Source organism: Rhizobium tumorigenes (assembly GCF_003240565.2).
GTDB classification, from domain to species: Bacteria; Pseudomonadota; Alphaproteobacteria; order Rhizobiales; family Rhizobiaceae; genus Rhizobium; species Rhizobium tumorigenes.
Map to the genome: position 1 here is coordinate 230687 of NZ_CP117258.1, position 115343 is coordinate 346029.

General features: G+C 60.9%; 102 protein-coding genes, 1 tRNA gene and 1 riboswitch (2 of these 104 running past the window's edge). Of the genes, 54 read left to right on the forward strand and 49 right to left on the reverse strand.

Features of this window, described 5'->3' with window-relative positions; translation table 11 throughout:
* Window positions 1-865, forward strand: the 3' portion of a protein-coding gene (locus PR017_RS24665) for a dicarboxylate/amino acid:cation symporter (protein ID WP_111221604.1). The gene continues 464 nt to the left of window position 1, outside the view; the window shows 865 of its 1329 coding nt (coding positions 465-1329); the start codon falls outside the window, past its left edge; it ends in the stop codon at window positions 863-865.
* A 102-nt stretch (window positions 866-967) separates the two neighbouring features.
* On the opposite strand, the gene PR017_RS24670 is transcribed toward PR017_RS24665, so the two are convergent.
* Together PR017_RS24670 and PR017_RS24675 are read right to left on the reverse strand one after the other, a co-directional pair.
* Complete coding sequence (locus PR017_RS24670) at window positions 968-2251, reverse strand: D-tagatose-bisphosphate aldolase, class II, non-catalytic subunit (RefSeq protein ID WP_111221557.1); 1284 nt, start codon at window positions 2249-2251, stop codon at window positions 968-970.
* A complete protein-coding gene (locus tag PR017_RS24675) occupies window positions 2251-3240 on the reverse strand; it encodes a tagatose kinase (protein ID WP_111221556.1) in 990 nt (329 codons plus the stop codon). The genes PR017_RS24670 and PR017_RS24675 overlap by 1 nt, the downstream gene beginning before the upstream one ends.
* Window positions 3241-3552: 312 nt before the next feature.
* On the opposite strand from PR017_RS24675, the gene PR017_RS24680 reads away from it, so the two are divergent.
* From PR017_RS24680 to PR017_RS24695, 4 genes are all read left to right on the forward strand, one after another.
* Window positions 3553-4866 (forward strand): ABC transporter substrate-binding protein, encoded by a 1314-nt coding sequence (locus PR017_RS24680; RefSeq protein ID WP_161959367.1) that lies wholly within the window; start codon window positions 3553-3555, stop codon window positions 4864-4866.
* Window positions 4867-4983: 117 nt separating this feature from the next.
* Window positions 4984-5754 carry an L-iditol 2-dehydrogenase gene (locus PR017_RS24685; RefSeq protein WP_111221555.1) on the forward strand — a complete coding sequence of 257 codons (771 nt, stop codon included), beginning with the start codon at window positions 4984-4986 and terminating at the stop codon, window positions 5752-5754.
* 42 nt (window positions 5755-5796) lie between these two features.
* Window positions 5797-6807, forward strand: coding sequence for a zinc-dependent alcohol dehydrogenase family protein (locus PR017_RS24690; protein WP_275113039.1), 1011 nt, complete (start codon window positions 5797-5799; stop codon window positions 6805-6807).
* Between the two features lie 114 nt (window positions 6808-6921).
* Window positions 6922-7941: a LacI family DNA-binding transcriptional regulator gene (locus PR017_RS24695; protein WP_111221554.1), complete on the forward strand. Its 1020-nt coding sequence runs from the start codon at window positions 6922-6924 to the stop codon at window positions 7939-7941.
* A gap of 1085 nt (window positions 7942-9026) precedes the next feature.
* Here PR017_RS24695 and rbsK read toward each other — a convergent pair.
* The 5 genes from rbsK to PR017_RS24720 all read right to left on the reverse strand — a co-directional run bounded on the left by rbsK (window position 9027) and on the right by PR017_RS24720 (window position 15008).
* Window positions 9027-9953: a ribokinase gene (gene rbsK, locus PR017_RS24700; RefSeq protein WP_111221601.1), complete on the reverse strand. Its 927-nt coding sequence runs from the start codon at window positions 9951-9953 to the stop codon at window positions 9027-9029.
* Between the two features lie 91 nt (window positions 9954-10044).
* A complete protein-coding gene (locus PR017_RS24705; RefSeq protein WP_111221553.1) occupies window positions 10045-10977 on the reverse strand; it encodes a carbohydrate ABC transporter permease in 933 nt (310 codons plus the stop codon).
* 10 nt (window positions 10978-10987) lie between these two features.
* Window positions 10988-12097 carry a carbohydrate ABC transporter permease gene (locus PR017_RS24710; RefSeq protein ID WP_425070055.1) on the reverse strand — a complete coding sequence of 370 codons (1110 nt, stop codon included), beginning with the start codon at window positions 12095-12097 and terminating at the stop codon, window positions 10988-10990.
* A 113-nt stretch (window positions 12098-12210) separates the two neighbouring features.
* The gene (locus PR017_RS24715; protein ID WP_111221552.1) at window positions 12211-13872 is read right to left on the reverse strand and encodes a type 2 periplasmic-binding domain-containing protein; all 1662 of its coding nucleotides are present in this window, start codon (window positions 13870-13872) and stop codon (window positions 12211-12213) included.
* A gap of 74 nt (window positions 13873-13946) precedes the next feature.
* On the reverse strand, window positions 13947-15008 hold the full coding sequence (locus PR017_RS24720) for an ABC transporter ATP-binding protein (RefSeq protein ID WP_111221551.1): 1062 nt from the start codon (window positions 15006-15008) through the stop codon (window positions 13947-13949).
* 365 nt (window positions 15009-15373) lie between these two features.
* Between PR017_RS24720 and PR017_RS24725 the strand changes: the two genes are divergently transcribed.
* Window positions 15374-15814: an RbsD/FucU family protein gene (locus PR017_RS24725; protein WP_111221550.1), complete on the forward strand. Its 441-nt coding sequence runs from the start codon at window positions 15374-15376 to the stop codon at window positions 15812-15814.
* On the opposite strand, the gene PR017_RS24730 is transcribed toward PR017_RS24725, so the two are convergent.
* The 7 genes from PR017_RS24730 to PR017_RS24760 form a co-directional block, all read right to left on the reverse strand.
* Window positions 15811-16698 carry a ribokinase gene (locus PR017_RS24730; RefSeq protein WP_111221549.1) on the reverse strand — a complete coding sequence of 296 codons (888 nt, stop codon included), beginning with the start codon at window positions 16696-16698 and terminating at the stop codon, window positions 15811-15813. The genes PR017_RS24725 and PR017_RS24730 overlap by 4 nt on opposite strands.
* Entirely contained in the window at window positions 16695-17570 is an 876-nt protein-coding gene (locus PR017_RS24735; RefSeq protein WP_111221548.1) for a MurR/RpiR family transcriptional regulator, read from the reverse strand. The genes PR017_RS24730 and PR017_RS24735 overlap by 4 nt, the downstream gene beginning before the upstream one ends.
* Window positions 17567-18547 (reverse strand): ABC transporter permease, encoded by a 981-nt coding sequence (locus PR017_RS24740; RefSeq protein ID WP_161959366.1) that lies wholly within the window; start codon window positions 18545-18547, stop codon window positions 17567-17569. Before PR017_RS24740 ends, PR017_RS24735 begins: the two co-directional genes overlap by 4 nt.
* Window positions 18548-18572: 25 nt before the next feature.
* Window positions 18573-20096 (reverse strand): sugar ABC transporter ATP-binding protein, encoded by a 1524-nt coding sequence (locus PR017_RS24745; protein ID WP_111221547.1) that lies wholly within the window; start codon window positions 20094-20096, stop codon window positions 18573-18575.
* A 70-nt stretch (window positions 20097-20166) separates the two neighbouring features.
* Window positions 20167-21231, reverse strand: a complete 1065-nt coding sequence (locus PR017_RS24750) for a sugar ABC transporter substrate-binding protein (RefSeq protein WP_111221546.1) — start codon at window positions 21229-21231, stop codon at window positions 20167-20169.
* Between the two features lie 55 nt (window positions 21232-21286).
* A complete protein-coding gene (locus PR017_RS24755) occupies window positions 21287-22267 on the reverse strand; it encodes a sugar phosphate isomerase/epimerase family protein (protein WP_161959370.1) in 981 nt (326 codons plus the stop codon).
* Between the two features lie 275 nt (window positions 22268-22542).
* Window positions 22543-22785: a hypothetical protein gene (locus PR017_RS24760; protein ID WP_111221544.1), complete on the reverse strand. Its 243-nt coding sequence runs from the start codon at window positions 22783-22785 to the stop codon at window positions 22543-22545.
* Window positions 22786-22913: 128 nt separating this feature from the next.
* Here PR017_RS24760 and PR017_RS24765 point away from each other — a divergent pair, with 128 nt between their 5' ends.
* On the forward strand, window positions 22914-23150 hold the full coding sequence (locus tag PR017_RS24765; protein WP_111221598.1) for a DUF2934 domain-containing protein: 237 nt from the start codon (window positions 22914-22916) through the stop codon (window positions 23148-23150).
* Between the two features lie 64 nt (window positions 23151-23214).
* Here the strand turns inward: PR017_RS24765 and PR017_RS24770 are convergent, their stop codons facing one another.
* A complete protein-coding gene (locus PR017_RS24770; protein ID WP_133255637.1) occupies window positions 23215-23460 on the reverse strand; it encodes a hypothetical protein in 246 nt (81 codons plus the stop codon).
* 160 nt (window positions 23461-23620) lie between these two features.
* Here PR017_RS24770 and PR017_RS24775 point away from each other — a divergent pair, with 160 nt between their 5' ends.
* Entirely contained in the window at window positions 23621-24229 is a 609-nt protein-coding gene (locus PR017_RS24775) for a GNAT family N-acetyltransferase (RefSeq protein WP_111221542.1), read from the forward strand.
* Window positions 24230-24264: 35 nt separating this feature from the next.
* On the opposite strand, the gene PR017_RS24780 is transcribed toward PR017_RS24775, so the two are convergent.
* The 5 genes from PR017_RS24780 to PR017_RS24800 form a co-directional block, all read right to left on the reverse strand.
* A complete protein-coding gene (locus tag PR017_RS24780; RefSeq protein ID WP_111221541.1) occupies window positions 24265-24699 on the reverse strand; it encodes a hypothetical protein in 435 nt (144 codons plus the stop codon).
* A 44-nt stretch (window positions 24700-24743) separates the two neighbouring features.
* Window positions 24744-25865 carry an alpha/beta hydrolase gene (locus PR017_RS24785; protein WP_240539082.1) on the reverse strand — a complete coding sequence of 374 codons (1122 nt, stop codon included), beginning with the start codon at window positions 25863-25865 and terminating at the stop codon, window positions 24744-24746.
* A 98-nt stretch (window positions 25866-25963) separates the two neighbouring features.
* Complete coding sequence (locus PR017_RS24790) at window positions 25964-29035, reverse strand: efflux RND transporter permease subunit (RefSeq protein ID WP_111221540.1); 3072 nt, start codon at window positions 29033-29035, stop codon at window positions 25964-25966.
* The gene (locus tag PR017_RS24795) at window positions 29032-30111 is read right to left on the reverse strand and encodes an efflux RND transporter periplasmic adaptor subunit (RefSeq protein ID WP_111221539.1); all 1080 of its coding nucleotides are present in this window, start codon (window positions 30109-30111) and stop codon (window positions 29032-29034) included. The genes PR017_RS24790 and PR017_RS24795 overlap by 4 nt, the downstream gene beginning before the upstream one ends.
* On the reverse strand, window positions 30108-31184 hold the full coding sequence (locus tag PR017_RS24800) for an efflux RND transporter periplasmic adaptor subunit (protein WP_111221538.1): 1077 nt from the start codon (window positions 31182-31184) through the stop codon (window positions 30108-30110). Before PR017_RS24800 ends, PR017_RS24795 begins: the two co-directional genes overlap by 4 nt.
* Before the next feature lie 108 nt (window positions 31185-31292).
* Here PR017_RS24800 and PR017_RS24805 point away from each other — a divergent pair, with 108 nt between their 5' ends.
* The 5 genes from PR017_RS24805 to PR017_RS24825 all read left to right on the forward strand — a co-directional run bounded on the left by PR017_RS24805 (window position 31293) and on the right by PR017_RS24825 (window position 34533).
* Window positions 31293-31913 carry a TetR/AcrR family transcriptional regulator gene (locus PR017_RS24805; RefSeq protein WP_111221537.1) on the forward strand — a complete coding sequence of 207 codons (621 nt, stop codon included), beginning with the start codon at window positions 31293-31295 and terminating at the stop codon, window positions 31911-31913.
* A gap of 121 nt (window positions 31914-32034) precedes the next feature.
* Window positions 32035-33441, forward strand: coding sequence for an efflux transporter outer membrane subunit (locus tag PR017_RS24810; RefSeq protein WP_111221536.1), 1407 nt, complete (start codon window positions 32035-32037; stop codon window positions 33439-33441).
* Between the two features lie 26 nt (window positions 33442-33467).
* On the forward strand, window positions 33468-33938 hold the full coding sequence (locus tag PR017_RS24815) for a hypothetical protein (RefSeq protein ID WP_111221535.1): 471 nt from the start codon (window positions 33468-33470) through the stop codon (window positions 33936-33938).
* 20 nt (window positions 33939-33958) lie between these two features.
* Window positions 33959-34348: a hypothetical protein gene (locus PR017_RS24820; RefSeq protein ID WP_111221534.1), complete on the forward strand. Its 390-nt coding sequence runs from the start codon at window positions 33959-33961 to the stop codon at window positions 34346-34348.
* Window positions 34327-34533: a hypothetical protein gene (locus tag PR017_RS24825; RefSeq protein WP_111221533.1), complete on the forward strand. Its 207-nt coding sequence runs from the start codon at window positions 34327-34329 to the stop codon at window positions 34531-34533. Before PR017_RS24820 ends, PR017_RS24825 begins: the two co-directional genes overlap by 22 nt.
* Before the next feature lie 68 nt (window positions 34534-34601).
* On the opposite strand, the gene PR017_RS24830 is transcribed toward PR017_RS24825, so the two are convergent.
* From PR017_RS24830 to PR017_RS24845, 4 genes are all read right to left on the reverse strand, one after another.
* A complete protein-coding gene (locus tag PR017_RS24830) occupies window positions 34602-35822 on the reverse strand; it encodes an AMP-binding enzyme (RefSeq protein WP_111221532.1) in 1221 nt (406 codons plus the stop codon).
* A 5-nt stretch (window positions 35823-35827) separates the two neighbouring features.
* On the reverse strand, window positions 35828-37138 hold the full coding sequence (locus tag PR017_RS24835; RefSeq protein ID WP_111221531.1) for a sensor domain-containing diguanylate cyclase: 1311 nt from the start codon (window positions 37136-37138) through the stop codon (window positions 35828-35830).
* A 12-nt stretch (window positions 37139-37150) separates the two neighbouring features.
* Window positions 37151-37510, reverse strand: a complete 360-nt coding sequence (locus tag PR017_RS24840) for a PAS domain-containing protein (RefSeq protein WP_206423208.1) — start codon at window positions 37508-37510, stop codon at window positions 37151-37153.
* A 246-nt stretch (window positions 37511-37756) separates the two neighbouring features.
* Window positions 37757-39550: a putative bifunctional diguanylate cyclase/phosphodiesterase gene (locus PR017_RS24845; RefSeq protein WP_111221530.1), complete on the reverse strand. Its 1794-nt coding sequence runs from the start codon at window positions 39548-39550 to the stop codon at window positions 37757-37759.
* 264 nt (window positions 39551-39814) lie between these two features.
* Between PR017_RS24845 and PR017_RS24850 the strand changes: the two genes are divergently transcribed.
* The 8 genes from PR017_RS24850 to PR017_RS24885 all read left to right on the forward strand — a co-directional run bounded on the left by PR017_RS24850 (window position 39815) and on the right by PR017_RS24885 (window position 48943).
* Complete coding sequence (locus PR017_RS24850; protein ID WP_111221529.1) at window positions 39815-40054, forward strand: hypothetical protein; 240 nt, start codon at window positions 39815-39817, stop codon at window positions 40052-40054.
* Window positions 40055-40292: 238 nt separating this feature from the next.
* Complete coding sequence (locus tag PR017_RS24855; protein WP_240539081.1) at window positions 40293-41024, forward strand: FadR/GntR family transcriptional regulator; 732 nt, start codon at window positions 40293-40295, stop codon at window positions 41022-41024.
* Window positions 41025-41093: 69 nt separating this feature from the next.
* Window positions 41094-42602 carry an ABC transporter substrate-binding protein gene (locus PR017_RS24860; RefSeq protein ID WP_111221527.1) on the forward strand — a complete coding sequence of 503 codons (1509 nt, stop codon included), beginning with the start codon at window positions 41094-41096 and terminating at the stop codon, window positions 42600-42602.
* 57 nt (window positions 42603-42659) lie between these two features.
* Window positions 42660-43607, forward strand: a complete 948-nt coding sequence (locus PR017_RS24865; protein WP_111221526.1) for an ABC transporter permease — start codon at window positions 42660-42662, stop codon at window positions 43605-43607.
* A complete protein-coding gene (locus tag PR017_RS24870) occupies window positions 43604-44488 on the forward strand; it encodes an ABC transporter permease (RefSeq protein WP_111221525.1) in 885 nt (294 codons plus the stop codon). The genes PR017_RS24865 and PR017_RS24870 overlap by 4 nt, the downstream gene beginning before the upstream one ends.
* A gap of 21 nt (window positions 44489-44509) precedes the next feature.
* Window positions 44510-46297 carry a gamma-glutamyltransferase family protein gene (locus tag PR017_RS24875; protein ID WP_111221524.1) on the forward strand — a complete coding sequence of 596 codons (1788 nt, stop codon included), beginning with the start codon at window positions 44510-44512 and terminating at the stop codon, window positions 46295-46297.
* A 1-nt stretch (window position 46298) separates the two neighbouring features.
* Window positions 46299-47057 carry a DUF1028 domain-containing protein gene (locus PR017_RS24880; RefSeq protein ID WP_111221595.1) on the forward strand — a complete coding sequence of 253 codons (759 nt, stop codon included), beginning with the start codon at window positions 46299-46301 and terminating at the stop codon, window positions 47055-47057.
* 35 nt (window positions 47058-47092) lie between these two features.
* A complete protein-coding gene (locus PR017_RS24885; protein ID WP_111221523.1) occupies window positions 47093-48943 on the forward strand; it encodes an ABC transporter ATP-binding protein in 1851 nt (616 codons plus the stop codon).
* A 45-nt stretch (window positions 48944-48988) separates the two neighbouring features.
* Here PR017_RS24885 and PR017_RS24890 read toward each other — a convergent pair whose 3' ends face one another.
* The gene (locus PR017_RS24890; RefSeq protein WP_111221522.1) at window positions 48989-50038 is read right to left on the reverse strand and encodes an aldo/keto reductase; all 1050 of its coding nucleotides are present in this window, start codon (window positions 50036-50038) and stop codon (window positions 48989-48991) included.
* Between the two features lie 510 nt (window positions 50039-50548).
* Here PR017_RS24890 and PR017_RS24895 point away from each other — a divergent pair.
* Together PR017_RS24895 and PR017_RS24900 are read left to right on the forward strand one after the other, a co-directional pair.
* Complete coding sequence (locus PR017_RS24895; protein ID WP_240539080.1) at window positions 50549-51700, forward strand: glycosyltransferase family 4 protein; 1152 nt, start codon at window positions 50549-50551, stop codon at window positions 51698-51700.
* Complete coding sequence (locus PR017_RS24900) at window positions 51697-53025, forward strand: hypothetical protein (RefSeq protein WP_240539079.1); 1329 nt, start codon at window positions 51697-51699, stop codon at window positions 53023-53025. Before PR017_RS24895 ends, PR017_RS24900 begins: the two co-directional genes overlap by 4 nt.
* Window positions 53026-53030: 5 nt before the next feature.
* On the opposite strand, the gene PR017_RS24905 is transcribed toward PR017_RS24900, so the two are convergent.
* The 16 genes from PR017_RS24905 to PR017_RS24980 form a co-directional block, all read right to left on the reverse strand.
* Window positions 53031-54176, reverse strand: a complete 1146-nt coding sequence (locus PR017_RS24905; protein WP_111221521.1) for a glycosyltransferase — start codon at window positions 54174-54176, stop codon at window positions 53031-53033.
* Complete coding sequence (locus PR017_RS24910; protein ID WP_111221520.1) at window positions 54169-55182, reverse strand: polysaccharide deacetylase family protein; 1014 nt, start codon at window positions 55180-55182, stop codon at window positions 54169-54171. Before PR017_RS24910 ends, PR017_RS24905 begins: the two co-directional genes overlap by 8 nt.
* A complete protein-coding gene (locus PR017_RS24915) occupies window positions 55175-56722 on the reverse strand; it encodes a lipid II flippase MurJ (protein WP_111221519.1) in 1548 nt (515 codons plus the stop codon). The genes PR017_RS24910 and PR017_RS24915 overlap by 8 nt, the downstream gene beginning before the upstream one ends.
* Window positions 56719-58125 (reverse strand): O-antigen ligase family protein, encoded by a 1407-nt coding sequence (locus PR017_RS24920; RefSeq protein WP_111221518.1) that lies wholly within the window; start codon window positions 58123-58125, stop codon window positions 56719-56721. The genes PR017_RS24915 and PR017_RS24920 overlap by 4 nt, the downstream gene beginning before the upstream one ends.
* Window positions 58122-59255 carry a glycosyltransferase family 4 protein gene (locus PR017_RS24925; RefSeq protein WP_111221517.1) on the reverse strand — a complete coding sequence of 378 codons (1134 nt, stop codon included), beginning with the start codon at window positions 59253-59255 and terminating at the stop codon, window positions 58122-58124. The genes PR017_RS24920 and PR017_RS24925 overlap by 4 nt, the downstream gene beginning before the upstream one ends.
* Window positions 59255-61447 (reverse strand): GumC family protein, encoded by a 2193-nt coding sequence (locus PR017_RS24930; RefSeq protein ID WP_111221516.1) that lies wholly within the window; start codon window positions 61445-61447, stop codon window positions 59255-59257. The genes PR017_RS24925 and PR017_RS24930 overlap by 1 nt, the downstream gene beginning before the upstream one ends.
* Window positions 61448-61451: 4 nt before the next feature.
* Complete coding sequence (locus tag PR017_RS24935) at window positions 61452-62606, reverse strand: glycosyltransferase (RefSeq protein ID WP_111221515.1); 1155 nt, start codon at window positions 62604-62606, stop codon at window positions 61452-61454.
* Between the two features lie 70 nt (window positions 62607-62676).
* A complete protein-coding gene (locus PR017_RS24940; protein ID WP_161959365.1) occupies window positions 62677-64434 on the reverse strand; it encodes an alpha/beta hydrolase in 1758 nt (585 codons plus the stop codon).
* Window positions 64435-64639: 205 nt separating this feature from the next.
* Window positions 64640-65332 carry a response regulator transcription factor gene (locus PR017_RS24945; RefSeq protein WP_111221513.1) on the reverse strand — a complete coding sequence of 231 codons (693 nt, stop codon included), beginning with the start codon at window positions 65330-65332 and terminating at the stop codon, window positions 64640-64642.
* Entirely contained in the window at window positions 65329-68040 is a 2712-nt protein-coding gene (locus PR017_RS24950; RefSeq protein ID WP_111221512.1) for a sensor histidine kinase, read from the reverse strand. The genes PR017_RS24945 and PR017_RS24950 overlap by 4 nt, the downstream gene beginning before the upstream one ends.
* A 49-nt stretch (window positions 68041-68089) precedes the next feature.
* Window positions 68090-68656 (reverse strand): potassium-transporting ATPase subunit KdpC, encoded by a 567-nt coding sequence (gene kdpC / locus PR017_RS24955; RefSeq protein WP_111221511.1) that lies wholly within the window; start codon window positions 68654-68656, stop codon window positions 68090-68092.
* A gap of 55 nt (window positions 68657-68711) precedes the next feature.
* The gene (gene kdpB / locus PR017_RS24960; RefSeq protein WP_111221510.1) at window positions 68712-70778 is read right to left on the reverse strand and encodes a potassium-transporting ATPase subunit KdpB; all 2067 of its coding nucleotides are present in this window, start codon (window positions 70776-70778) and stop codon (window positions 68712-68714) included.
* Between the two features lie 43 nt (window positions 70779-70821).
* A complete protein-coding gene (locus PR017_RS24965) occupies window positions 70822-70962 on the reverse strand; it encodes a hypothetical protein (protein WP_162604199.1) in 141 nt (46 codons plus the stop codon).
* Window positions 70963-70987: 25 nt separating this feature from the next.
* On the reverse strand, window positions 70988-72691 hold the full coding sequence (gene kdpA, locus PR017_RS24970) for a potassium-transporting ATPase subunit KdpA (protein ID WP_111221509.1): 1704 nt from the start codon (window positions 72689-72691) through the stop codon (window positions 70988-70990).
* Window positions 72692-72724: 33 nt separating this feature from the next.
* Window positions 72725-72814: a K(+)-transporting ATPase subunit F gene (kdpF, locus tag PR017_RS24975; protein ID WP_111221508.1), complete on the reverse strand. Its 90-nt coding sequence runs from the start codon at window positions 72812-72814 to the stop codon at window positions 72725-72727.
* Window positions 72815-73221: 407 nt separating this feature from the next.
* Window positions 73222-74019 carry an NAD-dependent epimerase/dehydratase family protein gene (locus PR017_RS24980; protein WP_111221507.1) on the reverse strand — a complete coding sequence of 266 codons (798 nt, stop codon included), beginning with the start codon at window positions 74017-74019 and terminating at the stop codon, window positions 73222-73224.
* Window positions 74020-74161: 142 nt separating this feature from the next.
* Here PR017_RS24980 and PR017_RS24985 point away from each other — a divergent pair, with 142 nt between their 5' ends.
* The 9 genes from PR017_RS24985 to PR017_RS25025 all read left to right on the forward strand — a co-directional run bounded on the left by PR017_RS24985 (window position 74162) and on the right by PR017_RS25025 (window position 82445).
* The gene (locus PR017_RS24985; protein ID WP_111221592.1) at window positions 74162-74899 is read left to right on the forward strand and encodes a FadR/GntR family transcriptional regulator; all 738 of its coding nucleotides are present in this window, start codon (window positions 74162-74164) and stop codon (window positions 74897-74899) included.
* Window positions 74900-74968: 69 nt separating this feature from the next.
* Window positions 74969-75874, forward strand: coding sequence for a 5-dehydro-4-deoxyglucarate dehydratase (kdgD, locus tag PR017_RS24990; protein ID WP_111221506.1), 906 nt, complete (start codon window positions 74969-74971; stop codon window positions 75872-75874).
* A gap of 4 nt (window positions 75875-75878) precedes the next feature.
* Window positions 75879-77015, forward strand: a complete 1137-nt coding sequence (locus tag PR017_RS24995) for a mandelate racemase/muconate lactonizing enzyme family protein (protein WP_111221505.1) — start codon at window positions 75879-75881, stop codon at window positions 77013-77015.
* Window position 77016: 1 nt separating this feature from the next.
* On the forward strand, window positions 77017-77898 hold the full coding sequence (locus PR017_RS25000) for an amidohydrolase family protein (RefSeq protein WP_111221504.1): 882 nt from the start codon (window positions 77017-77019) through the stop codon (window positions 77896-77898).
* Window positions 77899-78074: 176 nt separating this feature from the next.
* The gene (locus PR017_RS25005) at window positions 78075-79049 is read left to right on the forward strand and encodes a TRAP transporter substrate-binding protein (RefSeq protein WP_111221503.1); all 975 of its coding nucleotides are present in this window, start codon (window positions 78075-78077) and stop codon (window positions 79047-79049) included.
* Between the two features lie 97 nt (window positions 79050-79146).
* On the forward strand, window positions 79147-79722 hold the full coding sequence (locus PR017_RS25010; protein WP_111221502.1) for a TRAP transporter small permease: 576 nt from the start codon (window positions 79147-79149) through the stop codon (window positions 79720-79722).
* Window positions 79713-80993, forward strand: a complete 1281-nt coding sequence (locus PR017_RS25015; protein WP_111221501.1) for a TRAP transporter large permease — start codon at window positions 79713-79715, stop codon at window positions 80991-80993. The genes PR017_RS25010 and PR017_RS25015 overlap by 10 nt, the downstream gene beginning before the upstream one ends.
* Before the next feature lie 224 nt (window positions 80994-81217).
* Window positions 81218-81293, forward strand: a tRNA-Val gene (locus PR017_RS25020).
* Window positions 81294-81467: 174 nt separating this feature from the next.
* On the forward strand, window positions 81468-82445 hold the full coding sequence (locus tag PR017_RS25025; RefSeq protein ID WP_161959364.1) for an acyltransferase family protein: 978 nt from the start codon (window positions 81468-81470) through the stop codon (window positions 82443-82445).
* 105 nt (window positions 82446-82550) lie between these two features.
* Here PR017_RS25025 and PR017_RS25030 read toward each other — a convergent pair whose 3' ends face one another.
* The 3 genes from PR017_RS25030 to PR017_RS25040 form a co-directional block, all read right to left on the reverse strand.
* Window positions 82551-83336 (reverse strand): class I SAM-dependent methyltransferase, encoded by a 786-nt coding sequence (locus PR017_RS25030; protein ID WP_111221499.1) that lies wholly within the window; start codon window positions 83334-83336, stop codon window positions 82551-82553.
* 215 nt (window positions 83337-83551) lie between these two features.
* The gene (locus tag PR017_RS25035; protein WP_111221498.1) at window positions 83552-84652 is read right to left on the reverse strand and encodes a porin; all 1101 of its coding nucleotides are present in this window, start codon (window positions 84650-84652) and stop codon (window positions 83552-83554) included.
* A 402-nt stretch (window positions 84653-85054) separates the two neighbouring features.
* Window positions 85055-86203, reverse strand: a complete 1149-nt coding sequence (locus PR017_RS25040; protein ID WP_111221497.1) for an ROK family transcriptional regulator — start codon at window positions 86201-86203, stop codon at window positions 85055-85057.
* A 137-nt stretch (window positions 86204-86340) separates the two neighbouring features.
* Between PR017_RS25040 and PR017_RS25045 the strand changes: the two genes are divergently transcribed.
* The 12 genes from PR017_RS25045 to PR017_RS25100 all read left to right on the forward strand — a co-directional run bounded on the left by PR017_RS25045 (window position 86341) and on the right by PR017_RS25100 (window position 97284).
* Window positions 86341-87564 (forward strand): extracellular solute-binding protein, encoded by a 1224-nt coding sequence (locus PR017_RS25045; protein ID WP_111221496.1) that lies wholly within the window; start codon window positions 86341-86343, stop codon window positions 87562-87564.
* A 99-nt stretch (window positions 87565-87663) separates the two neighbouring features.
* Window positions 87664-88704, forward strand: a complete 1041-nt coding sequence (locus tag PR017_RS25050; RefSeq protein WP_111221495.1) for an ABC transporter ATP-binding protein — start codon at window positions 87664-87666, stop codon at window positions 88702-88704.
* Window positions 88701-89561: an ABC transporter permease gene (locus tag PR017_RS25055; protein ID WP_161959363.1), complete on the forward strand. Its 861-nt coding sequence runs from the start codon at window positions 88701-88703 to the stop codon at window positions 89559-89561. Before PR017_RS25050 ends, PR017_RS25055 begins: the two co-directional genes overlap by 4 nt.
* Complete coding sequence (locus PR017_RS25060) at window positions 89558-90421, forward strand: ABC transporter permease (protein WP_111221493.1); 864 nt, start codon at window positions 89558-89560, stop codon at window positions 90419-90421. The genes PR017_RS25055 and PR017_RS25060 overlap by 4 nt, the downstream gene beginning before the upstream one ends.
* Window positions 90422-90450: 29 nt before the next feature.
* On the forward strand, window positions 90451-91338 hold the full coding sequence (locus PR017_RS25065; RefSeq protein WP_240539086.1) for a glycerophosphodiester phosphodiesterase family protein: 888 nt from the start codon (window positions 90451-90453) through the stop codon (window positions 91336-91338).
* Window positions 91339-91480: 142 nt separating this feature from the next.
* Window positions 91481-91981 carry an NUDIX hydrolase gene (locus PR017_RS25070; protein ID WP_111221492.1) on the forward strand — a complete coding sequence of 167 codons (501 nt, stop codon included), beginning with the start codon at window positions 91481-91483 and terminating at the stop codon, window positions 91979-91981.
* 307 nt (window positions 91982-92288) lie between these two features.
* Window positions 92289-93188, forward strand: a complete 900-nt coding sequence (locus tag PR017_RS25075; RefSeq protein ID WP_111221590.1) for a homocysteine S-methyltransferase family protein — start codon at window positions 92289-92291, stop codon at window positions 93186-93188.
* Between the two features lie 275 nt (window positions 93189-93463).
* Window positions 93464-94315, forward strand: a complete 852-nt coding sequence (locus PR017_RS25080; RefSeq protein WP_240539077.1) for a formate/nitrite transporter family protein — start codon at window positions 93464-93466, stop codon at window positions 94313-94315.
* Window positions 94316-94484: 169 nt separating this feature from the next.
* Window positions 94485-96035, forward strand: a complete 1551-nt coding sequence (locus tag PR017_RS25085; protein WP_111221491.1) for a helix-turn-helix transcriptional regulator — start codon at window positions 94485-94487, stop codon at window positions 96033-96035.
* 119 nt (window positions 96036-96154) lie between these two features.
* The gene (locus PR017_RS25090; RefSeq protein WP_111221490.1) at window positions 96155-96334 is read left to right on the forward strand and encodes a CsbD family protein; all 180 of its coding nucleotides are present in this window, start codon (window positions 96155-96157) and stop codon (window positions 96332-96334) included.
* 83 nt (window positions 96335-96417) lie between these two features.
* Window positions 96418-96681 carry a BON domain-containing protein gene (locus PR017_RS25095; RefSeq protein ID WP_111221489.1) on the forward strand — a complete coding sequence of 88 codons (264 nt, stop codon included), beginning with the start codon at window positions 96418-96420 and terminating at the stop codon, window positions 96679-96681.
* A gap of 84 nt (window positions 96682-96765) precedes the next feature.
* Window positions 96766-97284 carry a DUF992 domain-containing protein gene (locus PR017_RS25100; protein ID WP_111221488.1) on the forward strand — a complete coding sequence of 173 codons (519 nt, stop codon included), beginning with the start codon at window positions 96766-96768 and terminating at the stop codon, window positions 97282-97284.
* 203 nt (window positions 97285-97487) lie between these two features.
* Here the strand turns inward: PR017_RS25100 and PR017_RS25105 are convergent, their stop codons facing one another.
* The 5 genes from PR017_RS25105 to PR017_RS25125 all read right to left on the reverse strand — a co-directional run bounded on the left by PR017_RS25105 (window position 97488) and on the right by PR017_RS25125 (window position 103253).
* Complete coding sequence (locus PR017_RS25105) at window positions 97488-99176, reverse strand: hypothetical protein (protein WP_425070059.1); 1689 nt, start codon at window positions 99174-99176, stop codon at window positions 97488-97490.
* Between the two features lie 23 nt (window positions 99177-99199).
* Complete coding sequence (locus PR017_RS25110) at window positions 99200-100267, reverse strand: glycosyltransferase family 2 protein (protein ID WP_111221486.1); 1068 nt, start codon at window positions 100265-100267, stop codon at window positions 99200-99202.
* Window positions 100268-100435: 168 nt separating this feature from the next.
* Complete coding sequence (locus PR017_RS25115; RefSeq protein WP_111221485.1) at window positions 100436-101200, reverse strand: ABC transporter ATP-binding protein; 765 nt, start codon at window positions 101198-101200, stop codon at window positions 100436-100438.
* A complete protein-coding gene (locus PR017_RS25120) occupies window positions 101197-102240 on the reverse strand; it encodes a FecCD family ABC transporter permease (RefSeq protein WP_111221484.1) in 1044 nt (347 codons plus the stop codon). Before PR017_RS25120 ends, PR017_RS25115 begins: the two co-directional genes overlap by 4 nt.
* Window positions 102237-103253: an ABC transporter substrate-binding protein gene (locus tag PR017_RS25125; protein ID WP_111221483.1), complete on the reverse strand. Its 1017-nt coding sequence runs from the start codon at window positions 103251-103253 to the stop codon at window positions 102237-102239. Before PR017_RS25125 ends, PR017_RS25120 begins: the two co-directional genes overlap by 4 nt.
* 181 nt (window positions 103254-103434) lie before the next feature.
* Window positions 103435-103662, reverse strand: a riboswitch (cobalamin riboswitch).
* Window positions 103663-103913: 251 nt separating this feature from the next.
* On the opposite strand from PR017_RS25125, the gene spdA reads away from it, so the two are divergent.
* From spdA to PR017_RS25175, 10 genes are all read left to right on the forward strand, one after another.
* Complete coding sequence (spdA, locus tag PR017_RS25130) at window positions 103914-104735, forward strand: 2', 3'cyclic nucleotide phosphodiesterase SpdA (RefSeq protein ID WP_111221482.1); 822 nt, start codon at window positions 103914-103916, stop codon at window positions 104733-104735.
* A 331-nt stretch (window positions 104736-105066) separates the two neighbouring features.
* On the forward strand, window positions 105067-107223 hold the full coding sequence (locus PR017_RS25135; RefSeq protein ID WP_341798966.1) for a TonB-dependent siderophore receptor: 2157 nt from the start codon (window positions 105067-105069) through the stop codon (window positions 107221-107223).
* Window positions 107224-107275: 52 nt separating this feature from the next.
* Entirely contained in the window at window positions 107276-108292 is a 1017-nt protein-coding gene (locus PR017_RS25140) for an ABC transporter substrate-binding protein (protein ID WP_206423207.1), read from the forward strand.
* Entirely contained in the window at window positions 108292-109335 is a 1044-nt protein-coding gene (locus tag PR017_RS25145) for an iron chelate uptake ABC transporter family permease subunit (protein WP_111221479.1), read from the forward strand. The genes PR017_RS25140 and PR017_RS25145 overlap by 1 nt, the downstream gene beginning before the upstream one ends.
* Window positions 109332-110375 carry a FecCD family ABC transporter permease gene (locus PR017_RS25150; protein ID WP_240539076.1) on the forward strand — a complete coding sequence of 348 codons (1044 nt, stop codon included), beginning with the start codon at window positions 109332-109334 and terminating at the stop codon, window positions 110373-110375. The genes PR017_RS25145 and PR017_RS25150 overlap by 4 nt, the downstream gene beginning before the upstream one ends.
* Window positions 110372-111223, forward strand: a complete 852-nt coding sequence (locus PR017_RS25155; protein ID WP_161959362.1) for an ABC transporter ATP-binding protein — start codon at window positions 110372-110374, stop codon at window positions 111221-111223. Before PR017_RS25150 ends, PR017_RS25155 begins: the two co-directional genes overlap by 4 nt.
* Window positions 111220-112299 carry a siderophore-interacting protein gene (locus PR017_RS25160; RefSeq protein ID WP_111221477.1) on the forward strand — a complete coding sequence of 360 codons (1080 nt, stop codon included), beginning with the start codon at window positions 111220-111222 and terminating at the stop codon, window positions 112297-112299. Before PR017_RS25155 ends, PR017_RS25160 begins: the two co-directional genes overlap by 4 nt.
* Before the next feature lie 112 nt (window positions 112300-112411).
* A complete protein-coding gene (locus tag PR017_RS25165) occupies window positions 112412-113182 on the forward strand; it encodes a DeoR/GlpR family DNA-binding transcription regulator (RefSeq protein WP_111221587.1) in 771 nt (256 codons plus the stop codon).
* Window positions 113183-113304: 122 nt separating this feature from the next.
* Window positions 113305-114801 (forward strand): glycerol-3-phosphate dehydrogenase, encoded by a 1497-nt coding sequence (glpD, locus tag PR017_RS25170; protein ID WP_111221476.1) that lies wholly within the window; start codon window positions 113305-113307, stop codon window positions 114799-114801.
* A 57-nt stretch (window positions 114802-114858) separates the two neighbouring features.
* A protein-coding gene (locus PR017_RS25175) for an ABC transporter ATP-binding protein (protein ID WP_111221475.1) crosses the window boundary here: on the forward strand, window positions 114859-115343 show its 5' portion. Its footprint extends 592 nt past the window's final position; the window shows 485 of its 1077 coding nt (coding positions 1-485); it begins with the start codon at window positions 114859-114861; the stop codon falls past the right edge of the window.

Here is a 115343-nt window from a genome sequence, read left to right on the forward strand (position 1 = left end):
CTTTGCCAAGGGCGACATCTTGCAGGTGCTGTTCTTCTCGGTGTTCTTTGGCATCGCGCTCGGTGCCGTCGGAGAGCGTGGACGCGTGGTCTCGGATTTCCTTCAGGCGCTGACGGCCCCGATCTTCCGCCTCGTCGCCATCCTGATGCGCTTTGCGCCCATCGGCGCCTTCGGTGCCATGGCCTTTACCATCGGCAAATACGGGATCGGCGCGATTGCCAATCTCGCGTTCCTGATCGGCACTTTCTACCTGACCTCGATCCTGTTCGTGCTGGTCGTGCTCGGTGCCGTCGCATGGTACAACGGTTTCTCGATTCTCAACCTGCTTCGCTACATCAAGGAAGAGCTCCTGCTCGTTCTCGGTACGTCTTCCTCGGAGGCTGCGTTGCCAGGCCTGATGAACAAGATGGAGCGGGCCGGCGTCAAGCGGTCGGTCGTCGGGCTGGTCATTCCGACCGGTTATTCGTTCAATCTCGATGGCACCAACATCTATATGACGCTGGCGGCATTGTTCATTGCCCAGGCAACCGACACACCACTGACCCTCGGCGACCAGATCCTGCTGCTGGCGGTGGCGATGCTGAGTTCCAAGGGTGCTGCCGGCATCACCGGCGCCGGCTTCATTACGCTGGCCGCGACACTGTCCGTCGTCCCCTCGGTGCCAATCGCCGGCATGGCGCTTATCCTCGGTATCGACCGCTTCATGTCGGAATGCCGTGCGCTGACCAATCTGGTCGGCAATGCGGTTGCGACTGTCGTCGTGGCGCGTTGGGAGAACGAACTGGATGAAGTCCAGTTTGCTGCGGCGATGAAGGGGGAGCTTTCGGGCGACCCGGAGGTCCCTGCCCTGCAGGCCGCCGAGTGATATCAGGCGTTGACTGATCTTCGGCATGGCGCTCGCACCTCGATCGCCATGCCCCCTAAAAATCACCTATCCGCCGATGCGTTAAGCGATGTCTCCGCTGCATCAAGCGGACGCCGGTTGCTCCAGGCACGCGGCGTCATAGGTCTCAAGGACGGCATCGACCGACCGGATGAGAACGAGTTCGGGATCTATCGGAATCCCCGACGATATAGCAAGGTTCGGCAGGAACTGCCTGGCGACGGTTTCCGGGATGACGACGCCACGCAGCGCCAGCAGCAAATTTTTGACCGCCTCCGCTGCCTGCGGCTTGCCCCAGTAATAGCGTATCCGGTCGCTGTAGCTGTAATGCCGCTCCACTCTCAGCGCATTCCCCTCCCCATGATAATGGCCAAGCCAGTTCGCGGGATCGGCGAGCATCGTGTCTTCCATGGCGTGTATCAGCGATCGGTCGCCATAATCCGAGACCAGTTCCGACGCGATCAGGTCGAGGCCGTACAGGGCTTCGCGGTAGGCGAAAGTCAGGCCGGGTCCGACCTTCAGGATAGGATAGCCATCGCGCACCAGTGCCGACAGCGCCTCGGCGGTCTGGTAGTCGGTGGAATGGGCCTCGAAGACGAAGTGAGGGACCTCATCGAGGACAGCGCCGAGATCCGATGCCGCCTCCGGCCTGTAGGCGATGACGTTGGCATTGCCGAATTCGACGCCGGGCTGGACGACGAAGGCGATCACCCGGGAGAAGGCATCGGCAAGTCCTGCCCGCTCGAATACCTCGCGGTGAATCTCGATGGTCGAACGTGCGTCACTGGCTGAAGTCGGCGCCACCGTATCGAGGGCGTGGTCGGCGCCGCCGGGTATCGGTACCTCGGTACCGAGCACATAGACAGGCGGGGCGAGGCCGTTGGCCCGGGCTGCCTGCTCGGCGACTGCGGCAAGACGGGCTGCACGCTCGGCGATGATCCGGTCGCCGAGGCTCGCTGGCTCGCCGGCGCAGGCCATCGACGTATCCAGATGGATCTTGCTGAAGCCTGCCAGAACGTAGTCCCGGACCAGCGTCTCGGATTTCGACATGGCCGCCTCGGCAGTCTCTTTCTTCCATGGGTTTGGACCGAGATGATCGCCGCCGAACAGGATGCGGGAGCGCTCCAGGCCTTCGTCTTTGGCGATCGCGCAGACAAAGTCGATGAAGGCTGCCGGCGTCATGCCAGTGTAGCCGCCAAACTGATTGACCTGGTTGCACGTTGCCTCGATCAGCACCTGGCGACCGTTATTTTTGGCTCGGCGCAACGCTGCCCGCAGCACCGTCGGGTGAGCGGAGCAGACAGAGGTGATGCCGAACGGCGAGCCCTCTTTCCGGCAGGTGGCGAGGCATGTCAGCAGCTGGTTCATCAGGTTACCCTCGGTGTGGTTCGCGCAAATTCCTGCAGTTCCTCAAGGCTGGAGACGCCCTCCATCGGCCCCTGCCGCGTGACGTTGCGGGCGCCGGCGGCGTTGGCCAGCAACAGCGCGCGCTCCGGCGTCGAGCCCATTCGCCGAGCGGTAAGATAGGTGGCGCCGAAACAATCGCCGGCGCCGGTCGGATCGACTTCGGAAACCGCGAAGGCGGCGGCATGAAGCGGCGGCGATCCCGGCGCAAAACAGGAAGAGCCATGGCGGCCGCGCTTCAGCACGATCTCGCCAATGCCGATACCGAGAAGCTTGTCGATGGCAGTCGGTTCGTCGCTGGTATCGGCTGCAATCAGCAGTTCGTCATCGGACGGCAGCAGCAGGTCGGTGACGGCGAGCATGTCATCGAGCACCTGCCTGCCCTCCCCGCCATTTGCCAGTTCCTTCCGAACATTGGGGTCGAAGGATACCGAGCCGCCACGGGCCTTTATCGCCGAGACGGCAAAATGGATAATGTCGGAGACGCCCGGAATGGCGAAAGCCGATCCCATGACATGCAAGTGGCCGCCGCGCTCGATCAGCGCCCTTGCGGGTGCCGTCAGCTGGATCCGGCCGGCAGCGGAGCTGGCGATATTGAAAACGAAATCGCGGGCGCCATCCGGTCGGTAGCGTACGAAAGCGCTGCCCGTTGGGAGATCGCCGATGACAGATATGGCCGAGACGTCGACACCGTCGCGCCGCAGCCTGTCGATATTGAGCTTGCCGAAATCGTCGTTGCCGACGCTGGCGATGATGCCAGCCGATCCGCCCATGCGCGCGACCTGGTCGATGAAGATCGCGGGCGCGCCGCTGGCAAAGGGGCCGATCAGAGCCTGCGGCTCCAGAAAACCGTGGCCGACCGTCGTTGCCATGATCTCCACCAGGATTTCGCCGATCGTGATCGTCGGCCCGAGCGCTTCAGGCGCAAGCCCTCCGGTCTGTAAAGCAGACATCTTACCTCCCTCGCCCCGCCAAGGACGGATAATGCAATGCGGCGGTCCCTCTTGGCTAAAGAAAGGGAAATCGCGAGTCAACAGAATTTGACGCGAGTAAATTAGCGCATGCCTTGCGGATTGCTTATTTCCTGTGCAGGTAAGCGTAATCAAGCAAATAAAACAGCCATTATGCCGTATGATTTTCGAGATATGACCGGAAATTCGGCAGCGTTCATCTTCGGTCGGTTGACAGCAGGACGCTTCGTTGCAATAAAACTTTACGCATGTAATTTTATGCGTAGGTTTTCTTTCGGGAGGAGAAACGAAGTCATGACAACAATTATTCGCACGCTGACCGCATCTGCCGTCGGCATCGGCCTGATGGCAGGAATGGCCCAGGCCGAGGAACTGACGATTGCCACCGTCAACAATGGTGACATGATCATCATGCAGAAGCTGGCGCCCGAGTGGGAGAAGAAGACGGGCAACAAGCTGAACTGGGTGGTGCTCGAGGAAAATGTCCTTCGCCAGAAGCTGACCACCGACATTGCCACGAAGAGCGGCCAGTTCGACATCATGACCATCGGTGGCTACGAGGCGCCGATCTGGGGCAAGTCCGGCTGGCTGGAGCCGGTTGGCGATCTCGGCAGCGACTATGACTACGACGACCTTCTGGCGCCGATCAAGGCCGGCCTGACAGTCGACGGCAAGCTCTACGCGGTACCGTTCTACACCGAAAGCTCGTTCACGCTGTACCGCAAGGACCTGTTCGATGCGGCCGGTCTCAAGATGCCGGAGAAGCCGACCTACGACCAGATCAAGGAATACGCGGCCAAGCTCACCGACAAGTCGAAGGAGCATTACGGTATCTGCCTTCGCGGCAAGCCGGGCTGGGGCGAGAACATGGCGTTCCTCGGAACCATGATCAACACCTATGGCGGCAGCTGGTTCGACATGAAATGGAAGCCGCAGATCAATTCGGCGCCCTGGAAAAAGGCCGTCACCGACTACGTCGAGCTGCTGACCAAATACGGTCCTCCCGGTGTGACATCGAATGGCTTCAATGAAAACCAGGCGCTGTTTGCGACCGGCCATTGCGCCATGTGGATCGACGCAACGTCGGCCGCCGGCCGCGTGTTCGATCCGAAGCAGAGCAAGGTTGCCGACAAGATCGCTTTCACGGCCGCCCCGATAGCGGTCACCCCGAACGGCGCTAGCTGGTCCTGGTCGTGGAACCTGGCGATCCCGGCAACATCGACCAAGGTCGAGGCCGCCAAGTCGTTCGTCAAATGGGCGACCTCCAAGGACTATGTGAAGCTGGTGGGAGAGAAGGAAGGCTGGGTCGCCGTGCCGCCGGGCACGCGCAAATCGACCTATGACCTGCCGGAGTACCAGAAGGCAGCGCCATTTGCCGCGGCCGTGCTGAAGGCCATCCTGTCGGCCGATCCGACCAAGGCCACGAAGGATCCGGTGCCCTATACCGGCGTCCAGTTCGTCGCCATTCCTGAGTTCCAGGGCATCGGCACCATCGTCGGCCAGCAGATATCGTCTGCGCTTGCCGGTCAGCAGACCGTCACCGCCGCCCTCGACAATGCCCAGAAACAGGTCGAGCGCGACATGAAGAAGGCCGGCTATCCGAAATGATCGATACCGCTCGCGGCTTGCCGCCGCGAGCACCCTCCCGGGCGTTGGAAGTTTAACCTTCCCAAGGTCAGGGCTTTCCGGCAGACATTCGTCAGTATCTAGAATTTGGAGCGTGTTATGAGATTGAAGGACAAAGTCGCGCTGATTACCGGCGGTGCCCGCGGTATCGGCCTTGGTTTTGCAGAAGCCTTCGTCAAGGAAGGTGCGCGGGTCGTCATCGCCGACATCGACATCGACCGTGCCTCCAAGGCCGCCGCTGTCATTGGCGATCGCGCCAGCGCCGTCAAGCTCGACGTCACCGATCTTTCGGCCATCGAGAGCGTCGTCAAGTCGGTCGACCAGGAGTTCGGCGGCATCGACATCCTCATCAACAATGCCGCCATCTTCGACATGGCGCCGATCAACGAGATTACCGAGCAGAGCTACGAGCGTATCTTCGACATCAATCTCAAGGCGCCGCTGTTCATGATGAAGGCGGTCTCCAACGCCATGATCGCACGCGGTCGCGGCGGCAAGATCATCAACATGGCGAGCCAGGCCGGTCGTCGCGGCGAAGCGCTGGTGACCCTCTATTGCGCCTCCAAGGCGGCGATCATCTCGGCCACCCAGTCTGCGGCGCTCGCCCTCGTCAAGCACGGCATCAACGTCAACGCCATCGCCCCCGGTGTCGTCGACAGCGAAATGTGGGATGTCGTCGACGCCAGCTTTGCCAAGTGGGAAGGCCTCCAGCCCGGCGAGAAAAAGGCAGCCGTCGCCAAATCCGTGCCGATCGGCCGCTTCGCGACACCCGACGATCTCAAGGGTATCGCTGTCTTTCTCGCATCCTCCGAAAGCGACTACATTCTCGCCCAGACCTACAATGTCGACGGCGGAAACTGGATGAGCTGACCTTACGGTCGGCGATCGCCTGAAGGCGTGCGGGAGGAAGTGTTGGAAGCCATCAATTATACGGCCCTCGGCGTTGCCTATATCGCCGACCTGCCGATGCCGACGCTTTTGCACGGCCAGGCGCTGATCCGGGTCAAGGCATCCGGTCTGTGCCACACGGATATCGACGTTCTCTATGGTCGCTACGGCGAGGGGCATTTTCCAGTTGTCCCCGGCCATGAATATGCGGGCGTCGTCGAGGCCGTCGCCGACGATGTGCAGTCGGTCAAGGTCGGCGCCCGCGTGGTCGTCGATCCCAACCTCACCTGCGGGCATTGTGACGCCTGCCTGAAGGGGCTCGGCAATCTCTGCCGGACGCTGAAGGCCTACGGGGTCACCCACAATGGCGGTTTCGCAGCCTACAGCGCCGTCGACGCCGGGCACCTGCACGAGATCGGCGACATGCCCTTCGAGCTCGCAGCACTTGCCGAGCCGCTCGGCTGCGTCCTCAACGGTCTGCGCAGTGCCAACCTTGTCACCGGTGCCCACGGCACGCAGAGGGCATTGGTCTTCGGTGCAGGGCCGATCGGGCTGCTGCTCGCCCTGTCGCTGAAGGCCGAGGGCGTCGCCGCCGTGACGGTTGCCGACATCAACGAACGTCGTCTCGACTTTGCCGGTAGCCTCGGGCTTGGCACCGCCGTCTCTGGGTCGGCGGATCTGGCCCGCTGCCTGCGCCAATTCGATTTCGTCGCCGATGCCACGGGAATTCCCGCTGTCGTCGAGGGCATGGCCGATTTTACCGCCGATGGCGGCACCATGCTGGTGTTCGGCGTCTGCGCGCCGGATGCCCGGGTGGCGATCGCACCGTTCGAGATTTTCAGGCGGCAATTGAAGCTTGTCGGTTCCCATTCGCTGAACGGGACCATTCCAGATGCACTTGCGATTCTGAAACGGGATGCAGACCGGATGGGGCGGCTTGTGTCGCACCGGCTGCCTCTCGCCGAGGTGCTGCCGTTCCTGACCAGCAAGTCGAAGGACGCGGCGACCATGAAGGTACAATATGTCGCCGACTAAGTGAATTTCCGGCATCGATTGCGCGCGGATTCCGGCTTTTCGCCCGGAGGCGCGTGATCTACAGGTGAACTCCTGACCGATGGGAGAGACAATGTGGCGAAACCGATAAGGACGATGGAGGATTTTTCCGAACTCGTCGGCCTGTCCCGTCCGACCGTGTCGAAATACTTCAACGATCCGAGCTCGGTGCGCCGCAAGACGCGGGATCTCATCGAGGATGCGCTGAAGAAATCCGGCTTTCGTCCCAACATGTTCGCCGTCAACCTCAATCGCCGGCGCAGCAATATCATCGGCGTCATCATCCCGAATTCGACCGATCCGTTCTACATGGCGCTCACCCGCCGGATCGAGCTCATCGCCAACGAGGCCGGGTTTCTGGCTTTCGTGCTGTCCTCGGATGGCAAGGCCGGCATGGAGGACGAGGCGATCAAGACCTTCAAGTCGCTGAATGTTGCCGGCGCCATCATCGCGCCGCTCGGGATAGAATCGCACCACGCGACGCTGCAGCAGCTCGGCCAGAGTATTCCCCTCGTCTATGTGGACTCGCCGCTCGACGAGACCTCTGCTTTCGTCGGCACCAACAACCGCCAGAGCTTCAGCCTCATCGTCGACTACCTCTGCCGCTCCGGCGAGCCGCCCTGCTATTTCGGAATGCCTGACGTCAACACCAATGCCGCGACCAGGCGCCTTGCCTATATCGAGGCGATGGAGCAGTTCCGCCTCACCCCCGAACTCGTGGGGCTGTCCCCCGTTGCCAGTTGGGATTTCGAGCGTTTTGGCTTCGAGGAGGCAAACCGTATCCTCGCGTCGACATCCGGCTTTCCCTGTAGGACCATCCTTTGCGCCAACGACCGCGTCGCCTTCGGCGTTATTTCCGCCGCCTACCAGAAGGGACTGCGGGTCGGGCACGGCGCCGATTGCGACCTGCGCGTCGCCGGCCATGACGATCATCCGCTGTCGCGCTACGCCTGTCCGCCGATCACCACGGTTGCCCAGAACTACAACGAGATCGGCAAGCTCGCCATCGAACTCCTGCTCGACAAGCTCGGCGAAACCACCGGTACCTCACCATCCGGCACCGTCGAGGAACGCATCCTGCTCAATGCCGAACTCATGCTGCGAAGTTCCGCCTGATGGCATCGGTTTGATCCAGGGGCTCGGTTACCGGCAATTGTCGTCTGCATGGCTTCTCGTAGAGTGGCCCACGCCTCTCCGTTCACGCGGCCTGTTCGGTCCGTGTCATGACAATTCTGATGGCCGGGGCACACCGAGTGCCTGATGATTTTTTAGTTAAGTGACACCAGATGTGCCCCGTTCGACAGTTTTTATCCGCAACTCCGGATCCTCTGTTTCCGACCCAGGTCCCGTTTCGGGGAAAAGCTGCCGGAGTTATGCCACACAGGCACGCCGAGCCTAGGGGCTCGAAGGGATCCACTTTCTGCGGACCCTCGAAGACGTGCCTGCGTAGACAGCAACCCCTCCAAGACCCGGTCCCACCTCGCCGGCAACGCAGACCGGTGTATCCGATGGCGGAACGGCCCGAGTATAGATCGGGTCGAAAGCATGGGGATGAAATTATGATGCCGGCATTGTTTCCAAACGGAAATCCCAACGGCTTATCCCCATGAGGTGCCGCGAGCAGGGGCGATGGAGGAATATGTGTGGATGGTCTGGGTCTGGGTGTGCGTATGAGGTCAGAGAGCAACCCCAACTTCCCTCATTCCTGTGCCTGTCACAGGAAACCAGCCGCCCAAGTCCTTGGGCGATAAACACTTTCGCCACCAGCAGAGAGTCCTCCCACGGCCCAGACGCGCCGTGACTGGATTCCTGTGACGGGCACAGGAATGAGGGGTTTGGGGGCGTCCTAGGCGAGGTTTGACCTTAAAGGGTGTGGCAGTAAGTGACCGGTCTTTCACTGGGAAGTTTGCCTCAATCTGCTTGCGTTTGCAATATCTTGACTATCCTACTCGGTTTTCCTCCGGAATATGGCCATGGCCGAAGTCTCGGTGGGTGCTCGGCGGAAAGCGGAATTTTGAGGGGGTGCGGAGAACGCGCTGCCGACATATGCGCATTTGTCTAACGGTCTTCCTGTCAATGGCAACTACTGAACCTAAAGCCCCGCCCAGACCTTAGCCGAAATGACGTCCATTGTCATAAAGTCAATCGCGCGATGACAACCACGACGCGGAGGCTTTACCGCCTCCCCTGATGATCAGCCTCTACTTCGTCGAAGCAAGCAGCGCCTCGATCTCGCTGCGCGTCGGCATGGCGGGCGCTGTTCCGCGGCGCGTCACGGCTATGCCGGCGGTGGCGCAGCCGAAGCGGACGGCATCGAGCGGCGCCGAACCGCGCGATATCGCCGCGGCAAAACCGCCGACGAAGGCATCGCCAGCGCCCGTGGTGTCGATCACCGGTCCGTAGCTCATGGCCGGGACATGCACGGATGTGCCTGCGTCGTGGTAATAGACGCCGCGCCCGCCGAGCGTGATGACGGCGGCACCGACACCGCGCGCGACCAGCGCTTCGCCGGCCCGCTTCGCATCCTCGATGGTGTCGAGGGAAAAGCCGACGAGGGCTGCAGCTTCCGTCTCGTTCGGGACGATATAGTCGCAGAGGTCGAGCATCGCCTCGGGAAAGGCTTCGGCCGGTGCCGGATTGAATATCGTCGTGACGCGGGCCGCCCGTGCAATGGCAATGGCATGCAGTGCGGCGACGGCCGGCTGCTCGAGTTGCGTGACGAAGACTGCCGACTGGCGGATCGTCTCGCGCGCTGCCTCGACATCATCGACACCGATGGTGCCGGCAGCGCCCGGATAGACGATGATGGCGTTGTCGCCGGTGCTGTCGTTGACATAGATGAAGGCCGCGCCCGTCGGCTCGTCGTCCATGACCACCAACAGCGGCTTCACCCCGGCATCGGCGTAGGTTTTCTGCGCAAGATCGCCGAAAGTATCGCGGCCGATCTTGGAGATGAACGTGACCTCAGCGCCGGCCTTGGCGGCGGCGACCGCCTGGTTCGAGCCTTTTCCGCCGGGGCCGACGGCAAAGCCGCTGCCCTTGATGGTCTCGCCGACATCCGGCATCCGGGGTGCCAGATAAGCTGTGTCGGCCACGAAGATACCGAGGATCGTAACGCCTGTTCCCACCATGATCACCCCTTGTCGACATTCAGTGTCTGCGCCGGATCATATCCGTCCTATCGGCCGTCTCGCAACTGCCAGCTTCGATGCAGTCCGGCTACTTGACGGCACCTGCCGTCAAGCCCTTGACGATGTAGCGCTCGAGGAAAATACCGATGAGGATCAGCGGCAGGATCGCGGCCGTCGAGATGGCGGCCATCGACCACCAGTTGATCCCCTGCGATCCCGTCTGGCTCGCCACCATGACCGGCAGTGTCTTGGCGCTGGAACTGGTCAGCAGGGCTGCAAAGAAATATTCGTTCCAGCAGAGAATGACGGAGAGGATGAAGGCCGCCACCATGCCGGGCAACGCAATCGGCAGCACGATGCGCACGAAGGCGCCCCAGATGGAGCAGCCATCGACCAGGGCTGCCTGTTCCAGCTCGACCGGGATCGTGTCGAACTGGTCGCGCATGATCCAGATGACGATCGGCAGCACCATGAGCGTGTAGATGAGGATGAGGCCGACCAGCGTGTCGAGCAGCATCAGGTGCTTGTAGAGCACGAGGAAAGGCATGGCGAGAACCACCGGCGGCAGGATCAACTGCGACAGGAAGAAGAAGGAGATATCCTTGTTGCGCATCCAGAGAAACCGGTAGGAGAACCGGCTGAGCCCATAGGCGGCGAGCGAGCCGATGACGACCGCAAGCAGTGCCCCGCCGGACGATGCGATTATGCTGTTCAGGAACCGCATCATGAACTCGTCGCGCACGGTCGACTGCACGAAGATCGTGTCCGGCGACAGGCCGAGAGAGCGCCAGCCTTTCCAGTCCGGGGTGAAGTCGACGAACGGGATCATATTGCCCTGCGTCACATTCACAGCCGTCTTGAACGACGTGGTGATGGTCCAGTAGATCGGAAAGAGTGAGATGAACGCCCAGAACACCAGTGCGGCATAGATCAGCAGGCTGCTTGTCAGAAACGCCGGACGCCGCGCCCAGAGGCCGGGCTGCCTGGTCGAGGATGCGTGAACGGGTTGGCTTGTCGACATCGGTCAGCCCTCAATTTGCACGTTGCATCCACCGGCTCGCCAATTTCAGGATCAGCGAGACGAAGATGATGATGACGACGAGGTAGAATTCCGCGAGCATCGTGCCGTATCCGACATTCGAGCGATCCCGGTATTCGCGGAAGATGAAGCTCGACACCGTATCGGTGGCGCCGCCCGGCCCGCCCGCGGTGACATTGATGACGATATCGGCGAGCTTCAGTTCGAAGATGACGCGCAGGATGACGACGGTCAGGCTGACCGGCAGCATCAGCGGAAAGGTAATCTCCTTGAAGCTCTGCCAGCCCGAGGCGCCATCCACCTTGGCGGCTTCCTTGACCTCCGTCGGCAGGGCCTGGAGGCCGGCCAAAAGCAGGATCATCATGAAGGGGATGGAAACCCAGCCGTCCATCGCCATGATCGAGGCGCGGGCCAGCGCTGGGGTCGAGAAGAAGGCGGGATTTTCCCAGCCGAGATGACGCGCCAGCGTTGCCGCCGGGCCAAAGCGATATTCCATCAGCGATTTGCCGATCATCCAGCTGACGGCGACCGGGCTCAGCATCAGCGGCAGAAGGAACGCGACGCGGAAAAACTTGCGAGCCCTGATCTCGGCATTGAGCAGCAGCGCCAGTCCGAATGCGATCGCGTACTGCACCAGCACGGAGAGAACATAGTAGACCATGTTCAACAGCGCATTCCAGAAATAGACATCCGCAAACAGGGTGCGGAGATTGTCGAGGCCGTTGAACTGCCGGCCGTTCGCCGCGCTGAGGTTCCAGTCGGTGAAGGCGATGTAGAGGCCGAAGACCGTCGGGAAGATCACCATCGCCACGGTGAACAGGACTGCCGGAAGCACGAACGCGGCCCGCTGTCCGGCTTCGCCACGGATCATCACCTGGGCTGCACAGAGCGCCACAGACCAGACGACATAGGCATAGACCAGCGGTCGCCAGCTGACGAGCCCGATGGCCGTCACGCCGGATGCATCGAGGATCTGCAGGATGAGCACGGTCACAAGCAGGACGCTTGCCCCGATCAGCAGAAGGCGGCCCTGCCGCGCGGACGGGCTTGGCGCCCCCACCGGCTCGATCGTGCCGATAACCGGCATATTCGCATGCGACATAAGCACATCCCTGGCTAACCCGGACAAATTCTGCAGCCGGCCGGACTCCGGTCCCGCAGTCCGTCAGGCAACGCACGCAGCGGCGCCTGACGGGGTAGGCTTCTTAGGCGCGATCAGACGCCGAGCGAGGCCTTGTAGAGCGCGATCTGTTTTTCGCGCCCGAGCTGGTCGGTGATCTTCTCCCAGGCAGCCGCGATGGCATCGGCGCCGGCCTGTGGCTTCACCTGACTGGCGAACACCTTGGCCAATTCATCTTCCGCAACGCTGTAGTACTGGAAGATGCCGGGAATGCGGGGTTCGATTGCCGCATTCGGGTGGTTGTACGAGTTCGACTGCGAGGCGAGGTAGTTGGAGATGTAGGCCTCCTCGTAGCCGGCCGCGACCCATTCCTTGATGTCGAACTGGCTCTTGCGGTAGCACTGGAAGCCGGACGGATAGGCGGCGGTCCAGAGTGCCAGGTCCTTGCCGCCGAGATGGGCAGCGGCGCTCCAGGCGGCCTTCTTCTTCTTCTCGTCGCTGTCGACCCTCGCCATCACGTAGACGCCCCAGCCGAGATAGGCCATGTTCGGCGCATAGTTCGGCCCGCTGGCGAGCTTTTCCCATTTGCCGGTCTTGGAATTATAGACATCGTCCGATCCGGGCAGGATGTCGAAGGCGACCGTCGTGCCGACCACGGAGCTGTCGCTGGTCTGCGCGCTCTGGCCGACGTCACCCCACCAGGAGATCATCGAGCCGGTGCCGGCGAGGAACTGCTGGAAGGCCGTCGTGCCTGGATCGGCGTTCAGCTGATCGCCCGATTCCGATGGCAAAGCGTCGACCACGTCCTGGATCGCGCGCACCCAGGCCGGGTTGTTGATGCGTGGCTTCATCGTGTCGATGTCGAACAGCCAGGCCTTGTCTTCCGGATGCTTGGCATAGGCCGTGGCGCGGCTGCCGAGGAAATAGAAGCCGAAACCGCCCCAGGCCTTGGGCGCATCGAGGTAGCCGATGGCATCGGCGCCGGCGATCTTCTTGCCCTTCAGGAACTTGGTGACTTCCTGGACCTTCTGCCAGGTCTTCGGCACGCCCCACTCGCCTTCATGGCCTTCGCTCTTCCAGGCCTTGGCAAGGTCGGCGTCGGTGAAATAATCGGTACGGTAGTTGAAGTTGTGGCAGTCGCCGTCGACGGAGACACGGTAGGTCTTGCCATCCCAGGTGCCGACCGGCGCCTTCAGATAATCGACGTAGTCGTCCATGTCGATCTGCGCCTTGACCCAGTCGGGCATGACCGAGGCAAGGCCCTTGCCGCAGACGTCACCCTCGAACGGTGCGCCCATTTCGAGAAGGTCGAAGTCGACGGTGCCGGTGGCGATGGCCTGCTGCAGGCGCGGATTATAGTCGGCCTGGGCAAGGTCGATCCAGGTGATCTTGGCGCCGGTATAGTCTTCCCAGGGCTTCAGGAAGCCACGGAAGAGGAGGTTGTGGAGGTTCTGGTTGTTCAGCCCCATGAAGGAGAGCTGGACACCGGCGAACTCGCCCTGCTTGACGTTGGCCTTCGTCGCATCGAGGCACATCTGGCCGACCTTCTGCCAGTCGGCATCGGTCGGCGACCCCTTGCCGACGCCCGGCACCTGCAGGATCTGCGAGCGCAGCGACGCGTCGGCCGCAAAGGCATTGCCAAATGGCGCAAGCACGCTGCCAGCCGCAGCAAGCGCCCCAAGGCCCGCGCTTGTCTTCAAAATGGCGCGGCGGCTGAGCGCCATGGCCATCATTCGTTCGTAATCGCCAACTTTCATTTCTCTCTCCTCCCGTGAAGTTGCCACGCATCGTGGCGTTTGCCGCTCCCCCCTCGGAGCGCATTCCTGAAAACTCAGTCGAGACGCAAGCCGCTCTCAGCATCGAAAAGATGCACCATCGCCGGATTGGGCGTCATCGCAATGGGCTGGCCGGATGCAGCCTCGACGCGGTCGCGAAAGACGCCGATAATCTTCTGCTGTCCGAGGCGGGCAAACACTTGCGTCTCGGAGCCGGTCGATTCGACGATGGTGAGATCAGCCCTGACATCGCCGCCGAGCACGAAATGCTCCGGTCGGATCCCGTAATAGGCAGGCTTTCCATCGGACCCTGCCGGTGCTCCGGAGAGCGGAAGCCGGATGCCGTCGTCGGTTTCGAAGAACGGCTCTGCGCCTGCACGGATATGGCCCTTGACGAGGTTCATCGACGGCGAGCCGATGAAGCCGGCGACGAAGGTGTTGGCCGGCCTGTCGTAGAGCGTCAGCGGCGAGCCGATCTGCTCGACCCGGCCATCCCGGAGGACGACGATGCGGTCGGCCATGGTCATGGCCTCCACCTGGTCGTGGGTCACGTAGATCATCGTCGTCGCAAGGCGGCGCTGCAGTTCCTTGATCTCGGCGCGCATCTGGACGCGCAGCTTGGCATCGAGGTTGGAGAGCGGCTCGTCGAAAAGGAACACCTTGGGATCCCGCACGATGGCGCGTCCCATGGCCACACGCTGCCGCTGGCCGCCGGAAAGCTGGCGCGGATAGCGAGAAAGATAGGGCACGAGATCGAGGATTTCAGCTGCCTTGCGGACGCGGGCGTCGATATCGGCCTTGCGCTCGCCGCGCATCTTCAGCGCAAAACCCATATTGTCGGCCACGGTCTTGTGGGGATAAAGCGCGTAGCTCTGGAACACCATGGCGATGTCGCGATCCTTGGGCGGCAGGTTGTTCACCACCTTCCCGTCGATCTCGATGTCACCGAAGCTGATGGGCTCGAGGCCAGCGACCATGCGCAGCAAGGTCGACTTTCCGCAGCCGGACGGCCCGACCAGAACGACGAATTCGCCGTCCGGGATTTCAACGGAAACGCCGTGGATAACCGTCAGGCTACCGTAGGCCTTACCGACATTGACGATATTCATCGATGCCAAAAACAAATCTCCTGCCCAATAGGCTGCGCTCTCCCCGCAGCATGCGATCGGTCTCCGCTACCTGCGGTGGCGAGTGCCGGATCGCCGACACCCGCCCCGTGCAGTCTGCCCTGGGAGGCTCAATCACATGGGCAAAACTTCACATGTAAAAATTCGAACTGTAAAGTGTAAAGTTTTGGTGAATTGGGATTCTTGCCTAAATGCCTCTATTGAAAAGGTTCTTTTTCCGATCTTAACCTCATTGCAGGTGCAGGAAAATGGACAACCTGAATTTCACTGCAGTGCACTAAGGCTCCGGATTGCATGCATCACGATTATCGGGTACTTCGTGAAGTCATGGAGAGCTTTTTCGGGAGGGAACAGCCATGCTCAAAGGCATCGATCCGGTCATCAGCGCGGAACTCATCCACGTTTTGATGCTGATGGGTCACGGCGATACGCTTGTCGTCTGCGATATCAACCATCCGGCCCAGACTATCGCACGGCAGACCACCCATGGCCAGTTGCTGAACGTATCGGGATGCGGTCTGGCGCGGGCGACTGAAGCAATTTTGACGCTGATGCCGCTGGATACTTTCGTCGATGCCCCCGTCAAGCGCATGCAGGTGGTCGGCGATCCCGACGGCCAGATGCCGATCTTTCCGGTGATGCAGGCAGTCTTCGATGCGGCGGAAGGGCGGCCTGTCACCGTAGAGGGTTTGGAGCGATTTGCGTTCTACGATGCCGCCAAGCGCGCCTTCGCCATCGTCAGGACGTCCGATCCCGGACCTTATGGCTGCTTTATCCTGACCAAGGGCGTCATCTAGCCCCGCTCGCTCTCGGGCGTCGAGACCAGCAATGCGGCCGCCTCATTGGCGTTACGCAGAGCGATCTGAATGTCATCGTCCGAGGCCATGCCTGCGGCCAGCACGCCGATGAATTCGTCGCCCGCACCGTGGGTGCTCTCGACCTTGATCGGCAGGGCGGCCATGAAAGCCTCCTTGCCATCGGCATCGGCATAGGCAACCCCTGCTCCGCCGGCGGTCACCACTGCCTGCCGGTAGCTTTTCGACAACAGCCGCGCGGCGGCGAGCGCGCCTTCCAGCGTCTCGACGACAGGCACGCCTGCCAGCATTTCCGCCTCGATCCCGTTGACGACGATGACATCGACAAGAGACTGGAGCTCAATCGACAGCGCGCGCGCCGGGGCTGCGTTGAGAAGCACCAGGCCGCCCGCATTCCTGACTGCCCGCGCTGCAGCGACGTTGGCCGCATCCGGCACCTCGTTCTGCAGGACGAGGACAGTGGTCTTTTCCAGCACGCCTGCCGCAGCAGCAATATCGTCATCGCCGAGCGTCAGATTGCTGCCGGAGACGATGACGGCACCGTAGTCGCCGTCGGCGTCGAAGATGGCGACGCTCATGCCGGTGGACAGCGACGCGTTGCGCCGTACGAACCGGGCATCGACCTTCTTGCGCTTGAGGTTGGCAAGCAGCGCATGGCCGAAATCATCATCGGCGACAGCGCCGATCATGGCGGTCGCAACGCCGGTGCGGGCGGCAGACACCGCCTGGTTGCCCCCTTTGCCGCCGCTCTTCGGGTGCCACGACACGCCTGTAATGGTTTCGCCCTTGCGCGGTCGCGCAGGTCCATTGACGGCGATATCGTAATGCAGGCTTCCGAACACGGTAACGAGGGGCGAAGACGTCATAAAGGTCGTTCTTTCCGTTTGGATGTAACTGCGGACATGGTCCGGTCGAGGTTTCGTTCGGCAGCCTGATAATCGCGTTGGGCGACCGACACGAAGATAGCGTCGAGGATATTCAGCTGCGCTATGCGGGCGGCAGCATTTTCGCCCATCAGCGGCGAACCTTGCGCAGTCGAACACAGCACCACGTCTGCGGATTGCGCCAAGGCAGAAGAATTGTAGTTGGTTATGGCAATCGTGCGGGCGCCGTTGCGGCGCGCAAGCTGGATCGCCTCGATCACTGCCGTCGTATTTCCCGAATGGGAAAACCCGATGGCGATATCGCCGTCGCCGAGCAACGATGCCGACATCAGCATCATGTGGCTGTCGTCGAACATATTCGCCCGCACGCCGATCCGCAGGAATTTGTGCGCGACATCGCGGGCAATCTGTGCCGATCCGCCGACGCCGTAGAAATCGCGCTGCCTTGCCCGGTGTATGAGGTCGGAGGCCCGGTCGAACGCCTCCATGTCGAGGATCGACAGTGTTTCCTCAAGCGCGTTGATGGATGTGCGGAACACCTTCTGGACGATTTCCTGCGACGTATCGTCAGCCGACAGCTCCTGATGCATCTCCGCCGTCGGCTGACGGTTGTACTGGCTGACAGCGGTGCGGAAATCGCGGTAGCCTGCAAATCCGAGCTTCTTGGTAATTTTCACCACCATCGCTTCCGAGACGCCTGCATCGTCCGCAATCTGCTTCAGCGACGTGCTGTCGCCGAAGTCACGGAGGGCGAAGACGGTATCGACGACCTTTGCTTCGAGTGGTGTCAGCAGCGGCATCATCATTCGGATGCGTGGGCCAACAGCCTTAGTATCGAAGCTTTCGGTATTCATCCTCGTCCCCTTGTGGCGCGATCGATCATCATTGCGACAAGGATTATAAGGCCAGTGGCGAGCAGTTGATAGAAGGCCTGCACATTCATCAGGGTAAGACCGTTGCGCATCGCGCCGAGGATGATCGCCCCGAGGATCGTTCCGAGCACGCTCCCCTTGCCGCCCATCAGCGAAGCGCCGCCAATGGCAGAGGCCGCAATCGCGTCGAGTTCCCAGAGATTGCCGAGGATCGGTTCCGCAGCGCCGAGGCGGCCGACGAGGATCAGGGCAGCCAGTGCCGCCAGTGCGCCGGAGATGACGTAGGCGGTGATCTTGGTGCGGGCGATGGGGACGCCGGCAACATAGGCTGCTTCCTCATTGCCGCCGACGGCCAGGAGATATTCGCCGATCGGCGTCTTTTTCAACAGGATCCATGCTGCAACTGCCACGACTGCTACGATCCAGACAGGTGTCGGCAAGCCCAGGAGGTTGCCGTTGAACAGGCTGCGGAAGCCGACAGGAATGCCGAGCACGGGATTGCCGCCCGTGTAGATCAGCGCAATCGCCCTGTAGGTGCTGAGCGTACCGAGCGTCACGATGAACGGCTGCAGCCCGACATAAGCGACAAGCACGCCGTTGATGAAACCGCAGACGGCGCCGATGCCGATGCCGGCAAGGATCGCCAGCGGGATCGGAACGCCCGAAAGCAGCATGGTTGCCGATATCACAGCCGCGATGGCAGCCGTCGGCCCCACCGAAAGATCGATGCCGCCGGAGATGATGACCAAAGTCATGCCGAGCGCGAGGCAGGCATTGATGCTGGACTGCTGCAGGATATTGACGAGGTTGCGTTCGGAGATGAAGCCCGGGACGATCGCTGCAAACACTGCCAGAATGACGAACAGTCCGATCAGGGTGCCGGCGTCACGCAGCGAAAAGGAGAAGCGGCCGAAACCGGAGGAAAGCTTTGTCGCATCGGCGGGTGACGTATGACTCATGATGAGCTCCTATACTTTTCAGCGCTCACGCAGCCGGAGCTGACATGGGAGATTGACTGACGCCGGGAATGGCATGGGCGACGATGGCGCTTTCGGACAGATCGGCGCGCTCGATCTCGGCGGCAATCCGCCCCTCGCGCATGACTAGCACCCGGTCGGAGAGACGAATGACTTCTGGCAGCTCGGACGAGACAACGATGATGGAATGACCGTCGGCGGCCAGGGCCTCGATCAGCTGGTAGATTTCCGACTTCGCTCCGACATCGATGCCGCGCGTGGGTTCGTCGAACAACAATATCTGCGATTTGGCCGCCAGCCAGCGCGCAATGATCGCCTTTTGCTGATTGCCGCCGCTGAACAGCCGGATCGGTCGGTCCAACTGGAAAGGCCGCAGGTTGACGCGGCGCAACAAGTCGGTCGCCGTCGTCCGAAGCTTGCCGTTGCGGATGATGCCCGCCTTGGAAAAGCTGCCCAAAGACGCAAGCGCCATGTTGTTGGTCACGGAGCGACCGGGAATGATGCCTTCGCGTTTGCGCTCTTCCGGCACAAGACCGATGCCGGCAGCGATAGCGTCGCGCGGGCTGCGCAGAGGCAGCGGCTTTCCGTCGATCTCGACCGAACCAGAGGTGATACGATCGACGCCGGCGAGCAGGCGCAGCAGTTCGGTGCGTCCGGAGCCGACGAGCCCGGCCACGCCAAGCACTTCGCCCCGGTGCAGGCGAAACGAGGCATCGCCGATCTTCGTCGCCGAAGACAGGTTCTTGGCTTCGAGCTTCACCGTGGTCGTTGCATGCGACACATGCTTTTCCTGCATCAGCTGACGACCGACCATCATGGTGATGACATCCTGGTGGGATGCGGTGCGGATATCGACGCGGCCGACCAGCTTGCCGTCGCGCATGACGCTGGCGCCCTGGCAGATGCGGAAGACCTCGTCCATCTTGTGCGAGACATAGATGATCGAGACGCCGGTCGCGGAAAGACTGGCGATGACCTCGGCGAGCTTTTCGAACTCGCTGGGTGTCAGGCTCGAGGTCGGTTCGTCCATCGCGATGATCTTGGCGCGGTCGAGCAGCGCGCGACCGATCTCGACGATCTGCCGCTGGGCGACCTTCAGCGCGGAAATCGGCGCTGCCGGATCGATAGTCGGGTCGATCATCGCCAGCGCTTCCGCGGCCCTGCGCTCCTGCTCGTACCGTGCGACGAAAATGCCGCCGGCCTTGGTCAGGGGATGGCCGAGGAACATGTTCTGGGCGACGCTGAGATGCGGCACCTGCTGCAGTTCCTGGTGGATCATGGCAATGCCGGCCAGGCGGGCGTCGGAAGGGTTGCGGAAGGATACCGCCTCGCCGTCAACGAACACGCTGCCGCTGGTTGGCCGGAACACGCCGGACAGAATGCGAAGAAGCGTGGATTTTCCGGCGCCGTTTTCCCCGAGAAGCCCGTGGATTTCACCCGGCGGAACATCGAAGGATATGTCCGACAGGGCAAGGACGCCGGGGAACGACTTGGATATGGTTTCAAATCTTAGTCTGGGCGTCTGCGTCATGTCTCGGCACCTCTTGTACTCGGAGACGCCGGCCATTGCTGGCCGGCGTCGGATAACTGGCCGCTGGATGTCAGGGAGCCTTGGCAGCGTCTTCCATCAGGACGGCGCGGATGGCGGTGTCGTCGCCCTGGTAGCGTGCGATGTTGTCCTTGGTGATCAGCGCCTGGGGCGTCGCGACGACGCGGGGAACCTTCTGGCCGGCAACGAGCCGCAGGGCGGTTTCCAGAGCGACTTCGCCGGTCAGAATTGGGAAGCTGTCGACGGTGCCGGTGAGTTCGCCGGCCTTGATGGACTTGTAGGCGTCCGAGATGCCGTCGGTACCGAAGACGGCAACCTTGTCCTGGAGGCCAGCAGACTTGACGGCCTCGACGATGCCGAGCGCCATTCCGTCGTTGTTGGCATAGAAGCCGATCAGATCGGGATGCTGCTGCAGGATATTGGTGGCAGCGTCATAGGACGTCTGGCGATCCCAGTTGCCGGGAACGCTGGCGACGACCTGGAACTTGCCGTTCTGGGTGATCGTCGACTTGAAGCCGTCGGTGCGCTGCACGGCAGCGTAGACGCCGGCCTGGCCTTCGACGATGGCGACCTTGCCACCTTGAGGGCGGTTGGCAATGAACCACTTGGCGACGCGGGCGCCATTGTCACGCTGGACGTTGCCGACATAGTGTTCCGCCTGCGGAATGACAGCATCGTTGACATTGACGACCGGGATCTTGGCGGCGTTTGCCTGCTCGATGACCGGCTGCAGGTTGGCGTCGGTCTGCGGCGATACCAGCAGCACGTTGAAGCCCTGCGTGATCATGCCTTCGGCAATTGTCAGCTGGCCGAGCTGGTCACCTTCGCTCTGGGCTGCCTGGTAGGCGACGGGAACGCCCATCTTTTCGCCGAACTTCTTGTAGCCATCGCCGAGCGAGCGCCAGTATTCGTTGGTCAGCGTCTTGGATACGGCGCCAGCCTTGGTGCCAGCGGCTGGCTTGGGTAGAGGGCCGAGCTTCGCATCGAGCTGCGACCAGTCGATGCGGTCCTTCTCGGTGTCCGAATTCAAGGGCGCCAGTTCCTGTGCCATGGCGGCGCTGAACAGCAAGGTTGCCGCCAAACCGCCGGCAAGCGTGGTTTTCAGAAAAGTCTTCATCGGTTCCTCCCGAATATGAAATGGAAACAGCGGCGTCTGCGCTGCGGAGATCGCGTTATGCTTCCGCGCCGAACATCAATTCCTGGATGACGGCTTGAGCGGAAACAGCATCCTGTCGGTCAATCGCGCCGGACAGGCGATTGTCCTGCTCGAGGCGATCCACAACCTTCAGCATCCGCTGCACGGTCTGGATATTCACCTCGCATTCGTGAACCGGATCGAGCCCGGTCATGTCTGGGAACGTGTCGAAATAGATGGCGCCGTCGTAGCCGTCCTTGCGTATCTGGCGGAGCAGCTCGATGGTCTGCAGCGTATGCACCGCGCCCACCATCAGGCCGTCGTCGCGCTTGGCATAGCCATCGTTGAGGTGCACACCGAGCACGCGGCTGTAGCGGGCGATCAATGCTGCCGCGAAGGCCGGCTGCTCGTCGGCATAGAGCACATGGGCGAAGTCGAGCGTGACGCCGAGGTTTGGCATGTCGACGTCCTTGATCGCCAGCAGCGTCGTCGCGCAATCGGGCATCAGGCTATAGGAACGGGGCTCGTTCGGCTTATACTCGATGCTGATCAGGCAATCCTTGTCATGCTCGCAGACTTCACGAATTCCGTCCAATTCGTATTTCCACAGCGTGGCGTAGTCGGCCTGGAATGCATAGTCGAAACCATCCTGGCCAAGCCAGATAGTCATCAGGTTGCTGCCGGCCTCACGCGTTGCGTCGATGCCTTTTTTGGTCAGTTCGATCGCTTCACGGCGCACCGCAGCGTCAGGATTGGTGAAAGCACCGATCTTGAAAGCCGGGTTGGTATAATAGCGCATGGCAAAGCCATTAATGGAAAGGCCGAGATCATTGATCTTTTTCGCCAGCTCGCGGGGATTTTCCGAAACGTGGTCGGGGTAGTTGAGATCCAGATCCGTCAGGCCCTTCACCTTCGCGGCCCGGGCGACCATCTGCGAAACGGTTGGCTTGCCGGAAAGGTCCGGCCATTCCGCCTGTGGCCGGGAAGCGAATGAATTGAGGCGGGTGGCGAATTTCAATTGGGTCACTGGACTACGCTCGCATCGTTATCGACCGCGCTTACTTCACATATTTATATTTTTTTGTAAAGTTATGAAATGTTGTGCTGTGCAATAAATCGGTTGCGCACCGCCGCGACGCGCATTCTCGAGCTCCGGGAAACAAGCGTGGCCGGGCTGCTGTGCGTCAATTGAAAAAATGCCGGGGACACCTCGTGTCACCCGGCCTCAACCAGTATCGATGCCTTCGTCCGGTCCGGGCAACTTGGCGAATGCAAGCGCCCCGAACCCAGTCGTTAGCCCCTGAACTTACCTTCGTTCATGTCGGCGGGGTCGTAATTCAGGTCCCAGTCTTTCTTCGGCTCGTTGCCATCGGTTGCCTTGTTGACCGTGGCGTCGTCCGAGCCGGTGTGGACACGCGGCTTGGCACTTGCGACACCGTTGTTGTCGCTTGATTTGACGAGCTTGCGGTATTGGCCGGCGGCGTCTTTTTCGATATCGGCAGCCTCGGCTTTGCTTGGGTTGTCCGGGTTGGCCATCTCTTTCCTCCATCGTGATTTACAGCGAGACAGGGCCCCAACCTGTGTTCTGCCCGATGGTTCCCCGGTCTTCCGGGAACAGAAGCCACAGTTCCTGGTTGAGTCGGGACAAGCAGGAGGAGGGCACCATGAACATTGATAGGGATGGATGGATCAGCAAACGGGCCTACTCCCTCTGGGAGGAGGCCGGCAGACCGCACGGCATGGATCACCACAACTGGTGCAGGGCTGTTGCGGAATACGAGCTAATGATGAAAACACGGGCGTCAGCCGACGGAGCAGAGATCCTGCAATTTCGCGCGCGGGCCAGGGACGGACATCCTGGAACCCGGTTCAGACCGCAGCAGAGTGCAACGGGACAATAAAGAAGACACGGGCGGCATTATACGCTTGAAGCCCCATTGGTTGGGGGGCTTACTTCCCTGAAAATCAGTGCATCATGGAGCTCGGTCGGTCGTCTTCCCGGACCATGTCGGCATAGAGAAGCGTGCGAATACGTTCGAGCGCGCGTACCTTGCTGCGCTCCTTGTGCAAGACGTCAGCCGTCACATCGCGCCAGCCTGCGCTGTCTCCCTCGGTCAGGACCCGTCCCCCGGCGTCGAGGAATTCGCAAAATTTCGCTGCCGACACGATGCGGCCGGACAATTCGGCATAACGGTTTGCACGGCGGCTCATGGAGACCTCGATGCTGTGGAAACGCACTGGCGTCCCTGTGTTCACTTCCTATAATGCCACATGGTTTCCATGGGACTTAGCCAAAACTTTGTTCATCATCGATTAAGGTTAATTTTAACGGGCAGCGCATTCTGACCGTACGCGACAAGGAATATGACTGATGGAACTGAAGCCGCCGCTGTCGCCTGGCTACTCGACGGTATTGCCTGGCCAGATTGCAAGCGTCGTCACATGTCTGGAGATGCGCCGGCGCCCGGAACTCAGCGTCCCGGAGCAAGACGGCATGTCATTTCGGCACTGGGAATCGCCGGACCTTGGCGAATATCGCGCACTATACCGAGCGGTCGGCGAAAACTGGCTGTGGGTCTCGCGCCTCGAAATGCCGGACGACGAACTCACGGCAATGCTTGCAGATCGTAATGTCGAGACCTATTACCTCGAAGCCGGCTCGGAGAAAATCGGCTTTCTCGAACTCGACTTTCGCGAATCGGGCCAGTGCGAAATCGTCTATTGCGGGCTTGTGGCCGGCGCTATCGGCCAGGGTGGCGGACGATACCTGATGGCCAATGCGCTTGACGCCGCCTGGTCGAGGGACATCGATCGCCTGTGGCTGCATACCTGCCACTTCGATCATCCATCGGCTTACGCATTTTATTGCAGGTCGGGATTTACCCCGTTCCAATTTATGGTCGAGGTGATCGCCGATCCGCGGCTCTCCGGGACGATCCCGAAAACCGCCGCTCCGCATGTGCCGCTGCTGGAAGCATAAGCGGCCTCGCAATAGCCTCGTGCGGCTTTGCGGCCCTAGAAAGCATCCAGTTCCTTGCGACACTCCGCAGCGAACTCTTCGAGGACGTTCATATGACCGCTGCGAGCAAGAAGACGGAGCTCTGACAGGCTCCTGTTCGGCGTCATATACTCGCCGACGATGGCGTCCATGACTCGCTCGCCGGCATCGGTCACAGCCTTCGACGCCACAAGGTGCATGCGAGCGAGGATGGCGTAGATCATGACGATATCGCCGATATCGTCCTTCTCGTGACTGAGGGCATCGCCATACAATCTGGCCGCCTCCGACAGGAATCCTTCGAACAGCGCCTCACGGCGGGAGCGATTTGCCTCGCGCCGTTTCTCCTTCACCTGCGATGACAAGGTGATCCAGGACGTGGTGAATGACGTGACAGCACCCACCAATGCACCTGCCAGGCCGAAAAAAGCCGAAACATAAGCAGCGTCCACGACAAGCTCCCTGTCCTTAAACTCGGTGTCTTACCGCACCGCCATCACTTCGGCGTTACGACACTCGATGCGAGCTTGAACGGGCTCGATACTGCAAAGCCTGCCGCGTCGAAGACGAATGCACCGACACGCGCAGCCGATGGCTTTCTGTCGAGCATTTCCAGCTGTCTGCCGAACCGGGCAAGCGATGCGAACCTGTCATGTCCCACACCGTCTGTGGCCTTCAGGGAGCTCAGGTCGACAACCCGGATGTCGTTCTTGACGGCCTCCTGCTGAATGATCGGATCGTTGATATCCAGCCGTCCGATCCGCGGTCGCTCGGCGCCGAGAAGGCTGGATACCGCAAGGGCGCGGTCGTCCTTCGAAATCAAAAGGGTGAGCGGAGAAGGCAGTTTGCCGATTTCCTTCATCTGCGACTTGAAGACGTCGAGGTCGATGTCAGGCGAGGCAAGCACCACCTGCAACTTGGCGATGACGTCCTCGCGATGTTCGAGCTTCAATTGGCGCACAACCTCCATGACGAGAAAGCCGCCCATGCTGTGGCCGAAAAGAACGATGCGCTTGACTTTTTTTGCCGATGAAAGAGCGGTGACGACAGTTTCGAGATCATGCCGGGAATAGAGCACTGCGTCCTTGTCAGCCACATATCCGACGACCGATGCCTGCGACGGCCAAGAGAACATGATGGGACTGTCGAGCCCTGAATCGGTAATCATTTGCGCTTCCCGATAAAGCGCTTCCTGGAAAGAATTGTTGTAGCCATGAACATAGACTTCGACACTTCCGTCGCTGCCGACGGAGCGAGCCGCAGCGGCGGTGAAATCGCCCTCGGACAGGTCTTGTCGCTTGGTTACGACGAATTGCTTTTGCGGATCGGGGCGATCCGTGGGGTATTCGATCGCCGAGACCTTATGGGCTGGGGGCACCGACATCTCATAGCTCTGATAGGCGACGGTCTCGGACCAGTTGACCCCGTAACCCTTGGAAGGCCCGAGAGCGTTGCGGTTTGTGGCAGTCAACAGAACGATGCGTTTTTGCGGGAGATTGGTCAGCCGTGCTGGGTCGAGAACGGCGGCCGATGGCCGGGATGCACAGCCGGATAGGCCGACCGCCATCACGACCGTCAATTGTATCAGATGGCGGTACGATCTGTCTGCAAGCATCATGGAGGCACGGCCCTTGTTGGCGCGACACCGCTCTAGACGGCATCATTCGTGAGATAGGCGAGCGCCGACGAAAACACCAGCGCTCGCAGATACATCGGTTACCCGGCGGCCGGCTCGTGCCTGGCAGGGTCCTCTTCTCGACGAATGCGGAACCAGGCCACATAGAGTGCCGGCAGGAAAAGCAGGGTGAGTACGGTACCCACCACGATGCCGCCCATCATGGCATAAGCCATCGGTCCCCAGAAGATCTCGCGGGAGATCGGAATGAGCGCCAGGGTGGCCGCCGCCGCCGTCAACATGATCGGCCGCATCCGATGTTCGGTCGCCTCGATGACGGCAAACCACGGAGGCCGTCCTTCGCTTCTGAGATGTTCGATTTGCACCACCAGGATGACCGAGTTACGGATCAGGATGCCTATCAGCGCCAATATGCCGAGGATCGCCACGAAGCCCATGGGCGAGTTGCTGATCAGCAGCGCCGATGCCACGCCGATCAATGCGGTCGGAGCGACAGCGAACACCAGGAACAGCCGGCTGAAACTCTGGAGCTGGAGCATGAGGATAGTAGCCATTGCAAAGATCATGATAGGGCCAACCGCGACGATCGGTCCCTGTGACTTTGCACTGCTCTCGACAGAGCCGCCATCCGCCACAGTATAGCCAGGAGGGAGCGCCTTGCGGAATTCATCGACCTTGCCTTGAAGTTCCGTGACAATTGTTGCGGGTTGCGTCGGACCGGTTACGGCGGCCTTGATGGTGACCGTCGGTATACGGTTGCGTCTCCAGATTTCAGGCTGCTCAAGCTCATAGTGGAAGTTGGCAACGGCCGACAGTGGCACGGAGTTGCCGCTTGTTCCCGGTAACTGGAGATTTTTCAATGCCTCGATCGAGCCTCGATCGGAACCCTGAGCCCTCCCGACCACGTTGATCAGATAGATGTCGTCCCTGATCTGCGTTGCCGAGGATCCCTGGACGATACTGTTGAGCACGTTGGCGATGTCGGCAGACGTCACGCCCAATTGGCGGGCCTTGTCTTGCAGCACATCGACCTTCACCACCCGCGACGGTTCGTTCCAGTCGTAGGTCATATTGGTAAGAAGGGGATTCTCGCCGACAATGCCTGCCAACTGATGAGAGTAATCCCGCAGTTTTTGAATGTCCGGACCGCTGATACGATATTGTACAGGCTTGCCGACAGGAGGGCCGATGTCGAGCAGTTTGACGAAGGCATCGGTCCCGGGAAATGTCTTGTTGAGATAGTCCTGCAGCTTGGACCTCACCTGATCGCGGACGGCGATGCTTTTGGTGACGATGACCATCTGGCCGAAAGATACGTCGGGCGTCTGGACGTCGAAAGACAGGATAAATCGCGGTGCGCCTCCGCCGACGTAAGTCGTCCAATGAGCAATATCGCTATTGTTGGAGAGCTCTTCCTTTTCGAATTGCGCCATCTGCCTGTTCGTTTCGGCAATCGAGCTGTTGTGCGGCAGGTTCCAGTCAACGACAAGTTCAGGCCGGTCCGAGGACGGAAAGAACTGCTGCTGCACAATTCCCATGCCGCCGACGGCAAGCCCGAAAGCCGCAATGGTCACTATGATGGTGATCCAGCGGAAACGCATGCAGAGCCTCAGAGCCCACGAGAACGCGCTTGCAACGCGCCCTTTCTTCTCATGGTGGGACTTCATCGTCTTGGGGAGGAGCGTTACGCCCAGGAGCGGCGTGAACACCACGGCCACGACCCAGGAGACAACCAGCGAAACTGCGATGACGACGAACAGCGTGAATGTGAACTCACCTGCAGCACTGCTGTTCAAGCCGACGGGGATGAAGCCCGAGACAGTCACGAGCGTCCCGGTGAGCATCGGGAACGCCGTGGAGGTGTAGACATACGTCGCTGCCGTCTTGAGATCGTCACCAACCTCCAGTCTCGCGACCATCATTTCGACCGCAATCATGGCGTCATCGACCAGCAGCCCGAGCGCGATGATCAGTGCGCCGAGCGATATCCGCTGCAGCGAGATGCCTGAATAGCTCATCACACAAAAAGTGATCGCAAGAACCAGAGGTATGGAGATCGCCACGACCAGCCCGGCACGGGCGCCGAGGCTTACGAAGCTGATGACAAGGACAATGGCGATTGCTTCAAACAGAGCCCGGGTGAAGCCTGACACGGCTTCATCCACGACGGCGGGCTGATCCGAAACGCGCGCGACGTCAACACCGATTGGCAGGTCTGCGATGATGGCTTCCATCTTCTGATCGAGGCCCTTGCCGAACTCCAGAAGATTGGCGCCGCTGCGCATCCCTATAGAAAGTCCGATAGCTGGCTTGCCATTGTAACGGAACAACGAAGTCGGCGGGTCGATGTAACCGCGCCTGATCGTCGCGACGTCCGAAAGCGGGAAGAAGCGGTTGTTGACGCGAAGATTGATCGCTTTGAGGCTTTCCTCCGACGTGAACTGGCCACCTACGCGCAACGCGATCCGCTCGGGGCCGGCATCGACGAAGCCGGACTGCGTGACCGCATTCTGATTGGAAAGCGTGTCGATGATCGACTGGCGATCTATGCCCAAGGCGGCGATCTTGCGGGTCGAAAATTCGAGATAGACGACCTCGTCCTGCGCTCCGTCAATGTTGACTTTCCCGACGTTCGGGACTGTCAGTATCTTGGAGCGGGCATTCTCCACGAGGTCGCGCAACTGCCGCTGGGTCAAGCCGTCCGCAGTGAACGCGAAGATGTTGCCGTAGACGTCGCCGAATGAATCGTTGAAGGTCGGACCTACGACGCCGGACGGAAAGTCACCGCTGATATCAGCGATCAGATTGCGAACCCGTACCCAGGTCGCGGGCACATCCTTGGCCTTGGTAGTGTCGAGAAGATCGACGAAGACAGTGCTCTGCCCGGCCGTGGTCTCGCTGCGCGTGACGTCGAGCGCCCCCAACTCCTCAAGTTTCTTCTCAATGCGGTCGGTGACCTGGCGGCTCATTTCGTCGGCCGATGCACCCGGCCATTGGGCCTGGATGATCATCGTCTTGATCGTGAAGTTCGGATCTTCCTCGCGGCCAAGGCCGATATAGGAGAAAACCCCGGCGATGCCGAATACGATCATGAAGTACCAGACGAGCGAACGGTGCTCGAGCGCCCAGTCGGAAAGATTGAATTTTTTCACGGATTTTCACCTTGATCGACCCGGACAGCCTGGCCGTCGCTCAGTTTACGCACTCCGGCGACGACAACGCGTTCGCCAGGATTAATGCCTCCCGTGACCTTCACGGAACCGCCGTCCACGACTGGTCCGTCAAGTGTCACCGGATGAAGGGAGACCTTGGCCGCAGCCGTATCGACGAGCCAGACATTCGGCTTGTCGTCCTTCAGCAGGATGGCAGAGGACGGCAGCACGATGAACGGATTGGAAGGCATGGTCGCCGACGCAGTGATCACCGAGCCGATGCGAAATGCCTCGGGCGGGTCGATCAGCGTGATTTTCGTGCGGCTGGTGCGGGTCAGCGATTCTGCCTCCGGGGCGATCTCGCGGATCACCCCTTTGGCGACCACCGTCGGATCGAGCTGCAGCGCGACATCGAAGGGCGCGCCGACATGCAGCTTGTCGAAGTTCGCCTCCGGAACGTCGATCACCGCATCGCGCTGGTCGGGACGGGCAATCGTCACCACGCTCGATCCCGCCGATACGACCTGGCCGACTTCGGCCGAGGTTGCGGTGACCACGCCATCGAACTCAGCGAGCAGCTTTGCGTAGCTAAGCTGCTCCAGCGCCTTGTCTAGGTTGGCCTGCGCCTTGCCGACGTCTGCAATCGCGCTCTTGTGGGCCTGCACCGCCTGCTCGAGCGAGGCTTCACTTCCCGACTTCGAGGCCGCGAGAGCTCGCTGTCGCTCTTCGCTGGAAGCCGCGTTGACAAGCTCCGCCTGGCTGTTTGCCAGATCGGATTGCGAGCTTCTGACCGCAAGTTCAAGCGACAACGGATCGATGGCTGCAACGACATCGCCCTTCTTGACGATATCGCCGACACTGACATTGCGTGCGATGACGCGCCCGAGCACCCGAAACGCCAGCTGCGTCTCGAATCGCGCATCGACCGTTCCTGGCAACGAAAGCGAGGACGCTTCGGATGGCTTGGCAATGATGGAAAGGACCGGACGGATAGGTTCCTTGTGGGCCTCCTCCTTCTGGCACGAGGTCAGCACGACCAGTCCGAGAACGGGTAGGACGAAATGACGAAAACTCATTCGGTGGCTCCCTTTCCGTAGGAAACAGTCTGGCCGGGATGCAGGAACTTGGTGCCATCGGCAACGATGATGTCGCCAGCCGCGACGCCCTTGCTGACGCCAAATTTGCCGGTCCCGTAGGTAGAGACGTCGATGGGATGAATGGAAACCTTGGACGATGCCGGATCGACGATCCAGACGGCCGTATGGCCTTCTTTCGAAGCCATCGCAGACCAGGGAAGTTCGATGGCCTGCTGCGTCTCGGAGCGGAATGTTCCGGCGACGGCAGCCCCAAGAGGCATGCTTGCCGATTGATCGAGACCAACCTTGACCTTGATCGTCCCGGTGGTGGTATCGATTGTCGGCGAGATCTCGCGCACCGAAGCTTCCACATGACGGGTCGGATCGGACAACTGGGTGATTGTCACCTTGTCGACGAGCTTGTTCTGGAGGAACAGGGACTCGTAAACGTTGAAGACCGCATCGCGAGGCCCGTCATGGGCAAGCGTGAAGATTGCCGATGCTGCCTGCGCGACCTGACCAACTTCGGCGTCCCGAGCAGTGATGACCCCGTCGGCGTCTGCACGCAGTTCCGTATAGGAAAGCGCATCCTGCGATGTCTCGAGCGAGGCCTGCGCCGATTTCGTCGTCCCCTGAGCCGTCAGCAGCGTCTCTTGCGCCTGGTCCAACGACGCCTTGGTCGTTACCTGCGTCTTGAACAGGTTCTGCTGTCGCTCGAATGCCAAGCGCGCCTGCGTTTCCGAGGCCTGCGCAGATTCAAGCGTGGCCTTTGCCACGGCCAGATCGGCTTTCTGCTCGGCGGGATCAATCCTTGCCAGAACCTGCCCAGCCTTGACGACCGAACCGACGTCGACGAGCCGCTCGATAATCTGTCCGCTCACCCGGAACGAAAGGTCGCTCTGGACGCGGGCATCGATCTCGCCGGTAATGGAATTGCTCGCGGCGACTGGCGCGGTTGAAGCGACGACCGTCTCCACCAGCTTCGGCTTGGCCTCGCTGGTCTGCTGCTTGTCGCAGGAGCACAACACGGCGGCAGCCGAAGCCAGCAGCGCGATGCTAAAAACGCTTTTCATGAAGTGGCCTCTTGTTATCAGTGTCTGCTTGATATAATTGACTAACCCAACAGTCAATGGATTTTTCAGCAAATTTCCACGGATAGTTAAGCAGAAAGAACATATGAAATGGCTAATGAAGTAAAAATAACCCGTGCCGAGCAAAAAGCCCGGAGGCCCAAGCAAATTCTCGATGCTGCTTTCGAAGAGTTTGTCGAACGTGGCTATGTTGCCACGCGGGTTGAAGACATTGCGGAACGCGTCGGCGTAACGAAGGGGACGATATACGTCTACTTCGAGACCAAGGAGGAGTTGTTCTCCGCCATGATCAACCACATATCCACGCCTTTCGAAGATATACTGGCAAGCGGCAGGAAGCTTGAGGGAAACTGTGAAAACCGTCTGCGGACGCTGATCGAGACCCTCTACGATGACTTTCTCGGAAACCGGCGGATGCGGGAACTCCTGCGCTTTGTGATTGCAGAGGGCACGCGCTTTCCCCACGTAATCGACGAGAACCACAGGCTGTTCATCGAACCGCTGATAAGCTTCGCCCAGTCCATCATCGATGAGGGCCAGCGCAACGGTGAGTTCAAGACCGGACCCGGCTTGACGGCCGAAGTCGTGATGTCTCCCATCATGCTAGCCATGGTTTTTAGACTTATCTTTAACGATCGACGCGAGTTCGACAGGGACACCTCTATCGCTGCGCATTTCGACATGATTTTCAACGGATTGTTGCCCCGCTAACCCGCACGCCAGAGGCACGGGCGAAAAATGGCAACGCGCCCGCCCTTGCCGGAACCGGCCAAACTCTATACTCGAGAGTCGAACCGAACGGTTCGGTTCGATCAATTCGTGAGATAGCTTCATGATTTTTGCCCGCGCGGCGTCGCCCGCTCTTCTCCTCCTTCTCGCCGGCTGTGTTAGCGGTCCCGATCACAAGCCGCCGGTGATGCCCCTGCCGGCTACTTTCTCGGAAGGTAGCAAGAAGGCCAACGAAGACATCGCCGGCCGCCAGTGGTGGACGGCCTATCACGATAAGAAGCTCGAGAGCCTTGTCGCCGCCGGCCTCGCCCAGAACGTATCGATCCTGTCGTCGATCGAGGCCACGGTCGCCGCCGAAGGCGACGTCACCGTTGCCGGTGCAGGCGCCCTGCCCAGCCTTTCGGCCGACGGGTCGAACACGACCAGCGGCGAAAAAGGCAAGCTGCGCACAAAACTGGCAACCACCAACTCGACTGCTGGCGACCTGACCGCATCCTGGCTGCTTGATCTCTTCGGCCAGTATCGCCGCGCCCGCGAAGGGGCACTCGACTCGCTCGACGCCGCCTATGCCACTGTCGACGTCACGCGGCTGACCTATCTCCAGGATCTGGTGACAAGCTATATCAACGCCCGCTATTATCAGGCGCGCATTTCCATCGCTGCCGATAGTCTCGCCTCCCGCCGCAAGACGCTGGAACTGACGAAATTCCAGATGGTTGCCGGTGCCGCGTCGCGTCTCGACGTGGTGCAGGCCGAAGGCCTCGTCAATTCGACGCTCTCGGAAGCGCCGGGCCTCGAAATCAGCTACCGGCAGCAGGTCCATCATATCGCGACATTGCTGAACATGCCTCCGGCAACCGTCATTGCCGACATGCGCAGCGGGGGCAGACAACCGGTCTTCCGCGGCAGTGTCGCCACCGGCGTTCCCGCCGACCTCATCCGCAATCGCCCAGACATCCGCAAGGATGAACGGGACCTCGCAGCAGCAACCGCCCAGATCGGCGTCGCCGAAGCCAAGCTCTATCCGAGCATTTCGCTCAGCGGCTCGATTTCGCCCTCCTACGTCAAATCAAGCGGCTCGCATGGCAGCCTGACCTCATGGTCTTTCGGGCCGACGCTCAATCTTCCGATCCTCGACGGCGGTTCGTTACGCGCCAACGTCAAGATCGCTGAATCCAATGCCCGGGCCGACTATCTGACATGGAAATCCACGGTGCTGAATGCCGTCGAAGACGTGGAGAATGCGCTTTCGGCTGTCCGCCGCGATGCACAGACAATCTCGGCCCTGCGTGCCCAGGTCAATTCTTACCAGGAAGCCCTGCAACTCTCGACCGATAGCTACAAGGACGGCGCGTCTTCCCTGTTGAACGTCATCGACGCCCAGCTTTCGCTTGCGACCGCCCAGGAAAGCCTGGCTGCCGCAATCCAGCAGAGCGCCGCCGACTACGTATCTTTGAACGTGGCGATCGGCTCGGGATATGCGGGTACCGACAAGGGACCGCGGACATAGACGGGCCGCTTTTGCAGGAGCCAACCATGACCGAACTGGACCAAGGAACCGTGCTTGACGTCGCTATCGGACTTGACCGGATGACCGCGCTGGTCGCCGGCGTCGTCTGTGATACCATCCCGTCGGCTTTCTCGGACGACAAGTTCACATTTGTCGAACTCAGCGTGCTCCGCCACCTCGTCATCTCCGGTCCGACGACCTTTGATGCGTTGAAGAGAAAGGCGTCAGTCACGGACGAGTTACTGACGGAAGTCATGTGGTCGCTGTGCGACGGGGGCAGCATTGCCGATGAGGACGGCCGGCTTTCGCTCACCGAAAAGGGAGCCGACAACCTGCGCCGGCTGCAGGCCTCCACCACGAGCGCCTATGTCGATGCCCTCCAGGATGTCCCGCCCGATCTCCTGAGGGGCTTGGCGAAATCGCTGGGAGAAGTGCTGCGGCATGTGCCCGCCCATCCTACGGCAAACGCGTCTGCCTGCGACCAACCCGGCTGTTAAGACCTGCAAAGGACCAACCGATGGCAACCACCAAGTGCGCACTGCGGCGCAATAACAGGGCAGCGTCGACTACCGGGAAGCGCGGGTCGGCGCGGATCCTCGTCGGCACCGTGATTGTCGCTGTCGTGGCCGGTGTCTTGCTCCCGGCACCGATCATGCAGGGCGTCCTGAAGAAAGCTGCGGCATTGACGGATGTTCTTCTGACGAAAGTGATGTGGTCGCTATGGGTCGGCGGAAGCATAGCCTCGGGCGACCACAGTTCTTTCGTCAGTGACAAAGCTATCGATCAACGCCTGTTTCTGCGGGTTTCCGTCGAAGCGCTCAACGGGCGCAATCGGCCGCTCGCAAGCAGTCCCACACGCATCCAGATTTTGGAAAGGACGATCATATGGATACCGACAAGGGCGTGAAGCCCGAAAATAAGAAACGAAGATCGACATGGTTCGTTGCGGGCACTTTGATGGTGGCGTCTGCCGCCATCGGATGGTGGCTGGCAGAACCGGCGTCGGACGAAAACTCCTCCTCGCAGATCCTCGCCACCGCACCACCCGCCGACACCGCTGCATCAGGCACGCAGGCCGCGACCAATCCATGAATGTACCACTGGATCGATGCCAAAGGCGCGACCTCGCGAGAGAAGGGCCTTCCTCTCGGCAACCGGCCTCAGTCCCGCCAATCCGCCGCCTTGCCGAATTCATTGACGGGCAGCGTGGTACCAAACGTCCAGATGCGAGGGCGTTCCACTTCCGAAAGCCGCTGCCTGCACCACGTATCGAGATCGGATGAAAGTTCCTCCTCGGCGCCGGTTGAAACGGGGACGACGAACGCTTTCAAACGAGCGCCGGCCGGCATCGGCGCAAGGCGCACCGAGGCCGCTTTGACCTTGGGATGCTGCTCCAGCACGGCGGCAATTCGCTGCGGCCAGACATTTATCCCACCGATCTGAACGCCTCCATCGCGCCTGCTGCCGACGGTAAACTCCCGGTCGGTTATCATCTCGACGGTATCGGGAACATCATGGACCGCTCCGTCCGGACCGCGCAGCCTCACGCCCGCAGCGACTTCCCCGCGGCCATTTTCGAAACTCCAGTGCGGCATCAAGGTGTATCGGTCGGATGGATGCCGGCGCCAACCGATCCCCGCCGTCTCGCTCGATCCGTAGAGTTCGGTCATGCCGCCAAGCCCGCGATCGATCAAGGACGTCATCAGCGGAGCGGGGCATGGCGCGGTAGACACGACACCTTCGACGTCGACGGCCCAGGTGGAGATCGTGCGATTGATCGCCGCCCACCTATCGGGGAAGGAGACGACAAGGTCTCCCGGCAAAAGCCCGTTGTTCAGATATCGTGGCGAGCAGGTCGCGCCGGAAACGACATCCACAGCAAGCCGGTCGGCGAGGAAGGCGGTCAGCAGGCAACCGTAGATGTGATGCGGGGGCGCGAGCGCGATGATGCGGCGGCGGGAGGTGAAAAGGTCGGCGAGAAATCCGGCCTCCCCGATCAGCGCTGCAGCGTCATGGAAACATCTTTTCGATACGCCCGTCGAGCCCGATGTCAGGAATGTCATCTTCGAAACACCGCACGCCCAAGCCGCCTCGATGGCATCGAGCCAATCGCCGAAAGTGGCCATTGCGGCCGGATCGGGATCGCTCTCGCTCTCGTATAGGTGAAACATCTCGTTGATGGCGGCTCCCACCGTCATCATTTCCAGCGAATCCAGTCCGAGGCCCGCCTGGCCATCCCGCCGCAATGACAGTTCGTCGGACCATGACCCGCCATCGGACGCTATGACGCTGCCTGCACCGCTCGACCGTTCCCTCGCGTTCTTCAACTCAGCCTCGATCAGGCTTTGCAAAACGCGGGCAGTGGCAGTGCGGCTGAGCATGTGGATCAGGCTACCACGATTTTCACAGGCGCAGATTCGGTCCGGTTGCGACCCCCGCGCTTTGCCCTGTAAAGCGCACCGTCCGCAGCAGCGAGCAGTGCCGCCGCACTGCCGACAGACAGGGGGCCTGCTGCACAGCCAAAGCTCGCCGTAACCTTGAGCCGCGCTTCTCCGACTTTCACCGGCACAGAGGAAATCGCGATCCGGACGCGCTCGGCGATCTCGACCGATTTTTCCAGAGACGTGTCGGGCAGGAGTATGGTGAATTCTTCGCCACCGATGCGGGCAAACGTGTCGCCGGGCCGCATCATTGCCTGGCATGCGTCTGCTACCGAGCGCAGCACGTCATCGCCGACGCTGTGGCCGTAGCTGTCGTTAATCAGCTTGAAGTGGTCTATGTCGAACATGAGGATGGCGAACGGCCGTCCGGAGCCCCGACTGAGCACATACTCTTTCTCGGCAGCTTCGAAGAAGGCGCCGCGGTTGTAGGCGCCGGTCAGGTGGTCGGTTCGCAACAGGCGCTTGAGTTCCAGCATATCCGTGTCACGGCGCTCTACCTTGCGCATGATGACGGTGTATCCCTGGATCGAAGCGTCGCTGTCACCCGTTTTGTCGGCGCATACGGCGATGAGGCTCTGGCACCAGTAGCGCTCGCCATCGCGTCGCAGGCCCCAGCCTTCGTCGATGTGCCAGCCGTCCCTTCGCGCGTGCTCCAGGCGACGGTCCATGTAGGCTCCCTGCCCGCCGGGCTGCGGCTCGACCAGATCGCCAATCGGCATCCCCTCCAACTCGAACGCGTCGAAACCGGTCTGCTCCAGAAGGGTGGAATTTACCGCACCGATCACGCCATCCGTACCGAGCGACGCCACGCCGAAATCCTTGACGCCCTCGAGCAGCGATCCGAACCATGTCTCTGCTTCCCTTAGCCGTCGCTCCTGACGGACCTGAAGCGAAACATCGGTCAGCGTCACGACATAACGCTCGTCCTTCAGCTTGACGATGGTGCAGTTCAGGATGCGTTGCTCGTCGGGCTTATCGGCAGCTATTGGCCCGGCGTAAATGCGGTGGTTCTCGCAGATCGTTCCGCGCCTGGCGGTAAAATCCTGGATCAGCGAGCGCAGTTCTGGGGCCGTGTTTTCGAATACCGTCAGCAAGTTTGTCATGATGCCGTCTGTCGCCAGCGGCATGACGAGCTTCATGGCGAGTGGGTTCATCAGGTTTATCGCGCCGTCGCGGGCCATGTCGACAAGCCCGACGGGACATGCGTAGACGAATTGCAGAAGCTTTTCGTACTCGATCTCTTGCGACTGTTCCATGACGGTGCCCGATCAGCGCAGTATAAGAATGTATCTCAGCGCAAAATCCGTCCCTTTCAGCAGGCGAAGCCGAACGGGGGTCGGACGCATACGCAATGTCAGGACATAAGGAATGACATCGTCGATCTGATCTTCGTCCTCGAAACGCTGCGCGACCAGAAAATTATTCATGCACTGGGCAATTTCATCGAAATATTCTGAACCCATGACAGTTTCCCGACGAAGTCCGGCAAGAGACGATTCCGTCGCGTTGTAGCGTTCGACGACACCGTCCGCATTGAGGCCGACCACCCCGAATGCAAGGCTGTCGAACGTCGTGTCATCCATCTTTTCCAGATCCAGCCCGGAAATACCTTCGAACGAAGTCGTCACCCTTGATCCCCACTCTGTCAAATTCGCCCGGCCGAAGCCAGCGCGCTGAGATTAGCAGAACCTCCAAGGTGGTGGAATATGGCAAATTGGCAAGGAGTGAAAACACAAACACTTAGCGACCCTGCCACCTGGCGATCGCGTTCCGCGACGAGCCGGGCACCCTGCAGGCATCGCTCCACAACCATGGCGAAAACACCAGCACGGCGTCGCGCCATCCATAGGGGCACCGAACTTCCAGGACTTGCCCTATGCCGGCTGGCGGGCGTTTCCGGTGGCGGCAGCCAGGCTCTTCTGCTGCGAATCATGCCAGCGTTCGAACTCGCGAGGCTTCAACGGCTTTGCAAAGAGATAGCCCTGCGCCTCGTCGCAATGGATGGCGGCAAGAATGTCACGGGCTTCCCTGGTTTCCACGCCCTCTGCGACGACGCGGTAGCCGAGGTCGTGGCTAAGGGAAATCATCGATCGCACGAGGTTGCGTTCGCGCGTTCCGTCTTCCAGGGTTTTGATGAAGGACTGGTCGATCTTGACGACGGTTGCCGGCAGCAGCTGGAGATAGGACAAGCTGCTGTAGCCTGTGCCGAAATCATCGATGGAGAGGCGGATGCCGGCTTCCGCCAGCGAGCGCAGCTTGTCCATAGCCTTCGCGGCGTCCTTCATGATCGAGCTCTCGGTCACCTCCAGCTCCAGCATCTCAACCGGAATTTCGTGGCGAAGCAGAGCAAGGACGACCTGCTCGGCAAAGTCTTCCTCTTCCAGATTGGCTGCAGAGACGTTGACGGAAAGCGGCATGTTAAGGCCATTGTCCTTCCATGCCCGTGTCTGGCGAAGAGCGGCATCGAGAACCCAGGCCGTCATCTTCCGCACATGCGGCGAATGCTCGATGATCGCCACAAACTCGCCGGGCGAGACAGCGCCAAAGTCCGGGTGGCGCCAGCGCAACAGCACTTCGGCTGCCACGCAGCGGCCGCTTGCCAGATCCATGCGTGGCTGAAAGACGACCGATAACTGATCGTTAGATTCCAGCGCCAGTCCAAAATCCTCCAGCAGCCTGAAGGCACGCTCGTGCTTGGCATGGCTGGAGGCTGAAAAAAGGCTGACGCGCGTTTCTGTGCCGCGTGCGTCCTGAGCGGCGCTGTTCAATTCCTGCAGAAGCTCGGCCGGGCTGATTTTCCGGGCGATAAAAGGCGCAACGCCCATCACCGGCGTCATCATGAACCGCAGGCTCAATCCGGCTTCGATCTGCGTCAGCATCGTGCCGAGCCTGGCCAGATATTTCTGCTTGCGAACACCTTTGGGCGCAACGAAGGCAAATTGCGTTGACGACACGTGATAGGTGGTTTTTCCGTTGCCGAGCGACGATCGGATAATCCGTCCGGCTTCCCGGATACAGGTGTCGACATGGGCCGGACCCATCACCCGGGCGAGCGTATCGATTTGGGTGCTATCGGCAAGATCGACGAGAACAGCAAAGCGTTGAAGCCCGCTGGCATCGTCCAGCACGAGGTCGGAAAGGTCGTCGAAGAATTGCATCCGGTTCGGCAGGCCGCTGATCGGGTCGATCCGGCCGATGGAATGCTGCAGTTCGATTTGCGACATGACCATCGCGGCAAGGTCCTGCAAGCCCGAAAGCTCTTCCTCCGTTGCGGTGCGTGGCTCCGTTCCGAGCACGCAGAGGGCTCCGAGCCCATGCCCCTCGCGTGTTATCAACGGGGCGCCGGCATAGAAGCGGATGCCGCTCCTGCCAAGAACGCTTTCCCGATAGCAGTCGTCCTCTGCCATATCCGGAATGACCAGCAGGTCCCTGCTTTCTGCCACTTGCGCACACGGCGCGCGTTCCCGGGGAATGGAGTTGTGATCGACACCGATGCGCGACTTGAACCATTGGCGATCCACATCCGTCAGCGAGACGGCAGCAATCGGAAGGTTGAATATCTGGCTGGCCATTCGCGTGATGCGATCAAAGTTTTCGCTGGCTGGCGTATCGAGAAGCCCGAGATTGTATAGCGCCTCGAGGCGCTCGTGCTCTGCTGAATTTATCATATGAAATCGATTCAAGTTGACGTTCTAATGCGTCTATTCACAAGGTAACACTTGTCAATTATCAATTACAGAAGAAAGCATATCTTATTTTAACAATGTGCCAGATAAGACATTCTTTCGGTGCTTCCCGCGCCTTTTATAGTCTGTCGACCCCTGCTCCTAGCTGTCGGCACCGGAGCCATCTATTGCTTGCTGCTGAGACAGACGCTTTTGCTTTGGCGACAAGGCTGCTAGAGGGGCGCTTTTTGAAGCAAGGAAAACAATATGAAAATGCTGGTTCGCCTGATCCTCGTGATTGTCATCGCACTGGTCGCGACCGTCGGGTTTCGCTGGTATCGATATGTCACCAACAGCGACAGCCCGTATGATGAAGTCGGCATCACCCTCAATTCCTCCATGCCCGGCCCGATCAATGCTTGGGGCTGTGACCGCCTGAAGACGACGTTTGCCAACAACCTCCCCCCATACGGCTGCGCTTCTGCAGACGGCAAGAGCTGGAAGTAGGCTCGACTCTTTCGGACAACTTTTGCACCGCGGTCACTCTTACAAGCGCGGTGCAGCATCTGCCGGACAGCCACTCCAGGCAGCGCACTTCGGCGGACCCCGGTCGCAAGCATTTCCAGGCAGGGCGCTTCGCCCATAAATTATGCAACTTCATGAATGCACAAAAAAGCGCTTGACGCTTCGCCGTAACATGGCTTGAATGGAACCAATCAAACATTGGTTCACCTTGAGCTGGAATGTGGCCGTGAGCAACCTACCGGAAAATTCGACCTATGCTCTGGAAAGGCTGAGAAGCCTGCTGGCCTCGGGCGGGCTCGATGCGGACGGCAAGCTGCCCACCGAGCGCGCTTTGTCGGAACAGTTCGACGTCAGCCGTCGCGCCCTCCGCCGGGCTCTCGAGGTGCTGGAGGCCGAGGGTCTGATCTGGCGCAAGCAGGGATCGGGCACCTATGCAGGACCGCGCCCCGATGGCTGGAGCGAACACGTCGGCTCGATCGTCGCCAGCACCGATATCACAGAAATCATGGAAGTCCGTTTGCGGATCGAACCGCAACTCGCACAGCTTGCCGCGATCCGCGCCAAGGACATCTCGATCAGCCGCATGTACGAACTGGCGGAGAAGATCTACCGCAGCGACGATGCGGACGGTCGTGAATTGTGGGACGGCGCTTTGCATAGGCTGATCGCCCAGAGCGCTGGCAACCGGTTCTTCCTGACAATTTTCGATTTCATCAATCACGTTCGCCAGGACGAAGCTTGGCAAACCATTCGCGAATTGGCCCGCAGCAACAGCCGCACGCGGGAGCGGACCCACGACCAGCATCGGGCCATCATCGACGCGATCGCAGCACGCGACCCGATGGGCGCTGCCGAAGCGATGCGACAGCACCTTCTGCTGCTGCAGGAAAGCCTGATCCGCGTTACCTCCTTCGACGCCCAACTGCCGGCACTGCGGCAAGAGGATGCCTGAGACAGCATCGAGAACACCACAGATGGATCCGGCCTTGACCGGACCGCGCAATAAACAGGGGAAACAAAAATGAAAATCGCCAGATTTCTATCGCTACTCTCCATCGGCACCCTCTGCGCCCTGCCGGCACTCGGTGCCGAGCTTAAAATAGGGCTACAGGACGACGCCGATGTGCTCGACCCCGCCCAGTCGCGCACTTTCGTCGGCCGCATCGTCTATACGGCCTTGTGCGACAAGCTGGTCGACGTGACGCCGAAGCTCGAGTTCGTTCCGCAGCTGGCGACAGCCTGGAAGTGGTCGGCGGATGGCAAGGAGCTGACGATGACGCTACGCCAGGGCGTCAAGTTCCACGACGGCACGCCCTTCAACGCCCAGGCTGTCGTCGACGATATCCAGCGCAACAAGACGATGCCGGAATCGCGGCGCAAGAGCGAACTCTCCTCCGTCACCAACATCGAGGCAACCAGCGAATACGAGGTGAAGTTCACGCTGAAGGCGCCGGATGTGACGCTGCTGGCACAGCTCTCCGACCGCGCCGGCATGATGGTGTCGCCGACAGCCGCCAAGGCCGCCGGTGCAACATTCGGCGATCATCCCGTTTGCTCCGGCCCGTTCAAGTTCGTCGAGCGGGTGCAGCAGGACCGGATCGTCCTCGAGAAGTTCCAGGACTACTGGAACAAGGACAATATATTCATCGACAAGATCACCTACCTGCCGATCCCCGACACGACGGTCCGGCTCGCCAACCTGCGCTCCGGCGATCTCGACATGATCGAGCGCGTTTCGGCCACGGATGTCGCCACTGTCAAGGGCGACCCCAAGCTCGCCTATGCCGATGCCGTCGGCACCGGCTGGCTCGGCATCTACGCAAACATCGGCAACGGTCCTGGTGCCAAGAACCCGATGGGTGAGGACAAGCGCCTCCGCCAGGCATTCTCTCTTGCCATCGACCGGGAGGCCGCAACCCAGATCGTCTTCGACGGCACGGCGCTTGCCGGCAATCAGCCGTTTTCGCCCAACAGCCCCTGGTTCGACAAGGATATACCGGTGCCGTCCCGCGATGTCGACAAGGCCAAGGCCTTGATCAAGGCGGCCGGCTTCGAGCGCGTGCCGGTCGAGATCGCGGTTACCAACGATCCCGTCACCCTGCAGATGATGCAGATCATCCAGTCGATGGTCGCTGAAGCCGGCTTCGACGTGACGCTGAAGCCTACGGAATTTGCCACCTTGCTGGATGCCCAGACGGCCGGAAACTACCAACTCAGCCGCTCCGACTGGTCGGGACGCGCCGATCCGGATGGAAACATCCAACAGTTCGTCAGCACCGGCGCCGGGCTGAACGATTCCAAGTACAGCAACCCCGAGGTCGACAAGCTGCTGGTCGAAGCTCGCCAGTCGCAGGACGTCGGCGTCCGCAAGCAGAAATACAATGCGGCGCTCGCCATCCTCAACGACGACTTGCCGATCATCTATCTCGGCCATTCCGCCTGGATCTGGGCCTACAACAAGGCCGTCACCGGCTTTGTCCCCTCCCCCGATGGCATGATCCGCATGGTGGGCGTCAAGAAGAGCGGCTAATCGAGCCAGCCGCGCGGGGAACCCTCGCGCGGCCGATGCAACAGGTTGGGATCGGCCATGTACACCTACATCGGAAAGAGACTGCTCGTCGCCATACCGACGCTGCTGATCATCTCCATCTTCGTCTTTTCGCTGCAGAAGCTTTTGCCCGGCGACCCCGTCCTTGCCATGGCCGGCGAAGAGCGCGACCCGCAGGTGATTGAGTTCCTGCGTGAAAAATACCGGCTGAACGATCCCGTCGTCTACCAATACGGCTACTGGCTGGGGGCGGTGCTGAAGGGCGACCTCGGCATCTCGCTGCGCACCAACCAGCCCGTCCTCACCCTGGTCGCCCAGAAACTGCCGGTGACCTTGCAACTAGCCATCATGTCGATGATCTTTGCCGTCGTCATCGGCATTCCGATGGGCATCCTCGCGGCGGTCAAGCGCAACACGATCATCGACTTTCTCGCCAACATCGTCGCGTTGTGCGGCCTGTCGATCCCGAATTTCTGGCTCGGCATCATGTTGATTCTGCTGATTTCGGTAAAGCTCGGCTGGCTGCCGGCCTCCGGCTACCAGCCCTTCTTCGACGACCCGCTGCAATCGATTAAGACGATGCTGATGCCCGCCTTCGTGCTCGGCAATGCGCTGGCGGCAACGCTGATGCGCCACACGCGCTCCTCGATGCTGAGCGTGCTCAGCGCCGACTACATCCGCACCGCGCGCGCCAAGGGCCTAAAGGAATCCGCCGTGGTGCTGCAGCACACGTTCCGTAACGCGCTGCTGCCGATCATCACCGTCAGCGCCCTACTGTTCGGCGAACTGCTGGCGGGCGCGGTGCTGACCGAGCAGATCTTCACCATTCCGGGCTTCGGCAAACTGATCGTCGATGCCGTCTTCAACCGCGACTATGCGGTCGTCCAGGGCGTGGTGCTCTGCACCGCGGTCGGCTTCATCTTCATGAACCTCGTTGCCGACGTGTTTTCCGTCCTGCTCAATCCGAGACTGAGGGCCGCCCTATGAGTACGATAGACCCGGTCGCTTCCCTTCCAGTTTCTGTGGCTAGCCCACGCTCCACCAGCCGCGCATGGCGCAAGCTCAAAGCCAACAAGGGCGCGCTCATTGGGCTTGTCATCATCCTCTTCTTCGTTGTCCTGGCGATTGCCGCACCCCTCCTGCCCATTCCCGATCCCATCGCCACCAGCTGGTCTTCCATCCGCAAGGCACCGTCGTCGGCCCATTGGCTGGGCACAGACGACATCGGTCGTGACATCCTTTCGCGCATGATCTGGGGCGCGCGGGCGTCGCTGATGGCCGGCATCTTCTCGGTGGCCATCGCAGTCGTCATCGGCGTGCCGCTCGGCCTTATCTCCGGCTATTTCGGCGGCTGGATCGACATGATCATCTCGCGTGTGACGGAAGCGTTTCTCGCCATGCCTTTCCTGATCATGGCCATCGCGCTTGCCGCCTTCCTCGGACCAAGCCTCACCAATGCCATGATCGCCATCGGCCTTTCCGCCATGCCCGTCTTCATCCGCCTGACGCGCGGCCAGGTGATGGCCGTCAAGACCGAGGAATATGTCGAAGGCGCCCGCTCGATCGGTCTTCGTCACTTCAGCATCATCACCCGCTACATTCTGCCCAATGTGCTCGCCCCGATCCTTGTGCAGGCAACCCTGACCATTGCGACGGCAATCATTGCCGAGGCGAGCCTCTCATTCCTCGGCCTCGGCCAGCAGCCGCCGGCACCGAGCTGGGGCTCCATGCTCAACGTCGCCAAGAACTTTCTCGGCCAGGCGCCGTGGATGGCCATGTGGCCTGGAGCGGCGATCTTCCTCGTCGTCATCGGTTTCAATCTTCTCGGCGACGGGCTTCGCGATGCCCTCGACCCGCGCGACGCCTGATTACTTTCAAAGGACTTTGCCATGACCGCTTTTACCACCCGCCCCGAGATCCTCGGCACCTTCGGTGTTGTCACATCCACCCACTGGATCGCCTCGGCGGTCGGTATGAGCATCCTGGAAAAGGGAGGCAACGCATTCGACGCGGCTGTTGCCACCGGTTTCGTCCTTCAGATCATAGAACCGCATCTGTGCGGTCCGGGCGGCGATCTGCCGGCCCTGATCTATTCGAAGAAGAAGGACAAGGTGGAGGTGATCTGCGCTCAGGGTCCCGCACCGGCCGGCGCTACCATCGAGCACTACACGAGTGAAGGCCTGACGCTCATCCCCGGCGACGGGCTGCTATCGACCGTCATTCCGGGCGCCTTCGACGGCTGGATGCTGATGCTGCGGGACTACGGCACCATGACCGTCCGAGATGTTCTTGAGCCGGCTATCTATTACGCCGAAAACGGCCATCCCGTTCTTCCCCGGGTTTCGGCAACCATCAAGGGCCTTTCCCAATTCTTCGAAACCGAGTGGCCGACATCCCATGCCCATTGGCTTCCCGGCGGTTCTCATCCGGAGCCACATTCGAATTTTCGGCAGCCGGCATTGGCCGAAACATGGCGCCGGGTTATCTCCGAGGCGGAAAGCAAGCGCGGCCGCGAGGCGCAGGTCGATGCTGCCCGAGACGCATTCTACAAAGGCTTTATTGCCGAGGCGATCGATGGCTACGTGCGCAACAATGCGGTGATGGACGCGAGCGGAACAAGGCACAAAGGCGTACTGACCGCCGAAGACATGGCCGGCTGGTCAGCTACTGTCGAAGCGCCGCAAACGTTCGACTATCATGGCTGGACGGTGGCAAAGACCGACACCTGGGGTCAGGGACCCGTCTTCCTGCAGGCGCTGTCGCTGTTGAAAGGCTTCGATATCGCCGCGATGGACCCGGCGGGCGCCGATTTCGTTCACACCGTCACCGAGTCGATGAAGCTCGCCTTTGCCGACCGCGAGGTCTACTACGGCGATCCCGATTTCTGCGACGTACCGCTCGACCACCTCCTGTCGGAAGCCTATGCCGCGGAACGTCGCACGCTGATCACACCCGAAGCCTCGTTCGACCTGCGCCCCGGCAAGCTTGCGGGTTTTAAGGCCCAGTGGGACGCGACGATGGCCATGCTGGATACGTCGGCTTCCAAGTCGGGCGCCGTCTACGAGCCGACCATGTCGCATCTGACCGAAAAGCGCGGAGACACCGTGCATATCGACGTGATCGACCGCGAGGGCAACATGGTGTCCGTGACACCCTCGGGCGGCTGGCTGCAATCGTCGCCGACCATTCCGGGCCTCGGCTTCTGCCTCAATTCCCGGGCCCAGATGTTCTGGCTGAAGCCTGGGCTGCCCTCGTCGCTTGCACCCGGCAAGCGGCCGAGGACCACACTGACGCCCTCGATCGCCCTCCACGAGGGCCGCCCGGCGCTGTCCTTCGGAACGCCCGGCGGCGACCAGCAGGACCAGTGGCAGCTGGCCTTCTTCCTGCACTACGTCCACCACAAGATGAACCTGCAGCAGGCGATCGACACGCCGCTGTTCCACACGACGCATTTTCCGAGCTCCTTTTATCCCCGCACCCGCGAGCCAGGCGGCTTGACGGTGGAGGCGAATTTCGGGTCGAGGGTGCTGGAAGCACTGCGCGCCAAGGGGCACCAGTTGACTGTCGCGGACGAGTGGACCGTTGGCCGGCTGACTGCGGCAGGACGTGACGCCGACGGCTTGCTCCGGGCAGCGGCGACACCACGGCTGATGCAAGCCTATGCAGTGGGGCGCTGATATGACCTGGTCCATCGTTACCCGCGATCCCGAAACCGGCTACCTCGCCATCGCCGTCGCCACCCGTTTTTTCGCGGTCGGCAGCATCGTGCCTCATATACGCGGCGGTGTCGGCGCCATCGCGACGCAGGCTTTCTCGAGCCCGCTCTATGGAACGGACGGCCTGGTCATGCTGGCCGAGGGCAAGACACCTCAGCAGACCATTGCCGCACTCACAAACCGCGACGACGGCCACGAGCAACGCCAATTGCACCTGATCGACGGCAAGGGCCGCAACGCAGCCTTTACCGGGCGGAAATGCATCGATTGGGCCGGCCATCTCATCGACGAAAACGTCTCCGTTGCCGGTAACATGCTGTCCGGTCCGGAGGTGATCGCCAAAACGCTCGAGACATTCAATAAGACATCCGGAAAGCCGCTGGCCGAACGGCTGCTGGAAGCGATGCAGGCAGGCGAAGACGCCGGCGGTGACAAGCGCGGCCGGCAATCTGCCGCGCTGGTGATCTACCGCGACCAGGATTACGCCTGGCTCAACATCCGCGTCGACGACCACGCCGAACCGCTCGCCGAACTGCGGCGTCTCTATGCCGTGGCCCAGGAGCGCTACCTTCTCGTCGCCGAAACCACGCCAACCCGGGAAAACCCCAGCGGCATGATCGACCGCAGCGCAATCGACGCGGACATCGCGCGGATGGAAGCCGGGCGGAAAGCAGCCGGGCTATCGTCGGCCTCCTTTGCCACCTCGCCGAAATCCGTTTGAAACTCGGCCGCCCATAGCAAATATCGAGGTACTCCATGACCGATACAGCCGCTGAGAAGACCATGACCGGTGCAGCGCCGGTGCTGTCAGCCTCCCATCTGACGACCTCTTTTCGCGTCGATGGCCAGTGGCGTCCGGTCGTTCGTGACATCTCCTTCGATGTCATGCCTGGTGAAACCGTGGCGATTGTCGGGGAAAGCGGGTCGGGCAAGAGTGTGACCTCGCTGTCTATCATGCGCCTGCTTGCTGCCAACAGCAGCCGGATCGAGGGCAGCATCCTGCTTGGAGGCCGCGATATCCTTTCGTTGTCGGACAAGGAAATGAGAGGCGTTCGCGGCAAGGACGTCGCGATGATCTTCCAGGAGCCGATGACGTCGCTCAATCCGATCTTCACCATCGGCCGCCAGATCTCGGAAGCACTCACCTGCCACGGCGACATTTCGAAAGCGGAGGCGAAGGCAGAGACCATTCGCCTGCTCGAGAAGGTGCGGATTCCTAACGCGGCCTCGCGTTTCAACGAGTATCCGCACCAGTTCTCCGGTGGCATGCGCCAGCGGGTGATGATTGCCATGGCGCTGGCCTCGAGGCCGAAGCTTTTGATCGCCGACGAGCCCACCACCGCGCTCGACGTGACGATCCAGGGCCAGATCCTCGATCTCATCAAGATCCTGCAGGAGGAGGAAGGCATGTCCGTCCTCTTCATCACCCACGACATGGGCGTCGTCGCCGAAATTTCCGACCGAACCATCGTCATGTATCGCGGCGAAGCGGTCGAGAGCGGCGCGACCGACGATATTTTTCATCGCGGCAAGCATCCCTATACCCGGGCTCTCCTCTCCGCCGTCCCCCGCCTCGGTTCGATGGCGGACAAGGCGTGGCCGCTGCGCTTCCCCGTCGTCGATGCGGCCACCGGCGTCCTCCAGCAACCGGGCGAGGTGGCGGACACGGTGGACCGCCGCCAGACGCCGATCCTCGACGTCAAGAACCTCACCACGCGCTTCGATATCCATGGCGGCCTGCTGGGGCGAAAGACCGGCGCCATCCATGCGGTGGAAAACGTCTCGTTCGATCTCTTCCAGGGCGAAACGCTGTCGCTTGTCGGCGAAAGCGGTTGTGGCAAGTCGACCACCGGGCGCTCGATCATGCGCCTCATAGAGCCCGATGGCGGAGAGGTGCATCTCGACGGCTACGACGTGATGAAGCTGGATTCACTGGCCCTTCGCCAGATGCGCCGCAGCATCCAGATGATCTTCCAAGACCCGTTCGCCAGCCTCAATCCCCGCCTGACTATCGGCTTTGCCGTCGCCGAGCCCGTGATCGAGCACGGCCTCGGTACCCGCGCCCAGGCGCGCGATAAGGCCGCCGACCTGCTGGAACGCGTCGGTCTGAAGGCCGACATGATGAGCCGCTACCCGCACGAGTTTTCGGGCGGCCAGCGTCAACGCATCTGCATCGCCCGTGCCCTGGCGCTCGATCCGAAGGTCATCGTCGCCGACGAGAGCGTCTCGGCGCTCGATGTCTCCATCAAGGCGCAGGTCTGCAATCTGCTGATGGACCTGCAGCAGAGCCTTCACCTTGCCTTCCTGTTCATCTCCCACGACATGGCGGTTGTCGAGCGCGTCAGTCACCGCGTCGCCGTGATGTATCTGGGTGAGATCGTCGAGATCGGACCGCGCGCGGCGGTGTTCGAAAACCCGCAGCATCCCTACACGAAGAAACTCATCGCGGCGGTGCCCGTCCCCGATCCCTCGCGCCGTGGCATCAAGCGGGATATTTCGACGGATGAGCTCAGAAGCCCGATCCGTGCGGTCGGCTATGAGCCGCCTGTCCGCAACTACCGCGAAGTATCTGCCGGTCACCTCGTGCGGCTCGACGAGCCAGCGTGACCGGCAGTTTGTGCAGGCCCTATCCGGGGACTGATGTCGTGATCGTCATGCGTCCTTCAGATACGGCGCGATCAGGCTGAGGTCGGCTTCACTCAGGCGGTCGGTGGCGGTGTTTTTCTGGTGCCAGTAGGGGTATTGCAGCCAGGGCTGGCTGACCTTGTCGAGCCTTGCCCGCTCCTCGTCCGCAAGCTTGAGTTCGGCAGCAGCAAGATTGTCCCTGAATTGCGCTTCCGTGCGGCCGCCGATGATAACGGAGGTCACGCCCTTGCGGCCGATCAACCAGGCAAGTGCCACCTGGGCGGCAGACACGCCGCGGCTGTCGCCGATTTCGACCAGCGCGTCGACGATGTTCCAGAGCCGGTCTTCGTCGCGGATCGGCGGTTCGGTCCAGCCGGCAAACTGGCGCGTACCTTCGGGAGCCGCTTGATTGCGACGATGCTTGCCTGACAGAAGACCGCCGGAAATCGGGCTCCAGATCAGGATCCCGAGACCCTGGTCGATGCTGATCGGGATGAGCTCGTTCTCGGCATCCCGGCTTTCCAGCGTGTAGTGGATCTGCTGGCTGACGAAGCGCTGGTAGCGGTCGCGCTCCGCAATGCCCAAGGCCTTCATGATGTGCCAGCCGGAAAAATTGGAGCAGCCGATATAGCGAACCTTGCCATGGCGCACGAGCGTATCCAGAGCCTCCATGGTTTCCTCGACCGGCGTCGTGCCGTCCCACTCGTGGACCTGGTAGAGGTCGATGACATCGGTCTTCATCCGACGAAGGCTGGCTTCGCAACCGGCGATCAGGTGCTGGCGGGAGAGGCCGCTGCTGTTCGGGCCGTCGCCCATCGGAAAGCGTACCTTGGTGGCGACCAGCACGTCTTTCTTTCGCGGTCCACCGATGATCTCGCCGAGGATTTCCTCGCAAACGCCTTGCGAATACGCGTCAGCCGTGTCGATCAGATTGACGCAGATATCGACGAGGCGCCGTGCCTCGTTGACGCCGAGATCGCCGACGGTCTTCGCCCAGCCGACACCGCCAAAGGTCATCGTGCCCATAGTGATCGTCGAGACTTTCAGGCCCGAGCGGCCGAGTTGCCGATATTCCATTTCTCTCTCCCATTTTCGCGCCGGCGGCAATCGCCGGTAAATTCCGCGCCAACTGAACCAATGACAACGCCGACAGTTGCATCCCTATCGAATGGCACCTGCGACGGAATCAAGGGAACATGGGCACCTGCTGGCAATGGCGCAAGCATATCCTATCCCCAACTTGCGAGCACCGCCATCGCTGCCAAAATGAGAGCCGCGATCAAAACTCTGTGATACAGCGCCGGCCCGATCCAGTGCGGCGATGGAGTTCATCGACACCTTGCAAGGAATTACTTCGGGCGAGCGTAAGACGTGCCGAAAGTGAACATCGGCAATGCCCGTCGATGCAAAAATACATCAGAAATACAGTAGATAGTCCGGAATGTATCATGTCGGGAAAAATTTTTAGCGTTAACCATCAATGGCTTACGGTCTCGACAAGCAATGTGCGAAGGTTAATGATTAGAGGCGGCTTCTATTACGTTATCCTCAACAAAGCGTTGACAAACTACAGGCACCCCACCACCCATGACCTTCGAGATTGTCCAGATCATCCAGGAATTCAACACAGTGGGGGGTGCCGAACGGGTCGCGTGGGACCTGTCGATCGCCTTTGGCAAACTCGGCCAGTTGAACTCGGTCGTGGCATCGACGACACCGCAATTCCCCCCTGCCAATGTCAAGCTACGGCCGATTGTGCCCTGGCTCGCCCGCCTCCCGAAGCGGGGGCTGTTTCGCTATGCCGGGCGCATGGTCGTTGTGCCGATCTTCACGATCGCTGCCAATTTCGCGAACCTGCCCAAGAGAGAAAGCGTGCTGATCAGCCATGGCGATACGTTCTACGGCGACATCCTGGTGGTGCACGCGGTGAATGCTGAAAACCTTAAGGAGAAGCGACGGGCCGGACAATGGAGTTGGCTCCTCAACCCGATCCATGCCTGGGTTGCCGTCCGCGACCGGCTCATGATCGGCGGTCTCCGGTATCGCCGCTACGTCGCCGTGTCGGGCCGGGTCAAGCACGAGCTGATGGACAACTATAAGGTGCCGTCGGACCTTATCGCCATCATTCCGAACGGGATAGACCTTTCCAAGTTCACGGCGGAGCCGCAGGGCGGCTGTGGGCTGCGTGCCGAATTCGGAATTCCTGACAAGGCCAGGCTTTTGCTGTTCGTCGGCCACGAATTCAGCCGCAAGGGCCTTGCCTACGTCATCCAGGCCATGCAGACGCTGAACGATCCGACCCTGTGGCTCCTCGTTGTCGGCTCGGACAATCGCAAACCCTATGTCGCCATGGCAGGGTCGCTCGCATCCCGTATCGTGTTTGCCGGAGAACGCCGTGATATGGAGCACATCTACCCTGCGGCCGACGCCTTCGTGCTTCCGACGGCATACGAGACTTTCTCGCTGGTCTGCATGGAAGCAATGGCCTGTGGCGTGCCGGTATTGGCAACCCGTGTCGGCGGTATCGAGGAGTATCTGAAGGACGGCGTCAACGGCTACGGCATCGGCCGCGATCGGGACGACATCGCCAGGAAGCTTGCCCTCGTTTTTTCCAGCGAAAGCGGCCTGCAAACACTCAAGGCAGGTGCAATTGCCACGGCAGACAGCTACAGCTGGAATGAGATCAGCCGGCGATATGTGAGCCTTGCCGAAGACGTGCTCCGGGAGAAATATGCATGAGCCGATTGCCACGAGCTTTCCTCTGCTGGGTGGGCTGCGTCAGCCTTGTCCTGGTGTCAGTCGCTGGGCAGGCCTCTGCCGCCGAGGGAACGCTGCGCTGGCGTACGGGAAGCGGCAACATCGTCACGCATTTGACAGGAGAGCCGACGGCCCCCCTTTACGAGGGCCTGCATGCGATCGGTGCCCGCCTCGGGCGGATGAACTCCTACGGCTGGCGGGATCTCGAGCGCATTCCCACGCCGCACGACTTCGACGCCGCAATGATGGAAGCCTATCACAAGGGCATCACCCCCGTCATGCTTCTGGAATACGAGGGCAGCTACCAGTACATCGATCCGCCGCAGCCGGTCGGCGCCTACAGCGACTGGTTCCGTGCCGGCGTCGAGTATGCCCGCCGGTTCCGTCCGAACGGCGATTGGGGCCGCGAGAACGGCATCAAGGATTTCGGCGCAACGATCTTTGCCGCCATCAACGAACCCGATGTGCAGAACACCATCCCGAAGCAGGACTATCACGACGCGCTCGCAGGACTGGCCGACGGCATTCATTCGATCGACAAGACGCTTAGAGTCGTTCCCGGAGGATTTGCCGCCTGCAATATCGACGGCGACGCCACGCTCAGGGGCTACGGTCCGGCCATCGCCGACCTGCTGGAGAACGGCAAGCTGGATGGCCTCGACCTGCACACCTATTACAACGACCGCTGGTATCCCCTGACGGAAGGCCGTCAATTTTCGGCGCAGACCTGCTTCGACAAGATCAAGTCCAACATGGGCCTGAAGCGCGATATCAATTTCTACGCCACGGAATTCAACATCTCCCGCAGCGAAGGCTGGGCGGATGAGAAACTCTCGGCCAAACTCTTCCTGACGGCTTTCTGGGACAATTTCGGCGTTGTCGGCGCCAAGGGGCAGCCCGTCACCGTCTTCGCATTTCCGTGGAATATCGGCGATACCGCGCGCGTCGATGGGCCGGGCTACGCGATGGCAGCAAGCGAGTCACCCTGGCGTCCGGAAGAGCGCTCCAAGGTGATGCAGCGTGTCCTCGGCATCGCCGGCGACATGACCATCGTTGCGTCCGATCCCTACCACAGCGGAACGATGCATCTGTCCGGACCGAAGTCGGATCTGTTCGTATGGCACAACCTGCGCGGATGGACGGATATCTCAGGTGGTCGCTGGACCATCGACCTGCCACAAGGCGCACGCCGGATCGAGCTTTGGGGCTGGGACGGGCTGCGGGAAACGCACGAAGTCTCCGGCGATCGCTATGTCTTCGAAGCCCTTCCCGGTGGCGAGACATACATGGCGCTTGTCACGCGCTGAAGGCTTCAGGTGTGGGGGCGGGCTGATGCTGCCGCCTTCCAGGCGGAATGGAGCTGGTCGGCGATCGCATCGTAGGTGAACGAGTTACGGACATTTTCGAGCCCTGCGGCCGCCTTGTCGATCCTGTCCTGCGGGTGTTCGTTGATATGCGTCAGAAGCTCGGCAATCGCACCGGGATCCCGCTCAGGCACGATCCATCCGCCTTTGCCGACGACATCCGGAATGGCTCCCGAACGCGCGCCGATCACCGGAACGCCGCAGCTCTGCGCCTCGATGATGACCCTGCCGAACTGTTCCTTCACCGCCGGGGTCAGATGCGTCATGAGCACAAGTGCATCCAGCGAACGGATGAATTCGGCAACGCCTTCGGGATTGTCCCATGGGCGGATAGTCAGGCGGTCGCTGAGACCGAGCCGCTCTGCCCTGTCGAGCAAATCACCTTCGAAGGGCCCCTCGCCCATCAGTTTCAGCAATACCGGCGCTTTCGTCAGGGCCATGGCATCGAGAACGTCGTGAATGCCCTTTTCCTCGATCAGGCGACCGACATAGCCAAGCACCAGCGGCGACGGCTCGGGACGTTCGCCGGCCCTAGGCATCTGCCTGAAGACCTGCTGGTCGACGCCGTAGCCGATCGTGCTTACCGGCCCGCGATAGCCCCTCGCCTGCGCTACCATGGTGGCATCGCTGCTGCGGGACAGGAGATGGGCGGTGTGGCCAAGCACATCCTTGCGGATCGCCTCGAAGGGCGGCGGCAGCCGCTTGAGGATGTTCTGGTCGACCTCCAGAACCAGCGCAGCGTCGCCCTTCAGCATGCGGGCCTGTAGCGCGATGAAACTCCAGGGCTCCTCCCAGAGGTGGATGACGTGTGGCTGCGTTTCCCGGATGAGACGACCGAGGCCGCGATAGACGTGCAGGTACCAGCTGAACGGCCCCGCATGGGGGAACAGGATCGGCAGGACATGCGTGGTCACGCCGGGGTCGCCCCCGGGATCGGCGGTCATGCTGCGGCCGAACTGCTTCCAGCGGCTTGGCACGACCAGATGAACGTCGAGATCGCTTCGACCTTCGAACGGTGCGTAGCGCAGACGGCCGGCTGCACGCGAGACGCCCGTATGGGCGATGGAGATGACCCTCAGTTTCTCCTCAGACACGACCGAGCATCCTCGCGGCAGCTGCCGACGCGCCGGCTATATGAAGCTCCGGTATCAACAGGTTGCGGTGAGCGCCATTTAGGGTGACGCGCGGATAGGCATATGGAGCGTCGCCGGCCTTGAGCACGCCTTTCGTGGTCGTCGCGACGCTTTCGTAACCTGACGTGCGGGCAATCTCGAAATCGCGCGGGCCGCAGTCATTCATGCGTCCATAGGGGAAGGCGAAATGGGCAACGGGAACGCCGAGCTTCTCGCGCAGCCGCGTACGGCTTTCCGCAAGCTCGCGCCGCGCATCCTCTGGCGAAAGTCCGGAAACCCGGGGATGGGACAGGGTGTGCGAGCCGATTTCCACCAGCGGATCCTTCGCCAGTTCCGACAGCATGTCCCAGGTGATCGCATGCCGCCGATGCACCGCCGCGGCGTCGACATCGTTCTCGCTGCAGAATCTCTCGTAGCGCGTGTTGGCCTCGCGGCCACTCCAGCTATTCTGCAGGTCCTCGAACACCGAGACTTTGCGCTGTGCCGTATCCGTCGCCAAGCGGCTGCCGTTTACGGTGATGTAATCCCTCTGCTGGATCGTCTCCTCGAGACCGATCCACCACATCGGGAGGGTCCCGTCCGGAATTCCAGTCGTCACGAACAGCGTTATCGGCACGCCGTGCCGGCGAAACATCGGGACAACCGTCTCGTAGGTGTCGCGGTAGCAGTCGTCGATGGAGAAATTGACGAAGCTATTGCGTGTCAGAGGGTCTTTCGCCAGTTTCAAGCCGTCCTCGATCGTCACCACCCTGCGGCGGCTGGCTGCCAGATAGGTCAACAAAGAGTCGAGAAAATCGAGATCGAGATAGAAGTTCCGATTTGGCAGCGTTGGCCAAATCGCGGCTGGCGCCCCCCGGTGAAATGTGAAGAAGCAGCCCCGCGCACTGCGCATGGCATCGGTCCACCGCGCCATGGCTGCGAGCATGGACGAGGAGAACGATGGAGGTGACAAAGGGCTGTCAGGCATCGGGCGGCGTTCCTTTCCTTGACATTATCGAGCGGTAAAGCTTCCCGAATATTTCCGGGGCGAGCAAAGCGGCAGCGAACACAACCGAGACCAGATAGACCCCGATACCACAGGCAAGACGCGCAAGTCCGCCGTCAAAAAAGCCGATAATCTCCCTGCCCGCGAACGCCATCAGCGCGACGGGCAAGAGCCCGCGTGCCAGCAGCTTGAACAGCGACATCGGCGTGCCGAGTGCGATGATGACGGCAGTGCACATGACGAGGCTGCGGACGGTCTCGCCGAGCCCCAGGAAGAAGGTTCCGTAGGTTTGCGTGTGCTGCAGCGTCGCCGAAGTCGCATTGATACCGATATTGGCAAGGTAGGAGGCGACGAGGATGCCGGCGGCGAGCGTGCTGCGGTTGGCCCGGTTCAACAGCCGCAGCAGGATCCAGCCGAGTGTCGATGCCCACAGCCCGATGGAAATGCCGCGCAATGCCTCGCTGGTCAATTCGACGCCGAGCGCATTGAAGGCGCCGCGCTGGAAGATCATGCGGACGATATCGGGCGCAAAGACGAAGATGAAAGCGGAGGCCGGCATCATCACGATGGCGACGAAACGCGTAATTGCCTCTGCCTGCTCCTTCAGCTTGCCGTCTCCGCCGTGGGAGAGAACCGCGAGCCCTATTGGCTGGCTGACAAGCAGCAGCGCGCTGTCGGTCAGCGTGCGGGCGTAATCCATGGACGCAATCGCGCCGGTCGTCAGCCTGGAAGCGAGCAGCCGCTCGAGCCAAATGCTCGTCTGTTCGGCGGCTGGCAGCGGCAGGAACGGCACGAGGCGGCTAAGGAAGATGTTTGTCTCGGTCCGGATGTCTGCGATGCTGAGCTCGCGAAGGGCAAGGTTGCCCTCGCGCCACAAGGCCCAGATCGCCCAGATCGCAAGGCCGTTGAACGAAAGGGTGAAGGCGATGGCGAGCATCTGGCCCTTGCCGGTGAGGACCAGCATGCAGAGGCCGAGCATGACGCCGATGTTGAGCATGGCGGCGCGCGCATTGGTCACGCGCGTCTTGCCGAAGGCGATTTCGCCCGCTGCCAGGCAATTGATCGCCACGGAAGCCGGCATCGAGAATGCCATGATCCGCACGAAATAGATCGTCTCCTGCTGATCTGCAGCCGAAACGCCTGCCATCATCGTATCCACCAGGAAATCGGCGATAACGATGGTGAGCACCATCAGCAATGCACCGATGGCGGAGAGAGCGACGGTCATCGCTGCGAGGCGGCGGGCGGCCTCGCCATTTCGCCCCGCCTCCTGCATGCGCGGAATGAGGATTGCCGGAACGCTCTCGTTCTGCAGGAAGGCGAGCGGCAGCAGAATGATCGTCATCGAGCTTCGGAAGCTGTCGGCGAGTGCAGCGACACCGACGACATGCGCCATGAAGACTTCGCGCACGAAACCGAGGCTCTTGCTAAACAAGGCACCGCTAGACAGCTTCGCCGCCACCTTCTTGATCGAAGGCTCGGCCGGCGGGGCTGGCTCGTTTTCCTGATTTGTTTTCGTCATGACGCCTGGCCACCGCGCGTTTCGCCGAGGAGCGGGTCGCGCGGCATCAGGACGACGAAGCTCCAGAACAGGAACCCCGCCTCAGCTGCCGTGATATTGGCCAAGGGAATCTGCAGCAGGCTGCCCATTGCCATCGCCCCGATCATGACCGCCTGGCGAGAGCGCTGCACCAGCGATCGCACAACGGCATTCGATATGGCCCAGCCGAAGCTGCAGAGGCAGAGGATACCGACGACGATCCCCATGGTTATCCAACAGGCGATGATCATGCCGTCGATCGGCATCTGGCCGGCCGAGCCGACATCGGTGACGGTAAAGCCGTTGCCGATCACCGAACTGTCCGGCTGCATCCACAGGGTGTAATATTGCACCAGCCGCTCCTGGAACGAACCGTCCTGGCTACCTTGGCCGAGTGTTGCCAGACGCTCGCCGATGACGTCCGAAAAGGGCGGGATGGTCACCGCGACGGCGCCGGCGAGCACCAGGAAGATGGCGATTGCCTGCGCCTTCAGGCGTGTGCTGGTAAATGCCAGGCAGAAGATCAGCGCCAGGATTAGTGACAGCCAAGCGGTGCGGTAGAGCGTCAGCAGCAAGGCAAGGATCGACGGCGCAGCGACGAACAGCGAAATCCACCCCGTGCGCAGGAAGGCAACAAGCAAGAGGCCCGCTGCCGTAAAACTCGCAAAACTCGCCGGGCTGTTCATCGTCGAGAAGACCCGGACGCCATAGGGCACGGGATCGCCGATTGAGAGGATGGGCGCAAACTGCATCCAGTACCGGTCCCACGGCTGGGGATCGACATATTGGAGAATGCCGTAGAGGCCGGTGATCGGCAGGATGACGAAAAAGGCGCGCACGGCGGCATCGAGGATCTCGTCGCGGTCTGCGCGGATTGTCAGCACGGCTGCGTAAAGCACCGGTGTCATCCATTTCAGCAGGCCGCTCGCCGCGTCGTTCATCTTGCCCTGCAGGAGGGACAGCACGCCGGCATAGACGATGCAGCCACAGACAAGGACGAGAGGGCCGAGGCGGCTGTCGAAGCTTTCCTTGCGGTTGACGATATGGCGGAGTTCGACGACAGGCACGAGAAGCGCCATCAGCGGTCCGATCAGCACCAGGCCAAGCTCGTCGTAGCCGGCGCCGTTGTCGATGACCCGCCTGACGAACGGCGCAAAGGCAAACAGCACGAGGCTTGCCTGGAAATGCGATGCAATGCCGTTGCGCCAGGAAAGGATTGCCACGCCGATACAACCCGCCACGAACAGCGGCCTTCCAAGCCCGCCGGTAAAATTGCCGATTACCGCGAATACGCCGATCAGGGCCAGCGCGGTGAGCCAGCCGGGAATTCCGCCCCAGCTTTTCCCATCAAGCCCGCCGGTCACGTCGATCCTTGTGGCCGTCATGCCGCCGCAACCTTTTCCACGATGCCGGACACGGTCTGCCGCATGGTGACGATGTCGTAGACGGCGTTGACGCGCTGCTTTCCAACTATCGCCTTTTCGTGGAAGGGCTCACGGTTTTCAAAGAAGCGCGACAGGGCCTCTGCGAGCGCTCGGGCGTCGCCTGCAGCAACGAGCGTTCCCGCCTTGCCGCCATCCAGAATTTCAGCGGAGGCGCCAGCGTCGGTGGCAATTACTGGGGTCCCGGCGCGCATTGCCTCGACTAGCGTCAACCCGAATGGTTCGGGATCGACCGACGGATGAACGACGATATCCACCGCCTGCATCAGGCTGGCAACATCCGCGCGCTGGCCGAGAAAGTGGACGCGATCCGACAGTCCGGCTCTGCCAACCGTATCGATCAAGCGATTGCGGTATTCATCCTCGCCAAACAGCGCACTGCCGACGATAATGCACTGAACACCGGGAAGAGCTTCCAGGGCCTCAAGCACCACATGCTGGCCCTTCCAGGGCGCCAGCCGGCTGAAGATGCCGATGAGCGGGCCCTGCGGGAGCCCGAGCGCGGCGCGGTCGAGCGTCGGCGGCTGGTCGAGCGTGATCCCGTTCGGGACGACGCGCACAGAGCCGGCACGGCCTCCGGCAGCGACGAATGCAGCTGCGGCGGCTTGCGATGGCACGATGACGCAGGCTGCCCGCATATTCGCCAGCGTGACCTGCATCCGGCGCTGCATTGAACCGAAATGGCGACCGTCCATGATGTCGTGCAGATGCCAGATAAGCGGACGCCGGACCAGAAACGAGGCGAGAGCAGACAGCAGGAACGCCTTTTGCGAATTGGCGTAAACGACATCGTTTTGGCGAGCGGCAGCGGCAATCGCGCGGACCAGGCTCATAAGTCGCGCCACGAGCGGCAAGGCTGCAAACAGAGACTGGTCGCGCTTGATAGTGCCGAGTTTCGCGCCGGAGGCGACCGAGACATCGATGCCTTGCCGGCGAAGCACGTCTTCGAGCGGCCCACCCTCGAGCAGGAATGCGGAAGCGTCCTTCCAGCCGACAGTCAGGCTGGCGAGCACGTATTCTGCGCCCGACATTACCCCTGCCTGGTTCACGAAAAGAACACGCGGTGCGCCCATTAGGCGCTCCTTCTCTGCAGCCGGGCTGGAACATCTGCCGAGCGTCGGTCAGGGCCGATTGACGGCAAGAGCAGCGCGCCGACGCTGAGAAGACCGAGCTCCGCCAGCACTGCGCTCGCCTCATCCAGCTCCTTGTCGGTCTCGCCACCGCTGTCCGCGCAGACGACGGCACGGATATGCAACTGGGCCGCTAGCATGGCGAGGACATGATTGGAGCGGGAATCGAACAACGCCGGTCCGCTGAGCAACACAAAGTCGTATTGGCCAGCCCAGTCCATCATCGCCGTCAGCGCTTGCCTCTTGGCGGTGGCAAACCGCTCGATATCCTCCAGCCTACCCGGAATGACATCGAGACCGGGCGTTTGCGTCCGGGAGACGCAGGCGGCAGGTTCGATTTTTCCGGCCAGCACGTCGCCAAGGGTCGGATGATCGGCAGGGAGTTCGAACGCGGCGGCAAATTCCAGAGACGATGGCGCGCATTCGATCATGAGGACCCTGAGCCCGCCCTTTACCAGCGCCTGTCCCGCCAGGAGACAGGCAAACGGCGCGTTGCGCGAGCCATTGCCCAGGGGCAGGAACACCAGCGGCCGTCCGCCTGAGGTTTCCAAGAGGTCGGCCGCCATCTGCCGGACGCTCTGCCGGAACCCGGCGGACAGCATGCTCCACCATGCCATGGTCAAAAGCGTCTCGTCGGGCTTTTCTGCCAGCCCTGACGCCGGCAGCGCGGCAATCACCGGCAGCTTCTCTGCGGCAACAACCGGATTCGGCGCCGCGGCCACGGCAACGGGTTCCGGCACCTGCTCTCTCGGTGTCCTGGCAAACGGGCGAATGCTGTTTCCCCGTGGCCGCAGATCTGCGCGGAAACGGTCCCAGAACACGCAGCCTGCGCCAGCAAGGAACAACCCAAGGGCCAGCCCCGCCGCCACCATCGGCATCTTCTTAGGGAAATACGGTGTAGTTGGCATTTCGGCCATGCTGACGAGCCGGGCACCGCCGTTCAGCGACCTTCGCTCCGACTCCAGTTCGCTGGCGCGCTGATAGAGCTGGGTATAAAGCTGGCGCTTCGCCTCCACATCACGAACCATGCCTTCGATGGAAGCCTCGTGCGACCGTGCATCGGCCGCATTGTCCTTGGCCTTGGCGGTTTGCGCCTTGAGCGCGGTCACCAGGCTTGAGGTGGTTTCGTAGTCCTTGCGGGCATTGGCCGATATGCGGTCTATCTCGCCGGTAAGCTGCTTCTGCAGCAGCTCCATCGAGGCTTCGAGCATGCGGCGCTGCGGATGTCGCGGTCCGAGCACCGTGTTGCTTGCGGCCAGCTGGTTGCCGATCGTGGCCATCTGCTGCCTGAGATCGGCGACTGTGCGGTTTTCCAGCGCCATCGTCGAGGCGTCCTGGCCGTTTCGCGTGTCTTTGATGGCGTCGAGGCGCGCCTGCGCCTGCGCCTTGGCCTGTTCGGCGCCGGCCAACTGCTGGCTGACGTTGGTCAGGCCTTCGGAGCTGATCGCTGCAGTCGATCCCTGCACCAGGCCGTTCTGCTGCCGGAAGGCCTCGATCTTGGCAAGACTGTCGCGAATTTCGGTGTCGAGGTTGGCAATCTCCTGCCACAGATATTTTGCGGCAACTTCACGGCTGTTGGACTGGGAGCTGCGCTGGTCGTCGAGATAGGCCGTGACAAGGGCATTGGCCAGCGTCATCGCGGTGGCCGGAAGTGCAGAATTGTACGAAATGGACAGAACACGGGACCGGCCGACGGCAGCAACCGCGTAATGTTGCGCCACAGTATCCGCCAGCAGCTGGGAATCGGCCGGAAGGGTTGCGCAGCGCGCGCCGGCATTTCGGCATTCGGCGATCACCTCATCATAGACGCCGGGTTGCGCCAACGCGATCTTCAGCAGCCGCGAGGAGCGCACGATCATGATCTGGCTTTCCAGATCGGCCGGGTCGCCCTGTTTCTGGGCCCAGACATCCGACGTGCGCGTTGCCGGATCGTCTTCTGCGACGATGACCGAGCCGGTTGCGAGATAGCGCGGCGGAATGACGATGGCCGCGACGACGGATAGCAGCACGACTGTCGTGAGGATGGCGAGCGCGAGCAGGCGGTGGCGCCATATCGTCGCGACGATACCGCTGCGCTCCACGCTGGCCGGGGCTTCGATCGACCGATCCTCCGCCATGTCACGCCTGTCGATCATTGCGTCATCCGTCTTCCATCGTAAATCTATCGCGGGGCACGTATCCGACTACAGACGACTTGTACGCTGAAATGGTTTCGTTAACGTGTGCGCGCAGACCGGAGCGGAATTGCTCGGCGGAAAAACGCGCGGCCTGCGCCTTGCAGTTTTCCGGGGAAAATTCACCCTCGCGGCCAAGAAACAGGCGGACGCTGGCAGCGATGGCGGATGGCTCGGGCTGATCGAAGAACAAGCCGGTCCGGCCGTCGACGACGGTCTCGCAGGAGCCGCCACGCCCGAGAGCGATCACCGGCGTTCCCTCCGACTGGGCCTCGACCGAAATGATGCCGAAATCCTCTTCTGCGGCAAAGATGAAGGCGCGCGCAGTGGCCATCAGGTCACGCAGCGCTGTGTCGCTGACGAAGCCGGCGAAGGTTACATTGGCTCCAGCGATCTTCTGAAGATGCGCCGCCTCCGGGCCGTCGCCGGCAACGATCAGACGCTGGTCGGGCAGCTCGGCGAAAGCCCGGACAATCGCCTCGATGTTCTTGTAAGGCACCAGTCGGCTGGCAGCGAGAAAGTGATCGCCCTTTACCGCCTCGTGTTGGCGCGTCGACAGATTGGCCGGAGGATAGAGTACCTTCGCCTCGCGACCGTAGACCTTGCGGATGCGCCGCGCGACGAAGTGCGAATTTGCCAGCAGCAGATCCGGTCCGCTGGCGGTGCGGGTATCCCAGATGCGCAGCTTGTGCAGGAGCGGCCGCGCCAGAAGCCGCGTCACGGGATTTCGATTGCGCGCGAGATAGGCATGCTGCAGATCCCAGGCGTAGCGGATCGGCGAATGCACGTAGGAAACATGCAGCTGGTCCGGCCCTGCCAGCACGCCCTTGGCGACGGCATAGCTGCTGGAAATGATGAGGTCGTAGGACGACAGATCGAGCTGCTCGATGGCAAGCGGCATCAGCGGCAGGAAGGCCCGGTGCGCCCGCTGCATGAAGGGCATTTTTTGAAGAAAGCTTGTTCTCGTCTGCTTCAAGCCGATCCGGTCACGGTCTTCCTGCGTCAGGAAGTCGAAGAGGCAAAACACGTCGGCCTCAGGATAGCAGCGCAGCATCTCCTGCAATACCCGTTCGGCGCCGCCGATCGTGTAAAGCCAATCATGTACAATCGCCACGCGCATCGGGAAAAATCCTTTGATCCACTTTCCTCATACAATCCGACAGCTTAAAAATATGTTAGTCATTACATCCCTAGGTTAAACTGCTGTTAGCCATCTCAGCTCCCGGCAGCACGTAAGCTGCCTTGCCGAGACGCTCAACCGCCTCGACGCATGTCAGCAGTTCCTTGAGGATCTCGTCGCGGGCGTGCCGGGCGGTCATGTTATGCTCCGCTCCGGCTGCGATACGCACGGTCGCATGGTCATACCCGGAGGCATGGCGCTTGCCGAAATGGCGGGCCAGTTCGTCCAGGCCGCCATCGTTCTCGGCGTACAGCAAAAACACGGCAACTCCGCGGGCTTGCAGCTGCTGTGCCTGCTGGCGAATGGCGGCTTTCAGTCTCCCGGCACTCGAAAGAGCACCGACGAAATGCGGCAGGCGCGTCGAAAGCTGTTTTCTGGCGATGCGCATGCCTTTTGCGCTGACTGCCAGCAGCGACTTGCGACCGGTGAGGACATCCCTTGCGATCTGCGTCGAGAATGCACGCCGGCGATAGTTTGCGACTGACGACGTCCCGCCGCTCATGATCTGTTCGAACGTCTCGCTTGGCGAAAGTCCGAGCCGTACGGTGTTGACGGCGACCAGCCCCCGGATGCGCGGATCTGCCACCGCCGTCTGGATCGCCGCGTATCCGCCACTGCATCGGCCGGATACGAGGACGGGACCTAGACCGAGCGCCTCGACCGTCGTGACGGCCTCGATGACGTCCCGGGTTTGCCCGTCGACATAGTAGGCGTGGCCATCGATATCTTCAGCGTCACCGATACCGCCGGTGTCGATCCGGAAACTCGCAACGCCTTGTAGCGCCAGCTTCCGAGCGAACTCGACATGCATGCGCGCCCAGCCGATGTGGTAGTTGTCGCCTGAATTGATCAATATGATGGTTGCCCGCGGCGGCGATATATTCGGCAGGCAGAGAATGGCGAACAGCCGTCCGCCGGGCCCGAACAGGATCGGCCTCTCGCTGTAGCCGTTGCCGCGCAGAGCCTCAGCCAGTTGCTGGTGCCCGGGGACCTGCTGTCTGCCCGGCGGCACCGTCTGCACCAGCCACGCACAGACATTTTCGAAACATTCGACCGGAGGGATAGAAGCTTGGTTATAGGCGAGAAATCCCTCAGACCCGGTGTAGGGCGCAGCCGTTACCGTAAATCCGGCAGTTGCAAGCCGCTGCGGCCAGTCTGCAACTCCAGGAGTGCCCGGTCTCAAGACGGATAGCAGCGGAGTCGGCGAACGCGGGCGGGTGCCCTCATCGAGCCGTAGCGCGGCGATCCCCTTGGCAAGTGCCAGCGAGATGGAGTGGCCGGCGATCTCAATCATGTCCTTCGAGGGGGCATTGGGCAGGCTTAGGAAGGAGCCGATCAGGCGACCGAGGATTTCCAGTTCGCGCAGCCCAGTGCGGCCTTCGCTCTGCGGGGCCATCTGGACGATGGCGGCTGCAGAAACGAGATCAGCGCAGTGTGGTGCCAGCAGTCCCCCCACGCCATGGCCAACGAGGACGATCCTCTCCATCGAATAACGTTCGATCATCAGGTTCGCCGCTGCCTTGACGGCGTCCAGCCAGTCGGTCAGCGAGACGCCGGCTTCCGTATCTCCGATGCTGTCGCCGGCGCCGGGCCAGTCGAAGCGCAGACAACAATAACCGGCTTTCGCCATTCTCTCCGCAAACCCGGCCCAGCCGCGCCGGATCGTCAGTTCCTCGAACCCCCAGGCTGGCAGCATGACCACGCCTGTGGTGCCACCGCCATCATGGATAAACCCCGCGCATCCCTGGAATGTGACTGGTATTCCCAACGCGCGTTCCAAGATATTTCCCCATGATGTATTCAACGATCGGCCCACCATGGCAGTCGTTCAAGATCTGCAGGGCGCGCCAGTGAAAGACATTAGCGTCGAGCAATATAAATATTTCGTATGCAGAGGGGATCTACTTCATACATAGCCGCCCTCGTCGCGTGCGCGCCGATCCGTTGCTACCTGCCTGAAGCTAAACCCTGCTTCAGTCGGGCGCCCGCAGCCGATAGCCGACGCCCGTTTCCGTGGTGATATAGACCGGCTGGTCGGGTGATGCCTCGATCTTCTGCCTGAGTTGGCGGACGTAGACGCGCAGATACTGCACGTCGGCGGCGGGTCCCCAGACCTGTTTCAGGACGAACTGGTGCGTCAGCACCTTGCCGGCATGTTGCGCCATGACGCGGAGGATGTCGTACTCCTTTGGCGACAGCTTGACCTCGACACTGTCCACTCGGACGATCCGCTTGACGAGATCGACGGATAGTCCTCCGGTCTGGAAAATGGCCTTCTCACCCTGTTGCTGCAGCCGGTGCCTCAAAGCGACGCGTATGCGGGCGGCAAGTTCGTTGACGCCGAAGGGCTTGGTCACATAGTCGTCGGCGCCGATTTCCAGCGCCTGGACGATGCCGCCCTCGTCCGTCCGGCTGGAGAGAATGACGACAGGGATGATCACTCCCTCGTCGCGCCATTGCTGCAGCAGTTCGTGACCGGGTTTGTCCGGCAGCCCGAGGTCGAGGATGATGAGGTCAGGTGGCTCGTTCTTGACAAGCCGAGCCGCCGAGAGAGCATCGGCAGCCTCGATAACATCGTATCCCTGCGCCGTCAGCCCGACGCGCAGGAGCCGACGGATCGGTGGTTCGTCGTCGACGATGAGGATCTTGATCGCTGCGCCTGTCATCTGAGATCTTCCATTGGGGGAGTGTCGATTGCGCGCGGCAGGCGGATGGTGAAGGCGGCTCCAGCTCGGTCCATGCGGTTTGCTGCCGTGACGGTGCCACCCATCGCCTCCACGAAGCCGCGGCAGATCGACAATCCGAGGCCTGTCCCGGCGCGCACCTGATCTCCCTTGCGGACGCGGTAGAACGTATCGAACACGCGTTCGAGGTCATCGCCCGGAATGCCCGGTCCCTCGTCGGCTACCTCGACGAAGACGTTGTAGGGGTTGGCCCAGCTGCGAATACTGATGGTCGTCCCCTCCGGCGCATATTTCGCGGCGTTGTCGAGGAGGTTGAAGAACACCTGCTCGAGAAGCACCGGATCGACGCGCACCATTGGCAGGTCTGCGGCGATCTGCACCTGCGTCTGGTGATGGACGAGAATTTTCGCGCTGCGCCGGAGGGCACTGCCGGCGATATCCTCGATGAAGTACAGCGCACTGTTCGGCTCCATCGCGCCGGACCCGATGCGTGTCATGTCGAGAAGGTTGGCAATGAAGCGGTTCAGCCGTTCGGATTCGTCGACGATGGTCGACAGCAGGTCGGCGCGGTCCTCGGCAGTCATCGAATCCAGATAGTCGCGTAACGTCCCGGCAGCACCGAGGATGGCCGCCAGCGGCGTCTTCAGATCATGGGAAATGGAGGTCAGCAATGCCGACCGCAAACGGTCCGCCTCGACGGCAAGCTTGGCGCGGTCCACGTCGCCGACGAGCTGGATGCGCTCGATGGCGAGTGCGGCCTGATCCGCCAGCGCGTCCAGCAGGCGCTGCTGCTCCGGCGTTAGCAACGGGCCGTCACGCCGATCGCTGTCGAGGCCGATCACGCCGACGGCCGAGCGGCCGGTGCGCAACGGCACATAGAGGCGCTTGGCGCCGGGCAGCGTATCGGCGCCGCGACCGGCGGCGTGGTTGTGATCCCAGGCCCAGCGCGCGGCCGCAATGTCGGCGTCGTCCAGCGTGTCGTCCGGCGGATAGCCCGCCTTGACGGCAATCGTGCCGTCTTCCGGCAACAGCAGCACGACGCGAACCTTGAGCATGGAGGCCAGCTGGAAGGCCGTTGCCCAGAGCACGTCATCCAGCGTGCCGGTGCCGGCGAGCTTCTTCGAAAAGAGGTAAAGGTCTTCCGTGGTCCTGGCACGATGGCGGGCGGCAGCGGCTTGCCGTTGCACTGTTGCGGTCAGGTTGCTGGCGATGATCGCCACGCCGAAGAAGAAGAATAGCGCCAGCACGCTTTCGGGATCGCTGATCGTGAAGGTGTAGCGCGGCGGCAGGAAAAAGAAGTTGAAGGCCAGCGAACCGAGCACCGACGAATAGAGCGCCGGCCGCAGCCCGTGCATGACAGCAGAGGTCAGCACCGCCATCAGGAAGACAAGCGCCAGGTTGCGGACATCGAGGAACTGGTCGAGGAGTGCGCCGACCATCAGCGCGATGACGACATAACCGGTGGCAAGGAGATATGCCTTGAGGTCGAACGTCGGCACTGCGGCGGCGCTCGCGACACCGCGTGCTGCCACCGGCGCATCCTTGTCGTTGCCGGAAATGACATGGACGCTGATATCGCCGGCGCGCCGGATCAGCGCGTCCGAGGCCGACCCCATGAAGGAGTCCCGCCAGCGCCGCTTGCGCGGTGCGCTGGTGACGATATGGGTGACGTTCTGGCTGGCGGCGTGCTGCAGCAGTTCCTCGGCGACGTCCCGCCCCGGAATGGTGATTGCCTCGCCGCCTAGCTGTTCGGCAAGCCTCAGGGTGGCCGCGATCGTGTCACGCTCCGTCTCCGAGAGATTGATCGAGCGGTTCGTCTCCACATAGACCGCAGACCACCGCGCCCGCAGGCGCGATGCCATCCGCGCCCCGTAGCGCACCAGCGATGCCGAGCGCGGATCTTCATCGACGGAGACGAGAATACGCTCGCCGGCAGCCCAGGGCCCGGCAATCGCATTGGCCTGCATATGCGTCAAAAGCTGGTCGTCGACGCGCTGGGCGGTGCGGCGCAGGGCGAGTTCGCGCAGGGCCGTGAGGTTGCCCGGCGTAAAATAGTTCGTCAGCGCCCGCTCCGCCGTTTTGGCGACATAGACCTTGCCGTCGTGCAGGCGCTTGATGAGATCGTCCGGCGTCAGGTCGATGATCTCGACGTCGTCGGCCATGTCGATGATCGAGTCCGGGACGGTCTCGCGAACCCGGATGCGGGTGATCTGCGATACGACGTCGTTGAGGCTTTCTACATGTTGGATGTTCAAGGTCGTATAGACGTTGATCCCGCGGTCGAGCAGCTCCTTGACATCGAGGTAGCGTTTCGGGTGGCGGCTGCCCTCGGCGTTGGTGTGAGCCAGCTCGTCGACCAGCACCCAGTCCGGTCGCCGGGCGAGGATAGCATCAAGGTCCATCTCCTCGAGCAGCTGGCCCTTGTAGGGCAGCTTGACGCGCGGGACGATCTCGAAGCCGGAAAGCAGCGCCTGCGTTTCCTTGCGCCCGTGGGTCTCGACGACGCCGATGACGACGTCGAAGCCGTCGGCGATCTTGGCCCGACCGGAGACAAGCATCTCGTAGGTCTTGCCGACCCCCGGAGCAGCACCCAGAAAAATCTTCAGGCGGCCGCGTGTCTCAGCCCGGGCCTTCTCCAACAGGGCGTCGGGTGAAGGTCTCAGCAATTGATCGCGGTCGCCTGCAGACATGAAGTCATTCTTTCGCAATTGGCCCTAGCCCGGGGCTGGCCAAGGCCTGTTAGGTCGCCATGGCGTCAAGTGCCTGGTTGAGAGCCAGAACGTTGACCGTGGCCTCGCCCAGAATGCCGAGTTCGCGGCCCTGGACGATCGTATCAACCAACGTCTTTACCTTGGCTTCGTCCAAGTTGCGAGCCTTGGCAATCCGGGGCACCTGAAAGTAGGCAGCCTCCGGCGAAATGGCCGGATCGAGGCCGCTGCCGGAAGCGGTCACGAGATCGGCGGGCACCTCTGCATTCGGATTGGTAGCCTTGGCGGCGTCATAATCGGCCTTGACACGGTCGATCAATTTTTTCGAGGTCGGGCCGAGGTTGGAGCCACCGGAGCTTGAAGCATTATAGCCATCACCGGCCGCAGAGGGGCGCCCGTGGAAATAGCGGTCGCTGGCGAAAGCCTGTCCGATCAGGCTGGAGCCGATGACCTTGCCGTCCTTGACGACAAGACTGCCGGCCGCCTGCGTCGGAAACAGCGCCTTGGCAGCGCCGGTCATTGCGAGCGGATAGACAAGGCCGGTGAGAGCCGTGGTCACGACGATCATCACGATGGCGGGGCGGAGCTGGTTCAGCATTTATGAGTACTCCCTGGTTGGGGTGAAAGCGAGAATGCGGCGGTGGCGACGCCGGTTATGCAAGGCCGAGCGCCGTGACGATCATGTCGATTGCCTTGATGCCGATGAAAGGCACGATAACGCCGCCGAGACCGTAGATCAGCAGATTGCGGCTGAGCAGCGCGCCGGCACCGATAGGGCGGTATTTGACACCCTTCAGCGACAGCGGGATCAGGGCAATGATGATCAGCGCATTGAAGATGATCGCCGATAGGATAGCGCTCTGCGTCGAGGCCAGCCCCATGATGTTGAGCGCCTTCAGCTGGGGGTAGAAGGCGATGAACATGGCCGGGATGATCGCGAAATACTTGGCGATATCATTGGCGATCGAGAAGGTGGTGAGCGCGCCGCGGGTCATCAGCAACTGCTTGCCGATCTCGACGATCTCGATCAACTTGGTCGGATCGCTGTCGAGGTCGACCATGTTGCCCGCTTCTCGGGCCGCGACCGTGCCGGTATTCATGGCCACGCCGACATCGGCCTGGGCCAGCGCCGGGGCGTCGTTGGTGCCATCGCCGCACATGGCGACGAGCTTGCCCTTGGCCTGTTCCTCGCGCATCAGCGCCAGCTTCATTTCCGGCGTTGCCTGGGCGAGGAAGTCATCGACACCGGCTTCGGCAGCGATGGCCGCTGCGGTCATGGGATTGTCGCCGGTGATCATCACGGTGCGGATGCCCATGCGGCGCAGTTCGGCGAAGCGTTCGCGGATGCCGCCCTTGACGATGTCCTTGAGCTGGATGACGCCGAGCAGGCGCCCGTCGCGGGCTACGGCCAGCGGTGTCGCACCCGATTTTGCGATCTCGTCGGCAATCGCCTGCAACTCGCGAACGACGTCATGATCGGCACTGCCGGAAGACGAACCGGCGCCCGTGACATAGGCAAGCACGGAGTCGACCGCACCCTTGCGGATCGATGATCCATCGACATCGACGCCGCTCATGCGGGTCTGCGCCGTGAAGGGCACGAAGGTTGCCGAAAGCGCGGTCATGTCGCGGCCGCGGATCGCGTATTTTTCCTTGGCGAGCACGACGATCGAGCGGCCTTCCGGCGTTTCGTCGGCAAGCGAAGCCAGCTGCGCCGCGTCGGCAAGGTCCTGCTCGGTGACACCCCGGACAGGCCGGAATGATGTTGCCTGGCGGTTGCCGAGCGTGATCGTGCCGGTCTTGTCGAGCAGCAGCGTATCGACGTCGCCGGCCGCTTCGACCGCGCGGCCGGACATGGCGAGCACGTTGAAGCGGACGAGACGATCCATGCCTGCGATGCCGATGGCCGACAGCAGCGCGCCGATGGTGGTCGGGATGAGCGTGACGAACAGCGCGACCAGGATGATGATCGGAATCGAGCCGCCGGCGTAGGAGGCAAAGCTCGGGATGGTGGCGGTGGCGAGAACGAAGATCAGCGTCATCCCGGCGAGCAGGATGTTGAGGGCGATCTCGTTCGGCGTCTTCTGCCGCTCGGCGCCTTCCACCAAGGCGATCATGCGGTCGATGAACGTCGAGCCGGCAGCAGCGGTGATGCGGACACGAATCTGGTCGGAGAGCACCTGCGTGCCGCCGGTCACAGCCGAACGGTCACCGCCGGACTCGCGGATGACAGGAGCTGATTCGCCGGTGATTGCCGCCTCGTTGACGGAGGCAACGCCTTCGATCACTTCGCCGTCCGATGGGATGATGTCACCGGCCTCGACCAGCACGACATCGCCGACCTTGAGGCTCGTGCCAGACACCATGATGAAGGCATCGCGGCTTCCGGACTGCAGCAGCTTGGCCTGGGTTTCCGTCCGCGACTTGCGCAGCGAGGCCGCCTGCGCCTTGCCGCGCCCTTCGGCAACAGCTTCGGCGAAATTGGCAAACAGCACAGTGAACCAGAGCCAGATATTGACCTGCAGCGAGAAGCCGAGGTTGCTTCCGCCGGTGGCGAGATCACGGATGAACAGCACCGTCGTCAGCAGGGAAACTGTCGCAACGACGAACATGACCGGGTTCTTGGAAAGCGTACGCGGGTTGAGCTTTGCGAATGCACCGCCGATGGCGGGTATGAGAATGCGACTATCGAGGATACTCGCAGATTTTGCCTGGCTCATTGAGAGACTCCAGCGAAAGAGGAAGCGTGATCGGATGGGCCGGTCAGCCGTGAAGGATTTTGAAAGCGGCAAGCACGACCAGCAGGATGGCCATCATCATCAGGATGACGTCCGAGGCGCGGGTCGCTGCCGCCGGCCCTCGTGCCGGCGAACCGGCGCGAGGGCGTGTACGTTTGCGAAGCATGTGTCGCAGGATCATCTGGCGGACCTCAGAATGTCTGCCCGGCGATCATCATCAGGTGCTCGACCACCGGTCCGAGCGCCAGCGCCGGGAAGAAGGTCAAGCCGCCGACGATGACGATCGTGCCGACGAGCAGGCCGACAAACAGCGGACCATCGGTCGGGAACGTCCCGGCGGACGACGGTACCCGCTTCTTGGTGACCAGCGATCCGGCAATGGCCAGAGCCGGGATGATCACCAGGAAACGACCCATCAGCATCGAGATGCCAAGCGTGATGTTGTACCAGGGCGTATTGCCGGAGAGGCCGCCGAATGCAGAGCCGTTGTTGGCAGCGGTCGAGGTGTATGCATAGAGGATCTCCGAGAAGCCGTGGGGCCCGGCCGTGCCGATCGAGGCAACGGCGCTCGGAAGCACGGAGGCAATCGCCGTGAAGATCAGCATCGCGGTCGGCAGGCAGAGAATGGCAAGGATAGCCATCTTCATTTCCTTGGCCTCGATCTTCTTGCCGAGATATTCCGGCGTGCGGCCAACCATCAGGCCGGCAACGAAGATGGCGATGATCACGAAGAGCACGATGCCGTAGAAGCCTGCGCCGACACCGCCGACGATGACTTCGCCGAGCTGCATGTTGATCAGCGGAATGAGGCCGCCGAGCGCCGTGAAGCTGCCATGCATGGCGTTGACCGCGCCGCAGGAGGCCGCCGTGGTGATGACGGCGAAGAGCGACGAAAGCACGACGCCGAAGCGGACTTCCTTGCCCTCCATGTTGCCGCCCTGAAGACCGAAGGCATGCATCAGCGGATTGCCGGCAGCCTCGGCCCAGTAGGTGACACCGACACCGACGACAAACAGGATGCCCATCGTTGCAAGGATCGCCCAGCCCTGCCGCTGATTGCCGACCATCCGGCCGAAGACATTGGTCAAGGCAGCACCGATAGCAAAGATCGACACCATCTGGATGAGATTGGAAATCGCATCCGGGTTTTCGAAGGGATGGGCGGAGTTGGCATTGAAGAAGCCGCCACCGTTGGTGCCGAGCATCTTGATCGCCAGCTGCGAGGCCACCGGGCCGACAGCGATCGTCTGCTGTGCGCCTTCAAGCGTCGTTGCCGTGACATAGGCGCCCAGCGTCTGCGGCACGCCGAGATAGACGAAGACCAGCGTCATGACGATGCAGATCGGCAGCAGGATGTAGAATGTGGCGCGGGTCATATCGACCCAGAAATTGCCGATTGCCTTGCCGGAGGCCCGTGAAAAGCCCCGGATGAGGCCCATCGCGATGGCCATGCCGGTCGCTGCCGACAGGAAGTTCTGGACTGTGAAGCCCGCCATCTGCGTCAGGTACGACATGATGCTTTCGCCGCCGTAGTTCTGCCAATTGGTGTTGGTGACAAAGCTCACGGCGGTGTTGAACGACAAATCCGTCGGCACGGCTGCCATGCCGGCGGGGTTGTAGGGCAGAACAGCCTGCAGGCGCTGCAGTGCATAAAGCACGGCGACGCCCAAGAGGTTGAACATCAGCAAGGAGAACGCGTAGGACGTCCAGTGCTGTTCTTCGCGCTCGCTGGTGCCTGCAAGGCGGTAAAGTCCGCGCTCGACAGGGCCAAACGCGATCGAGAGGTAAGTGCGCTCGCCCGCAAACACGCGGGTCATGTAGCCGCCGAGCGGTTTGACGAGCACTATGACGATCCCGCAAAAAAGCAGGATCTGAAGCCATCCGTTGAGGGTCATGGGGTTATCTTTCAGGTCCCGGCGCCGGGCGGATCAGAAGCGCTCTGGGCGAATGAGGGCGTAGGTGAGATAAACCGTTAGGAAGACGGTCACCGCACCGCTCAAAATGTAGTCGAACAGCATGGTTGTTGTTCCTTTTCAGAGACGGTCGCAGGCTTTGGTGTAGGCAAAACAAAGCCCGAAAAAGATGATGACGATGCCAAGCATGGCGATATCCATTGCGCGCATGTCCTTTCAGAATGTCGAGAAACAGGGAGCCAAAGGGCTCTTGCCGGCGAGAAAGCACGTGCTTCCCGCAACGATGGTATGCACCCGATCCGCATAAACGTTCGAGACGTGATCGCGGCGGCCCATATAAAAAAGCTATAAAGATCTGGAGAGTTTTGCCGCCTGCGGGGCCGGGCAGAAATGTGCCGTAAAAAATGCGGCATACGTGCCGTTTCAGCCGCGAGCTGAAGGCGCGACTGCAGCTATATTAATTGGAGACAACCGGCTAAGGCAGCCGGGCCCGTCGGACGGGCGGGACGGCGTCAATCCTCGACGAAGATCGGATCCTGCGTGAACCGCCCGCCCTGGTAGACGGCTATTGGCGATTGGGGATCGGGGCAGGCAACCGTCGCGTCAACCTCGGCGCGAAAGCGCTCGGCATTGTCCTTCGGATGCCAACCCAGGAAAGACGCGGCGGAATTGTCCCACCAGCGGCTGTCATTGTCCGACACGCCCCATATGATCGGGCATCCCAGCATCGGCGCGCGGAAGACGCAGCCGATCAGGCTGGCAAAATCGTCGTAGGACATCCAGGTCGACAGCATCCGGTGATTGGATGGCTTTTCCATGCAGCTGCCGATCCGCACGATGGCAGTCTCCTGCTGGAACTTGTCGAAATACATGTGCGCCAGCGCCTCGCCGAAACATTTCGACACGCCATAGAGCCCGTCGGGGCGCATCGGTGCGGCAGTGTCGAGGTGCTGGTCCTGCCTGTAGAAACCGACGGTGTGGTTCGAGCTCGCAAACAGAATGCGCGGTTTTCCATTCGCACGGGCCGCCTCGTAGAGATTGTAGAGGCCGAGCAGGTTGGCATTGAGGATCTTGGAAAACTTGTCTTCGACGGATATGCCGCCAAGATGCAGGATACCATCGCAACCCTCCACGAGCCGATGGACGGCTTCAGCGTCGCCGAGGTCGCAGCTCACCAGTTCCTCGTGCGCTGCAGCCTCACCGAGGTCGACGATATCGGACAGCCGGATGATATCCGCCATCGACGCCAGACGTTCGCGCATCGCGCGGCCCAAACCGCCTGCAGCGCCGGTCACCAGCAATCTCTTCATATCAAACTCCTCCCGATCAATTCGAACTCATCATACATGTTGGCGGATTCACGTCAACGATGCAGCTTCGTCATGGCTTATGCCGCCGATATGATATAGGCATTCAACGATACAAGTCTTGCAGAGCGAAGGAACCGCCGACGTGGCCCTACAGCCTAAGTCACAAACCGAAGCAAAGTCGCAAACCCTGGTGGCCCGTCTTAGCGACACACTGCGCCGCGCCATTGCCGCCGGTCAGTTTCCCCCCGGCAGCAAACTGCCGAGCGAGGCGCAACTGACCGAAACCCACGGGGTCAGTCGCACCGTGGTGCGCGAAGCGATAGCCGCTCTCCGTTCCGACCGTCTGGTCGAGGCGCAACAGGGTGCGGGAGTTTTCGTGCTTGAACCGCCCGCCCAGGTCCAGGCCTTCGGCGGCCTCGATCACGCCCGTGTTTCCTCGGTTATCGAGCTTCTGGAGCTCAGAGCAGCCGTCGAAGTCGAGGCGGCGGGCCTTGCCGCCCTGCGTCGATCGCCCGCCCAGGAGGAGGCAATCTTCGAGCGGCACCACGCGCTGCGTGACTGTCTCGACGCCGGGGTCCCGACCAGCGAGGCCGACTTCGCGCTGCATCTCGCCATCGCCGAGGCGACCAATAACGGCCGGTTTCGCGAATTCCTGTCGATGATCGGACCGCGCATCATTCCGCGCGCTGCTATCCGTGACGGAGAAAGCGAAGCCGACCAGTCGGCCTATATCCTGCTCATCGACGACGAGCATCAGCAGATCGTCGCCGCCATTTCTGCCGGTGACGAGGAAACTGCCCGGGCCGCCATGCGCCGCCATCTCAGGGGTAGCCAGGACCGCTACCGCACACTGTTGCGCGGCCAGCGTAAACCTGTATGATGAGTTGTTGACAACAAATCCAGTTGCCTATACGACGAATGCAGCTGAAGGAGCCTGGAGGGGAACCCGATGACACCACAAGAAATCAAGACCGCGCTCGGTGCCGGCCTTCTATCCTTTCCCGTCACGCATTTCGGTGCGGACGAAAAATTCCAGCCGGAAAGCTATCAGCGCCACATCGAATGGCTTTCCAGCTACGATGCACCAGTGCTTTTTGCAGCTGGCGGCACTGGCGAGTTCTTCTCGCTGTCGCCAGATGAAATTCCGACGATCGTCAAGGCCGCCAAGGAAGCGGCCGGCTCGACCGCTATCGTCTCGGGTTGCGGCTTTGGCGCCCATGTCGGCGTCGAACTGGCGCAGGCCGTACAGAAGGCCGGGGCCGATGGCATCCTGCTGCTGCCACATTACCTGATCGATGCGCCGCAGGAAGGGCTTTTCACCCATATCAAGCGCATCTGCCAATCTGTCGATATCGGCGTCATGGTCTATAACCGCGACAACTCTGTGCTGTCGGTCGACACCCTGCAGCGCCTTTGCGACGCCTGCCCCAACCTGGTCGGCTTCAAGGATGGCACCGGAGAAATCGGCAACGTTCGCCAGATCACCGCGACGCTCGGCGACCGTCTCACCTATCTCGGCGGCATGCCGACGGCAGAGCTCTTCGCCGAGGCCTATCTCGGAGCCGGCTTCACCACCTACTCGTCGGCCGTCTTCAACTTCGTGCCGGATCTCGCCGTCGACTTCTACCAGGCGCTCCGTTCCGGCGATCGCGCCCGTTGCGAGACGATCCTCAAGGATTTCTTCTATCCGTTCATGGCGATCCGCAACCGGCGCAAGGGCTATGCTGTCGCTGCCATCAAGGCCGGCGTTCGGCTGCAGGGTTTCGATGCCGGCAACGTCAGGCCGCCGCTGGATGACCTGACGCGAGAAGAAGAGGCGATGCTCGAAAAGCTCATTTCGCCTTGGAAACGCTAGGCCGATGAAGATCGCCGCCGTCCACACGCACCTGCTCGAATACCATCTGCCAGTACCCTTCGAAAGTGCATCGATGCGCTTCGACCGCCGCGCGCATATGCTCGTCGAGATCGTGTGCGACGACGGCACGATCGGCTGGGGCGAATGCCTCGGCCCGGCGCGACCGAATGCAGCAGTCGTCGCTGCCTATGCGAGCCGGCTGATCGGCGTTGATCCGCTCGAGACCGAAAAGATATGGGCGGTCCTCTACAACGCGCTGCGCGATCAGGGCCAACGCGGACTTTCCATCACCGCGCTGTCCGGCATCGACATTGCGCTCTGGGACATCAAGGGCAAGCATTTCGGCGTGCCGATCTCGACGCTTCTGGGCGGCCGTTTCCGCGAGAGCGTCCGTGCCTATGCCACCGGCAGTTTCAAGCGCGATGGTGTCGACCGGATCGAGGACAATGCGAACGAGATGGGAACGCATGCCAGGGCAGGGTTCCACGCGGTCAAGATAAAGATCGGGTTCAATGTCGAGGAAGACCTGCGCGTCATCCGTGCTGTGCGCGAGGCCATCGGGCCAGACACGCGGCTGATGATCGATGCCAACCACGGCTACGACGTCATCGAGGCGGTGTCGCTGGGCAAGCGCGCCGCCGAATACGGTATCGACTGGTTCGAGGAGCCCGTCGTTCCGGAACAGTTGGGCGCCTATCGCGCGGTGCGCGCAGGCCAGCCGATCCCGGTGGCGGGAGGCGAGACCTGGCATACGCGCTGGGGCATGCAGGAGCCGATCGAGAGCCGCGCAATCGACATCATCCAGCCGGACCTGTGCGGCGTCGGAGGCTTTACCGAAGCGCGCCGCATCGCCGACATGGCGGCGCTGCACGGTGTGCGCGTCGTGCCGCATGTCTGGGGTACCGCGGTCCATATCGCCGCAGCGCTGCAGTTCATGGCGTCGATGATCCCCAACCCGGTCCGGGTCAATCCCATCGAGCCGATCCTCGAATTCGACCGCACCGACAATCCCTTCCGCCAGGCTGTCATCACGAACCCCATAGAACACCAGAACGGCGTTGTAGCGATCCCTGATGGTCCGGGGCTCGGCATCGAGATCGACCGGGCGGCGCTCGCCGAGTTCCGCATGGGAGACGACTGACATGCTTGTCCGTCCCGTCGCCGGCCTCAGGCCGCGCCTCGCCCTTCCCGTCGGTGCCATCGACAGCCAGACGCATATGTACCTCCCCGGCTTCCCTGCGCTTCCCGGCGGACCGCCGCTGCCCACCGGCGACCTGCCGACACCATCGCAATATCGTCAGCTTATGTCGTGGCTCGGCATCGAGCGCGTGGTGATCACCCAGGGCAATTCCCATCAGCGCGACAATGGCAACCTGATTGCTTGCCTGGCCGAAATGGGCGGCAGCGCTCGCGGCGTTGCCGTCATCGATGCGGACTCGACGGACGCCGAACTTGACGCTCTCGCTGGGGCCGGCGTCGTCGGTGCCCGGATCATGGATCTTCCCGGCGGCGCGGTCGGACTGGAAGCACTCGAGGACATCGACGCGAGGGCAAATTCCCGGGACTGGATGCTGGCGATCCAGTTCGACGGTAGCGACATCCTCACCCATGAACCACGACTCGCAAGGCTGAAATCGCGGTGGGTTCTCGATCATCACGGCAAGTTTTTTGCGGGTGTTGAGCCTGACGGCCCAGAGGTCGCAGCGCTGAAGCGGCTCATCGATGGCGGCCGGTGCTGGTTCAAGTTTGCAGGCTGCTATGAATCGTCGAAATCCGGCGGTCCTGACTTTGCCGATATCGCGGCGGTCGCCCGGGCAATCTCAACGCACGCGCCGGAGCGGATCGTCTGGGGCACCAACTGGCCGCACAACCTGGCGCGCTGCCAGGAGCAATATCCGGACGATGCTGCGCTGGCGGATACCGTGCTCGGATGGCTTGCAGATGACCATGCCCGAAAGCTGGCATTGGTCGGCAATCCGGAGAAGCTTTATGGATTTCCACCTGCCAAAGGCACGGTGGCTTGAGCTTTTGCCGGAACGAGGAGGTTTCGGCATCGGCGTGGGAGGACAGCGGGGACGTCGAGTAGAGTTTGAACGTCCCGACCCCGTGAACATCGATTTCTACGCCTAACCGGCGCCTCGCTCTCCGACAGAGCAAAAGCGGACGGCCATTTTGTTTCGTATTGGGAGAGAGAGAAACAATGAACCACAGCAAGATCATCACTGTTGCCTTTGCCGGCCTGCTGGCACTTGGCACGTTCGCGCCGGCACAGGCGCGCCAGTTCCGCTCGGCCGACGTCCAGGCACCGGACTACCCGACCGTCAAGGCCGTGCAGTTCATGAGTGACGCGCTCAGCAAGGCATCGGACGGAAAATACACCATCAAGGTGTTCCCGAACTCGCAGCTCGGCAGCGAGAAGGACACGATCGAGCAGGTCAAGCTCGGCGCGCTGGACTTCATCCGCGTCAATGCCGGAACGCTGAACACCATTTGCCCGGCGATGATGGTGCCGGTGCTGCCCTTCATGTTCCATGACAAGGCACAGATGCGCACTGTGCTCGATGGACCGATCGGCGACAAGATCCTCGCCGATTGCGATGCCCACGGACTGGTCGGCCTCGCCTTCTACGATTCCGGCTCGCGCTCCTTCTACACCACCAAGCCGGTGCGCAAGATGGAAGACCTGAAGGGCATGAAGATCCGCGTCCAGCAATCGGATGTCTGGGTGGCGATGATGAAGGCGCTCGGCGCCAATGCAACGCCGATGCCGACGGGTGAAGTCTACACCGGCCTGAAGACGGGCCTGATCGACGGTGCCGAAAACAACTGGCCGAGCTACTACAACTTCCACCACTATGAGCTGGCAAAGTATTACTCGCTCACCGAACACTCGATGTCCCCGGATGTCCTGCTGATGTCGAAGCGCGTCTATGACAGCTTCACACCGGCCGAACAGACGCAGGTCCGCCAGCTCGCCAAGCAGTCGGTCACCTATATGCGCCAGCTCTGGGACGCCATGGAAACGACGTCCGAAGAGAAGGTCAAGGCATCCGGCGTAGAAGTCATCACCATCGACAAGACACCGTTCGAAGCTGCGATGAAGCCGATCTACGATCAGTTCGTCACCGATCCTGCCCTGAAGGACATGATCATCGCCATCAAAGCGACGAAGTAGCGTCTCTGCCGGCGCGTGACAGCGCGCCGGCCTGACCACTGCGTGGCGGTGACGCCTATCCATTCCGCCTGACGATCATCATCCGAGGAGACCGCCCATGGCTGCGCATCCGCATGCACCGCCCATCGACCCCGTGCGTTCCGAGACGATCCGGACGACCGTCAATACGACCGGCCCACTTGGCCGCTTCTTCGCCTTTAACGCCTGGCTTTCGCGGATCTGCCTGAAATTCGCGGTGCTCGGTACGTTGCTGATCGTCGCGGCCGTCCTCTACCAGATCTTCGGTCGCTACGTGCTGAACGACTCGCCGGCCTGGACGGAGATCTTCGCGCTGGTCGTCATTCTCTACGTCACCTGCTTTGCGGCGGCCGTCGGCGTGCGCGACGGGCGGCATATCGGCATGGATTCGCTGCTCAATCTGGCGCCCGAGCCATTTCGGATGGCTGCAGAGATCATCGTCTATCTCGGCATGATCGTATTCGGCCTGTCGATGGCCTACAGCGGCGCCGAGCTTGCGGTGGAAATGGCACCTTACATCAATGCCGGCCTGCCGATTTCGCAGGCTTGGAGCTATGTGCCGCTGGCCGCAGGCGGCCTGCTGATCGCCCTATTCGCCGTCGAACGCATCATCGCCGCCATCCTGAAAATCAAGGTAATCCCCTCATGGCATTGATCATTCTCTGCGCGACCTTCGTCGTAGGCCTGATACTCGGCATGCCCGTGGTCTTTGCCATCGGCCTCTCCTCAATTGCCACCGTGCTCTACGAAGGTCTGCCACTGGCCGTCGTCTTCCAGCGCATGGCGTCGGGCATGGGGACATTCTCCTTCCTGACGATCCCTTTCTTCATCTTTACCGGTGAGTTGATGATGTATGGCGGCATTGCCGACCGCATCATCCGCGCCTCGAAGGCGATGGTCGGCCATGTCAGGGGCGGCCTCGGCATGACCAATGTCGTTGCCTGCACGATGTTCGGGGGTGTTTCCGGATCGCCGGTCGCCGACGTCTCCGCCATGGGCTCGGCACTCATTCCGCTGATGAAGCGCGAAGGCATCGATGCCGATTATGCGGTCAACGTCACCACCTATTCTTCTCTCGTCGGCGCCCTCATGCCGACAAGCCACAACATGATCATCTATTCGCTGGCTGCCGGCGGCCTCGTCTCGATGAATTCGCTGATCATGGCCGGCGCTGTTCCCGCCCTGATCCTCACCATCGCCAACCTGATGACTGCCTATTTCGTGGCGCGGTCGCGCGGATATCCCAAGGGCGCCTTCCCCGGCTGGACCGAAGTCTGGCGAAGCCTTGCGGCAGCCGTGCCCGGCCTCTTCATCATCGTCATCATCGTCGGCGGCATCCTTTCGGGCGTCTTTACCGCCGCAGAAGCTGGCGCCGTCGCCGTACTCTATGCCCTTTTGTTGACGGTGTTCGTCTATCGCACGTTGTCCTACGAGAGCTTCCTGAAGGCGGTGGCCAAGGCGACGAAAACCACGGGCGTGGTACTGCTGCTGATCGGCATTTCGACCATGTTCGGCTACCTCATGAGCATCTACGGCGTTGCCGACATGGCCGGCGATGCGCTCAGCCACGTCAGCACGCAGCCCTGGGTGATCTTCATCCTCGTTAACATCGCGCTGTTCGTCTTCGGCATCTTTCTCGACATGGCAGCCCATATCCTCGTGTGCACGCCGATCTTCCTGCCGATCGTCACCCATTACGGCATGGATCCCGTCCAGTTCGGCATCATCGTGCTTTTGAACTCGACCATCGGCCTCAACACACCACCGGTTGGCGCGGCATTCTACCTCGGCTGCGCCATCGGCGAAGTGCCGGTCAGCAAGGTGGTAAAGTCGATCTGGCCATTCATGCTGGCACTCTGGGTGACGCTGATGATCGTCACGCTGGTGCCGGAAACTTCCATGCTGGTACAGGATCTCTTCCGGTAAACCGGACCCGCCATAACCACAGGATCCCCGGATCGGGGACCTGTCCTTTTGACCCGGTGAGTGGCGATAAACGGTCGCCACGACAGGCGACTACAGTTGCGACCGGCCGCCCTCATGGCCTAAAAAAACCCGAGAATTATGCACATTCGCTCTTGCAGATTTTTTTCGCAAAGACTAGAAAGCGGCCACCGAACGCAGCCGGAAAATTCCCCGGCGAATGCGACGGGCGATTAGCTCAGTTGGTAGAGCGCCTCGTTTACACCGAGGATGTCGGCGGTTCGAGTCCGTCATCGCCCACCATTATCTGCTTTACTTGCTAATCCGTTCGACCTGAAACTTCCCATCCACACCTTCCGTTGACAACGACATGCTGCATCGCACCATCGTCTGGTTGTCAGAGTGATGTCGAGCACAATGTGGTCACGTCACGGGGCTATCGGTCGTTTTTGAGAGCAACCGTACCTGGATATCATTTTGAAAAAATTGCGTTCCGTACAGAGCCTGAGGGCAATTGCTGCCCTTCTTGTCCTTTTCTATCATCTGAGCGACGGCGCTTTTGATGCTGGTGGAGCCGGCATCGACATTTTCTTTCTGATCTCGGGCTTCATCATGGGCACCGTCGGGACGCGCGAGACGCCGCGTGTTTTCTTGGCCAGAAGATTGCTGAGGATAGCCCCGCTCTACTGGCTCGTCACCTTTGCTGTCTGCGGCGCATCGGTCCTTGGCCTGCTGTCAAACTTCTCGTTCGATGCCCGGCGGATCATCCTGTCGATGCTGTTCATTCCGCATTTCGACCCAGGCGGTCACATCTGGCCGCTGTTCGTGCCGGGTTGGACGCTGAACCTCGAGATGCTGTTTTATGCCGTCTTTGCGGCAGCACTTTTCACGACCCGCCCGATTATCGTCGCCTCGCTGCTGCTCTGCGCACTGGTCGCCCTCAGCCTTTACGACTGGCAGGCGCCCGCTATGATCCAGTGGACCACGCCGATGCTGCTGGAGTTTGTCCTCGGTCTCGGCATTTCACAGTTACGCAAACCCATCCCTGCGGGCGTCGCACTGATGGGCCTCGCCGGCAGCGTCGTCCTGCTGACGGCAACAGCCTTTGCCGACATCGACATGACGCCCTACCGCGTTGTCGTCTGGGGACTGCCCGCCGGACTGCTGCTTGCCAGCTGCATTGCGCTCGAGGATTGCGGGCGCTGGCCCACGCGCCTGCTTTCGCCCCTGGAGAAACTCGGCGATGCGTCGTATTCACTCTATCTCACCCACGGCATCGTGCTCGCCGCCGTCCTCAAGTTCGACCGGCTGGGCCATCTGAACGCCATCGTTTCAATCGTCGCTGCCCTCGCCATCGCAGAGGTCTGTTACCTGCTGGTGGAACGCCCGATCAACCGCCTTGCCTCAAAATGCCGCTGGACGAAGCTCGAACAACCAAGATCGCAGGATTTGTAGCGAACGGCCCCTGCCGCGTCACCGCCATGCAAGAGTGTTCATCGCGAAACCGTAGGCCGATCCGGCGTGCTGATGCTTTCGTCCCAGGAGCGGTCAACGACGAGCTTACGGCTTTCGTGCTCTGATGTGGAGAAAGATTGGGGCAATGCGGGTGTCCGCGACGGATGAATGAGATTTGGCGACTTGCTCGGTTGCACGAGGTTCGCCGAAGGCCTCAATTTGTAACCCGGCTTCGACGATCATGGATACCCAGGTGGTCAGCGTTCGATGAAATCTCGGTATCTCGAATGGTCTCTCCATCACTCGCTGTTCGGCGGGAATCGCTGAGAAGATCCATCGCTCGATCTGGCGGTCCGGCTCTTCAAAATAGTCCGCGACCTGCACGGCGATGGGTTCGCCTGCTTCGTTGCGGATATTCTTCCGGGCTGGCGGTACGAAGCACGGGTGCAGAATCGAGAACTGGAAGAATCCACCCGGCTTCAATACCCTTTGCACCTCGGAGAAGACCGCTCGCTGATCTGCCATATCCATCATCGACATGAAGGCGACGACAAAGTCGAAGCTTGCGTCCGGAAAGCCTATCGTCAGGCCATCACCCAGCACGTAGTCGATCCCGATGGGATCCTGCTCTTCCGCCTCGCGGGCATGTCGGATGAAAGTTGGTGCAATATCGAGCCCGGTCAGGTGCGCGCCGAGCCGTGCGACCGCACGCGTGTTTGTCCCTTCGCCGCATCCCAGGTCCAGCCCTCTCAGATTGGCCACCGGAGGAAGCATCTGCAGGAAAGCCGGCGTATTGAGAACGTCGCGGTAGACATCATAACCAGCTCGGCTCAGCCGGGTCCAGGCTTCTGCATTGGCCTCCCAGCAGTTCGCAACTTCATTTGATTTCATTTTGCATCTCCGATCAGGTGAACCATCAAGGAACATCTCTGCGCGCTAAAAGCAGTTTTACCGTTCCATCTCGGCAATCGTATGAAAGCCATAAGCCGCTCAGCGAGCGCTGTTGGGCAGGATCAGAAAGTCGCAGACCTACTCTCGAAGCATGTTGGAGAAGCCTGGGCCAATGCCAGGCTTCTCCTTTTTGTCTCAGCGCGAGTATGGTCGTACTAGAAGCTGCGCTGCAGGCGCAAGATGCCAGCCCATTGCTGCTGATTGACAGAGTCGAACTTGGTATAGGTAACTTCCGGCTCGACCAGCAGGTCCTTGACCGGGTTCCACCGGACATTGGTTGTCACCTGAAGGATTTTCGAGTCGGTAACGGCGATCTGGCCATTCGCCTGCAGTTTTTCGTCGATCGGCAGAGTGACGCCGGTCCACAATGCCCAGTCGCCCCAGCCGCAAAGATCGGCATGGCCAGCCGGGCATGCCGATGGATCGAGGTTCGAGCCGGCATATTTGTTCAGTTTGCTACCATCCGTATTCCAACCGCCCATCAGAAACGCTTTAAAGATGCCGAAGTCCGCATCGACGCGCGCTTTGACGGCCCCCTCTTCGACAATGGCATCGTAACCACCAACAAAGCGGATCTGCCAGGCACCGGATTTGTAACCGACACCGGCAACGGCGTTCGGAATATATTCGTTGGTCTTGGACTGGACCCAGGCGCCGTTGTACGCGGACAGGTCCGCGCCAGAGTTCGTATCTTCCAGCGAAACGACAGCCGTGATGCCGTTTCCGGCATCGTAGTTGTAGGTGATCTGGTTGATTTCGGGCGGTCCGTCATAGACGATATCGTCGTTCATGACGTTGCCGGCGTAACCCATGTAGAGGTTGTAAGCCGAATCTATCTTGCCGATGGTAAAGCCAGCCAGACTGATATTGGCCCAAACCAGTTTATTGGTTGTCACGCCTTCCTGCCAGTCGAAGCGGTAGATGCTGTCGGTCTTCAGCGGGCCGTATTCGGTATCCGATGCGGTATCGATCGCGATCTGAGCGCGCGAGTGCCAAAGCGTTCCGTAGTCGCCGCCCGTTCCCGGGTTATACGGATTGTGCCACTTTCCCTCGGTCCGCACTGTGCCGCTGATCTTGAGGCAGGTTTCAGTGCCCGGAATGAAGAAATAGCCCGCACCATAGGCGTCGCAGAGACGAACATATTCAAGCTGTTCTGGCTCTGCAGCAATTGCTGCGTGAGCTGCATCGGCAGCGTGGGCAAGGGATATTGCAAAGAGCACGGACCCAAAGCCCAGAAGCGGTTTTACTATATTCACGTATCAACCCCCATAAATGTAGCAGACTAATAATGAGCCTGCCGACAAGTAAAAATGCGCGCCAGACAGATTTGCGCGGGGGGAGTGATTACAAACCAAGTCGCGAGCGCCAACGGCTATCGAATGCTTTTGGACGTTGACCGATCCGCAGAAACGGCAGCCGTTACACAGAAAATACGCCGACTTATTCAGTGATGCAATTTAGGTACAAAGCCATTCAAACACATCGCCTATTTGCAACGTGCGGCCCGGCCGGCGACGAGAAGCCGGGTGAATGGACGACAATTTATGGTCGCATGAGGCCGATCGATCATCAGATGGTTTCGAGTCTGGCCAGCCGGTTCCAGCGTTGAAGCCTCGATACATGGCGAGCGTCGGGATGTTCATGGCTTGAGATAGCCTCTAAATGAAATATCGGACTTTGAGCGGCAAGAGGGTGGCGCCGATGGCCGCTGCATCGCCAACGGTCTGGCTAAGGAAAAGTTTGGCTTCATGCGGTCCGATGTCGTAGCGGTGCTTGCGCGTCGAGGGCATGACGGCGCGTTCGATCATCATGTTTCCGAGCGCGCGGGGCAACTGGCCGCCGAGCACGATTGCCTGGGGGTCGATGACCGCAATCAGGCTTGCGATGAGCCGATTGAGTTGCGGCATCACTTCCGTCAGCCAGTCGCTCACGCCGGGCCATTCCGGATCGAACGTTTCGCAGAGCATCTCGACCGACGAGACATCAACGCCGTTCTCCAGCAACCTTTGCATGAGATACTGAAGCGCAGGCCGGCGCGCTGCCTCATCGGCGTTGTAGATGCCGCTCAATTCGCCAGCGTTTCCATAAAAACCATGGAATGGCTTGCCATCGAGGATGAGGCCGCCGCCGAACCCGTAGTTGAAAGAGAGATAGGCAAATGTCTGGCACCACAGACCGACGCCGCGAAGGCTCTCGCCGATCGCGCCCGTGGTTCCGTTATTTTCCAACCAGACGGGCAATCGGAATGCACTTTCCATGATCGGCTGAAGATCGATCAGCGACCACTGCCGCAATGGTTCCGGCGCATTGAAAATGTGGTTTTTCGAAACAAAGAAACCGGACATGGAAAAGCCGAGACCAATCAGCCGTTCGCGCGGAATTCCGTGCTTTAAAAGCAACGCGTCCAATGTTCCCGTCAGGGCGACCAGTGTTTCCGTGCGGTCATGCGGGACGATCGAAAGCTTCTCCTGGGCAACAACGCCACAGGCGAAGTCCGAGATGCACAAAACCGCCGAATCGGTATTGATAGATATCCCGATCGAAAAGACTGCGGTCTTAACCAGTTCAATCGTCGGGCTTGGCTGGCCGCGGCTGCCTCGTAGCGGTTTTCCGGTCTGGAGCAATCCGCGCTCAATCAGCCCCTCCACCAGCCGGTGAACCGATTGCTGGGTCAGGTTGGTGTGCGCGGTGATTGTCGCACGCGCGATCGGCCCGTGCCGTCTGACGATATCAAGTATCAATCGCTCATTCTCGCTGGCGAGAGGGCGACGATCGAGCTCAAAAGAAGCGTCCGTTGCTGGATTCATAGCCCCTGGATTAACGGGTAGGCTTACTATCTGCAACGGAGAGTATTGCTCTCAGGCACACTTCACGAGACTGTCATAAATATTACACCTAAGGTGTAGTATTTAACCCCATCTTCCAATGCGGCTGAGGGAAACCCATGTCACTGAAGTCCTGCGCGATTGCCTTGCTGGCGATATTTGCTTCGCCTTGCATGGCAGCAGATACGAATATGAAAAATCTCGACTTCGATCTGGCAAAGGTCACCCGCGACAATTTCTACGATATCGTTGTTCCCGCCGCGAAGGCCGAGGGTACGGTAACGATGTACAATTTCGCTGGCAGCTTCAGCGATACGTGGCAGGAACTGATCACCCGCTTCAAAGCCAAATATGGCATCAACGTCGAATATCACGACGTCAATGGCGAGCAGGCCAACCAGCAACTCATTGTCGTTCAGCAGGCCGGGCAGGATGCGCCGGTGGATGCCTATTTCACGGGAGGGGGAGGCTTTCCGCTTCTCTCTTCGAAAGGCGTGATAGGCAATATTGCGCTGACCAAGATCTTGCCGAATATGAGCAGCTACGACCCTACGCTTGCCGACACCGTGTTCGGCAAGCCGCACGGCGGCAGCTTTCCGTTGGTTCACCTCAATCAGACGGCGATCGGCTATGACGGCGCTTTCGTCAAGCCGGAGGAAGTCCCGAAGAATTTCGATGATCTGCTCGTGTGGGCCGAGAAGCATCCAAAGCGTCTTGGCGTCACCCTTCCATCCAAGGGTGGATCCGGCAGCGGGTTCATCTACTCGGTGGCGCTCAGCTACCTCACCGGTGATTGCCGCAAGCAACTGACCAACTATGCCCAGACCGCGCAGGAAGCCGAAGATTGGGCCATGAAATCTGATTGTCTCGATCCGGTGTGGAGCTACTACCGCCGCCTCCTGTCCGTCGCCGAACTCACCAATGGCAATGCCGACACGCTCAATCTGATCAATAATCAGCAATTGTACATGGGCACGGTCTGGGAAGACCAGGTCATCACCTTCCTGTCGACGAAACAACTGCCTGACACCTTTCGTGTTACCTTGCTGGAAAAGGGCCAAGTCGGCTCAGGCGACGCTATGATCGTGCCGGCCAACGCCAAGCATGTGGCGGCAGCCCTGCTGCTGATCGACATGGCGATGAGCAAGGAATTCCAGATTTGGAAATTGGAAAACAAGGCCTCGCGGTCGCCCCGTACCGACGTGACGGACAAGCTGATTTTCCCCTCCGCTCAGACCCACATGCTGCCGGCCAGCGTCTATCCGCGCCTCTCGGTGCCAGCCTTCTGGGACATGTCGACCGCGCTCGGTGAGGCGCTGGACGAAAAAGTGCTCAACCAGTAGCTGCCAGCCGACGCGAGCTATCGCAGGTCGGCCTATGAGCCCTGCCGTGATCGCCGTCGGCCAAGGACCATCAGTGCCCCTCTGCCGGAGTAGATAGCCATGAGCGAACTCGAAATCACCGATATTTCCAAGGACTACGGCCTTAGCCGTGCGCTGCATCCGGTTTCGATCAACGTCGAGCGGGGCGAATTCGTGACCATTCTCGGACCTTCGGGATGCGGGAAGTCGACGCTCCTTCGCATTCTGACGGGCATCACGACGCAGAGCGGCGGAGAAATTCGACTGGCAGGGCGGCGGATCGATACAGCGCCGCCGGAAGCCCGCGACATCGCCATGGTCTTTCAGTCCTACGCGCTGTTTCCCCACATGTCCGTGGCAAAAAATCTCGGTTTCGGGCTCAGGATGAAAAAGGTGGCGCCAGTGGAGCGCGAGCGCCGCATTGCCCATGCGCTTGAGATCTGCAATCTGACCGGACTTGTCGACCGCATGCCGCGTCAGCTTTCGGGCGGGCAGCAGCAGCGCGTTGCTCTGGCAAGGGCCATAGTCATGCAGCCCGGCTTGCTGCTGTTCGATGAGCCGTTGTCGAACCTCGACGCCAAACTGCGCGAAGTGCTGCGCCACGAACTGGTCGAACTCCACAGGCGCATCGGCACCACCAGCCTCTATGTCACCCACGATCAGGCCGAAGCGATGGCGATGTCGGACCGCATCGTCGTCATGAACGAAGGCCGGGTGGTGGAGATTGGCACGCCGCTTGATCTCTACCGCTCGCCGAAGCATGCCTTTACCGCAGGCTTCCTCGGCCAGACCAACATCATCGCCGTCGATGCCGATGGCAGACATGCGCGGCTTCCCTGGGGGCAGTCGGTGTTGCTCGATTCCGCGTTCGCGGGCGCCGCCCAGATTTCCGTGCGACCGGAAAATATCGAAATCATTGTCGACGCAGAGGGACCCGGCACTGTCACCTCCCTCTCCTTCCTGGGTGCCAGCGCGCTCTACACCATCTCGATCGCCGGCCATGTGATCAAGGTCAGCAAGGCTGGTGCCGACAATCTGATCGAGGTCGGCAGCAGCGTCGCGCTCGATCTTCCCGACGTCGCCCATCGTCTCGACGACCGGCCAGCAAGGGAAGCGGCATGATGGGCGTTCTTCTTCGAGACCGGCGCTTTTTCGTGCCGCTGTTGCTAGCGCCGGGCGTTGGCTATTTGCTGCTGTTCTTTGGCGGGCCGCTGTTTTCTACCTTTGTTGGCAGCTTTCTCAATGACGACGGCGCTTTGACATTGCAGTGGTACGTGCGGATATTTACGAGGCCATCCATGCTGCGCGGCCTCAAGACCTCGATCTATTACGGCGTCGCGCCCGTTATCGTTTCCATTCTCGTGTCGGTGCCACTCGCCCTTTTGATCCGCAGGAGCTTTCTCGGACGCAAGCTTTTCAGCGGCCTGTACAAACTTCCCATGGCGGTGCCCGGCATTATTGTCGGGCTGATGGTCATCGTGATGTTCGAACGCGGCGGATTTGTCGCTCGTGTGATCGCACCTTTCGGCCTCGCCCTTCCTAAGCTGGTGCGCGACGACTGGGGTGTTGGCGTCATTCTGGCCAGTGTCTGGAAACAGATTCCGTTCATGACCTTGATCATCACCAGCGCGTTCGCGGCCATTCCCGACGACATCCGCTTTGCATCGCGAACCCTCGGCGCATCGCAGATCAAGACGTTCCTGTTTATCGAGGTGCCGCTTGCCATGCCTGGCATCACAGCTGCAATACTTCTGACCTTCATCGGCTCGATGGGCTCATATGCGATTCCCGATATCGTCGGTCCGCCCGTCGCCCGGCCATTGTCGGTGCTGATGGTCAACGAGTTCAAGCAGGGACGCTTCCCGCAGGTCTATGCGATGGGCATGTTGCTGAGCCTCTTCGCGGTTCTGGTCCTGATGGCCTATTACGCGCTGACCGACCGTATCGGTGCCGGAAATGCGAAGGGAGTCCAGCAATGACGCTCTCCATTGCCGCCGCAGCACCACCGCGCCGTCGCCGCTACTTCACGGCGGAAGATCGTCTCCCGGTGGCGATCGGCCTATACGGCGTCCTTTTTCTTGCCATTGCGCTCCCGCTGGCACTGATGTTCCTCTGGAGCGTTGCGGATGGGTGGCAGCCGCCGCTTGTCGTGCCGCAGAACTATACCGCAAGCCGCTGGGCGGTCATATTGTCTGATCCGGGCCTCCTGCGAGCAGCCTTCAACAGCATCCTGATTGCCGTGGTCGTAACATCGGCAACGGCCGTCATAGCGCTCCCCACGGCTTGGGCAATGGCCCGCTTTCCATTCCGCCTCAAGCGGGTGGTGGAGGTCTTCATTCTTGCGCCGATCATCATTCCCGGCCTCGTCGTGGCGATCGGCATCGGGAAGCTATTTATGACGCTCGGGCTCGCTTACTCTATCTTGGGCGTGGTCCTCGTGCAGATCGTCGGCACCTTGCCGCTGATGATCCGGCTGATGACCGCAACGCTCGAAACCATCCCGGACGACATGATCCATGCCGCACGCTCGCTTGGCGCGGGCACTGCCGGCATCGTTGCCCACATCATACTGCCGCTTGCCGTGCCCGGGCTTCTCGCCGGTGGACTGATGTCGTTCATCGGTAGTTTCGAGGAATTCGACAAGTCCTTCATCGTCGGCGCACCCGTCGTCGAGACGCTGCCGATCAAGCTCTACATGTATCTCGATCCCTATTCGATACAGCTCCCGCTGGCCTCGATCATCTCTTTCATCCTCCTCCTTCCCGCGCTCATCGTCTTCATCATTGCCGGCCGCATCCTGCGCGACGACCTGATGGCAGCGGGCATGGGCAAGATCTGATGCGTCCAACCTTTCGAAAGTCGAAGACCATGCAACACGCGCCTGCCACTGACCGTATTCCTGCTTTCAACGGCGACATCCTCGAGATGACGACGCGCGACAACCCCGCGATGCTCACCATCGCGCATCGCGGCGTTTGGAAGACGACGGCGGAAAACTCGCTTGCCTCCATTCGTGCTGCAATAGCGCTTGGTGTCGAGATGGTGGAAATCGACACCCAATCGACCGCCGACGGTGTGCTTGTGGTCATTCATGACGAAACTCTCGATCGAACGACGACGGCAACGGGGAAAGTCGGCGACATCCCGTTTTCATCCGTGCGGCGCGCCATGCTGCGCGCCGGTGCCGGTGGAGCGCATGCTGCCGCCACCGACGAGTGCGTGCCCACCCTTGCAGAAATGCTCGAAGAAGCGCGCGGACGCGTTGCCATCAACATCGATACGAAGTTCATCCATGATCTGCCGCTAGTCATGAATACGGTGCTCAGGCTCGGAATGGAGAGACAGGTGCTGGTGAAGACGGATATCGATCCGACGGCGGACCGTTTCGCGCTCATCGACCAGGACTGGTTCGGGCGTATACCGCATATGCCGATGTTCCAGGTGCGCCCGAACGGCAAATTTGCAGATGATCTTCGCCGTATCGAACCGCTTCGCGCGCCGATGATCGAAGTGAAGTTTTCGGACATCGCGGATCTCGCCGCAGGTCGCGAAGAACTGGAGCGCCAGAACATCCGGCTGTGGATCAACACGCTCGATGTCTCCCATTGCCTCGCCTACAACGACACACGGGCGCTAAGCGACCCAAGTCTGGTCTGGGGAGCTCTGAAAGAGGCCGGTGTCGGCGCAATCCAGACAGACGAAGTCGAGGCATTCAAGACTTGGTTGAAAAGCGATGCCACGCAAGGGCTCGCATGATGGCAATCGTGGACGGAGGCCTTGCTGGTACCTTGACCCTTGTGATCATGGCAACCGTTGTAAAGCACAGGCACCGCCACTTCGTCGCAACCGGCAATCTGATGGTTGCTGAAACAGTCCTTCTCGGTGAGTTGCCGCGCAAATGCTAAATGAGAAGAAAAAACGCCGAAGATGCGCGCAGCGATCGTCGCCCACGGACAAGCAATATGCTGCACTTTGCTTCAGACTTGTGCCCGGCTGGGAAGAGCCAGTACAGGTTCTGCTGATTACGAGCCGTAATTCTGGCCGCTGGATTATTCCGAAAGGCTGGGGCTTTGCCAAGAAAAAACCTCACGAGGTCGTCCAGCGTGAGGCATGGCACGAAGCCGGGGTACGAGGGCGCGTCCGCAAGAAGCCTTGCGGCTACTACACCTACAAGAAAAAGCTGAGTGAGGAGGAAAGCGTCCTGACCGTTGTTCAGGTCCATCTGCTCAACGTTCTCGAACTCGACAGCGAGTTCCCTCAAAAGGATGAACGGGAACTTCGCTGGTTCTCACCCGGCGCAGCCGCAGCAGTCGTCCACGAGCCCGATTTGAAATGCCTGATTTCAAGCGTGCGAGAGTTGGCAAACCATTTCATGTGCCCAAAGCCTGATACCTGGTAGTTTGTTGCACAACTTCGAGGTCCGCACCTGAATGCGACGCCCACATCTATACTGAGGGCAATGCGCGCGCGGCCCCTGCTTCTCGGTGACACTGACGCCCGGCTGGAAGCAGATCGCGGCTTTCACGCCAGCCCCGTCGTCGGCGGTCGCACGTTGCGGAAAACCAGCGCTTCTTCGACACCGTGAGGCAGGGAACCCGGAGAACGCCGAAAAAGCTGTTGGCGATCATATCGCGGACTTGATATCGGACGCCATCGGCGGCTTCCATGAACTTCGGTCAAATAACACCCAACAACAGAAAGACATCATGGCTGATATCACGATCCTCGACGGTGGAATGGGGCGCGAACTCGAGCGCATCGGCGCTCCCTTCCGTCAGCCTGAGTGGTCTGCGTTGGCGCTGATGGAGGCGCCTGAAATGGTCCGAGAGGTCCACGACGGCTATATCCGCGCGGGTGCCAAGGTCATCACCACCAACAGCTATGCCATCGTCCCCTTTCACATCGGCGAAGCGCGCTTTCGCGAGCGCGGTGTGGAGCTTGCCGCATTGGCGGGACGGCTGGCACGCGAGGCGGCGGACGGCAAAGATGTGAAGGTGGCAGGTTCGCTGCCGCCTGTCTTCGGCTCCTACCAGCCTGAGCTCTTCAACGCCGAACTGGCGGCCGACTATCTCGGCGTCCTCGTTCGCGGCATGTCTCCCTACGTGGATTTCTGGCTCGCGGAAACGCAAAGCAGCCTGGAAGAGGCCACCGCTGCCGCAGCTTCGGTTCGCGAGACAGGCAAGCCGCTCTGGCTCTCGTTCACGCTTCGTGACGACATTCCGTCCGAAGAGACGAGTGAACCGCAACTCCGGTCGCATCAGCCTGTCGCAGACGCCGCTCGCCTCGCCGCCGCGCTCGGAGCCGAGGCTCTGCTGTTCAATTGCTCGATGCCGGAAGTGATGGCTGCCGCACTCACGGCCGCGCGTGCCGCAGTGCCCTCGCTTGCCCTGGGCGTCTATGCAAACGCTTTTGGCTCTCAGGATGAAGACGGCGCGGCCAACGAGGTCATTTCTGCGGTCAGGACTGACCTCGACGCGCAATCTTACTGCCAATGGGGCAACCAATGGGTTGAAGCAGGCGCGACGATCATCGGCGGCTGCTGCGGCATAGGAACAGATCATATCCACCACCTGACTAATCATTTGGTCTGTGAAGCACCACGTTAGATCTAACGGTGGCTCTGACCGTAGGAGAAGTTGGAGCTGCATATTACAAAGTTTTGGGCCGGCTGTTGCTTCTCCAATCACGTCCATGAACTCCGCGCACAGCGAAATCAGTCAGGCGCTGATTGGGCAGAATATGGTTTGTTATTTCCATTTAGGGAAAGCGCCATAACTAGGTGGGTCCAGCATCGTAGGCGTGACTGGCTGGATGATCTGGAATATCCTTCCTGCTCGACGCGCGTCCAACCAGCGCCTGCACCACGCATCAGGAGATTTGTTTGCCGCACGATAACCAGAATGGGACTGCCAGCGAGGGTGCGCCTTCCCGGGAAATTTCAGAAGATGACAAGCGGGCGGTTTCGGAGCGGACGTCGGGATCGGCCAAGGTCGTCCACGAGGTGATCCGGCTGCAGGGCGACGAGGAACTCGCCCGGCCGATCGTCTCGCTGCTGTTCTCCGGTTTTGCGGCCGGCGTGGCGATCAGCATCTCGCCGCTGGCGGAAGCGTTCATTCGCTTGCGACTGCCGGACGCACCGTGGCGTGAACTGGTCGTTGCACTCGGCTACACCGTGGGCTTCGTCATCGTCATCCTCGGCAAGCTCCAGCTTTTCACGGAAACGACGGTGACTGCGGTCCTGCCGCTGGCCACGCACCCGACAGTTCGCAATCTCGGCCGACTGCTCCGGCTGTGGGCGGCGGTTTTCATTGCCAACATGGTGGGCACGTTCTTCGTGGCAGCCCTTGTCGCTTGGCAGATCATCGTCGGCCCCGAGCAATTGGCAGCGGCCCTGGATATCTCGAAAACTGCTCTACAGCATGATTTCGTGACGACGCTGCTCCTCGCTACCCCTGCCGGGTTCCTAGTGGCTTCGATCGCCTGGATCCTGCCCAATGCAAGGGGCAGCGAGTTCTGGGTAATCCTACTCATCACCTACGTCATTGCAATCGGCGGGTTCAGCCATGTCGTGGCAGGCTCGGGCGAGGCATGGCTGCTGTTCCTGAGCGGTCAGACGACGTTCGGTAATGCTGCCGGCGGTTTCATCCTGCCGGCGCTGATCGGCAACATCATCGGCGGTACAGGCCTCTTTGCGGTGGTGGCCCACGGCCAGGTTCGCGACGAAATCACGTAAGCGGTATCATCGGCGTGGACAGCGTGCGTGCCCCCTCGTGCCGGACCTATTGCAATCCGGCCGCGCGAAATTTCGATCCGCGTGCAGCATCAGCGCGCGGATCGCGTCGTGCCTATTTCCTCGCGAAGAAAAGTGCCTACATGCCCAGACTTCCAACGAGGAGGTTGATATGGCCGAAGTTGCGGCGCCCAGGGTAAATCGCTCCATTCTCCAGGAACTCATCGCCGGGCTGAGCGACGGCATCATCCTTGTCGATCCCGACGGCTCGATCGCCTGGGCCAATTTAGCGGCGTTGAAGATGCACCGGGTCGAGGTGGTGGAGGAACTTGGCGAGGATGCAAAGGGCTACCGCCGCAATTTCACGCTGCGGTACCGAAACAACCATCCCCTGGAAGAAGGACAATATCCGATCGAGCGCCTGCTCGCGGGCGAGACGGTCGACGACGTGACGGTGGAACTCTCGCCGTCTTCGGACCTCGACCTCGTCTGGGTGCATACCGTGCGCAGCCTGGCGATCTCGGATGGTGGCGACAAGCCGGATGTCCTCGTGCTGATCATGCGAGACGAGACACCACGCTTCGAAGCCGAGGAAAGGTTCGAGCGGGCGTTCAACGCCAACCCGGCGCCCGGCCTGATCTGCCGTCTCGACGATCACCGCTTCATCCGCGTCAACCAGGGCTTCCTGGAGATGACCGGCTTTGCCAAGGAAGATGTCGTCGGCAAGAGCGTCGAGGCCCTCGGTCTGTTTTCCAACTGCGAAACCGGCGAAGATGCATTGACGAAGCTGGACGAGGGCCGCGTCATTCGCCACCGCGAGGCCCTGGTGCCATTGCCCGATGGTGGCGACCGGCTGGTGATCGTCGCCGGAGAGCCGATTTCGGTGGTCGAAGAACCCTGCATGCTGTTCACCTTTGCCGATCTGGACGGTCGCAGAAAGGCTCAGAATGCGCTGCGGCAAAGCGAGGAGCGGTTCTCGAAATCCTTCCGGCTGTCGCCTGCGCCAGCGGCCATTTCCCGGCTCGACGACTTCGTCTTCATGGAGGCCAACGACGCCTTTCTGCAGATTTCCGGATATGCTGCCGGCGAGGTCGTCGGGCGGACGGCCGGCGAACTGCATCTCTGGGAGGACGTCGCCGCGCGCCGGACAATCGAGCAGAAGCTGCGCGACAATACCATCATTCGAAACGAGCCGATGCAGATGAAACAGAAGGCCGGGGGCGCCGCGGAATGTCTGGTCTCTGCCGAGCGGGTGGAAATCAACGACCAGCAATGCGTCATCTGGGCCCTGCAGGATGTGACGGAGCGACGGCGCAGCGAGGCCGAACTCGTCGAGGCCATCGAAAGCGTCATGGCGGATACGTCCTGGTTCAGCCGTTCGATCGTCGACCGTCTTGCCACCCTCAAGCACAGTTCGACCGGCCGCGCGCCGACGGCGCAACTGTTCGAGCTGAGTGACCGCGAGCGGGAGATCCTGGGGCTGATCTGCAGCGGCCACAGCGATCAGGAGATGGGAGAACGCCTGCACCTGTCGAAGAATACGATCCGAAACCACGTTGCCTCGCTCTACGCCAAGATCGGCGTCAACCGCCGGGCGGCAGCGGTCATCTGGGCAAGGGAACGGGGCTTTACGGGTTTGCCCGAGGGCCAGGGCAAATCTCCCAAGTCCAACGTTGCGATCCCAGCCAAAAAAAATACCAAATTGACGAAAAAAGGTCACTAGCTACTAGCGGGATTGGTATTTTCCAATCTGCAAGACGCCTGTTTCGAGCGCTATCTCCATTCGCATGACGCCGGCCATACCGGGGTCAGGATAAACTACACGAATGAAAGGATAGTACGATGGACAAGAACCGTATCGAAGGCGCCGCAAAGGAACTCAAGGGCACGATCAAGGAAACTGTTGGAAAGCTGACCGGCAACGAGCGGCTGGAAGCAGAAGGCAAGGTCGACAAGGCTGCAGGCGAAGTGCAAAGCACCGTTGGCAAGGGCAAGGACGCCGTCAAGGACGCGCTCAAGTAACCGACCGCCACTCCACCGAACCGAGACGATCATTTGGCTCGCCAGATCTGGCGAGCCGAAAATCCCATGGAGGCGAGTTCAAGATGATGTTTTTGCCCTACCCCGCCTTGGCCACCAGTGCATCCAGCGACTGCTCTACCCGGATCGCAATCGAGTGCCTGCTTGCCTATACCTTCGGCCACGAAGACTGCGAGATCGAAGTCGAGGTCTCGAACGGATGCGTCACCCTCAGCGGCCGTGCACATTCGGAGACTGCGGCAGCCAGAGCGGTCGAGGTTGCGGCTGAGTTCACGCACAAGGCGGTGCACAGCACCATCGAGATCGCCCCGGGCGAACCTGCGCCCTGAACACCGAATTCTCAGCAAACAACATGAAATCTCACAGCCTCGCTTCGTGCGGGTGCTGAACGAGATCTGAAAAGGATCAATTACATGAAGAAAGCATTCATCCTCGCCATGGCGGGCAGCCTTGCCCTGTGCTCCACAGCCTCGGCCACTAGCCCGCACCATCATCGCAAGCACCCGGCAAAGCAGGTTGTAACGCAACCGAAGGAACGTCTCGGCACCCTCTCCTGCGAAGTGGCAGGCGGCATCGGCTTGCTGATCGGCTCGAGCAAGGCAGTCACCTGCCAGTTCAAGCAGCGCACCGGCGAGGTCGAGCGCTACACCGGGACGATCGGCAAGCTCGGTCTCGATGTCGGCATCACCGGCAAGTCCTACCTCAGCTGGATTGTCGTCAATACGGCACCGACGAGCGTCGGACAGGGTAGCCTCGCCGGCACCTATGTCGGAGCTTCGGCAAGTGCTTCAGTCGGCCTTGGTCTCGGCGCCAATGCACTGGTCGGCGGCAACTCCAAGAACTTCGGCCTGCAGCCCCTCAGTGCGGAAGTCGGAACCGGCCTGAACGTCGCCGCCGGCGTCTCGCGACTGCAGCTGCGCCCTGCAAGATAGGGCCCCCTTGCCTTCACCAAATCCGAAAACAGGGCCTCGCGGCCCTGTTTTCCAATTCGATCATGTCACAGGTCCTCGCAACCGGCGCGATTTTGACCGTCGTCGGATTTTCCCCGCCGTACGAACGGCTTAACCCGCCGCAGGAAATTTAGGCGAGCCGTGCAAATTCCCGACCTCCGCTTTGAGCGTGGCAGTTGTCGTGGTCACTCAAAAGCGGTGAGCGGGTCGGGGCAAATTACAGGCGATGTTGTGCTGAGATCGGTCACAAAACTCGCGTCAATCTTGTAGAGCCGGGCAAAGGGTTTGTCGCCTATCAACTTCAGGCCGCCTGGAAGTGCATATCCCACATATTTGTCCGGCTGGTCTGCGTTCATGATAAGAACATAGTCAAAACGCTGTCGCCAATTAGACAGATACGGCGCCAGGACGGATTCTCTTTCGAGCCAAGAAGGGCAACTCAGTACGCCGGTCGATGATAAATTACCTTCTGGCACCGCAATGGAAGACCATGGCGGCAACACCATAAGAGGCTGCTTGCCGCGTGCTGTGAAGACTGCAGGAACAAAGGATTGTGCGAAGGGTATCGCCAATGTCGGGAGGTGCCGGAAGGTGTCTTCGCCCCAGGCATAGTGTCTCTGCCATGCGCCCAGGGGATCGGTGAGCACAAGATGAGCGAGAGGTAGAATGGCCGACCCCGGTGGGACTGATTCCAATACCGATATGACGTCGTTGGCGTCGTTTTCGCCTTGCCACCAATTGTAGCCTATCCATGCGGTGCGCCCGAAGACAACGAGGGTCAAGGCGAGCATTATGACACGTGCCTCGTGTCGCGCCAGTTTTGGCAGCGGACAGAACATCACCATGCCAGTGAGAGCGGCCATTATGGGAAAGCGCCAGCTTATCCAGCCGGTCCCCATCATGCTGCGGGGGGAAAGGCAGGCGATGATGGTGAGACCGAGTGCTGCTATCGCGAGCCCCATGTGCATCCTGAACCTGCCGGTGCGGGCAGCGTTCGTGCAGACCAGGACTACAGGGTTAAGCAGCATCACATCGACCACGGAGACATAAGTCCAAATCGCCGAGAACAGGTTCATCATCTGCCGGGTCGGCGTGGCGTTCCACATCGTCTCCAATCCCAGCGCCTTCCCAGGTAAGACCGGCGACCGCAGAAACAACAGAACCGGGAAAATCGTGCAAGCCAGGAAGGCAAGCGCTATCCGAATGGCCAATCTGCTCCAATTGGCCAATGAACGGCGCAGGTCTAGCCGGGGAGAGACTTCGAGGCCGCAGATCAGCGCAAGGTAGAACCCCAGTGAGAATAGATGCATTATCGTCAAAAGCAGGGAAGCCAGAAGCCGCCAGACGAATAACGCCCGTCTGTTCCTGACCTGTAAATGCAGATCGACCGATGCAAACAGCAATGCTAAGCCGAGGCCGATCTGGAAGTTGATGAAGCCGCCGATAAGCGTCGCGCACCATGCAAGGTAGAGCATTGCGATCTGCCAATAGTAAGATCCGCCGAACACCGTACGATGCAGTATTATGGCGCCTATTGGCGGGAGCACGACCGCTGCAAAGAGAATAGCGCGTGCCAGCACGTTGACACCGATCAGCGGTCCAAGATAGCGGGCCATAAGATCTATGCCGAGATTTGTGAAGGTGCCGTGCCAGTCGAGCGCATAGATTTGCGCGAGATGGACTTCCGTAATGCCGCCTGCGATCAGCCACATGCGTGTATAGTGGTTCGCATAATCGAGGAGCGGCGGAAACTTGAACGCCGTCACCATCAGTCCCACGATGCCGAGGAAGACGAAAATCGGGGTGTTAGTGTTCTGCAGGACCGAAACCGCGGTTCCTTTCGGTGCGGTTTCGCACTGTGCATCTGTGGGCATATCAACGACGAGGTCGACGGGCCTCATCGGACGGCCCTTGCCCTTGCATTCTCCGGCTGTTCGCCTCCATCCTGCAAGGCTGACGCGATTGCCCTGCGCTTTCCTGCGGCGTCTAAATCTGAGAAATCGCTGGTTAACGTCAGATCTCGTCCATTTTGCAGCAGGCTCTCGATCATGAACATCGGCCGTCGTTTGCTTTCCTGCACCAATCGCCCCAGATATTCGCCAATAATTCCGATGCATATCAATTGGATGGCGCTGAAGGCGGTGACGGCACACATGATACTGGACCAGCCAACGATCGTGTCACCAGAGAGCCACCGTGCGATCGAAAAGATGAGCAGCAAAAATGCAATGCCCGCAGTCGCAAGCCCGAGGATAGTACTGACACGCAGCGGAGTTGTCGAAAAACTCGTAACGGCGTCCAACGCAAAGCCAATCATTTTGCGCAGAGGATATTTGGTTTCGCCAGCAAAACGTGCGTCGCGTTCGTAGGGCAAGGCAACTTGTCGCCCGCCGATCCAGCTGACCATGCCTCGTATGAACCGATCACGCTCCGGCATAGCCAGCAGGATGTCGACAACCCGGCGGCGCATCAGCCGGAAGTCGCCCGTGTCGCGCGGTATCGTGACAGATGCCAGCCGGGAAAGAAGACGGTAAAAAAGCGAAGCCGAGGCACGCTTGAACCACGTTTCGCCCTGACGGTGACAACGCTGGCCGTAGACCACATCGGCGCCACGATCCATGATCGGCATCATCATCAACAATAGTTCCGGTGGATCCTGCAGGTCCGCATCGATCAAGAGGATACGCTCGCCGCGGCATGCAGCGAGCCCAGCGGTAGCCGCCAGCTGGTGGCCATGATTACGCATCAGGCGTACCCCAAGGATCTGGGGCACGTGTGCTGTCATTGCAGCAATTATATTCCAAGTTTCGTCGCTTGAGCCGTCATCGACCAAAACAATCTCGAAATCCTCACCGGCTACCGATCGAGCAGCCGCGACGCAGCGACGGCAGAATTCCGATATCCCCTCCTGCTCGTTGTAGCAGGGCGCAACGATTGAGAGGATGAGTGGTGAAATATTTGTCATATGCGCTCGTCAATGTTCAGCGCGTAGCTCAACCTTCAAAGATCAAGATTTTCTTGCAACGCAGCAGAAATGCTCGATCACGGCTACCGCTATCCTTCGACATTCGGATGTTGCGCAGAGTATTGGCCGTGAGGGCCCCACACACACATTTGCCACGCCTCCCGAGGCCTAGGCGAGCAGGTACTGGATGTGGCAACGGCCGTGGATCGCGGACTTTTCTACGTGGGCTTTTACTCCGAAGACGGTGCCGATGAGGTGTTCGGTGAGGACGTCTTCAGGTGATCCGGCGGCGACGACCTTGCCGTCTTGCAAGACCACAAGGCTGTCGCAGAACATGGCCGCAAGATTGAGGTCGTGAAGGGCGACGATGCAGGTGATATCGAGTTTGGCAACAAGCGACAGGATATCCAGCTGGTGCTGGATATCGAGATGGTTTGTCGGCTCGTCGAGTAGCAGCTCGGTCGGAGCCTGCGCCAGCGCCCGGGCAATGTGCACCCGCTGACGCTCGCCGCCCGACAGCGTCTGCCATAGTTGGGCTGCCCGGGTCTGCATGTCGACGCGAGCGAGCGCGATCTCGACGGCGGCATCGTCGTCGCTGTTCCAGGTGGAGAGCAGCCCTCGATGCGGCGTGCGGCCGAGGCGGACGACGTCTGCCACGGTCAACGGCGTGTCCGTCGTCGATTGCTGCTCGACGAAGCCAATGCGGCGCGAGATTTCGCCCCGCGACAAGCCAGCCACATCCTGTTCTCCGAGACGTATGATGCCGCTGCGGACTTTCCGCAACCGGCAGATCAGGCGCAGCAGGCTGGATTTCCCCGATCCGTTTGGCCCGAGCAGGCCGAGAACCTTGCCTTGCTCGATCGCCAGGCTGATGCCGTCGACGATGAGCGTGTTGCCGGCTGCATAGGTGACGTCGTCGACGGATATGCTCATGGGGTCCTCCGGACACGATAGAGGATGACGGCAAAAGCGGGCGCTCCGAAGAGAGCCGTGACAACGCCTATCGGCAGGATTTGCTGGGGGATGATGATGCGGGAGGCGATATCGGCTCCGACCATGAAGATCGCACCGCCAAGGGCGGTCGCCGGCAGCAGGCGCCCGTGCGACGGCCCGACCAGGAAGCGCGCGGCGTGCGGAATGACAAGCCCGACGAAGCCGATCGAGCCGACCATGCTGACGACGCTCGCCGTCATGACGGCGGTCGTGCCAAGGAGCACGACCTGCACGCGGCGCACCGGGATGCCGAGGGAGGTCGCCGCGTCGGCGCCGAAGACGAAGGCGTCGAGCGCCCTGACATGGCAGAGGCAGACGATGAAGCCCGCCAAGGTCACGGGTGCGGAGAGATAGACGTCCGGCCAGCGCACGCCGCTCATCGAACCGAGCAGCCAGAACAACACGCCGCGCGCCTGCTCGGCATTGGCAGACGTCGTGACGATGTAGGAAGTCAGGGCATTGAACAACTGCGATCCGGCAACGCCGCAGAGAATGATCCGCTCGCCCGACCCGCCTGCTCCTGAGGCCAGAATGCCCACCAGCGCAAAGGCGACGACGGCACCGATGAATGCGCCGCCGGACAGGCCGAGAACGTTTGCGCCGAGCCCGAGGATCGTGATGCAAACGGCCCCTGTCGAGGCGCCTGCCGAAATGCCAAGCACATAGGGTTCGGCCAGCGGGTTGCGCAGCAGGGCCTGAAGCACGGCGCCGCAGAGCGCCAGCGAGGCTCCGGCACTGGCTGCAACCAGTGCCCGGCTGAGACGGTAATCCCAGACGATGCCCTGGTGAATACGGTCGATTGCAAATCCCGTGCCGAAGATGCGGTTCGACACAGCCTCTGCCGTCGTCTGCAACGGGATGGAGATCTCCCCTACGGAAACTGCAAGGCTGATCGAAAATCCGAGGAGGAAGATGGCGGCAATGGCGAGCGCCGGAAGCGCCCACCATCTGCGCCGTGTTACGACTGCGCTGTTGCTCACCGGGTCAGACCGAAGGACCTGATGCCATTTGCAAGAACCTCGATGCCGTCGATCGTCCGGATCGTCGGGTTCATTGACTGCGCATCCATCATCACAAATCGTTTGTTCCTGACGGCGTCCATTTCGCTGGTGACGGGATCGTTCTGCAGGAAGTCCAGCTTCACCTTGGGATCGTCTGCCGCATAGCGGCGGCGATCCATGGTGGCGATGACGATGACGGCCGGGTTCGCCTGGGATATCGTTTCCCAGCCGACAAGCGGCCATTCCTCCTCTGTCGTCACGACGTTGCGCGCATCGAGGGCCTTCATCATATAGGCTGGAGCACCGTTCTTGCCGGCTATGAAGGCATCGCCGCGCACCTCCTTGCTCGAGAACCAGAAGACGATCGGCAGGTGCTTGGCGGCAGCCCCTTCAACGGATGCCACAGCGGTGGCCTCGCGTTTCCTGAGGTCGGCGATCAGGGCATCGCCGCGGTCCTTGATATCGAACACTTCGGAGAGTTGGGCGATCTCCTGATAGACCAGATCCATGCTGAACATCTGCTTGCGGACCCCGTCTCCGCCGTCGGCATTGACTTTGGCGACACAATCGGCTGGTGAAATATAGGTGTTTATGCCGAGGTCGGAGAATTGCTCCCGCTTTCCGACGGAACCCTGCGGTCCGACATGCCACTCGAATTCCGCAGCCACCAGGTCGGGTTGGCGTCCGACGACGGATTCGAAGCTCGGATCGTTGTCGGCCAGCCTTTTGATCTTACTGTTGGCCTCCGCATATTGCGGAAGCACGGGGCCTACCCAAACGGCCGTGCCGACGATCTTGTCGGCAAGGCCGAGAGACAGGAGAACTTCGGTCATCCCCTGGCCGATGGATACTATCTTCGAAGGCGGCTTGGTGAAGGTCTCCTGCTGGCCGCAGTTGGTTATCGAAAGTGGATAGGTCGTCGCCGCAAATGCGGGGGCGGCCATGCCGAGAAGCCCGCAGGCAAGCGTAATGCTGGACAGAAACTGACGCATGAAAAATATCTCGATTTTATGGGACGGCGAGCGCCCTGGTGCCGCAGGCATGCGGCAGCGAGGCAAGCTGAGATCAAAGCGTCAGCTGTCGGAAGCCCAATCGAGCCGGAGATGCGCCAGGCTATAGCGAAAATTCAGGTGAGACATATCTTTTCCTTTCCGGGCATCCCCGCCCGGGTTGATGGGATAGCGCTTGACGGCAGGTCTCCTGACTTGCGGATATGCGCCGATCATCTGTCTTCCCGCGAAACTTTCGCAGTGACATGGCCCTGAGGCCCTGGGATGAGCAGCAATCCGCTTACAGTTGCGGGGGCAGTCACGGTCTTGGTCCCATTCGGGTGGCCCTCACCGTGTTCCCTATTAATCCCCTTGGAGTCATCCTAAGGGAACCGTCGATTGCATCTATGACAGGCCTGCAACGGCGGTCAAGGTGGGCGGCTCTCGCAAAATTTCGCACAGGTCGGAAATCCATCATTGCTCTATAAAATGTTATAACGTTACATTATTGTTAAAATGCAGGCAGTCAAGTGTCTTGTTGCGGTAGCAATCAAACAGGCTGCTGACGCAAACCTGTTGCAAACGACGTGCAAGGTCTGGAATGTGCGAACCGGAAACATGCCCGACGAAAGGCATTCCGGGCATCGCAGGCAGGAGTAGCGCATGAGCAAAATTATTATATTCACCGATCTGCACATGGTTCTCGAGGGAGAGACGATCATCGGCCTAGATCCCTATCAGCGCCTTTCGAGAGGGATAGATCATGTCAACCTGCATCACCGCGATGCTGAGTTTGCGGTGATGACGGGCGACCTCTCGCACCGCGGCAGTCGCCAATCCTATGCGAGACTGCGCGAACTGCTCGGCACGCTCGAAATTCCCGTCCACCTGCTGGTTGGCAACCACGACAATCGCGAAAACTTCATTGCGGCCTACCCTGAAAGCCCGCGTGACGAGCACGGCTTCATCCAGCAGCGGATCGAGACCGAAAAAGGCGTCATGCTTCTGCTCGATACGCTTTCCGGGCCGCCCTATGTCTCGCCGGACGTTCATGCCGGGGTGCTGTGCGACAATCGGCTTGCCTGGTTGAAGCAGAACCTCGCCGGTGCCGGCGACCGGCCCGTCTACATCTTCATGCATCACCCGCCGCTCGACACCGGGTTTCCCGGGATGGACAAGATCAAGCTTCGGAACGGCGAGGAGTTTTACGATATCCTTGCCGAATACGGGAATGTCCGTCACATCTTCGCCGGCCATGTTCACCGCACGATTGGCGGCTCCCATCGCGGTATACCTTTCTCGATATTCAAGAGCCCGGTCCATCAGCAGCCGATGGTATTCGACACGGAGGATACCTCTCTCTCCGTCGATGAACCGGGCGCCTACGGCATCGTTTTCCTGAAACCGCAGGGATGCCTCGTTCATGTCGAGGATTACGAACTGTCCAACCATTCGATATCGGGCAGCGACGCGCTCGGTAACTGAGACATATGTCCTGAACCGGGCGCTCTATGGAGGTCCGGACAACGTGCCCTACCGTCGGACTATGCCGCGCCGCCTCGTATTCAGGCCACTTCCATGACACCGACGTTGACCGGGAGGTTAACGCCGGTGTTTTTGCATCGCAAATCTCCGGTTGCCGCGCGCCCTCTCGGCAAGACCGGTGGAAAGATCGGAAAATTTGCCGGCAATAGTTGACATCACAAGTCAACAAACAATACAGGAGTTAAATAGTCAACTTATTGATCATCGTCGTTGGTCGGTATTCCGCAGACTTTTCAGGTATTTGATAGATTTATTGCAGGGGGCTGCCGTGATGTTTCGCGAGGCTAGGACGACTGTATCGCCGGCGGGCACATCCTTTAAGACGACGACCGGACGTCTGATGGTCGCGCTTCTGTCGAGTTCGGCGCTGCTTGCTGCAACCCCGGTTTTCGCGCAGTCGGACGACGCGCAGGCAACGACGCTTGCCAAGATCACCATTGCGGGTCAAGGCGACCGAGCTGGCACCATCGACAAGACGATTGTCGCAAAGAGTTCCCGCTCCAGCAGCAAGACCGACACGCCGCTTCTCGACGCGCCGGCCTCGGTTTCCGTCGTCACCGCCAAGGAAATGAAGGAGCGCGGTGTCACAAACCTCGACCAGGCTTTGGCCTACACGCCCGGCGTTTCCACCGACATCTACGGCTCCGACGATCGCTACGACCACTTTTTGATCCGCGGCTTCTACCAGACGACCGACGGCACTTTTCGGGACGGTCTGCCGATGCGTGTCGGTGGCTCCTTTACCGCCAGCCGCCTCGAGCCGTACGGCATGGAACTGATCGATGTATTGAAGGGCTCCAACTCCACGCTGTTCGGCCTTTCCGGCCCCGGCGGTATCGTCAATGCAGTCACCAAGGTCCCGCAAGACCGGGAATTTGGGGAGGTCTATACGACGGTTGGCGACGGACATGTCGAGACCGGCACCGACTTCGGCGGAGCGCTCGACAAGGATGGCATCTGGACCTACCGCGTCACCGGAAAATGGCAGAATGCCAATGCCGGCATCGACCATACCAACGACGATCGCGTTTACGTCGCGCCGGCGCTGACCTGGTCGCCGGACACCGACACCACCGTCACCATCCTGACGGATTACAACAAGCGCGACGGCAACCCCGGCCATGCCATTCCCTACAAGTCGGGAATCGATTCCGAGACCTATCTCGGTGAGCCCGATTTCGACAGGGTCGACACCATCGAGCGCAATGTCGGCTATCAGCTGCGCCACGATTTTGGCAACGGTTTCGAGTTCCGGCAGAATGCCCGTTACACCGATCTCGACATGACCTATCAGCAGATCTATCTCGGAACTGCCGATCCTGCCTCGAGCCGCGCGGCATTGGCAATTTATGGCCATAGCAAGCGATTTCAGATCGACAACCAGCTCCAATATGACGGCAGCTACGGCCCGTTCGAAAGCCGCACGCTCCTGGGCGCCGATTATGGCCGCGACAGCAACAGCGAACGTCGCCTCGACGGTTCTGCCGGTGGCGTCCTCGATGACAGCAACCCCGTCTATTGCGGCACTCGCTGCATTTCGTTCGGCGCACCCGTGGACACAAGGACAAGGCTGACAACTGCGGGCACATACCTCCAGGAACAGCTGACGATTAATGAGCGCTGGATCCTGACGCTCGGTGGCCGCTACGATCACGCCGACACCATGTCGGAGAGCTCTGGCATCCGCGACGACGCGGTCGACACGAATTTCTCCAAGCGCGCCGGGCTTACCTTCAAGGCAACCCCCGAGCTCTCGGTCTACGCCAATTATTCGGAATCTTTCCAGCCGCTGGCAGCAAGCCGCTCGACCTTCCTCGGCACGCCCAAGCCGCAGGAGGGCACACAGTACGAAATCGGTGCAAAATACCGGCCCGAGGGTATGGATGCGCTGTTTACCCTCGCGCTGTTCGACCTGACCCAGAAAAACGTGGCACAGTGGGCGTCGGACTATTCCTACCAGTACCAGGTGGGCAAGGTGAACGTGAAGGGTATCGAGTTCGAGAGCAAGGTCGCACTCACCGACCGGCTGAACCTGACGGCAGGCTATTCGTATTGGGACGCTCGGATCAAGGATGACGCGACCACGGGGCTGATCGGCAACCGGCCCGAGCTCGTTCCCAACCACATGGCAACGCTCTGGGCCGACTATACCATTCCCGGCAAAGGCGCGATCGGTGACATCAATGTCGGGATGGGCGCCCGTTTTGTCGGCAAGACGTTCGGCGACAATGCCAACACGCTGCCGCTTGCCTCGAGAACGGTCTTCGACGCGGCGCTCAACTACAAGTTCAAGAACGGCGTTGCCCTGGCCGTCAACGCCACCAATATCTTCGACAAGGAATATGTAGCCAGCATCGACGACTACAGTCTGGCCGCCTACTACGGCGACCGTCGCGCAGTGCGGGCGACCCTGCGCTACACCTGGTAGCGCCTCCGGTAAGCTATCTCCGGGCGCAATCACAAATACAGGAATGGATCTCATGGCTCTCCCCGTTACCAGTCGTCGCGACCTGCTGTGTGGGCTCGCGACCGCTCTGCTGGCGCCAGCCCTGATGCACACCCCCGCCATTGCTGCCGACGGGCCGCTGCAATTCGACCATGCCTTCGGCGTGACTGCCCTGCCGAGGCCCGCCACGCGCGTTGTGTCGCTTGGATACCTCACCCAGGATCCCTTGCTCGCGCTCGAGGTCATCCCGCTTGCGATCCGCGACTGGTTCGGTAACCAGCCGTCTGCAGTCTGGCCCTGGGCTCAACCTTTTCTGAAGGACGCCCGCCCCGCTGTCATCAAGGGCAATGTCGGGCTGGAACTCGTCGCGACCTTGCAGCCGGATCTGATTGTTGGCATCGGGTCAGGCATATCGGAAGCAGAATATGCCGGGCTTTCGCGCATTGCGCCCGTGCTGATGCAGCCGAAGGCGTTTCCGGCCTACGGCATGCCGTGGGATGAGATGACACGGCTCATCGGTCGCGCAGTCGGCAAAGATCGTCTGGCCGACGAACTGGTTGCCAAAACCAGGAATGACTTTGCGGCCGCGCGCCAGCGGCATCCGGATTGGGCCGGACGCACTGCCGTCGCCGCCTATCACTACGGCAGCGAGACTGGATTTTTCGCATCCTCGGACACCCGCGGCCATTTCCTGACCGAGCTCGGATTTACCCCAACTGCCGCCAACCGCCTGCTCGACGGTTCCAAAAACTTCTACCAGAAGCTCTCGCCGGAAGACCTGTCCGCTCTCGAAGCGGACCTCGTCATGTGGGTATCGTCTCCCGAGACTGCGACGGATCTCGCGGCCCTGCCGATGCGCCGTGTCCTGAAAGCCCATTCCGAGGGTCGCGAAGTCTTTGCAGGCGGCACGGTCGCAGCCGCCCTTTCTTTCGGCAGCGTGCTGTCGTTGCCCTTCGTTTTATCCGCGCTCGAGGCCGATATCGCAGCAGCACTCGATGGCGATCCCAAGACACCCGTAGCCTCTGCGGTCCGCGCCGGAATTGCCCCTTGATGCCGTCCGCCACAACACCGCCGGCGCGCACAGCGGGAAAGCGCCATGCAGTCCGGCGACGATTGGCAATTGCCGCTGCAGGCTGCCTGCTGCTGGTAGTCCTGTGCCTGATCAGCCTGGCGGTCGGCGCCCGTTCTGTCTCGATTTCCACCGTCTTCGATGCGCTGACGGCCTATGACGCTCGCCTGCCGGATCACATCGCGGTTCGGGACTATCGCTTGCCGCGCACGCTGCTCGGGCTTTTATGCGGAGCGGGTTTCGGTGTGTCCGGTGCCATCATCCAGGCGATCACCCGCAATGCGTTGGCCGATCCCGGTCTGCTCGGCGTCAATGCCGGCGCTGTCTTTTTCGTGACGATCGCTGCCGGCGTATTCGGCCTGCAGGCCGTCAGCACCTATCTTTGGTTCGCCTTTCTCGGGGCCATTGTCGTCACTGTGATCGTCTATGCGCTCGGATCGCTCGGTCGCGCCGGAGCGACCCCGGTCCGGCTGCTGCTTGCCGGCGTCGCGATCAATGCGGTGCTTGGCGGCATCGGATCGGCCATCGTGCTGCTCGATCCGGTCGGCTTCGACAGCATGCGGCTCTGGTCGATCGGCGCTCTCGGTGGCCGCGACATGGCGGTGGTGTCTGCGGTGGCGCCGTTCATTATTGTGGGGCTTGCCATCGCAGGCGTCATCGCACCGGCGCTGAATTCGTTAGCGCTCGGCAATGATACCGCCCGGGCGTTGGGGACCCATGTTATCCGCACCCGCGTGCTGGCTGCGGTGTCCGTGACCCTTCTTGCCGGTGGCGGCACGGCGGCGGTCGGACCGATCGGCTTTATCGGTCTTATGACGCCGCATGTCGTCCGCTGGCTGTTGGGCCCCGATCAACGGCTGATTTTCGCCGGTACGATGATCTTTGCGCCAATTCTGCTGCTGTCCGCCGATATCGTCGGGCGCCTTCTCCTGCCAGGCGAGCTGGAAGCTGGTATCGTCACCGCCTTCATCGGTGCTCCCGTGCTCATCCTGCTGGTGCAGCGTCAGAAAGTGAGCGGCTTGTGAAGGCGGCGGCGGATCCGGGCGTCATTGTTCTGCGCTCACCTCGCGGGCGGCTTTCTCTGCGGCTGCGCAGCCGGACTGTTATCGCCTGCGCCATCATGCTGTTCGTCTGCCTCCTGCTCGTACTGCTGTCGCTCGTCTCCGGCGACTATGCGGTTTCAATATCGGGTGTGGCGCGGACGCTTTCGGGGCGGGGCGACCAGATGCAGGAAATGATTGTTCTCGAATGGCGTTTGCCCCGCGCCCTGCTTGCGCTGCTGATCGGCGCCGCACTTGGGATCAGTGGCGGCATCTTCCAGTCGTTGACGCGCAATCCGCTCGGTTCGCCGGATATCATCGGCTTTTCCGCGGGCGCCCACACCGGCGCGCTGGTGGCGATGCTGCTGTTGTCGGAGGGCTATTTAGGGACAGCCACGGGCGCACTGATCGGCGGTCTGGCAACGGCGATCGCAGTCTACATGCTGACCTATCGAGGGGGTATCGACGGATTTCGGCTGATCGTCGTCGGTATCGCCGTCGCCGCCATGCTGTCTGCCGCCAATGTCTGGATGATCCGCAAGGCAGACCTGCAGGTTGCGATGTCGGCTGCCATGTGGGCGGCAGGCTCGCTGAACGGCCTCGGCCTTGATCGACTGCTGGCGGTATCGGTGGCGCTGGCAGTGCTCGTGCCTATGGCCGTTGCCCTGGCAAGGCCGCTCCGTCAGCTCGAACTCGGCGACGAGGCGGCGCTTTCGTCTGGTGTGTCCCCGGATCGCGTCCGGCTGGCGCTGGCCGTCATCGGCGTGGCGCTGATCGCGGTAGCGACAGCTGCGGCAGGCCCCATCGCCTTCATCGCACTAGCAGCGCCACAGCTTGCACGGCGCGTGACCCGGTCGGCCGGGGTGGCGCTCGTGCCATCGGCGCTGATGGGCGGAATGCTGCTCGTCGCCGCGGACTGGGCAGCCCAGCACGCGCTAGGCCTCCAGCTGCCGGTCGGCGTGATGACGTTCAATATCGGCGGCCTATATTTCATATGGGTGCTAGTCAGCGAGGGACGCAAATGACGACGGCCAGACTGCGCGCGGAAGCAGTGACTTTGCGCTACCGGGAGTTGACGGTCGCCCGCGAGCTCTCGGTGACTATTCCGGATAACGCATTTACCGTTATCGTCGGCCCGAATGCCTGCGGCAAGTCGACATTGCTGCGGGCCTTGTCGCGCCTGCTGCGGCCGACGCAGGGGGAGATCATCCTCGACGGGGCCAGCATAGGCAGTCTGCCGGCCAGGGACGTGGCGCGTCGGCTCGGGCTTTTGCCCCAAAGTTCGATCGCGCCTGACGGCATTACCGTCGAAGACCTCGTGTCGCGCGGCCGTTATCCGCACCAGTCCATCTTTCGCCAGTGGTCGGCGGCCGATCAGCAGGCCGTCGCCGCTTCGATGTCAGCGACGGGCGTCGCCGACATTGCCACCCGGCTCGTCGACGAACTGTCCGGTGGGCAACGACAGAGGGTCTGGCTCGCCATGGTTCTGGCCCAGCAGACGCCGATCCTGCTCCTCGACGAGCCAACCACCTTTCTCGACATCACGCACCAGATCGACCTGCTCGACCTTTTGGCCGATATCAATGCCGACGGGCGCACCGTCGTGGCGGTGCTGCATGATCTCAACCATGCCTGCCGCTATGCCACGCACCTGATCGCGATGCGCGACGGCGCCATCGTTGCGGAAGGCCCGCCGGCAGCGATCGTGACCGAGCAACTGATCGAAGACGTCTTCGGCCTTGCCTGCGTCATCGTCCCGGATCCGGTGACGGGAACCCCTATGATCGTGCCGCGCGGGCGCCACTCGGCAGCGCAAGCCCGGCCGGTAGCCGACGTCCCCCGTCCCGCTGCAGACAAGGAGGATATCGCATGAGTGTGGCGCAGGAATTCAAATTGAGCGGCGTCGCAATTCCACGTGATGCCGCGGCCATGCTGGATGAGATCTGCGAGCATTTCGTCGAGCACTCCACCGTCGAGAGGGCGGGCAATCTGGCGCTGCTGACGAGCGAAACGGGACTTGTCGCCATCCGCCTCGACGACAGCCGCCTGCTCATAGAACTCACCTGCGCGACCGAACAGGCGCTGCAGTTGAGCTGCAACAACGTTGCAGAGCATCTCGTCTACTTCGCCGGTAAAGAACCTTTCGAGCTTAGCTGGTCGAAGCCACCCGCTCCCGGCATTCTCCCCGATCTGCGCGAAGTGACCGTGCTGTCCGCAGAGGATGTCACGCCGCATATGCGAAGGGTCAAATTCAGCTGCGAGGATATCGCGCCGTTCAGCGGTGGCGGCATGCATGTGCGTGTTCTGCTGCCGCCGGACGGACGCATGCCGGTCTGGCCTATCCTGCTGCCGGACGGCAGGACGGGCTGGCCCGAGGGGAAAGACGAACTCGCGGTGCGCGTCTATACGATCCGCGCCGTCGACGTCGCACGCCGCGAACTATGGATCGATTTTCTCCAGCATGCCACGCACGGTGTCGCGGTGCCCGGTGCCGAATTTGCGCGCAACGCGAGACCGGGGCAAAAGCTGGCACTTCTAGGTCCCGGCGGCGGTGGTATTCCGCAGGCGTCGTCCATGCTCCTCGCAGGCGATGCGACGGCGCTTCCAGCCATCGCCCGGATCGCGGCAGAGGTGCCGGCCAATACCCGCATACAGGCGATCATCGAGGTGGAGGATGCAGGAGAGGAGCAACCCTTGCCGACATCGGGAACTCTGGATGTCCGCTGGCTCCATCGGAAGGATGGCGGGAGCGATGCCGGCAATCGGTTCGGCGACGCAGTCAGGGCTGCAATCAGCACTGTGGAGGCGCAGACCTATGTCTGGGTGGCCTGCGAGAGAGACGAGATGCGACCCATTCGCGCGCTTCTGAAGCAAAGCCATGAACGCAAGCTTACCTATGCGGCGTGGTATTGGGAGAAGGCAAAGCCTGACGGCGCAAACCAGCCGTGATGGATTTAGCGTCGGTTTCGTGCTGTTGACGAACAGATCACCTTATAGTTTTCTCTTTCATTGCGGTTAAGTTCGCTTTCGCGCAAACTCGATGCCAGCGAAGGATGAATCGATGTTTTTGACAGATCGCCAGACCGAGATCGTTGCTCTTGCCAAATCGACGGGGCGTGTTCTCGTCGACGATCTCGCGACGCGTTTCAATGTGACGCCGCAAACCATACGCAAGGATCTCAACGATCTCTGCGACGGGCAGATGCTGACGCGCATGCACGGCGGCGCCAGCCTGCCCAGCGGTACAGCGAATGTGCGCTACGAACAGCGGCGCCAGATAGCCTCGGCCGAGAAGCAGTCGATCGGCGCGGCGGCTGCCCAGCTCATTCCCAACAACGCGTCGCTGTTCATCAATATCGGCACGACGACCGAGGCCGTGAGCGAGGCCTTGATCGCCCATCACGAACTCATGGTGATCACTAACAACATCAATGTTGCCAATAGGTTGCGTCTATATTCGGCAATCGAAGTCGTGGTTGCGGGTGGCGTCGTGCGCGCCTCGGACGGCGGCATCGTCGGGGAAGCCGCCGTCGATTTCATCCGGCAATTCAAGGTAGACTACGCGGTTATCGGCGCCTCCGCCATCGATTCCGACGGCGCCCTTCTCGACTACGATTTTCGCGAGGTGAAGGTCGCGCAGGCGATTATCGCCAATGCCCGCCACGTCATTCTGGTGGCGGACTCCACCAAATTCGAGCGGACGGCGCCGGTGCGGATCGGCCAGTTGTCGCAGGTTCAGACATTGATCACCGACCACTGTTCCGTGGAGGCCATCCGAACGATCTGCCACGACAGCAACGTCGCCCTGATCGAGACTTCCAAAGCAAGCTGACCCGCGAAACTTTCGTTTGACATTCGTTATGTTTTCGTTTCAGATGGCTTCAATACCGCAAGCGCAATAAATTTTTGCATTGCGAAGGTCTGGCTCTTGGGGGAGAGGCAGTGGGGGATAGCATGTTCGATCTTTTTGTCATTGGCGGCGGCATCAACGGCTGCGGCATTGCGCGCGACGCGGCCGGCCGTGGCTATAAGGTCGCGCTTGCGGAAATGAACGATTTCGCCTCAGGCACGTCTTCCGGATCGACGAAGCTCATCCACGGTGGTCTGCGCTATCTCGAACACTACGAATTCCGGCTGGTTCGCGAATCGCTGATGGAGCGGGAGGTGCTGTGGGCCATGGCGCCGCATATTATCTGGCCGATGCGCTTCGTCCTGCCCTACCAGAAGGGCGGCATCCGCCCGGCTTGGCTCATTCGCCTCGGGCTCTTCCTCTACGACCATATCGGCGGCCGAAAGCTGCTTCCGGCCACGTCCGTTGTCGACATGCGCAAGGATCCGGCAGGCAAACCGTTGAAATCGCTCTTTAGCAAAGCCTTTGAGTATTCCGACGGATGGGTCGACGATGCGCGGCTTGTCGTCCTCAACGCCCGGGATGCGGCCGATCGCGGCGCCCAGATCATGCCCCGGACCCGCGTGCGGTCGGCGCGCTGGGAAAAGGATGCGTGGTTCATCGAGACGCAGGACATGGCGACGGGCCGGATCGATAGCTTCCAGGCCCGCATGCTTGTCAACGCGGCGGGCCCCTGGGTCGATCAGGTGCTGTCCAGCGCATTCGGCAATAACCAGGTTCACAATGTGCGGCTGGTCCAGGGCAGCCACATCGTCGTCAGGAAGAAGTTCGACGATCCACGCGCCTATTTCTTCCAGAATCCTGACAATCGCATCATCTTCGCCATCCCCTACGAGCAGGACTTTACCCTCATCGGCACGACCGACCAGGATTTCGAGGGCGATCCGAAGGATATCCGCATCACGCAGCGCGAGGTCGACTATCTCTGCAGCGCCGCCAGCGAATATTTCGCCGAGCCGGTCACGCCTGATGACATCGTCTGGTCCTATTCCGGGGTTCGTCCGCTGTTCGACGACGGCGCCTCGAAGGCGCAGGAAGCGACACGGGACTATGTCCTGAAGCGCGAGGAACTGCCCGGTGGTGGTGAACTGCTCAACATCTTCGGTGGCAAGCTTACCACCTACAGGCGCCTTGCAGAGCACGCGCTGGAGAAGATTGGCGAGGCTATCGGTGTGAAGGGCAAGGTCTGGACGGCCGGCAGCAGCCTGCCCGGCGGTGCGTTTGCCGCGACGGGCTATGAAAGCGAAGTTGCCAAGCTCAAGGGCGCCTACCCGTTCCTTGCCGACCGCCACGCCCGACGGCTTGTCCGGCTCTACGGCACGAACGCGGCGCCGCTGCTCGGCAAGGCCGAAAGCGCGTCCGATCTCGGCCGTCATTTCGGCGACGACCTTTTCGAATGCGAGGTCAGGTGGCTGATCGACGAGGAATGGGCGAGGCACGCGGAGGACGTGCTTTGGCGCCGGACCAAAAAGGGACTGTATCTGTCGAAGGATCAGGCCGCAGAACTTGAGACTTTTATCGCCGGGGTGATTGCGCACTAGGAGCGTTTGCCGCTTGAGGAAATATCACCGCTGGTTTGGAGGAGGCACGGGGATTTAATGCTGGAATTGCGAAATGTGGCCAAGATGGCGGGCAGCGAATATCATATTCACCCTTCCAACCTTGTCCTTCAGGGAGGTACACTGAACGTCCTGCTGGGTCCGACCTTATCCGGCAAGACGTCTATGATGCGGCTGATGGCCGGGCTGGACAAGCCAACCTCGGGAACGGTTCACTTCGATGGCATCGACGTTACCGGCCTGCCGGTGCAGAAGCGCTCGGTCGCCATGGTCTATCAGCAGTTCATCAATTATCCGGCGATGACGGTCTACGAGAATATCGCATCGCCAATGCGGATTGCCGGCAAGGATAAGCAGACGGTGGATCGCGAGGTCCGCAAGGCCGCCGAGCTCATGAAGCTGACGCCCTATCTCGACCGCCTGCCGCTCAACCTCTCCGGTGGCCAGCAGCAGCGCACGGCGCTGGCGCGTGCCATCGTCAAGAACGCCCGCCTCGTTCTGCTCGACGAGCCGCTCGCCAATCT

Coding starts and splice junctions, on each gene's coding strand:
- PR017_RS24935 (WP_111221515.1), bottom strand. CDS start 62,606: ATGCGCGTGGCGATTGTACATGATTGGCTTTACACGATCGGCGGCGCC.
- PR017_RS24930 (WP_111221516.1), bottom strand. CDS start 61,447: ATGATCGACAGGCGTGACATGGCGGAGGATCGGTCGATCGAAGCCCCG.
- PR017_RS24980 (WP_111221507.1), bottom strand. CDS start 74,019: ATGAAGAGATTGCTGGTGACCGGCGCTGCAGGCGGTTTGGGCCGCGCG.
- PR017_RS25030 (WP_111221499.1), bottom strand. CDS start 83,336: ATGAAATCAAATGAAGTTGCGAACTGCTGGGAGGCCAATGCAGAAGCC.
- PR017_RS24995 (WP_111221505.1), top strand. CDS start 75,879: ATGAAGATCGCCGCCGTCCACACGCACCTGCTCGAATACCATCTGCCA.
- PR017_RS25100 (WP_111221488.1), top strand. CDS start 96,766: ATGAAGAAAGCATTCATCCTCGCCATGGCGGGCAGCCTTGCCCTGTGC.
- PR017_RS25065 (WP_240539086.1), top strand. CDS start 90,451: ATGCAACACGCGCCTGCCACTGACCGTATTCCTGCTTTCAACGGCGAC.
- PR017_RS24695 (WP_111221554.1), top strand. CDS start 6,922: ATGGAGGATTTTTCCGAACTCGTCGGCCTGTCCCGTCCGACCGTGTCG.
- PR017_RS25085 (WP_111221491.1), top strand. CDS start 94,485: ATGGCCGAAGTTGCGGCGCCCAGGGTAAATCGCTCCATTCTCCAGGAA.
- PR017_RS24830 (WP_111221532.1), bottom strand. CDS start 35,822: ATGCTCAGCCGCACTGCCACTGCCCGCGTTTTGCAAAGCCTGATCGAG.
- kdpA (WP_111221509.1), bottom strand. CDS start 72,691: ATGACCCTCAACGGATGGCTTCAGATCCTGCTTTTTTGCGGGATCGTC.
- PR017_RS25000 (WP_111221504.1), top strand. CDS start 77,017: ATGCTTGTCCGTCCCGTCGCCGGCCTCAGGCCGCGCCTCGCCCTTCCC.
- PR017_RS25090 (WP_111221490.1), top strand. CDS start 96,155: ATGGACAAGAACCGTATCGAAGGCGCCGCAAAGGAACTCAAGGGCACG.
- PR017_RS24860 (WP_111221527.1), top strand. CDS start 41,094: ATGAAAATCGCCAGATTTCTATCGCTACTCTCCATCGGCACCCTCTGC.
- PR017_RS25040 (WP_111221497.1), bottom strand. CDS start 86,203: ATGAATCCAGCAACGGACGCTTCTTTTGAGCTCGATCGTCGCCCTCTC.
- PR017_RS24880 (WP_111221595.1), top strand. CDS start 46,299: ATGACCTGGTCCATCGTTACCCGCGATCCCGAAACCGGCTACCTCGCC.
- PR017_RS24760 (WP_111221544.1), bottom strand. CDS start 22,785: ATGGCCAACCCGGACAACCCAAGCAAAGCCGAGGCTGCCGATATCGAA.
- PR017_RS24965 (WP_162604199.1), bottom strand. CDS start 70,962: ATGCTTCGCAAACGTACACGCCCTCGCGCCGGTTCGCCGGCACGAGGG.
- PR017_RS24770 (WP_133255637.1), bottom strand. CDS start 23,460: ATGAGCCGCCGTGCAAACCGTTATGCCGAATTGTCCGGCCGCATCGTG.
- PR017_RS25075 (WP_111221590.1), top strand. CDS start 92,289: ATGGCTGATATCACGATCCTCGACGGTGGAATGGGGCGCGAACTCGAG.
- PR017_RS24750 (WP_111221546.1), bottom strand. CDS start 21,231: ATGAAGACTTTTCTGAAAACCACGCTTGCCGGCGGTTTGGCGGCAACC.
- PR017_RS24730 (WP_111221549.1), bottom strand. CDS start 16,698: ATGACGTCTTCGCCCCTCGTTACCGTGTTCGGAAGCCTGCATTACGAT.
- PR017_RS24745 (WP_111221547.1), bottom strand. CDS start 20,096: ATGACGCAGACGCCCAGACTAAGATTTGAAACCATATCCAAGTCGTTC.
- PR017_RS25125 (WP_111221483.1), bottom strand. CDS start 103,253: ATGCGTCAGTTTCTGTCCAGCATTACGCTTGCCTGCGGGCTTCTCGGC.
- PR017_RS24890 (WP_111221522.1), bottom strand. CDS start 50,038: ATGGAATATCGGCAACTCGGCCGCTCGGGCCTGAAAGTCTCGACGATC.
- PR017_RS24865 (WP_111221526.1), top strand. CDS start 42,660: ATGTACACCTACATCGGAAAGAGACTGCTCGTCGCCATACCGACGCTG.
- PR017_RS25110 (WP_111221486.1), bottom strand. CDS start 100,267: ATGACAAATATTTCACCACTCATCCTCTCAATCGTTGCGCCCTGCTAC.
- kdpC (WP_111221511.1), bottom strand. CDS start 68,656: ATGCTGAACCAGCTCCGCCCCGCCATCGTGATGATCGTCGTGACCACG.
- PR017_RS24715 (WP_111221552.1), bottom strand. CDS start 13,872: ATGAAAGTTGGCGATTACGAACGAATGATGGCCATGGCGCTCAGCCGC.
- PR017_RS24805 (WP_111221537.1), top strand. CDS start 31,293: ATGGCTAATGAAGTAAAAATAACCCGTGCCGAGCAAAAAGCCCGGAGG.
- PR017_RS24775 (WP_111221542.1), top strand. CDS start 23,621: ATGGAACTGAAGCCGCCGCTGTCGCCTGGCTACTCGACGGTATTGCCT.
- PR017_RS24785 (WP_240539082.1), bottom strand. CDS start 25,865: ATGATGCTTGCAGACAGATCGTACCGCCATCTGATACAATTGACGGTC.
- PR017_RS24675 (WP_111221556.1), bottom strand. CDS start 3,240: ATGTCTGCTTTACAGACCGGAGGGCTTGCGCCTGAAGCGCTCGGGCCG.
- PR017_RS24885 (WP_111221523.1), top strand. CDS start 47,093: ATGACCGATACAGCCGCTGAGAAGACCATGACCGGTGCAGCGCCGGTG.
- PR017_RS25160 (WP_111221477.1), top strand. CDS start 111,220: ATGAGTGTGGCGCAGGAATTCAAATTGAGCGGCGTCGCAATTCCACGT.
- PR017_RS24820 (WP_111221534.1), top strand. CDS start 33,959: ATGGCAACCACCAAGTGCGCACTGCGGCGCAATAACAGGGCAGCGTCG.
- PR017_RS24835 (WP_111221531.1), bottom strand. CDS start 37,138: ATGGAACAGTCGCAAGAGATCGAGTACGAAAAGCTTCTGCAATTCGTC.
- PR017_RS24875 (WP_111221524.1), top strand. CDS start 44,510: ATGACCGCTTTTACCACCCGCCCCGAGATCCTCGGCACCTTCGGTGTT.
- PR017_RS24825 (WP_111221533.1), top strand. CDS start 34,327: ATGGATACCGACAAGGGCGTGAAGCCCGAAAATAAGAAACGAAGATCG.
- PR017_RS25070 (WP_111221492.1), top strand. CDS start 91,481: ATGCTAAATGAGAAGAAAAAACGCCGAAGATGCGCGCAGCGATCGTCG.
- PR017_RS25060 (WP_111221493.1), top strand. CDS start 89,558: ATGACGCTCTCCATTGCCGCCGCAGCACCACCGCGCCGTCGCCGCTAC.
- PR017_RS25015 (WP_111221501.1), top strand. CDS start 79,713: ATGGCATTGATCATTCTCTGCGCGACCTTCGTCGTAGGCCTGATACTC.
- PR017_RS24810 (WP_111221536.1), top strand. CDS start 32,035: ATGATTTTTGCCCGCGCGGCGTCGCCCGCTCTTCTCCTCCTTCTCGCC.
- PR017_RS24685 (WP_111221555.1), top strand. CDS start 4,984: ATGAGATTGAAGGACAAAGTCGCGCTGATTACCGGCGGTGCCCGCGGT.
- PR017_RS25045 (WP_111221496.1), top strand. CDS start 86,341: ATGTCACTGAAGTCCTGCGCGATTGCCTTGCTGGCGATATTTGCTTCG.
- PR017_RS25155 (WP_161959362.1), top strand. CDS start 110,372: ATGACGACGGCCAGACTGCGCGCGGAAGCAGTGACTTTGCGCTACCGG.
- kdpB (WP_111221510.1), bottom strand. CDS start 70,778: ATGAGCCAGGCAAAATCTGCGAGTATCCTCGATAGTCGCATTCTCATA.
- PR017_RS24920 (WP_111221518.1), bottom strand. CDS start 58,125: ATGACGGCCACAAGGATCGACGTGACCGGCGGGCTTGATGGGAAAAGC.
- PR017_RS25095 (WP_111221489.1), top strand. CDS start 96,418: ATGATGTTTTTGCCCTACCCCGCCTTGGCCACCAGTGCATCCAGCGAC.
- PR017_RS24735 (WP_111221548.1), bottom strand. CDS start 17,570: ATGAATACCGAAAGCTTCGATACTAAGGCTGTTGGCCCACGCATCCGA.
- PR017_RS25115 (WP_111221485.1), bottom strand. CDS start 101,200: ATGAGCATATCCGTCGACGACGTCACCTATGCAGCCGGCAACACGCTC.
- kdpF (WP_111221508.1), bottom strand. CDS start 72,814: ATGCTGTTCGACTACATTTTGAGCGGTGCGGTGACCGTCTTCCTAACG.
- PR017_RS25165 (WP_111221587.1), top strand. CDS start 112,412: ATGTTTTTGACAGATCGCCAGACCGAGATCGTTGCTCTTGCCAAATCG.
- PR017_RS24915 (WP_111221519.1), bottom strand. CDS start 56,722: ATGACGAAAACAAATCAGGAAAACGAGCCAGCCCCGCCGGCCGAGCCT.
- kdgD (WP_111221506.1), top strand. CDS start 74,969: ATGACACCACAAGAAATCAAGACCGCGCTCGGTGCCGGCCTTCTATCC.
- PR017_RS24680 (WP_161959367.1), top strand. CDS start 3,553: ATGACAACAATTATTCGCACGCTGACCGCATCTGCCGTCGGCATCGGC.
- spdA (WP_111221482.1), top strand. CDS start 103,914: ATGAGCAAAATTATTATATTCACCGATCTGCACATGGTTCTCGAGGGA.
- PR017_RS24900 (WP_240539079.1), top strand. CDS start 51,697: ATGAGCCGATTGCCACGAGCTTTCCTCTGCTGGGTGGGCTGCGTCAGC.
- PR017_RS24710 (WP_425070055.1), bottom strand. CDS start 12,097: ATGTCGCATGCGAATATGCCGGTTATCGGCACGATCGAGCCGGTGGGG.
- PR017_RS24725 (WP_111221550.1), top strand. CDS start 15,374: ATGCTCAAAGGCATCGATCCGGTCATCAGCGCGGAACTCATCCACGTT.
- PR017_RS24945 (WP_111221513.1), bottom strand. CDS start 65,332: ATGACAGGCGCAGCGATCAAGATCCTCATCGTCGACGACGAACCACCG.
- PR017_RS25055 (WP_161959363.1), top strand. CDS start 88,701: ATGATGGGCGTTCTTCTTCGAGACCGGCGCTTTTTCGTGCCGCTGTTG.
- PR017_RS24815 (WP_111221535.1), top strand. CDS start 33,468: ATGACCGAACTGGACCAAGGAACCGTGCTTGACGTCGCTATCGGACTT.
- PR017_RS25050 (WP_111221495.1), top strand. CDS start 87,664: ATGAGCGAACTCGAAATCACCGATATTTCCAAGGACTACGGCCTTAGC.
- PR017_RS25135 (WP_341798966.1), top strand. CDS start 105,067: ATGTTTCGCGAGGCTAGGACGACTGTATCGCCGGCGGGCACATCCTTT.
- PR017_RS24800 (WP_111221538.1), bottom strand. CDS start 31,184: ATGAAAAGCGTTTTTAGCATCGCGCTGCTGGCTTCGGCTGCCGCCGTG.
- PR017_RS24950 (WP_111221512.1), bottom strand. CDS start 68,040: ATGTCTGCAGGCGACCGCGATCAATTGCTGAGACCTTCACCCGACGCC.
- PR017_RS24670 (WP_111221557.1), bottom strand. CDS start 2,251: ATGAACCAGCTGCTGACATGCCTCGCCACCTGCCGGAAAGAGGGCTCG.
- PR017_RS24895 (WP_240539080.1), top strand. CDS start 50,549: ATGACCTTCGAGATTGTCCAGATCATCCAGGAATTCAACACAGTGGGG.
- PR017_RS24765 (WP_111221598.1), top strand. CDS start 22,914: ATGAACATTGATAGGGATGGATGGATCAGCAAACGGGCCTACTCCCTC.
- PR017_RS24870 (WP_111221525.1), top strand. CDS start 43,604: ATGAGTACGATAGACCCGGTCGCTTCCCTTCCAGTTTCTGTGGCTAGC.
- PR017_RS24795 (WP_111221539.1), bottom strand. CDS start 30,111: ATGAGTTTTCGTCATTTCGTCCTACCCGTTCTCGGACTGGTCGTGCTG.
- PR017_RS25010 (WP_111221502.1), top strand. CDS start 79,147: ATGGCTGCGCATCCGCATGCACCGCCCATCGACCCCGTGCGTTCCGAG.
- PR017_RS25145 (WP_111221479.1), top strand. CDS start 108,292: ATGCCGTCCGCCACAACACCGCCGGCGCGCACAGCGGGAAAGCGCCAT.
- PR017_RS25005 (WP_111221503.1), top strand. CDS start 78,075: ATGAACCACAGCAAGATCATCACTGTTGCCTTTGCCGGCCTGCTGGCA.
- PR017_RS24740 (WP_161959366.1), bottom strand. CDS start 18,547: ATGAGTCATACGTCACCCGCCGATGCGACAAAGCTTTCCTCCGGTTTC.
- PR017_RS24850 (WP_111221529.1), top strand. CDS start 39,815: ATGAAAATGCTGGTTCGCCTGATCCTCGTGATTGTCATCGCACTGGTC.
- PR017_RS25140 (WP_206423207.1), top strand. CDS start 107,276: ATGGCTCTCCCCGTTACCAGTCGTCGCGACCTGCTGTGTGGGCTCGCG.
- PR017_RS24845 (WP_111221530.1), bottom strand. CDS start 39,550: ATGATAAATTCAGCAGAGCACGAGCGCCTCGAGGCGCTATACAATCTC.
- PR017_RS24705 (WP_111221553.1), bottom strand. CDS start 10,977: ATGTCGACAAGCCAACCCGTTCACGCATCCTCGACCAGGCAGCCCGGC.
- PR017_RS24925 (WP_111221517.1), bottom strand. CDS start 59,255: ATGGGCGCACCGCGTGTTCTTTTCGTGAACCAGGCAGGGGTAATGTCG.
- PR017_RS24910 (WP_111221520.1), bottom strand. CDS start 55,182: ATGCCTGACAGCCCTTTGTCACCTCCATCGTTCTCCTCGTCCATGCTC.
- PR017_RS25105 (WP_425070059.1), bottom strand. CDS start 99,176: ATGCCCACAGATGCACAGTGCGAAACCGCACCGAAAGGAACCGCGGTT.
- glpD (WP_111221476.1), top strand. CDS start 113,305: ATGTTCGATCTTTTTGTCATTGGCGGCGGCATCAACGGCTGCGGCATT.